The sequence below is a fragment of the Cellulomonas olei genome (genome assembly GCF_039548315.1).
Taxonomy (GTDB): Bacteria; Actinomycetota; Actinomycetes; order Actinomycetales; family Cellulomonadaceae; genus Cellulomonas.
Genome location: NZ_JBCLVN010000008.1, coordinates 1 through 108,089 on the forward strand (window position 1 = coordinate 1; position 108,089 = coordinate 108,089).

Consider the following 108,089-nt stretch of genomic DNA (forward strand, 5'->3'; position numbering starts at 1 on the left):
CTCCGGCTCCGGCCGCACCCGCGCCAGCGGCGTCGCCGGTCCCGGTCGCGGCGGCGCCCGCACCGGCTGCGGCGGCAGCACCGGCCCCGCCCGCAGCCGCGACCCCACCGGCGCCGGCCCCCGCCGTCCGGCCCGCCCCGGTCGACGCCGCGGGCGCCCCCTCGGCCGGGGTGTCGCCGTCCGCGGTCGGGCTGGTGCGCTGCTGGTCGTCGCTCATCGGGCTGCTTCCCGTCGGAGGTGCGGTGGTCGTGCCGGTGGGCGTGCCACCGTCCGGGCGCGGTGGTGCGGGGGAGTCGGTCAGGGAGGGCCAGCGCGCGGAGTCCGCGGCGCGGAACACCTCGTCGGCGCGCACGGCACGCCACGGCTCGAGCTCGCGGACGAGCTCGCCGGGGCTGTGCGGCCCGTCGTCGTGCGGCCCGAGCGTCACGACGCAGAGCGTGTCGAGGTCCGCGGGCACACCGGGCACCAGGTCGGCGGGCGCGCCGGGGGAGCCGTCGTGGTCGGGCGCGGCCGGCAGGTCGTGGTCGACGGGGACGGAGGGCGCGTCGGCCTCCCCGGCGGCCCACTCGTCGAACGTGGGCACGGCCGCCGTGGTGGTGGCGGCGGGCCACCGGCCGGTGAGGGCGGCGTAGAGCACCCGGACCAGCCCGACGGTGTCGGTGCGGCTCATGGCGTGCGCGCCGCCACCCGCCGCGTCGAGCAGCTCGCCGTCGACCGCCAGCCCCTCGACCACGACGCGGCTGCCGGAGGTGAGCACCACGGACTCGGGGCGCAGCGCGAGGTGGTGGACGCCCCTCCGGCGCGCGACCTCCAGGGCGGCGGCGGCCTCGCCGACGACCGCGCGCGCCTGGTCGGGGGCGAGGGGGGCGCGGGCGGCGAGCGCCGCGAGGCTGCGTCCGTCGACCGCCTCCGTGACGACGTAGCCCGTGCCGTCGGCGGTCCCGACGTCGAGGATGCGCGCCAGGCGTGGGTCGACGACGAGGGCGGCCCGCCGCGCGGCGTCGAGCACGGCGGCCGCGCGCGGCCCGGTCACGAGGGTCACGGTGACCCGCCGGGCGAGGATCTGGTCGGTGGCGGTCCAGCGCTCGGCGCCGGGGAGGTTCCCGTGGCGGGGCTCGTCCAGCCGGTACCGCCCGGCGACGGTGCTCCCGAACCTGCTCACGGGGTCGCCGGGACGTCCGGGGTCCCCGGGTCGGGACTGCGCCACCTGGTCCTCCGTCCGGTCGTCGGGTCGGCGGGTCCGCCGCCGGTCGTCCGTGCCGTCACCGGCGCGGGCTCCCCGTCATGCTAGACGGGCCGCCCGTGCGGCGGCGGATCCGCGGGGGTCCCTGGGGACGGCGTCGTCCCCAGGCGGTCGGGTGGGCGGCGGGGACGGGCGGACGGGCCGGGTCAGCGCCCGCGGCGCACCACGCGGAGCACCGGCCGCAGCAGCACCCCCAGCTCGCCGACCCGCAGCAGCGCGAGCGTGCCGACGTACACCGCGGTGATCAGCACCGCGCCGGCGACGCACGCGACCACAGCGTCCCGGAGGGACTGCACCGGGCCGAGCGCGGCCAGCAGCCCGAGCCCTGCGGCGGCCGCGAGCACCGCGCCCGCACCGGCCTTGAGGTGCAGCACCAGGACGCGCCGGCCGTCGAGCCCGCCGAGCCGTCGCCGGACCGAGACGAGCGCGGCGGCGGCGCCCACCAGGTACGACAGCGCCATGGACGCGCACGCCGCGGCGACCCAGTACCGGTCGGGGAGCAGCGCCCGCCCCAGCTCGGTGCCCCCGACGACGACGACGGCCATGACGACCTGGACGGGGATCATCCCGCGCGCGTCCTCGTAGGCGTAGTACACGCGCTGGCACAGCGACCAGATCCCGAACGGGACGAGGCCGAGCAGCAGCACGACCACGACGACGGCGAGCGAGTGGACGGCGGTGTCGGTCTGCGTGGGGAACATCGCGCGGACGAGGGGGACCGCCAGCACGGTGATCCCGGTCGTCGCGAGCACCGTGAACACGCCCACGGTGCGCAGGCCGAGCGACAGGTCCGCGCGGACCCCCGCGGCGTCGCCCGCGGCCGCCCGCCCGGACAGGCGCGTGAACAGCGCGGTCGCGAGCGTCACCGTGACGAGGGAGTGCGGCAGCATGAACAGCAGGAACGCCCGGTCGTACACCGCGTTGCCGGCCAGGCCCTCCCCGGTCACCGACGAGGCGACGACGCTGATGCGCCAGACGCCGACCTGGCCGATGAGCAGGCCGAGGAACGTCCAGCTCGCGACGCGACCGGCCGAGCCGAGCCCGGAGCCGCGCAGGCCCCAGCGCGGCCGGTAGCGGAACCCGCTGCGGTACAGCGGCACGAGCAGCACGAGCGCCTGCGCCACGATGCCGACGGTCGCCGCCCCGCCCAGCACCGCGGTCTGGGCCCCCGTCCACTCCCGGACGGGCGTGTGCTCGTCGACCGGGCCGTACGTGCGGACCAGCAGGAGCAGGCCGGCGATGAACACGACGTTGTTCACCACGGGCGCCCACATGTAGGGCCCGAACGAGCCGCGCGCGTTGAGCACCTGGCCCAGCAGCGAGTACAGCCCGTAGAAGAAGACCTGCGGGATGCACCAGAACGCCATGGTCGTGGCGACGGCCGTGACGCGCGGGTCGGGGAACTCGGAGTACAGCAGCACCCACAGCGGGGCGGCGGCGGTGAGCACGATCGTGAGCCCGCCGAGACCGACGATGCCGACGGTCAGCAGCCGGTCGACGTAGTGGTGCCCGTCCGGCCGGCGGTAGGCCCGCACCACCTGCGGCACGAGCACCGCGTTGAGCACGCCGCCCGCGATGAGCAGGTACAGGGTGTTCGGCAGCTTGTTGGCGACGGAGAAGGCGTTCGCCACGCTGCCCGTCAGGCCGATCGCCCAGCCCAGCAGAGCGGTGTTGAGGAAGCCGAGCACGCGGGACGCCGCCGTGCCGGACGCCATGATGAGCGACGAGCGGCCGAGGCCGCTGCGGGCCGGCAGCGGCGGGGCGTCCGCGGCCGGGTCGCCGGCTGCGGGATCGGTGGCGGAGGTGCCGCCGGCGGCGGTGCCGTCCGGGTCGGCCCCTGCGGCCCCGGGGGCCGGGGTGGTCATGACGGGTCCTGTCGTCCGGGTCGGTCGGGTACGTCGTCGGGTCCGCCGTCGTGCGGGGTGCCGGGCGTCCCGGGCACGGGCTCCGGCACGACACGCGCGCCGCGCCGCGCGGTCTGCCCGCGGCGCACCGTGCGCCAGATGCCGAAGGCGAGCGCCACCGCGAGCAGCACGCCGACCACCCAGCTGCCGACGCTCTCGATGGTCGGGGCGACGCGCGCGGAGAACTGCACGGGCGTCGCGAGCTCGCGCCCGCCCGCGGACACCAGGCTGACGTCGACCTCCACGTCGCAGTTCGCGCTGGCCCGCAGCGTCAGGACGACGGAGGTCTCCTGCTCCGGCGGGACGGTCGTGAGGTCGGACCGTGCGGTGTCGAGGCAGCCCTTGTGGGGGCGCAGCTCGACGCGCACCCGGGCGGCCTGGTCGAGCTCGTTGCGCACGGCGACGGTGATCTGCGCGGACGACGAGATGACGGTGAACTGCTCGTTGAGCACCGCGACGAGACCGGACTGCCGGTCGGTGGCCTCGCGCCGTGCGTCGGCGACGGCGGTGGCGCGCCCGTCCGGGTCGTCGCGCCAGGCGACGGCGAGCGGTGCGACGAGCGCGGCGTCCAGCCCGGTGAGCAGGGCGGCGGGGTCCTCCACCACGCTGGCGAACTCGCCGGCGGCGCGCCAGTCGGCGGCCAGCGCGTTGACCCACGCGGGCGTCAGCTCGGTGCCGGTGCGGCTCGTCGCCGGCAGGTCCCCGCGCTCGGACGCGGTGTCGGCGCCCGCCGCGAGCTCGCCCACGCCGACGGTGTCGACCCACTCGGCGGCCTCGAGTGCGTCGAGCGCCGCGGAGGTGAGCGTCGCGGAGGGCTCCCAGTCGCGCGGCAGCGTGGCGAGCACGTCGACGCCCGCGTCGTCGCCGGTGCGGGCGAGCACGGCCGTCTCGGCGAGGGCGCGCTGCGCGGTGGTCGCGGCCGTCGCGCCCGGCTGCACGGCGGAGGGGGTGGTGAGCAGGGCGCTGAGGGTCGCGTCGGGGACCAGCGCGGAGACCGCGCCGCTCGCGGTCGTCACGGAGGCCCGCGCGCCGACGGGCGCGAGGCCGAGGGGCGGCAGCGCGGACGACCCGACGACGAGCGGCACGCCCGGCGCCGAGCCGGCCGCCCGGTCGGCGGTCGCGAGATCCGGGACGTCGTCGGCGGCGAGCAGCACGGGCTCGGCGTCCGACCACAGCGGGCTGTCCGCGGTGGACCCGGTGACGTCCTGGGCGATGCGCAGCAGGTCCGTGTCCGGGTCCCGGTCCCCCGCGTGGGCGATCGCCGCCAGGTCGGGGTCGGCCCACGGCAGCCGCAGCACCTCCCGCGAGCCCGACGCGTCCTCGAGGGCGGAGAGCCACGCGCGGTCCGCCCGCGACCCGGCGGCGGCGGCGTCCACGAGCGCCGGGTCGACGGCCCAGGTGACCGAGGAGTGCTCGCCGGTGGCCTGGAGCAGCCGGCTCAGCCGCCCTCCCGCCGACGTCAGGGAGGTGAGCGCGTCGTCGGCGTCGCCCGCGTCGTCGGAACCACCCGCGCCGTCGTCGCCCGACCCGGTCCCCGTGCCACCGGTCGCCGTGGCGGTCGGGCTGGGGGAGCCGGTCGCCTCCGGTGGGCCCGTGGCGCCGGGCTCGTCGCCCCCGTCGCCCCCGTCGTCGTCCCCGTCCGCCGCCACCGCCGCGCTCGCCGGGTCGGTCGCCGGCCCCACGACCGGTGCGAGCACGCCGAGCCGCGTCGCGGGCACGTCCTGCGCAGACTGCCAGAGCAGGAACGTGCGCTCGATGCCGACGCGGGAGGAGCCGTCGGACACGTCGAGCGCGATGCCGCGCGGACCCCAGGCGTCGGCGGTGCGGAGCAGCCCGATCGCGGAGGCCGGCACCGTGACCTCGACGGTCACCTGCTGCCCGGGCTCGAGGGGGTCGTCGAGCACGGTGGTCGCGGCCACGTCGCCGACAGGGCTGGACGCGCCGCTCGCGGCCCAGCGCGTCAGCTCGTCGCGCGAGGACATCCGGTACCGGTAGATGCGGACGGACGCGCGGGGACGCTCGACGACCTCGTCGCCCTCGTTCCGGAGCCGGGCGGTCACGGTGAGGTCCTCGCCGGGCTCGAGCACCTGCGGCGCCACGTCGGTCACGGAGACGGACACGGGCAGGTCGTCCGTGGCGGGGGCGGCGGGCACGGTCGCGGCCGGGGCGGCACCGGTCCCCGTCGCGGCGACGGCGGGGGCCGCGGACAGGGCCGGCAGCGCGAGCACGGCGGACGCGACCAGGGCGGCGGCGACGCTGCGCGCCCGGCGCCCGGTGCCCCGCAGCCTCATGCCTGGCCGACCAGGACCACGTGCGCGGTCTCGGCCAGCCGCCGCTCGTTGGGGTAGGCCAGCCGCGCCGGCAGCTCGAGGACCGGCACCCAGGCCACGTCCTCGGCCTCCCCGTCGGGGTCGCCCTCGACCGTCAGCTCACCGCCGACCGCGCCGAGCAGGTAGTGGTGCACCATCTTGTGCACCCGCCGGTCGTCGCCCGTGAACCAGTAGTCGATGACGCCGAGCCGCCGGACGATCCGCCCGACGATGCCGGTCTCCTCCGCGATCTCGCGGACCGCTGCCTCCTCCGGCGTCTCCTCGCCCTCGAGGTGGCCCTTCGGCAGGCACCACTCGAGCCGGCCCGCGCGGTTGCGGCGCGCGATGACCGCCGCGACGTGGACGCCGCCCTCCAGGCGCACCACGAGGCCGCCCGCCGAGGTCTCCTCGACGACGGGCAGCTGGGTGTGCCGGACCCGGGTCGTCCGCGGGTCGATCCGCAGCGCGTGGCCCCCGGGCGGTGCGGGCACACCCTCCGGTGGCAGGGCGCTCGCGGGCTCGGGCATGCAGGCCACTGTAACGACTCCGCCCCTGCGACCGGCCGCGCGCACGTGGAGGACCTGTGGACGGGGGCCGCCGCCGCGCCGATCTGGCAGGCTTGGGCGTCGTGCCGTCCGAGGACCTGACCCCCCGACCCGCCGCCGCGGGCACCGCCGACCCCGAGGCGCTGGTCGCGCTGCAGAAGCGCGCGCTCGGGGTGATCGCCGGGCTCGCCCCGGCGGCCCTGGAGCTGGGCGAGCTGTTCCGCGCCGCGGGTCACGAGCTGGCCCTGGTCGGCGGTCCGGTGCGCGACGCGTTCCTCGGCAGGCCGAGCGCCGACCTCGACTTCGCGACCTCGGCGACGCCCGACGAGACGGAGCGGCTGCTGGCCGGCTGGGCGGACGCGCACTGGGACATCGGGCGCGCGTTCGGCACGATCGGCGCCCGCCGGCACGGGCGCCGCGGGGCACCGGACGTGGTCGTCGAGGTCACGACCTACCGGACCGACGCCTACGACCCGACGTCCCGCAAGCCGGAGGTCGTCTTCGGCGACACGCTCGAGGGCGACCTGTCGCGCCGCGACTTCACCGTCAACGCGATGGCGATCCGCCTGCCCGGCCTGGCGTTCGTCGACCCGTTCGACGGCCTGCAGGACCTGGCGCGCGGCGTGCTCCGGACCCCGGTCGACCCGCGGCAGTCGTTCGACGACGACCCGCTGCGCATGATGCGCGCCGCCCGGTTCGCCGCGCAGCTCGGGTTCGCGGTCGACCCGGCGGCGCTCGCGGCCGCCACGGACATGGCGGAGCGGCTCTCCATCGTCTCGGCCGAGCGCGTCCGCGACGAGCTGGTCAAGCTGCTGCTGTCGCCGCAGCCGCGGCCGGGCCTGCGGGTGCTGGTCGACACCGGTCTCGCGCAGCAGGTGCTGCCGGAGCTGCCGGCGCTGCGGCTGGAGATCGACGAGCACCACCGCCACAAGGACGTGTACGAGCACTCCCTCACGGTGCTGGACAAGGCGATCGCCCTGGAGACCGGCCCGGACGGCGCCGTCCCCGGCCCGGACCTGGTGCTGCGGCTCGCCGCGCTGCTGCACGACATCGGCAAGCCGGCGACCCGGCGGTTCGAGTCCGGCGGCGGGGTGTCGTTCCACCACCACGAGGTCGTCGGGGCGAAGCTCGTCGCGAAGCGGCTGCGCGCGCTGCACTTCGACAAGGCGACCGTGCAGGCGGTGGCCCGGCTCACCGAGCTGCACCTGCGGTTCCACGGCTACGGCGACGGCGCCTGGACGGACTCGGCGGTCCGCCGCTACGTGACGGACGCCGGGCCGCTGCTCGAGCGCCTGCACCGGCTGACCCGCTCGGACTGCACGACCCGCAACGTCCGCAAGGCCCGCCGGCTGTCCGAGGCGTACGACGACCTCGAGCGCCGGATCGCGGAGCTGCGGGAGCAGGAGGAGCTGGCGGCGATCCGCCCGGACCTCGACGGCACGCAGATCATGACGGCGCTCGGCGTCGGGCCGGGCCGCGTCGTCGGGGAGGCGTACCGGTACCTGCTGGAGCTGCGCATGGAGCGCGGCCCGCTCGGCGAGGAGGCGGCCCGCGAGGAGCTGCTCGCCTGGTGGGCGGGGCGCCAGGGCTGACCGCCGGCAGCCGCCTGACGGCCGCCGCCGGCCCGCCGCAGCCCGACCTCCGCCGGGCAGCCGCCGTCAGGCCGCGGCCGGCACCGGCTCCGGGACCGTCGTGCGCGTCCGGTACACCGCGGCCGTCGCCAGGTAGGCCAGCGCGATCAGGGCGAACACCCCGCGCGACCAGCCGGTGTCCGGCAGCGCGACCGCCGCCAGCGCCGCCGCGCCGACGAACGCCGCGTTGTAGAGGACGTCGTACAGGGCGAACGCCCGGCCGCGGAACTCGTCCGCGGTGTCCCGCTGCACGATCGTGTCGACCGCGATCTTGGCGCCCTGCGCCGCCAGGCCCAGCACGAACGACCCGGCGAGGACCGCCGGGAACGCGACGGTGACCGCGAGGAGCGCCTGCGTCGCGGCGGCCAGCACCAGGCAGATCGAGATCCAGCCCTGCGGCCCGACGAGGGGCGAGACGATCGGCGTCGCGACGATCGCCAGGGCGAAGCCGACCCCGGTCGCCGCGGCGACGGTGCTGAAGGTGACCAGCCCGGCCCGCGCGTCGGCGGGGTCGGACAGCAGGTTGCGCGAGATCAGCAGGCTCGCGATGAACACGGCCCCGTACAGGAACCGGTGCACGGCCATGATGCCGAGCGCCCGGGCGGGCGTGCCGCGCCGGACCAGGTAGCGGGCCCCGCCGACGAGGCCGCGGGCCAGGGTGCCCAGCGCCCGGCGCACCTCGGACGCGTCGGCCCGGGCGTCCGGGCCGAGCAGGTCCTTGCCGAGCCGGGTCGCGACCAGGGAGGCCGTCGTCATGAGCGCCGCGGCCGCGACCAGCGACGCCACGTCGCGGGCGGTGCCCCCGGGCAGGACCAGGCCGAGCAGGAAGCCGAGGCCCCAGCCGAGGCCGGACGACACCGTCCCGAGCGTCGGGGTGATCGAGTTCGCCGTCAGCAGCAGCGGCCCCGCGACGACCCGCGGCTGGGACGCCGACAGCGCCGACAGCAGGAACCGGTTGACCGACAGCGTCACGAGCGCCAGCACGTACACCGCGGGCCCGACGCCGGCCGTCGCCATCACCAGCGCCGTCAGCAGCGTCAGGCCCGTGCGGACGAGGTTGCCGACCAGCAGCACCTGCCGCCGGCGCCACCGGTCGAGCAGCACGCCGGCCCACGGCCCCACCACCGTGAACGGCAGCAGCAGCACCGCGAACGCCGCGGCCACCCCGGTCGCGGTGGTCGCGTTCTCGGGCGAGAAGAAGAACAGCGTCGCGAGGCCCGCCTGGAACAGGCCGTCCGAGCACTGGCTCACCAGGCGCACCGCGAGCAGCCGCCGGAAGTCGACCAGGGGCCACAGCTGCTTCAGATCGGAGACCACCTGCACCCGGCCAGGCTAACGGGCGTCCTCCTAGACTCGGACGCGGCCAGCCGACCGAGGAGACCCATGACCACCGACCCCCAGGACGCCGGCACGCTGCCCGACGGGTGGCGCACCATCCCGCCGGACCGTCTCGGCACGCCGGGCATCGCGTTCGCCGCCGCCCACGACGTGCCGGACGCCGGCTTCACCGCGAACGTCACCGTCGGGGTGCAGCGGTCCTCCGACCCCGGCCTGGTGCTGACGCTCGGCGCCGAGGCGCTCCGGGCGATCCAGGCCACCGAGCAGGACGTCGCGCTGCACCGGCGCGAGCAGGCCGGGGACGCCACGACGCCCGCGCTCGCGCAGGAGGTGCGCTTCACCACGACGATCGACGGGGAGCCGGTGCGGCTCACCCAGGTGCAGGAGTTCGTCGCCCGGCCCGGCGCCGACGGCGCCCCCGCGACGGTGTGGACGCTGTCCGCGACCGCCACGCAGGCGCAGGCGGAGGCGCTCGCGGACGACCTGGAGACGCTGCTCGGGGCGCTGCGGGCGGAGATCGCGGCGTCCTGACGACGCGTCGTCCCCGGGGACGCGCGAGGGGCCCGGCACCGATGTGGTGCCGGGCCCCTCGTCGCGGGTCAGCGTTCCGCTACGGGCGGGTCACTCGCTGCGCTCGCGACCCACCCTCCGCTGCGCTCCGGATCAGCGCTCGATCTCGCCGCGGATGAACTTCTCCACGAGCTCCCGGCCGTACTGGTCCTCGTGCTGGACCGGCGGGGACTTCATGAAGTAGGTCGACGCCGACAGGATCGGGCCGCCGATGCCGCGGTCCTTCGCGATCTTCGCGGCGCGGACCGCGTCGATGATGATGCCGGCCGAGTTCGGGGAGTCCCAGACCTCGAGCTTGTACTCGAGGTTCAGGGGCACCTCGCCGAACGCGCGACCCTCGAGGCGCACGTACGCCCACTTGCGGTCGTCGAGCCAGGCGACGTAGTCCGACGGGCCGATGTGGACGTTGCGGTCGTCCTTCTTGCCGGCCAGCGGCCCGTCCTCGAGGTTCGAGGTGACGGCCTGCGTCTTGGAGATCTTCTTGGACTCCAGGCGCTCGCGCTCGAGCATGTTCTTGAAGTCCATGTTGCCGCCGACGTTCAGCTGGTACGTGCGGTCCAGGATGACGCCGCGGTCCTCGAACAGGCGGGCGAGCACGCGGTGCGTGATGGTCGCGCCGACCTGGGACTTGATGTCGTCGCCGACGATCGGCACGCCGGCCGCCTCGAACTTCGCGGCCCACTCGGGGTCGGACGCGATGAACACGGGCAGCGCGTTGACGAAGGCGACGCCCGCGTCGATGGCGGCCTGGGCGTAGAACTTGTCGGCCTCCTCGGAGCCCACCGGCAGGTAGGACACGAGCACGTCGACCTTCGCGTCCTTGAGCGCCTGGACGACGTCCACGGCCTCCGCGTCGGACTCCTCGATGGTCTGGGCGTAGTACTTGCCGATGCCGTCGAGGGTCGGGCCGCGCTGGACGGTCACGCCGAGCGGCGGGACGTCGGCGATCTTGATGGTGTTGTTCTCGGACGCGACGATCGCCTCGGACAGGTCGAACCCGACCTTCTTGGCGTCGACGTCGAACGCGAGCACGAACTCCAGGTCGGAGACGTGGTAGTCCCCGAACTGCACGTGCATGAGGCCCGGCACCTTGGTGCCCGGCTCGGCGTCGGCGTAGTAGTGCACGCCCTGGACCAGCGACGAGGCGCAGTTACCCACGCCCGCGATCGCAACGCGGATGGCAGTCATCCTCGCTCCTTCTGAGGGGGTTGTGCCGCGACGATGGAGTCATCCTCGACAGCGTTCGTGCGGGTGGCGGCCGGGTGGCCGTCGCCCTGGGGACGGGCGCCGCGGTTGCTGCGCTCGTGGTCGATGAGGTCGTCGAGCCAGCGCACCTCGCGCTCGACCTGCTCGAGCCCGTGGCGCTGGAGCTCGAGGGTGTACTCGTCCATGCGGACGCGGGTCCGGGTGACGGACTCGCGGATCGTCTCCAGCCGCTCGGTGAGCCGGGTGCGCCGGCCCTCGAGGATCCGCAGCCGCGTCTCGGCGTCGGTCTGCCCGAAGAACGCGAACCGGAAGCCGAAGTTCTCGTCCTCCCACGCGGCCGGGCCGGAGGAGGCCAGCACGTGCTGGAACTGCTCCTTGCCCTCGGCGGTGAGCTGGTAGACGATCCGGGCGCGCTTGCCGGCGAGGCCGTGCGCGGGTGCCTGCTGCGGGTCGGACCCCGCGATGAGGCCGCGCGCGACGAGCGACTTGAGCGCCGGGTAGAGCGACCCGTAGGACAGCGCGCGGAACGAGCCGAGCAGCAGGTTGAGCCGCTTGCGCAGCTCGTACCCGTGCATCGGGGAGTCGTGGAGCAGGCCGAGGATCGCGGACTCGAGCACGTCGGACTTGGCGCGCACCGGACCCTCCTCCCGCTCGTTCGCACGACGATGTATCGAACTGATACATCGGGGAGCCTAGGGCGATCCGGGCGATCCGGGCAAGAGCGACGTCACCGCCGGCGCGTCGGGGACCCCCGATGCGGTGGTTCCCGCGCGGCTCACGTGCTCCGCGGGGCCGGTGCTGCGAGGATCCTCGTCGGGTCGGGAAGCCCAGCGGCAGGCCTCGTGGCGATCACGTGAAGGTCCGCGGGCCCGGGGGACCCCGCCCAGGGCCGACCCCACCGGCTCGCGCATACTGATCCGGGCCCGGCCGGCTCCTGCCGCTCGACGCCCCCTCACCGGTCCACAGGAAGGCAGTGCGTTGGCAGGCTCGACCCGACGGTCCTCGACCGCCCCCGCGCGGACGTCGCCGCGCGGCGGTGCGTCCCGGACCGCGGCCACCGGCACCGCCCGGGGCGGCGGCCGGCGGCGGATCATCGACTACCCGCGCCGGGGCTACCGCGGCCTGCACCGCTGGCTGCCCTCGTGGCGGTTCGTGGTCGGCAGCATCCTCGCCTTCGTCTTCCTGTGCCTCGGCCTCGCGGTCGCGGCCTACGCGCTCACCGACGTGCCCGCGCCCGACGACTTCGCCGAGGAGCAGGCCTCGACCGTCTACTACTCCGACGGCACCGAGCTCGGGACGTACCAGGGGCCGAACCGGAACCTCGTCGACTACGAGGACCTCCCGGAGTACATCGGGCAGGCCGTGGTCTCCGCCGAGGACAAGACGTTCTTCGAGAACCAGGGCATCGACCTGCGCGGCATGGCGCGCGCCCTCGTCAACAACGTGACCGGCGGCGAGACGCAGGGCGCCTCGACGCTGACCCAGCAGTACGTCGAGCGCTACTACGTCGGCCAGACGACGACGGACTACCTCGGCAAGGCCAAGGAGGCCCTGCTGGCGATCAAGATCGCGCAGACGGAGACCAAGGAGCAGATCCTCGGCCGCTACCTCAACACGATCTACTTCGGCCGCAACGCCTACGGCATCGACGCCGCGGCGCAGGTGTACTTCGGCAAGCCCGCCGCCGAGCTCGACCTCTCGCAGTCCGCGATGCTCGCCGGGCTCATCCCGTCACCGAACAACTGGGACCCCGCCGTCAGCCCCGAGAAGGCCGAGCAGCGCTGGAACTACGTCCTCGACGGCATGGAGCGCGACGGCTACGTCACCGAGGCCGACCGCGACGCGCTGACGTTCCCCGAGACGATCCCCTACGAGCGCAGCGACCGGCTGGCCGGCCCCAACGGGTACCTGCTCGAGTACGTGACGCAGGAGCTCACCGCCACGGGCTCGATCACCGAGGAGATGCTGCAGCGCCGCGGCCTGCGCATCACGACGACGATCCAGCGGCCGGTGCAGGACCAGGCCGTCGCGTCGGTCGAGAAGCTCCGCACCGGCGGGCTCTCCGACGGCGCGACCCCCGCCGAGGCGCTCAAGGTCGGCATCGTGTCGGTGGACCCGACCACCGGCGCGATCGTCTCGATGTACGGCGGCCGGGACTTCCTGGCCGACCAGATCAACCGCGCCACCCGCGGCAAGGCCCAGGCCGGCTCGACGTTCAAGCCGTTCACGCTGATCGCGGGCCTGGAGAACGGCAAGGCGCTCACCGACACCTACCAGGGCTACTCGCCGCAGGAGTTCGACGGCTGGAAGGTCAACAACTTCGGCTTCCAGGACTTCGGCACGATCGACCTGGTCAAGGCCACGGAGCAGTCGGTGAACACCGTGTACGCCCAGCTCAACCTCGAGATCGGGCCGGAGAAGACCGCCGACGTCGCCGAGCGTGCCGGCGTCACGTCGCCGGTCAACGCGCTGCCGTCGAACGTGCTCGGCACCGACGACGTCAGCCCGCTCGACATGGCGTCCGCGTACGCGACCATCGCCTCGCAGGGCACCTACCACAAGCCCTACATGGTCGCGGAGGCCACCTACCCGGACGGCGACGTCGCGTACTCGGGCCAGACCCAGCCGACGCAGCAGTTCGACGCCGGCGTCATGGCCGACACCACCTACGCGATGACCCAGGTCGTCCAGGCCGGCTCGGGGTCGACCTACATCAAGCCGATCGGCCGCGACATCGCGGGCAAGACGGGCACCTCGAGCGACAACAAGTCGGCGTGGTTCGTCGGCTTCACGCCGCAGATCTCCACCGCCGTGGCGCTCAGCCAGGTCGGGGAGAACGGCAAGGACGTCGCCGAGATCACGCCGTGGGGCGGCGTGACGCAGGTGACGGGGTCCACGTGGCCGGCCGCGCTGTGGGCCGACTACATGACGCCGGTGCTCCAGCTCGACAACTACTCGACGCCGACGCCGTTCCCCCCGCGGGCGAACGTCAACGCCGACCGCCTCCCCACCGCTCCGCCGACCACGGAGGCGCCGGTCGAGACGCAGGCACCCGAGCCGGAGCAGCCCTCGACGGTGCCGGTGCCCGACGGCCTCGTCGGCATGCTGTCCGGCGACGCGCAGGCCGCGATCGTGAACGCGGGTCTCGTGCCGACGGTCAAGGAGGTGTTCGACGCGTCCCCGGTCGGCACCGTCCTCGCGGCGAGCCCGGGACCGGGCGCGCAGGTGGCGCCCGGGTCGACCGTGACGCTGCGCGTGTCGAAGGGGCCGGAGCCGCAGGAGCCGCCCGCGACGCAGGAGCCGCCGCCCGGCAACGACCCCGAGCCGAGCGAACCGCCTGCCGGCGACGCCGCGGGCGATCCCGCCGGCGGCTGACCACCCCGGGGGCCGTACCGCGCGGCCCTCGGGAACCGGTAGACTGGTGCGCTGCTGTGCCCACCCGGCGTCGCCGATCGACGCCGGTGCGGACGCAGCGACGCACGACACCCTCCTGCCACGGAACGACCGTGGCCGCCGAGACCAGAGGAGGTGGGTATGAGCCTGCGTCAGTACGAGATCATGATCATCCTCGACCCCGACATCGAGGAGCGCACGGTCGCTCCGTCCCTCGACAAGTACCTGTCGGTCGTCAAGACCGACGGTGGCTCCGTCGACAAGGTGGACATCTGGGGCCGTCGCCGCCTGGCGTACGACATCAAGAAGAAGTCCGAGGGCATCTACGCCGTCGTCGACTTCTCCTCGACGCCGGACACCGCCAAGGAGCTGGACCGCCAGCTCGGCCTCAACGAGGCCGTCCTCCGCACGAAGGTGCTCCGCCAGGACGCCTGAGCGCTGTCAGACCGCGCGCGTACCGTCCCCGAGCAGGGGCGGCACCGCCCGAGACGAGCATTCGACGAGAACGAGGAGCTGGCATGGCTGGTGACACCACCATCACGGTGATCGGGAACCTGACCGCCGACCCCGAGCTGCGGTTCACCCCGTCCGGGGCCGCGGTCGCGAACTTCACCGTGGCGTCCACGCCACGCACGTTCGACCGCCAGAGCAACGAGTGGAAGGACGGCGACACGCTGTTCCTCCGCTGCTCGATCTGGCGGGAGGCGGCGGAGAACGTCGCCGAGTCGCTCACCAAGGGCACCCGCGTCATCGTCAGCGGCCGGCTGGTCCAGCGGTCGTACGAGACCCGCGAGGGCGAGAAGCGCACGGTCTACGAGCTGCAGGTCGACGAGGTCGGCCCGTCGCTCCGCTACGCCTCGGCCAAGGTCACCCGGACCCAGCGGTCCGGCGGTGGCGGCGGCTTCAGCGGCGGCGGTGGCGGCGGTGGCGGCTTCAACCAGGGCGGCGGCTTCAACGGCGGCGGCCAGGCCGCGCAGGACGACCCGTGGGCCACGCCCGCGGGCGGCGGCGCGGGCGGCTACTCCGACGAGCCCCCGTTCTGATCGACCTCTGAGGCACCGGCGGGCCCACGCCCGTCCGTGCCCGCACAGCACACCCCATCCCGGGGCATGGCAACGCCCCGGGCTCCAGACGTAGAAGAGGAGCACCACGATGGCCAAGGCCGTTGTCCGGAAGCCCAAGAAGAAGCAGAACCCGCTCAAGGCGGCGAAGATCGAGTCGGTCGACTACAAGGACACCGCCCTGCTGCGGAAGTTCATCTCCGACCGCGGGAAGATCCGCGCCCGCCGCGTGACCGGCGTGTCCGTCCAGGAGCAGCGCGCGATCGCGCGGGCCGTCAAGAACGCCCGCGAGATGGCGCTCCTGCCGTACTCGTCGTCGGCGCGCTGAGAAGGAGCACGAAGATGGCCAAGCTCATCCTGACCCACGAGGTCACGGGTCTCGGCGCTCCCGGTGACGTCGTCGACGTCAAGGACGGGTACGCCCGGAACTACCTGGTCCCCCGCGGCCTCGCGACCACCTGGTCGAAGGGCGCCGAGAAGGAGATCACGCAGATCCGCCGTGCCCGCAAGGCCCGCGAGATCGAGACCCTCGAGGAGGCGCGCGCCGTGCGTGACTCCCTCCAGGGCAACCCGGTGACCGTGACGGCGAAGGCCGGCGAGTCCGGCCGCCTGTTCGGCGCCATCACGACCGCCGAGATCGCCGACGCGGTGAAGGCCGCCGGCGGCCCGTCGATCGACCGCCGCAAGGTCGAGGTCGCGCAGCCGATCAAGGCGACCGGCGAGTACGAGGTGCAGGTCCGCCTGCACGCCGAGGTCTCCGCGAAGCTGACCGTCAAGGTCGTCGCGGCCTGACCCCAGCACCACCCGCACGCCCCGTCCCGGTCCGCCGGGGCGGGGCGTGCGTGCGTCCGGGGGCGGACGGGATCCGTCCCGCGGGGGAGGTCGGGGCCCGGCGCGCTCGGTAGCGTCGCGGGATGAGCGAGCAGCCACCCCCGCCCGCGCCCGAGGGCGACGAGGAGGACTCGGGCAACCCGAACGCCGCGTTCCTGCCGATCGGGATCGTGTTCCTGGTCCTCGGGCTCGCCGGCCTGGCGAACGACTCGATGCGGGCGTCGGCGTTCGCGTTCCTGCCCGTCGGGATCGTCTTCATGGTCCTGAGCATCCGCTCGGCGGCGCCGGGGTCGGCCGCGTCCGACGGACCCGCCGTGCCGGCCGGACCCGAGGCGCACAGGCCCGACGAGCCCGACGGGGCCGACGTCACGCCCCGGTGACCATCCACCGCTCGCCGCGGGCGCGCAGCCCGGTGGTCACCGCCCGCGCCAGCATGAACACCCCCGCGAACGCCGCCCACAGCCACGCGAGCCCCGCCCAGCCCTCCGGCGCCCACGCCCGGACGGCCAGCGCGACCGGGACGTAGACCGCGAGCGTCACCAGCCCGGCCCCCGCGAGGAACCGGCCGTCGCCCGCCCCGATCAGCACACCGTCCAGCACGAACACCCAGCCGGCCATCGGCATGAGCACCGCGGCGACGACCAGCGCGACCGTCACCGCGTGCCGCACCTCGGGGTCCGACGTGAACGCCGCGGACAGCCACCACCCCAGCCCCCCGGTGACGGCGCCGAGCACCACCCCGGCGCCGACGCCCCACTGCAGCGTGCGGCGCAGCAGGGACCGCACGAGCGGCACGTCCGCGGCCCCGAGCGCGTGCCCGACGAGCGCCTGGGCGGCGATGGCCAGCGCGTCGAGCGCGAACGCCACGAACCCCCACACGGCGTTGACCACCTGGTGCCCGGCCAGCGCCACGGGACCGAGGCCGGTCGCCACCCAGACGGTCAGCAGGATCGCCGCGCGCAGCGACAGCGTGCGCAGCAGCAGCGGCGTGCCGGTGCGGGCGCCGGCGAGGATGCCGCCCGCCGCGGGCCGCAGGGACGCCCCGGCGGCCCGGGCGCCGCGGACGACGACGAGCACGAGGGCGGCGCCCATCGCGAGCTGGGTGATCGCCGTGCCGAGCCCCGACCCCGCGATGCCCAGCCCGGCCCCGTAGACGAGCACGGCGTTCAGCACGGCGTTGACGGCTGCCCCGGTGCCGGCCACGACGAGCGGCGTGCGGGTGTCCTGCAGCCCGCGCAGGGCGCCGGTCGCGGCGAGGACGAGCAGCATCCCGGGGAGGCCGGGCGCGGAGGCCCGCAGGTACGCCACGGCCTGGTCGGCGACGTCCCCCGTGGCCCCGAGCGCGCCGACCGCCCACGGCGCGAGGACGAGCACCGCCGCCGCGAGCACCACGCCCAGGCCGCCGCCGAGCCACAGCCCGTCGACGCCGACCTGCAGCGCCCCCGCGCGGTCGCCGACACCGAGCCGCCTCGCGACGACCGCGGTCGTCGCGTACGCCAGGAACACGCACAGCCCCACGACGGTGACCAGCAGCGTCGACGCCAGCGAGAGGCCCGCGAGCTCGGTCGTCCCCAGCCGTCCGACGATCGCCGAGTCGACGAGCACGAACAGCGGCTCGGCGACGAGCGCCCCCAGCGCCGGCACGGCGAGCGCGAGGATCTGACGGTCGACGGTGGACAGCATGTGTCCGAGGCGTGAAATCCGGCCCAACTTCGTCCTGTCCACATCGGTTCACGGCGTTTGCGCCGGTGAGAACGTCCTGGTCGCGGGCCTGTCCGGCCTCATCCACACCTGTGTCCACGACCTGTGGACAGTCACCCGGTGCGTGTCCACAGCCTTCCACACCCTCGCCCACACCCCCTGTGGACGACTCGCTTGCCGCTCCCCTCCGGTCGCGCCTAGCCTCGCGTCGGCGCGCGAACCGTCCGGGTGTCCGCCGTCCTGCCGGGGGTGTCGGTGGCAGGCGGTAGAACGGGAGTTCGGCGGGGCGTGGGCGACGACATGAAGGCGGGGCGGGGCGCGTGACCATCGAGGACCTGGAGTACGGGGCGCCCGCGGGCGGCCGCGCGGCGTTCGACCGGACACCCCCGCAGGACCTCGACGCCGAGCAGTCCGTGCTCGGCGGCATGATGATCTCGAAGGACGCCATCGCCGACGTCGTCGAGCAGATCCGCGGCAACGACTTCTACCGCCCGGCCCACGAGGCGATCTACGACGCGATCATCGACCTGTACGGCCGCGGAGAGCCCGCCGACGCCGTCACCGTCGCCGACGAGCTCACCAAGCGCGGCGAGATCGGGCGCATCGGCGGCGTGCCGTACCTGCACACCCTCATCTCGATGGTGCCGACCGCGGCGAACGCCGGGTACTACGCCCGCATCGTCCGGGAGCGCGCCGTCCTGCGCCGCCTCGTCGAGGCCGGCACCCGCATCGTGCAGCTCGGGTACGCCACCGACGGCGGCGACGTCGACGACATCGTCAACAACGCGCAGGCCGAGGTCTACGCCGTCACCGAGCGCCGCACCACCGAGGACTACCACCGCCTCGGCGAGGTCGTCGCCGGCACCCTCGACGAGATCGAGTCCGCCGGGCACCGCGGCGAGGGCATGGTCGGCGTCCCCACCGGCTTCGCCGACCTCGACCGCCTCACCAACGGCCTGCACCCCGGGCAGATGATCGTCATCGCCGCCCGCCCCGCCATCGGCAAGTCGACCCTCGCGCTCGACTTCGCCCGCGCGGCGTCCATCAAGAACCACCAGGCGTCCGTCGTGTTCTCCCTGGAGATGAGCCGCTCCGAGATCACGATGCGCCTGCTGTCCGCCGAGGCCCGCGTGCCGCTGCAGAAGATGCGCACCGGTCAGATGGGCGACGACGACTGGCAGAAGCTCGCCGCGATCCAGGGCAAGCTCACCGAGGCGCCGCTGTTCATCGACGACTCCCCGAACATGTCGCTCATGGAGATCCGCGCCAAGTGCCGGCGCCTCAAGCAGAAGCACGACCTCAAGCTCGTGCTCATCGACTACCTGCAGCTCATGTCCTCCGGCAAGCGCGTCGAGTCCCGCCAGCAGGAGGTCTCCGAGTTCTCCCGCGCGCTCAAGCTGCTCGCCAAGGAGCTCGAGGTCCCGGTCATCGCGCTGTCCCAGCTCAACCGTGGCCCCGAGCAGCGCACCGACAAGAAGCCGCAGATGAGCGACCTGCGTGAGTCCGGCTCCATCGAGCAGGACGCCGACATGGTGATCCTGCTGCACCGCGAGGACGCGTACGAGCGCGAGTCGCCCCGCGCCGGCGAGGCGGACCTCATCGTGGCGAAGCACCGCAACGGGCCGACGGACACGATCACGGTGGCGTTCCAGGGGCACTACTCGCGGTTCGTCGACATGCAGGCGTGACGTCGTCGTCGTCGTCGCGTCCACGCCGGGGCCGCGACGTCTCCTCGCGGGGAGCAGCTCGTACCGCCGGCGCGGCGGGCGGGCTCAGTGCTTGCTGTGCTCCGCGAGGACGGCCAGTGCCTGCTCGCGTGTCGCGACGTACGTGACCGGGAACCCGGTCTTCGTCGACAGCCGCTGCATCTGGATGGCGACGAGGGGGTTCGAGGCGATGAAGGCGCACCAGGTCAACCCGTTGCGCACGGCCTCGGCCATCATCGCCTCGTGGGTGCGCTGGACCCGCTCCGCCTGCGCGGGGTGGGCGCTGAAGTCGACGAGGAACGTCCAGCCGGGCCGGTTCTCCCGGTACGCGGCCGAGAGGGTGCTGACGTAGTCGTCGCAGGTGGCGTCGCTCCACAGCCCGACGCAGACGTCGGAGAGCCGGTTGAGCGTCCGGTCCCAGGAGATGTCGAAGTAGCCCTCGCCGCCCGTGGTGGGGAGCCGCAGGTCCGCCGTCTCCCGCGTCATCGCGGTTCCCATGCGCGCGATCTCGCCGACGGCGACCCGGCTGTGCTCGGCCGCCTCGGCGTTGGAGCGGGCCAGGTCGACGACCTTCGTGATCGCGGACGCGATCTGGCTGACCTCGACCGAGACCCCTTGCGTGGTCTGGCTGACCTGCTGCGTGGTCTGGCTCTGCTCCTCGACGGCGGAGGAGATCGTCAGCTGGGACTCGGAGATCTGCTCGATGATCCCGCTGACCTCCTGGATGGCGGTGACCGCCTGGGCGGAGTTCTCCTGGATCCGGCTGAGCATCTCGGTGATCTCCTCGGTGGCGCGCGCCGTCTCCTGCGCCAGGCTCTTCACCTCGGAGGCCACCACCGCGAACCCCTTGCCGGCGTCGCCGGCCCGGGCCGCCTCGATGGTCGCGTTGAGCGCGAGGAGGTTGGTCTGCCCGGCGATCGAGGTGATGGTCTGGATGATGTCGCTGATCCGGGCGGTCGAGTCGCCGAGCGTGGTGATGGTCGACGCGGCGGTCGTGACGGACTCCACCGCCCGTCGCGCGACCTGCGAGGCGGCCGACGTGGTCCCGGCGATCTCGGTGATCGAGGCGCGCAGCTGCTCGCTGGCGGCGGCGACCAGCTCGATGCTCTGGGACACGCCCTGCGCGGACGCCTCGATGGTGCTGGCCTGCTCGCTCGTGCCCCGCGCACCGTCGCTGATCGTCTCGCCGATGATGCCGAGCTCCTCGCCGGCGATCGTCAGGAGCTTGGCCTCGGGAGCGATGGTGCCGAGCGACCCGCCGAGACGGTCGAACGCGGCACCGAGGAGCGGGGCCAGACCCAGGGGGTCGCCCTCGGCCCGCAGCTCGGCGACCCGGGTGAGGTCGCCGGTGCACGCCGCGGCGGCGAGGGTGCGCACGCGCTCGAGGGACTCGGCGACGCGGCGCTGCTGGAGCACCGCCAGGACGACGACGGCGACCGCGCCCACCGCGACGGCAGCCCACCCGGCGGCGGAGGCGCTCGAGGTGCCGGCGACCACGCACAGGGCCACGACCGCCACACCCGTGTGCATCCAGCGGAGCCCGGGGAGCCGGGGCGAGGAGGGGCGAGCCGGCGTGACAGCGGCGGCTGCCGGCTTCTGGGCGATGACAGTCACGATGGCTCCAGCGGTCGATCGGGTCGACGAGTATCCCTCTCCTCGGTCACCCCGCCGGACAGCTGAGGAATTCTCCCGCGCGGTGGCGGGTGAAAGTGCGGCCCGGCGCGACCTCACCTATTCGGCCGCCGATGCTGCTGAGACCGACGAAAAGGCCGATCGTAGGCGCGGGCGTCGTCCTCGGGCCGAGGATCAGTCGCCGTAGCGGCCGAGGATCGCGGCCATCTCAGCGGTCGTGTCGGCGAGCAGTCGCTGGAGCCGGGCGAGCTCGCTGAAGTGCGCACTCAACGAGTCCCAGTACCCGCGTCCGCCGGCGAGGCGCGCCGGATCGGCGAGATCGCGCTCCATCACGACCGTCTGGCCCACCGTCTTGACCTGCGCGACCGTTGCGACCACGAGGTCGGCCAACATGGCGAACCGCTGCGCGTCCTCAGCACTGAGCCGCGCGGCCTCGGGGTTCTCCTCGCCCATGCACACAGCGTGCACCGCCCGGGCCCTTCGTGTGCGGAAACAGCGCCGAGGCGCCCGTCCGCGGAAGAGTTGTGGGCCGTCCGCGATCGCCGTCCGCCGAATTGTCCAGACGCTGGAGCATATTCCGTGTCGCGTCAGGCCACCGGTTCACCCGCATTTCGGCACATCGGCGTGGGTGATTCCTCGTCCTGGATCTCAAGCCGCCGGGCGCGATGTCGATGAGCGGCCCAGTGCAGTCGTCGGGCACACGTCCGTCGACACGATCTGAGCGACCCGAGGGGTGAAGAGGATGGTGGAGGGCATCGTGGAACATGGTGTGCGCGGCAAGCGGTGGACCCCGGGCGACCTCGGCATCAACGTCAAGGTGCTCAGTGCGGTGGCCATCGCCGCCGTGGTGGCCCTGCTCGTCGGTGCGCTCGGGCTGGTGGGCCTGAGCCGAGCCAACACGGCCGCCGACGAGCTGTACGAGCACGGGTTCACCGGGCTCCAGCACGTCTCGGACATGCGTTCGGCCACCATCCAGATGCGCACCGACGTCGCCAGCCAGGCGATCGCACAGACCGACGACCTCATGAACACGTACGAGGAGGCGGTCGCCGGGGACGAGCAGGCGGTCCGTGATGCCGCCGCGCGCCTGGGCGAGCTCCCGCTCGTCGCGTCCCAGCGCACGGCTCTGCAGGACTTCCTGAGCAACCTGGACGCCTACGCGAAGGTTCGGGACGAGCGTCTGCTGCCGCTCGGGCGGCAGAACGACTACGTGGCGTGGATGGACGTCCGCGCCACGGAGGCTCAGCCGATCATCGACGCGATGATGGCTGACCTGGCCACGGTCGTCGAGGAGCAGAACTCGGTGGGCGCAGCTGCGGCCGCGGCTGCGACGTCGGCCTTCGAGACCAACCGCACGCTCGTGGTGGTGGCGCTCGTCGTGGGTCTCGTCCTCGCGCTCGGCGTCGCGGTGGTGGTCGCGCGCTCGATCGTGCGGGCACTGCGCCGGGTGGGCGACGTGTGCGCCGCCCTGCAGCGGGCGGACCTCACCGTGCGGGCGGACCTGACCTCCCGCGACGAGGTGGGGCGCATGGGCGCGGCCCTCGACAGCGCGGTGGACAACCTGCGTGCGGTGCTGTCGGCGGTCGACTCCTCGGCGGTGTCGCTCGCGGGGGCCGTCGAGGAGTTCAGCGCGACGACCGGCCAGATCACGGCCTCCGCGCAGCAGACGTCCCACCAGGCGGGCACCGTCTCGGTCGCCGCAGACCAGATCAGCCGCAACATCCAGACGGTGGCGGCGGGGTCCGAGCAGATGGGCGCCTCCATCCGGGAGATCGCGCAGAGCGCCTCGCAGGCGGCCAAGGTCGCCACGCAGGCCGTGGACTCGGCCCACGAGGCCAACACCACCGTGACGCGCCTCGGTGACTCCAGCCGGGAGATCGGGAACGTGGTGAAGGTGATCACGTCGATCGCGGAGCAGACGAACCTGCTGGCGCTGAACGCGACGATCGAGGCCGCGCGGGCCGGTGAGGCGGGCAAGGGCTTCGCGGTCGTGGCGGGCGAGGTCAAGGAGCTGGCGCAGGAGACGGCGAAGGCGACGGAGGACATCGCCCGGCGGGTCGAGGCGATCCAGGGCGACACCGAGTCCGCGGTCCGGGCGATCGGCGAGGTCTCCGACGTCATCTTCACCATCAACGGCTTCCAGGAGACGATCGCCGCCGCGGTGGAGGAGCAGACCGCGACCACCAACGAGATGAACCGCAACGTCGCCCAGGCCGCGAGCGGCTCCGGCGAGATCGCCCAGAACATCGCGGAGGTGGCCGGTGCCGCGGACGTCACCTCCGGGGCGGTGGACCAGGCCGAGAGCGCGGTCCAGGAGCTGGCCCGCATGTCGAGCGACCTGCGCGACGTCGTGGGGCGGTTCACGGTCTGACCCGGAGCCCCGTCGTGCGGGCCGGCCCTCCCCCCGCCGGCCCGCACGACGGACCCTCGCGCGCGACACCGTCGATGTCGCGGACACGGGACCCCACGGGCTGCTCGAGGTCATGTGGGCGTCCGCCGGTGTCGGCCTCCCGTCCGGGACCACCGCTGAGCTGCAGGTGTGGCACCACCTCCCGCGTGAACGGTGCCGACGCGTCCGCCCCTCAGGGACCGCTGACGGGGACGCCGGTCGACGCGTCGCGGGCCACTCGGGCTCCGGGCAGTGCGCCCGGGTGCTGCGGCGGTGAGGCCGCTCGCGGGCCCCTCGATCCGCCGAGGAGGTCGAGGGTGAACTGCTCGGGTGGCGCGGGACGTCCGAGCGCCCAGCCCTGGGCGGAGTCGCAGCCGAGCTCCGTCAGCAGGTCGAGGGTGGCGACGTCCTCCACGCCCTCGGCCACGACGTGCATGCCGAGGGCGTGACCGAGGTCCACCGTCGACCGCAGGATCGCCGCGCAGACCGGGTCCGACACGGCGGGGGCCACGAACGCGCGATCCACCTTCAGGACGGTGAACGGCAGGCGGCGCAGGTAGTCCAGGGACCCGTACCCCACGCCGTAGTCGTCCACCGCCAGCTGGACGCCCAGTGCGTCCAGGGCGCGCAGCGTCTGCTCGCCCCGGGGGACGTCGCGCATCGCCATGGTCTCGGTCACCTCGAGCGCGAGAGCGGTGGCCGGCAGCCCGTGCCGGTCGAGCGCGGCGCGGACGTCGGCCACGAGCCGCGGGTCGTCCACGTCGTGCGCGGAGACGTTCACCGCGACGACGAACCCGGGAACGGTCGCGCGCCAGGTCGCGCACCACCGCAGAGCGGCGTCCATCACGGCGAGCGTGACCGGCCGGATGAGCCCGGTCCTCTCCGCGGCGGGCACGAAGGCGGCGGGCCCGAGCAGCCCGTGGACGGGGTGCTGCCAGCGCACGAGCGCCTCGGCTCCCAGGGTGTCGCCCGTGGCGAGGTCCGTCACCGGCTGGAACTCCACCACGAGCTCGCCGCGCTGCACGGCTGCCACCAGGTCGCGCAGCAGCTCGGTGCCGGTCGCACCCGCGCCGGTGCGCCCCGCCGGGGCCGGCTCGTCCCGCGCGACGCGTCCGGTGCGTCGCCGGGCGGACCACAGGGCGACGTCGGCACGCCGGGCGAGCTCCGGCAGGGTCACGGGGACCCCGGGGGCGACGGCGATCCCGACAGCGGCACCGGTGGTCAGGTCCATGCCGTTCACCGCGACGGTCCCCCCGAGCCGGGCGAGGACCTGCTCGGCCTGGGCGTCCGCCGCGGTCTCGTCCGCCACGCTGGTCGAGAGCGCGAACAGGTCCCGGCTGACCCGGACGGCGAGGGCGTGCGGGGGAGCCACCTCCTCCAGCTCGCGTGCGACGGCCCGCAGCATGTCGTCCGCCGGCTCGTGCCCGAGCGTCTCGACGACGTCCCGGTACCCGTCCAGCCCGATCAGCAGGAGCGCCGGCCGCCCGCGGGCCGGGTCGTGGGCCCGGCGCGACTCGATGTGGTTCCGCAGGCCGGCGACGTTGGCCAGTCCGGTGAGCGGGTCGGTGACCGCGTCGCGCGCGAGGCGGACGTTCTTCTCCCGCAGGTCGGCCAGGACGCCCCAGAAGCGCGTCATCATCGCCGCGACCATGAGGACGCCGATCGTGCAGACCTCGACGACCGGGATCGACCTGCCGGTGACGTCGGCCGCGATCAAGGTGATCGGCACGACGCTCGCGGACAGGGCCATGAGCACGAAGTGCATCCCGCTGAGCTCACTGCTGGGTCCGGGCGCGCCACCGCCGGCCGTGGCCTGCCGGCGAGCGGCGCAGGCGAGCGTGGCGTACCCGATCAGCCACAGCGAGTCCACGAGGTGCAGCCGGCCGGCGATGACCGGCTGCGTCTGCCCGACCTGGAAGAGCACGTCGGCCACCAGGATCACCGCGACGGCCACGAGCGTGAGCCGGTAGGCGCTGCGGCGTCGACCGACGGCGCTGCTGCTGCGCGCGAGCGTGACGATCAGCAGGGCGTCACCGATCGGGTAGACCGCGCCGACCAGACCTGCTGCGGGGTCCGCCTGCCACACGCGCACCGCGGGGACCAGCACCAGCAGCCACAGCGCGAGCAGGAGGCCGCCGACCATGAGGAACGCGTCCAGCCACCAGACGGGACGACGACCCGGTGGGGCAGGGAAGGCCCGGATCAGCCCCGCCGCCAGGAGGGGGTAGCTGGTGAGGTAGGCGAGGTCCGCGACCGACGGGTACGGCGGGACGTCGGTCCCCAGCTCCAGGACCGTCCACACCGCATCGCCCAGCACCCACGCGCCGACACCCAGCGCCAGCAGCGCCCAGGCCCGCCGCGGCGCCTCGGTCATCTGCCGCTGGGCCCGGAGCACGGCGACCACGGCACCGACCCCCACGACGACGAACACCACGTCACGGAACGGGCCGTCGGGCAGCACGGCGTGAAGCGCGATCGCGCCCGCACCCGCACTCAGCGCGAGGTGCCCCCGGCCGCGTCGCCTCCCCATGCACCGCGCCATCGGCACCGCCTGACGGCACTTGACCCGGCGGGCGGAGATTCATCCGCGTGGCCGAGCAGGTCGCGCGTGCACCGCCCTGCGCGCGAGCGGGGTACCCACCACCCCGTCCGCTCAGCCGTCCCCCCCGTCGCGCGCTGGCCTCCTGCCCGCGGACCTGCTCCAGCCGCGCCTCCAGGGCCGTCGTGACGCCGGCCCAGGCGTCGGACCCGAGGACGAGGCGCAGCGGCGCCGGCTCGGTGCCGACGGCGTCGATCATCGCGGTGGCCATGGCGACCGGGTCCCCGGGGGCGACGAAGTCGGGGCGGCTGAGCATCTCGCGCACGGCGGCGACGGGGGTGGCGTCGTAGGCGTCGAGGCGCGGGCCCCACTGCCGGCCGGTGGTGGCGAAGCCGGTGCGGGCGCTGCCGGGCTCGACGATCGTGACGCCGATCCCGAACGGCGCGACCTCGCCGGCCAGCGCCTCGCAGAAGCCCTCCACCGCCCACTTGCTCGCGTGGTAGAGCGAGGCGCCGGGGTAGCCGGTGAGGCCCGCGACGGAGGAGAGCTGGAGGATCCGGCCGCCGCCGTCGGCGCGCAGGTGGGGCAGTGCGGCGCGGATCACCTGGAGGGAGCCGATGACGTTGGTGTCGACCTGGTGCCGGAGCTGCGCGTCGGTGACCTCCTCGGCGGCGCCGAACAGGCCGTAGCCGGCGTTGGAGACCACGACGTCGATCCGGCCGAGGCGCGCGTGGGCGGCGTCGACGACGGGGCGGATGCGGTCGGTGTCCGTGAGGTCGAGCCGCGCGACGTGCAGGACGTCGGGGTGGGCGGCGGCGAGGTCGGCGACGGACGCGGGGTCGCGGACGGTGCCGGAGACGCGGTCGCCGCGGGCGAGGAGCTGGGTGGTGAGCTCGCGGCCGAAGCCGGAGCCGATGCCGGTGATGAACCAGGTGCGTGTCATGCGTCCACGGTGCGTCGGTGCCCGGCCGGCAACCAGGCCGCGCCGAGGGGGGTGCCGGCGGGGCCACCCTCGCCGCCCGGCTCGCGCCTACCGTGAGCGGGTGGCCGTGACCGGGATCGGGGAGTACCTGCGGGCGCGCCGTGAGCAGGTGCGCCCGGAGGACGTCGGGGTCGTGGTGACCAGCCGCCGCCGGGTGCCGGGGCTGCGCCGCGACGAGGTGGCGATGCTCGCGGGGATCAGCACGGAGTACTACACGCGGCTCGAGCAGGGACGGGACCGGCACCCGTCGGCGCAGGTGCTCGACGCGGTCGCGCGCGCCCTGGGCCTGGACGAGCCGGCTCGCGCCCACCTGCACCGGCTCGCGGACCCCGCCCGCCGACCGCGGAGGACGCCCCGGCGCGCCGAGCGGGTGCGTCCGGGCGTCGTTGCGCTCGTCGACGCCTGGCCTGCGCCCGCCTACGTCGAGGGGCGGTACCTGGACGTCCTGCACGCCAACCCCGCGGCGGCTGCGCTGTCGCCGATGCTGCGCCCGGGTGCGAACCTGCTGCGCTCGGCGCTGCTCGACGAGGAGGTGCAGGCCCGGATCGACGTGTCCGACCGGGCGCTGCGCGGGCTGATCGGGCGGATCAGGTCGGCCGCCGGCGTGGCCGACGACGACCCGCGCCTCACGGAGCTCGTCGGCGAGCTCGCCCTCAAGAGCGCGGTGTTCCGCCGGCTCTGGGACCGGCACGACGTGGACGTCCCGCCCAGCCACGGGGTGCTGACGGTCGACAACCCCGTGGTCGGGGAGCTGGAGCTGGAGTTCGACAAGTTCGCGGTGATCGGCGCCGAGGGCCAGGTGCTCGTGCTCTACCGGGCGGAGCCGGGGTCCCGGTCGGCCGACGCGCTGGCGCTGCTGACGGCCACCGTCGCGGACGCCGTCGCCGAGGACGAGGGAGCCGCCCGGGAGCCCGCGGACGGCGACGAGCAGGCCGGGCGCCGCGTCGGGCCCGCGCGCGGCTGACCGGCCGCCGCCGTCGGGGCCGCGTCCGCCGGACTGCGGCTCACCGACCGGCGGGAGCCTCCGCGCCGCGCCGTCGCCGCGCGGGGTCCGTGATCCAGTGCGTCGTCCGCGCGACGGCGCGCCGCGTCATGAACCGGACGGCCACCGACGCGGCCCGGTTGCCGCGGCCGTCGATGACGCTCGGCCCGGGGTGGCGACGCCCGAGGTGCGCGAGCGCGGTCGCGACGACGTCGTCGGGGGTGCGCATCCGGGCGCCCGCGGTCGCGTCGTCGGTGCCGACGACGGCGTTGAACTCGGTGCTGGTCGCGCCCGGCGTGAGCGCGAAGACGGTCACCCCGGTGCCGCGGGTCTCGGCCCAGAGCGCCTCGCTGAAGCTGAGGACGAACGCCTTGGTGGCGCCGTACACGGCCATCCGCGGTGTGGGGTTGTACCCGGCGATGCTGGCGACGTTGATGACGAAGCCGTTCCCGGCGGCGACCATGCCGGGCAGGAACGCGGCGGTGAGCTGCACGGGCGCGGTGACGTCGACGGCGATCTCCTCGAGCAGGCGCTCCGGGTCCTCGTCGACGAACGGGCCGAACGTGCCGAAGCCGGCGTTGTTGACCAGGCCGGTCACGCGCAGGCCCCGTGACGTGACCTGGGCGTGCAGGTCCGGGCCGGCGGTCGGGGAGGCGAGGTCGGCGGCGAGCGGCGTCGCGGTGACGGGGTGGGCGGCCTCGATCTCGGCGGCGAGCGACCGGAGCCGGTCCAGGCGGCGGGCGACGAGGACGACGTCGGCACCGCGGGCCGCGAGGGCCCGGGCGAAGGCGGCGCCGATGCCGGACGAGGCCCCGGTGACGAGGACGGTCCGGTCGGCGGAGGACGCGAGGGGCACGGCTGCTCCAGGGGTTGCGGGCCGCGGGGGTGCGACGTCACTGCACACTATGCCGGGCTGGCACTGAGTGTCAATCAGTCCCTCCTGTACGGTGGGGTCATGCCGGACAGCGCGTCGCTCTGGGAACGGTCGCGCCAGGCCGCGTACGCCGAGATCACCGCCGTCGCGATGCGGCTGTTCCTCGACCAGGGGTTCGAGCAGACGACGATCGACCAGATCGCCGCGACCGCCGGGATCTCCCGCCGGTCGTTCTTCCGGTACTTCGGGACCAAGGAGGACGTCGTGCTCGGCGACCTCGCCCGCGACGGGGAGCGCGTGCGCGAGGCGCTGGAGGCCGTGCCGGTCACGACCGGGCCCTGGGAGGCGCTGCGCGAGGCGCTCGCGGCGGTCGACGCGCTGACCGGGGACCGCGAGACGATGCTGCGGGTCGCGACGATGATGTACGAGACGCCGTCGCTGCGGTCCCGCAGCATCGAGAAGCACCTGCACTGGCAGGAGCTCCTCGTGCCGGACGTCCGGGCGCGGCTCGAGCACGCCGGCCACGACGCCGCCGGCGCGGCCGTCGCGGCGACCGCGATCGTCGCCAGCGCCATCGCCTGCCTGGACGTCGCGGGGGAGCAGTGGACGCGCAGCGGCGGGACCGGCGACCTCGCCGCGCTGTACGACACCGCGGTCGCGGCGGTCCGCTCCGCGGCCTGACCGCGTCGGGCGCCGTCGCGCGCACCCCTCCTGCGTCGGCCCCGGTCCCGCCCCCGCCCCCGGCACCGTCAGCCGACCGTCAGGTCCGCCCGCCGCCCCCCGGCAGGTCGCCCGCGTTGACTCGTCCCCGTCGTGCTCCCCCCACCCCGACGGGATCCCCATGTCGCTCGCCCTGTACCGCCTCGGCCACCTGATCGGCCGGCACCGCCTGCTGGTCCTCGTGCTCTGGGTCGTCGTCGCGCTCGGCGTGGTCGCCGGGTCGCGCGCGGTGGGGTCGGCGTACCAGGACGACTACACGATCCCCGGCACGGAGTCCCAGCAGGGGCAGGACGTGCTGGAGCAGCGGTTCGGGGACGCGGCGTCCGGCGCCAGCGGGCAGGTGCTGTACCGCGTCGCGGACGGGCACGACGTGGCGGCGGCGCCGGCGGCGGACGTCGTGGCGGCGAGCCTCGACGCGATCGGGGCGGTGCCGGGCGTCGCGAGCGTGACCGCCGCGGAGGACCTGCGGGTCGACGAGGAGGGCGACGCGGCCCTCGCGACGATCCAGTTCGAGGACGCGGAGCCGGACGACGCGGTGCTCGAGGCGGCGCAGGACGCCGCGACGGTCGACGAGGACGGCGTGACCTCGACGGTGGGGGGCTCGGCGTTCGGCAACGGCGTGGCGGAGCTCGACCACACCGCGGAGGTCATCGGCGTGGGGGTCGCGCTGGTGGTGCTGGTGCTGACGTTCGGCTCGCTGCTGGCCGCGGGCATGCCGATCCTCACCGCCGGCGTGGGCGTGCTGCTGACGACGGGGGTGCTGGGGCTGGTCTCGCAGGTCGCGGCCGTGTCGACGACGTCCCCGAGCTTCGCGTCGATGCTGGGGCTCGCCGTCGGGATCGACTACGCGCTGTTCATCCTGTCGCGGCACCGGCACCAGCTCGCCGAGGGCGTGCCGCCGCGGGAGTCGATGGCGCGGGCGCTGGGGACGTCGGGCAGCGCCGTGGTGTTCGCGGGGCTGACGGTCGTCATCTCGCTGGCCGGCCTCGCGGTGGTGGGGATCCCGCTGCTGACGGGCATGGGCATGGCCGGGGCGTTCGCGGTGGCGACCGCGGTGCTCGTGGCGCTGACGCTGGTGCCGGCGCTGGCCCTCCTGGCCGGCGACCGGCTGCGTCCCCGCCCGCGGCGTGGTGCGGCCCGCCGCGGTGCCGCGGCCGGCCGGCCCTCGCTGTCGCAGCGCTGGGTCCGCCTCGTCACCCGGGTGCCGGCGCTCACGATCGGCGTGGTGGTGGCGGTGCTGGCCGTGCTCGCGCTGCCCGCGTTCCGCATCTCCCTGGCACTGCCGGACCCGAGCACGCAGGAGGTCGGCACGCCGGAGCGCGACCACTTCGACGCGGTGAGCGAGACCTTCGGGCCGGGGTGGAACGCGCCCCTGCTGATCACGGCGGACGTCCTCGCGAGCACCGACCCGGTCGCGACGGTCGACGAGCTGGCGGACGCCGTCGCGGCCGTCCCGGGCGTCGTCGCCGTGGACACCGCGACCCCGAACCCGGGCGGCGACACCGCGCTGCTGCGCATCGTCCCGGAGGGCGCGCAGTCCGACCCCGCCACCGTGGACCTGGTGCACGAGCTGCGGGAGCAGGCGCCGGCGATCGAGGACGCGACCGGCGTCTCCGACCTGCGGGTCACCGGGACCACCGCGGTCAACATCGACATCTCCGAGCAGCTCGCCGACGCGCTGCTGCCGTTCGGGCTGACGGTGGTGGGCCTGTCGTTCGTGCTCCTGCTGCTGGTGTTCCGGTCGGTCGCGGTGCCGCTCAAGGCCACCGTCGGGTACGTGCTGTCCGTGGGCGCGTCGTTCGGCGCGATCGTCGCGGTGTTCCAGTGGGGCTGGTTCCCGGTGCTGCTGTTCGGGCAGAGCCCGGGGCCGGTCGTCAGCTTCCTGCCGATCATCGTCATGGGCGTGCTGTTCGGGCTCGCGATGGACTACGAGATGTTCCTGGTCAGCCGGATGCGGGAGCAGTACGCGCACGGGCAGCCGGCCCGCGAGGCGGTGCTGGACGGGTTCCGGCACTCGGCGCCGGTCGTCGCGGCGGCGGCGGTCATCATGGTCGCGGTGTTCTCCGCGTTCGTGCCCTCGGGCGCGGCCACGCTGAAGCCGATCGCCCTCGGCCTCGCCGTGGGTGTGCTGGTCGACGCGTTCCTGGTCCGGATGACCCTCGTGCCGGCGGTGCTCGTGCTGCTGGGCGACCGGGCGTGGTGGCTGCCGCGCCGGCTGGCCCGCGTCCTGCCCGTCGTCGACGTGGAGGGCCAGGCGGTGGAGCGGCACGTGGCCGCCGGCAGCCGATCGGGCCGCGCCGGACCGCCGCTGCTGGTGGCCCGCGGGCTCGTGGTGCGGGAGGGGGACGCCCCGCTGGACGTGTGGGCGGACGCCGGCGACGTCGTCGCGCTCCGTGTGGCGGACCTGGCGGCCGCCCGCGCGGTGTCCCTGGCCCTGACGGCGCGGGCCCGGACCGTCTCCGGCGAGCTGGCCGTGGCGGGCCGCATCCTCCCCGAGCAGGCCGAGGAGGCGCGGTGCCTGGTCGCCGCCCCCACGGCCGCGGACGTCCCCGGCGGCACGACCGCCGAGGAGTACGCGCGCAGGACCCTCGCCCTGAGCCCCGGGTCCCGCCGCGTCCGCCGTGCCCGGGTCGACCGGGTGCGTGCCGTGCTCGGCGACCTCGGCACACCGACCGACGCCCTGGACCCCGCCGCCCGGCTGCGGCTGGCCGCCACCGTGGCGCTCGCGGGCGGCGCCCGCCTGCTGGTGCTCACCGACGCGCCCGCCGGGCTCGCCGCGACGCTCCTGCGCCACGGCGCCACCGTCGTCCGCCTCGACCTCGCCGCCGCCCCCGTCACCCAGGAGCTGGAGACCGTCCGATGACCCGCACCACCCGCACGCGGGCGGTGGCGCTCGCCGCGCTCGCCGCCGTGCTGCTGCCCGTCCTGGCGACCGCCGTCCTGATCTGGAGCTTCGCCGACCGCGCGGACGCCGTGGACCGGATCCCCTCCGCGATCGTGAACGAGGACGAGATCGTCCGCGGCGACACCCCCATGGCGGCGGGCCGGGCGCTGTCGTCCGCGCTCATCCACCCGGAGGACGGCACGACCTCCCTCGACTGGCGCCTGACCTCCGCCGAGGACGCGGAGCAGGGCCTCGCCGACGGCACCTACGACGCCGTGCTCACCATCCCGGAGAGCTTCTCGGCCGACGTGCTGTCGTCCGGCGGCGACGACCCCCGGACGGCGCAGCTCGTGCTCGAGACCGACCCCGCGTCCTCCACGGTCGGCGCGGTCGCGAGCCGTGCCGTCGCCGACGGTGCGGCGCAGAGCCTGGGCGACCAGGTCACCGAGGCGTACCTCACGCAGGTCTACGCGGGGATGGACGACCTGTCCGGCGCGCTGACCGAGGCGACGGCGGGCGCGTCCGACCTGACGGACGGCCTCGACGCGCTGAGCAGCGGGGCCGCCTCGGTCGCGCAGGGCGCGTCGTCCCTCGCGGAGGGTGCCGGCGCGCTCGGCACCGGCACCGCCTCGGTGAGCGCGGGGGCGGCGTCGCTCGCCGGCGGCGCGCAGGACCTGTCCGGGGGAGCCGCGTCCCTGGCCGCCGGCACCGGGGACCTCGCGGCGGCCGCGGCCTCGGTCGACTCCGCCGCCGGGTCGCTCGCGACGGGCAGCCAGAGCCTGGCGTCGTCGCTCGCGGCGCTGTCGGAGGCGTGCCCGCCCGTGCCCGGTTCGGAGCCGTTCTGCGCCCAGCTCGACGCGACGGCCCAGGCCGCGGCCACGGTCGCCTCGGGGGGCGCGGACCTCGCGGCGGGCACCGCGGGGCTGTCCGCGGGTGCGGCGGGCGCCGACGACGCGGCCGGCCAGGTGGCGAGCGGGGCGGCCGGCCTGGCGTCCGGGGCGGCGGACCTCGCCACGGGTGCGTCCGAGGCGGCCGGCGGCGCGGCGCAGCTCGGGTCCGGCGCCGCGGACCTGGCCTCCGGCGCGGACGAGGTCGCCGCGGGGGCCGCCACGGCGGCGGACTCCTCGCAAGCGCTCGCGGACGGCCTCGGTGCGGGCGCGGCGCAGGTGCCCGCCGTCGGCGGAGAGGACGCCGAGCGGCTCGCCGACGTCGTGACCGAGCCCGTGGCGGTGAGCGAGATCGCCGGGTCCGAGGCGGACGGGTGGCTCGCCGCGACGGTCACCGCGGTGGTGCTCTGGCTGGGGGCCGTCACGGTGGCGCTGGTCGGACGGCGCCCGGGCCGGCGGGAGCTCGACGCCCCGGTGCGGACCCGGCGCCTGGTCCGCCGCGTGCTCGCGCCCCGGGCGCTGGTGGCGGCGGTCGCGACGCTGGCGTGCACCGCGACCCTCGCGGTCGGCGGCGCGTCCGTCGCGGAGCCGCTGCCCTTCGCCGGCCTGGCGCTGCTGGGCGGCCTCGCGTTCACGCTGCTCGCCTCGGGCGCGGTGACCGCGTTCCCGCGCGCGGGCGTGCCGGCGCTCGCCGTCCTCACCGTGCTGGAGATCGCCGCGGTGGGCGGCCTGGTGCCCCTGGAGACCGCCCCGGCCCCGCTCGCCGCGCTGCACGGGCTGCTGCCCCTGGGCGCGTTCGCCGACGCGGCCGCCGCGCTCGCCACCGGCGGTGCGGGCGGGTCCGGCGCCGCCCTCGGGACCGACCTGGTCGTGCTGGTGGCGTGGGGTGCGGCCGGCCTCGCGCTCGCTGCCGCGGGCATCCGCCGGCAGCGCCTCGTCCCGGTGCCCGCGGTCCCCGCCGTGCCCGCTCCGCGGCCGCCCGTCCTCACGCCCGCGGCCTGACGGGCGTGCGAGGCTGACGCCATGGCCCCCCGCGTGCTGGTCGTGGACGACGACCCCGAGATCCGGGAGATGCTCGCGTCGACCCTGGACTTCGCCGGGTTCGTGGTCGACGTCGCCGCGGGCGCCACGGAGGCGCTCGCGGCCCTGCGCGCGCAGCGGCCGGACGTGCTGGTGCTGGACGTGTCCATGCCCGGCACCGACGGGTTCGAGCTCGTCCAGCTCGTCCGGCGGCGCGACGCCGGGCTGCCCGTGCTGTTCCTGTCCGCCCGGGACACCGTCGACGACCGCGTGCGGGGCCTGCGGCTGGGCGCCGACGACTACGTGACGAAGCCGTTCAGCGCGGTCGAGGTGGTCGCCCGGCTGGACGCGCTGCTGCGCCGGGGGTCCGTGGTGCAGCCCGACGACGACGTGCTGCGGTGCGCCGACCTGGAGCTCGACCGCGCCCACCACCTCGTGCGCCGCGCCGGCGAGACGGTCGACCTCTCGCCGACCGAGTTCCGGCTGCTCGAGCTGCTGCTGGAGCAGCGCGGCCGGGTGCTGTCGAAGGGCCAGATCATGGCCGCCGTCTGGCAGTACGACTTCGGGGGCGACGGCAACGTCGTGGAGCGCTTCGTGTCGAACCTGCGGCGCAAGGTCGACGACGGGCACGCCCCCCTCATCCGGACCGTCCGCGGCTTCGGCTACGCGGTGCGCGACCCCTCGGCCGCATGAGGGTCCGCTCGATCCGGGCGCGGCTGACGCTGACGCTGTCCCTCGTCACGTCGCTCGCGATCGTCCTGTCGGCGGTCATCGGGTTCTCGCTGGCCTCCCACCAGCTCGACCAGCGCGACCGGCGCTCGCTCGAGGACGCCGCCGCGCGCGTGCTCGGCAGCCTGCGCGCCGCCGGCGGGGCGGACCTGACCCGCGACCGGCTGGGCGACGCCGTCGGCCACCAGCTCGGCGTCGTGCTCGTCGACGCCTCCGGGGACGTCCTCACCTCGGTGCCGCCGCTGGGTGCCGACCCGGCGACGGTCGCCGCCGCCGAGTCCTCCGAGCCCGTCGAGGTCGCCTCCGGGGACATCGCGGCCGCGATCGACACCGCGGGCCTCCTCACCTACGCGGTGGACGGCAGTCCCGTCGCGGTCGACCGGGTGGTGCTGGTCTCCGACGGCGGGCAGCGCCGCGCCACGCTCGCGACGATCGTGGGGGCGCTCGCGGTCGGGGCGGCCGTGACGATCGCGCTGCTCATCGCGGTCGCCGTGGCGATCGTCGACCGCGGGCTGCGGCCCCTGACCGCCATGGCGCAGCGGGCCGCGCGCATCGCCGACGGGGACCGCAGCGTGCGGCTGCCGGTCGACGACCGCGGCGACCCGGCGGTCGCGGACGTCGCGCGCATGGTCAACTCCGCGTTCGACGCCCAGCAGGACGCCGAGCAGCGCACGCGGGCGTTCGTCGCGGACGCGTCGCACGAGCTGCGGTCCCCGCTCACGGCCGCCACCGGCTGGGTCGACCTGTACCTGCGCGGAGGGCTGACCGACCCCGACCGGCAGGCCGCCGCGATGGAACGGGTCGAGGGCCAGCTGGTGCGCATGCGGCTGCTGGTGGAGGACCTCGCGCTGCTCGCGCGGACGGACTCCGGCCGGCCCCTGGAGAGCGAGCCGGTGGACCTCGCGGCGCTGGCCGGTGACGTGGTGGCCGACACCCGGGTCGTCGCGCCGCTGCGGGAGGTCCGCCTGGACGCCGACCGGCCCGCGGTGGTGCTCGGCGACGGCGCGCGCCTGGCGCAGGTGCTGCGGAACCTCGTCGGGAACGCCGTCCAGCACACCCCTCCGGACGCCGTGGTGACCGTCCGGGTGCTCCCGGGCGGGTCCCGGCACCAGGTCGTCGTCGCCGACACCGGGCCCGGCATCCCGGCCGACCAGCTCCCGCACGTGTTCGAGCGGTTCTGGCGCGGCGACCCCGGCCGCCCCCGGACCGCGGGGTCGGCCGGCTCCGGGCTGGGCACCGCGATCGCTCAGTCGCTGGTCGAGGCCCACGGCGGCCGGGTCTCGGTCACCAGCTCGCCGGAGGCCGGCACGGCGTTCACGGTCGAGCTGCCGGCGCTGACCACGGGCGGGCGCTGACTGCGGGCGGGCACTGACCGCCCGCCCCGCCCGCCGGCCCGGTCACAGCCGGCAGCACAGGTCCGGGCTGCGTCGCGCCCCGGCCAGCGCCGCGGTCGCCGCCGCGCTCGGGCCCTCGGCGTCCAGCCGGTCGACCGTCGCGGCGAGCTCGTCCGCCGTGAACGGGTGCCCGCCCCGCACGACCACGGAGATGCGGCCCAGGTGCGCGGCGTCGGCCAGCGGGTCGGCGTCCAGGAGCAGCAGGTCGGCGTCGGCCCCGGGTAGGAGGCGGCCCGACCGGTCGGACCGGCCCAGGTACCGGGCGGGGGCCACCGTCGCCGACCGCAGGACCTCGAGCGGCGACAGGCCGGCTGCGGCGAGCTCCTGGAGCTCGAGCTGGAGCCACTGCCCCGGCACGCGCCCCTGGCCGTCCGTCGCCGCCACGACCGGCACGCCCTCGGCGTGCATGATCCGCACGACGTCCACCGACCGCGCGTACGCCTCGCGGTAGGTGGCGCGCATCTCGGCGGGGAGCGCCCGGAACGTCGCCAGCACGTCCTCGTAGTCCGCCCGGGCACCCGCCGACATCCGGCGCAGCCACGGGTCGGAGGCGTACTCGGGGGAGTCGGCGAGGTACTGGGTGCGCAGCCGCACGAGCGTCGGTGACTGCCAGGTGCCGTGCGCGACGAGGGTCCGGGCGAGCGCCCGTGCCTTGTCCTCGTCGAACCCGTCGAGCGCCCGCTGCAGCAGCGCGACGCCGGCCGGGTCCCCGAACGCGGCCGGGTTGATGAGCTGCTTGTCCGTCATCGCCGAGAAGACCTTGTCGACGAACGGCAGGCCGGTCACCCAGCCGGGGATCGGCATCGTCTTGTCCTGCTGCGCCCACAGGTCGTCCTCGTCGGTCGCGCAGGCGATGAAGACCGCGTTGCCGGTGCCGAGGTGCTCGATGCAGTCGAACCCGGCCTCCGCGGCCTCGGCGACGCCCACCGGCGGGGGCAGGTGCCCGGCGATCCGCATGCCCCGCTCGTGCGCGGCGTCGACCGCCGCGAAGAACGTCTCGCGCTCCACCATGACCATCTTGATGAAGTCCGCGCCGCGGTCCCACTGCCGCGCGACCTCGTCGCGGGCCTCCTGGGGTGAGCCGGCGGTGAACGGCAGCACCAGACGCCCCGGCATCGACAGCAGGGCCGGCGCGTGCGGGGTCAGCGGCAGCCGGTCCTCCGCGCGGTACCGCAGCATGTCGTCCGTCCCGAGCATCTGCCGGAACCCGGTGGTGCCCTCGGCGAGCATCGTGGCGAGCAGCAGCTCCGGGTGCTCGGCCTGGAGCGCGTGGGAGTGCATGTTCGTGTAGCCCGGGACGGCCCAGCGCCCGTCGCCGTCGAGCACGGTGGCCCCGGGGCTCGACGTCACCTCGCCGACGGCCCCGACGGTCACGACCCGCCCGCCGCGCAGCAGTACCGACCGGCCCTCGGTGGCGCTGCCGTCGAGCGGGTCGACCACCGTCACGCCGTCGACGCGCAGCTCGTCGGCCGACGGGAACGGGACCCGAGCCGGCTCGGCGGAGGACGTCACGGCCCGCCACGCCGGCCCGGCCGCCGCCCCGAGGCCGACGCCCACGGCGCCGATGCCGGCGGTCCGCAGCAGCGTGCGGCGGCTCGGGCCGCGGCGGGTCCGCGGCGCGGGGTGGTCGTCGGCGGAGGTGATCTCGGGCGGCGTGCTGCGTCGCTTCACGGGCCTGCCTCGGGCTGGTGCGCGGCCGGGGACGCGGTCCCCGTGCCCCTCGGAGGAGGGGCCGCGAGCCAGGATCACCCGGTCCGGCACCCGGGGGAACCGCCACGCCCGGACCGTCAGGAAGGCCTCAGCAGAGCCTCAGTCCGCGTGCTCCGGCGGCCACACCACCCGGAACCGCTCCAGCACGATCTCGTCCGACTCGCTCCACCGGGCGCCGCGGGCCGCGCAGGTGCGCTCCCAGTAGACCCGGTGCTGCTCGCGCCAGCTCCGCAGGCTGCGGTCGTCCTCGCCCTCGTCGAACGCGAAGTCCGCGTCGACCTCGCGGAACGTCGCGACCCGCAGCTCGACGGTGCGCAGCACGAGCGCGGGGGCGCCGCGGCCGTCGCACGCGACCCAGTGCGCGCCGACGCGGGGCAGCGGCTCGCCGCGGTGCGCGAACTCGGTGACCAGCTCCGCGGTGGCGCGCTTGGCGCCGTGGCGGACGATCCCGAGCAGCTCGTCGCTCAGCTCCACCGAGTCGCCGAACCGGTCGACGACGTGCTCGTCACCGGCGGCGACGGCCTCCGGGTGGGCGGCGACGTAGGCGGTCCAGAGCGCCTCCGCCGCGTCGGTGTCGAGCGGGCCGGGCGGGGTGCGTCGCGTGGTCACGGGTGGATCCTCGCAGGCTCGGGCGGGCGCCCCGGCGTCAGCCCGCCGTGCGGCGTCCCTTCGCGAAGTACGCCAGGGGCCCGACCCAGTTGACGAGGATCGCCAGCCCCCACGCGAGCTTCGTCCCGCTCACCTCGGACGCCGGGCGGCGCGCGAGGTCGCGGTACGCCGCGGCGGTGAGGGTGACCTGGGCGAGGCCGACGACGACGGCGCCGACCCGGCGGGACGTGGGGAGGTCCGACCAGCGGGTGTGGGAACGGCTCATGCCCCGACGGTAGGCCGGTGCCGCCCGTGGCGGGAGGGTCCGACGGCCCCTGTCGCCGGACGTCCGCCCCTGCGCCGGGAGCGGCCCCCTGCACAGCGGCTGTGACGAGGACGACCGGGAGGTCCACCTGCTGGGGTGGGGCCGGGCGCTCCCGGCGTCGTGCCGGAGGTCGCGGCGCCGGTGGCCACGCCCGCCCGAGGAGGGCCGCCGCACCCCCGGGGAGGCGGCCGCGCCGCGTGGCACGATGCCGGGATGGTGACCTCGCCCGCACCGGACGCCGTCGGGCGGACGCCGCCGCACGCCGCCGGGCAGCGGCCGTCGCGCGGCGACGTCGTGGCCGCGGCGGTCACCGGTGCGGTCGCGGTCGCGGGGCTGCTGGCGCTGCCGCTGCTGGCGCGGCTCGACACCGACCCCGCCGCGGACGCGGCAGTGCCGGCGGACGTGCCCGCGGGATCGGCCGGCTGGTGGCTGGTGCTCCTCGCGCTCGCCGCGCAGGCGGTCGCGCTGGCGTGGGTGCGGTCCCGCCCGCGCGCGGTCCTGCTCGGGGTGTCGGCAGCGGCGGTGGTGGCGGCGCTCGCGGCGGGTGCCGGGGCCGGCGGGCTGACGGGCCTGGCGGTGCTGGTCGCGGTGTACCGGGCGGCTGTCGCGGTGCCGTTCGCGCGGCTGCGCGGGGTGCTGCCCGTCGTGCTCGCGCTGCTCACCGCCGACGGGGCGCTCCGGGGCACCGGCGTCACGGGCAGCGTCCCCCTGCTGCTGGCGGCGGCCCTCGGGCAGGCCGTGCTCCTGGTGGCGCTGCCGCTCGGGACCGCGCTGGTCGTGGCGTCCCGGCGGGCCGTCCGCGAGGCGCAGGCCGGTGAGCTGCGCGCGCTGGCCCGCGAGCGCGACGCCCTGGTGCGCACGGCGGTCGCCACCGAGCGGACGGCGATGGCCCGCGAGCTGCACGACATCGCGGCGCACCACCTGTCCGGCATCGCGCTCATGGCCTCGGCGATCGACCGGCAGATCGACACCGACCCCGCCGCGGCCCACCAGGGGGTGCGGGCGGTCCGGGACCAGAGCCGCGTGGTGCTGCAGGACCTGCGACGGCTGGTCGGGCTGCTGCGCGCGGACGACCCCGCGGAGACCGAGGCGGCGTCCCTGGCGGCCGTCCCGGGGCTGGTCGCGGCGGCGGGCGCGGTGGCCGGGGCGCCGACGACGGTCGAGGTGCTCCGCCCCGAGGGCGCCGACGGAGAGCTGGGCGCGGGCGTCGGTCCGCTCGGGCAGCTCACCGCGTACCGGATGGTCCAGGAGGCGCTGGCGAACGCCCGCTCCCACGCGCCCGGGGCGGCCTGCCGGGTGATGGTCGACGACCGCGGGGCCGCCGCCGTGGTGGTCGCGGTCCGCAACGACCCGCCCGCTCTCGTGCCGGCGCCGGCCGAGCGCGACGACCGCGGGCACGGGCTGCGGGGGATGCGGGAGCGGGCCGACCTCGTGGGGGCGACGCTGCGGCACGGTCCGACGCCGGACGGGGGGTGGGAGGTGCGGCTGACGCTGCCCCGGGAGCCCCGCGAGCGGCCCGGCACGGAGCCCGTCGGTGCTTCGCCCGCGGGAGCGCCGCCCCCCGACCCCGCACCCGACCCCGCACCCGACCCCGGGAGCGGCACCGCCGCGCCCACCCCCCGCACCGTCCCGCCCGCCACCGGAGCCGCCCCGTGACCCGCGTCCTCGTCGCCGACGACCAGCCCCTCGTCCGTGCCGGCCTCACCGCCCTGATCGACGCCGAGCAGGACCTCGAGGTCGTGGGCGCGGCCGCTGACGGCGTCGAGGCCCTGGCGCTGGCCCGCAGCACCGCCCCGGACGTCGTGTGCCTGGACGTGCGGATGCCGGGGCGGGACGGGATCTCCGTCGCGCGGGAGCTGTGCGGCCCGGACGCCGAGCACCCGGTGCCGGTGCTCGTGCTGACGACGTTCGACCTCGACGAGTACGTCTTCGGGGCGCTGGAGGCCGGCGCGTCGGGGTTCCTGCTGAAGGACGCGGAGCCGGAGACGATCGTGCACGCGGTGCGGCAGGTCGCCGCGGGCCTCGGGACGCTCGACCAGGCGCTGACGCACCGCGTGCTGCGGGAGTTCGCCGGGCGCCGGCGGCTGCAGCCGGTGACCGTGGAGCGCGGGGCCGACGTCCTGACGGCGCGGGAGCGGGAGATCCTGCAGCTGCTGGCGCAGGGGATGTCGAACGAGGAGATCGCCGCGACGCTGGTCGTCGAGGTGTCGACGGTGAAGTCGCACCTGGCGCGGATGATGCCGAAGCTCGGCGTGCGCTCGCGGCTGCAGGCCGTGGTGTGGGCGTACCAGAACCGCGTCGTGGCGGTGCCGGGCCCGTAGGAGGTCCGCCCCGGGGGGCACGGCCTGCATCGGAGGATGCAGGCCGTGCAGTTGCGTCCTGCGCGTCTGGAGGGCGACGGTGCCCGGTTCCTAGCGTGGCGAGCGAGAAGAAGGACCCCTCGCGTCGACCCCCGGAGGACACCGTGACGCTCCCCGCACCCACCACCGAGCAGCCCGTCGCGGGCACCGAACCGGCCGTCCGGCTGGTGCAGGTGCGCCGCTCCTACCCCAGCGGCCGCGGCACCGTCGAGGCGCTCGCGGGCGTCTCCCTGGCGCTGCCGCCAGGGTCGGCCACCGCGATCATGGGCCCGTCCGGGTCCGGCAAGTCCACGCTGCTGAACTGCGCAGCCGGTCTGGACCGCCCGACCAGCGGGCAGGTGCTGGTCGGCGGCGACGACCTGACCGCCCTGTCCCCGGACGCCGTCACGCGGCTGCGCCGGGAGCGCATCGGGTTCGTGTTCCAGTCGTACAACCTGGTCGGGCACCTCACGGTCGCCGAGAACGTCGCGCTGCCGCTGCAGCTCGGCGGGCGCGCGCCGGACCCGCACCTGCGCCGCTACCTCATGGCGGCCGTCGGGCTGGAGGGCATGGAGGACCGCCTGCCGGGCGAGCTGTCCGGCGGTCAGGCGCAGCGCGTCGCGATCGCCCGGGCGCTCATCACGCGGCCGGCGGTGGTCTTCGCGGACGAGCCCACCGGGGCGCTCGACTCGCACACGGGCGCCCAGGTGCTCGACGTGCTGCGCACGACGGCGGCCACGCTGCACCAGACCCTCGTCCTGGTGACGCACGACGCCCGCGTGGCCGCCACGGCGGACCGGGTGCTGTTCCTGGCCGACGGCCTCGTGGTCGGCCACCTGGACGAGCCCACGGTCGAGCAGGTCACCGACCGCATGCTCGGGCTCGGGCGGTGAGCGGCATGTGGTCCTCCGCCCTGTCCGCCGTGCGGGTCCACCGTGCGGGCCTCGCCGGCAGCGCGCTCGTCGTCGTCCTGGCCGCGGCCCTGCTGACCGCGACCGGGGCGTGGGTCGAGGCGGGCCTCCGGCTGTCGGCGTCACCCGGCGCGCAGGCCGACCCGTCGGCCGCGATGCTGCTGGCGGTGGCGTCCTCCTTCGCGGGCACCGCCGTGCTGATCGCCCTGCTGGTGGTCGCGTCGACGTTCGCGGGCGCGCTGCGGCCGCGGTCCCGCGAGTTCGCGCTGCTGCGCGCCATCGGTGCCACGACCGCCCAGGTCCGGTCGACGATCACCGCCGAGGTGCTGCTGGTGTTCGCGGTCGCGGCGCCGCTCGGCACGGTGCCGGGCCTGCTCCTCGCGCCGCGGCTGACCGGGGCGCTGCGGGCCGGGGGCGTGGTGCCCGAGGGCTTCGCCATGACCCTGTCGCCGTGGCCCGTGCTCGCGACGCTCGCCCTGCTGGTGCCGACGGCGCTGCTCGCGGCCCGGGTCGCCGCCCGGGAGAGCGCGCGCCTCAGCCCGGCGACCGCGCTGCAGCGCTCGGCGGTGGAGCGGTCGGGGCTGTCGCGGGGGCGCCGTCTGACGGCCCTCGTGCTCGCGGCGGTGGGGCTGGCCGCCGCCGGCGTGCCGTTCGTGCTGCCGGGGCTGATGGGCAGCGCGGCGGCGACGACGTCCGCGTTCCTGCTCATCACGTCGGCCGCGCTGGCGGGCCCGCTGCTGGTGGGCTGGGCGGCCCGCCGCGGCCTCGCGCTTGGGCGGCGCGGCGCCGTGACCACGCTGGCGCTGGCGAACGCCCGGGGCTTCTCGCGGCGCCTCACCGGGGCGATCGTGCCGCTCGCGCTGCTGCTGGCGCTCGGCACCGTCCAGTCCGGCGTCAACGCGGGCGTCGTCGAGGCGGCGGAGCGGCAGGTGCGCGAGGGCGTCACCGCGGACCTCGTGGTGCCCGACCGGCCGGACGTGGCCGAAGCCGCCGCCCGCGTCGCCGCCCTCCCGGGCGTGGCCGACGCCGCGGCGACGACGCTCGTGCCCGCGCAGGTCATGGTCGACGAGCCCGACGAGGACCTGCCGTTCCTGGACGCGCTGGGCTGGGAGCCGACCACCCTGCGCACCGTCCCGGCGCAGGCCGGCCTGCTCGACCCGGACGTCCGGGCGGGCGACCTGGCCGGCCTGGCGGACGACGGCACGATCGCGCTGAGCCGCGAGGCGGCCGTCGGCGGCCCCGGGGTGGGCGGGCAGGTGCTGGTCCGGATCGGCGGGCAGGAACGGCAGCTCACGGTGGTCGCGCTGTACGACCGGGGACTCGGCCTCGGCGACTACCTGGTGGGCGAGCGGGTCGCGGCGGACGCCGCGGCGACCGGAGCCGAGCCGGCCGGCGGGGCGGTGCTCGTGCGTCTCACCGCTCCCGGTGCGGCACCGGCGGTGCGCGCCGAGCTGGGGGCAGCGGGCCTCGCGGTCACGGACGCCGCCGGCTACGCGGCCCAGGTGCGGGACGCCGCCGCGGGGGAGCAGGGCCTGTCCACCTGGCTGCTGCTCGCGCTGCTGGCGTTCGTGGCGGTCGCGGCGGCGAACACGCTGGTGCTGCTCGTGCGGTCCCGGGCGCCCGAGCTGGCGCTGCTGCGCCGCACGGGGGCCACCCGCCGGCAGCTGCTCGGCATGGTGACCGTGGAGTCCGGCCTGACCACGCTCACGGCGCTCGCGGTCGGCGTGGCGTGCGTGCTGCCCGCCCTGGTGGGGGTCGGTCAGGGGCTGCTCGGCAGCCCGCTGCCCGTGCTGGACGTCGGCGTGCTCGCGGGGCTGGCCGTCGCCGTGGTGGCGATCGGGGTGGTCGTGCCCGTCGCCGCGGCCGTGCGGGGCGTGCGGGGCGCGACCCCGGCGGCGCGGGCCTGACCCCGGCTGAGCCACCCGCGCCCACCCCGGTCTCACCCGCACCCGCCCCGCGCCCGCCCCGCGCCCGGCCGGCGACGCGCACCGCGTCCCGGCCGGGCGTCGTCGTCAGCTGCCGGGCTGCAGCGCCTGGACGGTCAGCAGCGTCACGTCGGTGCTCGCGCAGGCCTCGAGGTCGGCGTCGGGGACGTACAGCGACTCGGTGGACCCGGGCGGGTAGACGCGGAACCCGTCGGGCTGCACCGGCGAGCACGACTCGGCGGGGTAGTTCTGCGCGACGGAGACGGTCAGGGGAGCGTGCGCGGTGCCGCCGGCGTCCAGCGTCACGGTGTCGTGGCCGCTCGACCGGTCGAGCGTCGCGGACGCGCCGACCTGCTCGCCGTCCCCGCCGCCGACGAACGACACGCCCGGCCAGCCCTGGAGCCAGCAGGCGTCGTCCCCGGTGTTGGTGAGGACGAGGTCGACGTGCCGGCTGCCGGCGGCGGCGTCCTGGTCGGCGACGGACAGCTCGAGGTCGCCGGTCGCGCAGCGCGCGAGCTCGAGCCCGTCGCCCGCGCCCTCGTCGCCGGACGAGCCGCCGGGGCCCTCGCCGGTCGTCCCGCCGCCGCCGTCCGCACCTCCGGTCGCGCCCGCGCCGGGCGTCGTGGCGTCGTCGCCGGGGGCCGGCGTGCCGGGCGTCGTGGTGGTGGCGGGCGGCGGCGCGGTGGGCGCGGCGGTGTCGCCGGAGGACCCGCAGCCGGCGAGCAGGGTGACGAGCCCGGCGGCCAGCGCGGTGGAGGTCAGGACGGTGCGGCGGACATGTTGCTGTATCACACAGCCATCTTGCGCTCCCCGCGCCGGGGGCGCAGGTCGGCGGGTCAGCGCCGCGGCGCCGTCGTGCCGCGCACCACCAGCGAGGTGGGCAGCCGCTCGTGCACGGCGCGCCCGCGCGCACCGGGCTGCGTCCCGCCCGGCTCGTCCTGCGCCGCGGCACCGCCGGGCAGCGCGGCGAGCAGCAGCTGCACGGCCGTGGAGCCGAGCTGCTGGATCTCCTGCCGGACCGTCGTCAGCGGCGGCGTGGTCGAGGCCGACTCCGGGATGTCGTCGAACCCCACCACCGACAGCTGGTCCGGCACCCGGACGCCGAGCCGGGCGGCGGCGTCGAGGATGCCCATCGCGGAGACGTCGTTGGCGGCGAACACGGCCGTGGGCGGGTCGGGCAGGGCGAGCATCGCGGCCGTCGCCTCGTACGCGGCGCCGCGCCGGTACTCCGCGACGTGCATGAGGTCGGCGTCGGGCGTCACGCCGGCGTCCATGAGGGCCTGGACGTAGCCGGCCTCGCGCAGCGCGGACGACTCCAGGTCGCGGCGGCCGCCGAGGAACCCGATCCGCCGGTGCCCCAGCCCGAGCAGGTGGCGCACGGCGAGCATCGCGCCCTCGAGGTTGTCGGAGTCGACCGTCGGCATCGCGCCCGGGCCGGCGTGCGGGTCGACGGCGACCACCGGGACCGGCGCGTCCGGGTCGACCACGGTGGGCGTCACGAGGATGGCGCCGTCGATCAGCGTGCCGCTCAGCCGCGAGAGGTAGCGGCGCTCCCAGCCGGCCCGTCCGGCGCCCCCGCCGGTGTAGGCGAGCAGCGCGTAGTCGGTGTGGGCGAGCGCCGCGCCGACGCCCTTGAGGATCTCGGTGGAGAACGGCTCGAACTCCGCGACGAGCACCCCGACGGCGAACGTGCGGTGCGACCGCATGCCGCGCGCGACGAGGCTCGACTCGTACCCGAGGCGGTCCACGACCTCCTGGACGTGGGTCGCCGTCGCCAGCGCGATCCCGTCCCTCCCGTTGATCACCTTGGAGACGGTCGCCACGGAGACACCGGCCTCGTGGGCGACGTCCGTGATCGTCACCCGGCGTGCCATGGCCGACATCCTACGGTTGCTAAAACGTTATCGACAACGGTTGACACGGTGGTTTGCCGCCTGCGAGAGTCCCTCGTGCAGTCCGGTCAGCGATGACGAGGGAGGCCCGACGTGAGCACTGGCGCACCAGTCGGCGTCGGCGAGGCCGAAGGGAAGCAGCCGGTGGGCTGACGCCTGGCGGCACATCGGGTCCGACCCACCGGGGAGGACCTCCGGTCAACTCAACGAAGAGGACAGATCTCATGAAGGCACGCAAGACACTCGCGGTCGCGGCCGCGGTGGTCGTGGGAGCCATGGGCCTGGCCGCCTGTGGCGGTGGTGACGACTCCGGGTCCAACGACGGGGGCGGTGACGGGAAGGTCGAGCTGACCTTCTGGCACAACTCCACGACCGGTGACGGCAAGGCGTACTGGGAGGACACGGTCGCCGCGTTCGAGGAGGCCAACCCGAACGTCACGATCACGATCCAGTCCATCCAGAACGAGGACATGGACGGCAAGCTCCAGACCGCCCTGAACTCCGGCGACGCGCCGGACATCTTCATGGCGCGCGGCGGCGGCAAGCTCGCCGACGTGGTCGAGGCGGGCCAGGCCATGGACCTCACCGACAAGCTCACCGACGAGACCAAGTCGGCGCTCGGCGAGGCGTCGCTGTCGGCGTTCTCGATCGACGGCAAGACCTACGGCGTCCCGACGGCCGTCCTCCCCGGCGGCCTGTACTACAGCAAGGACCTGTTCGAGCAGGCCGGCATCACCGAGACGCCGACCACGATGGACGAGCTGAACGACGCCGTCGACAAGCTCAAGGACGCCGGCATCCAGCCGATCGCGCTGGGCGCCAAGGACGCGTGGCCCGCCGCTCACTGGTACTACTTCTTCGCGCTGCGCGAGTGCTCCGCGGACACGATGGCCCAGGCCGCCGCGGACATGAGCTTCGACGACGAGTGCTGGACCAAGGCCGGTCAGGACCTGCAGGACTTCGCGGGCACCGAGCCGTTCAACAACGGCTTCCTCACCACCTCCGCGCAGCAGGGCGCCGGCTCGTCGGCCGGTCTCGTCGCCAACCACCAGGCCGCCATGGAGCTCATGGGCGCCTGGGACCCGGGCGTCATCGCCTCGCTGACCCCGGACCAGAAGCCGCTGGCCGACCTCGGCTGGTTCCCCTTCCCGGCGGTCGACGGCGGCAAGGGTGACCCGAGCGCCATGATGGGTGGCGTCGACGGCTTCAGCTGCTACGTGGACGCCCCGGCCGAGTGCGCGGACTTCCTGAACTTCGCCGCTCAGAAGGAGTACCAGGAGAACTACGCCAAGGCGTTCGTCACCCTGCCGGCGAGCAAGGAGGCGCAGGGCGTCGTCACCGACCCGGCCCTGCAGGACGTCCTCGCGGCCTACAACGACGCGGCCTACGTGTCGGTGTGGCTCGACACCCTGTTCGGCCAGAACGTCGGCAACGCGCTGAACACCAGCGTCGTCGACATGCTGGCGGGCAACGGCAGCCCCGACGCGATCGTCGAGACGGTCAACGCCGCGGCGGCCAAGGAGTAGCTGGATCATGAGCGACTCGCAGGGCGTGGGCCCGCTGGTCACGACGTCGCCCGAGGGTCGCTCGGGTGTCGGGGACGGTGCCGTCACGGCGCCGTCCCCGGCCCCCCGGCCGCGGCGCCGGAAGAGGGGGAGCTGGCGTCAGCGGCTCGAGGTCACCCTCCTGACCGGCCCCGCCATCCTGATCTTCCTGGCGTTCGTGATCTTCCCGGTCGTCATGGCCGCCTACTACGGGTTCTTCAAGTGGAAGGGCTACGGCCCTCCGACCGACTTCGTCGGGCTGCAGAACTACCTCACGATCTTCCAGGACCCGACCTTCATCGACGCCCTGCGGCACAACGGCTTCATCGTCGTCATGTCGCTCGTCATGCAGGGTCCCGCAGCCGTCATCCTGGCGCTGCTGCTCAACCGCAAGATCCGCGGGCGGTCGCTGATCCGCGTGCTGATCTTCGTCCCGTACGTGATCTCCGAGGTCATCGTCGGCACCGGCTGGAGCCTCATGCTCCAGACCAGCGGCGCCGTGAACGACCTGCTCGGCAAGATCGGCCTCTCGGGCTGGGCCGTCGACTGGCTGTCCGACCCGAAGATCGCCATCTGGTCGCTGATGATCATCATCACCTGGAAGTACATCGGCTTCGCGGTGATCCTGTTCCTCGCCGGCCTGCAGTCGATCCCCGAGGAGCTCCACGAGGCCGCCGCCATCGACGGCGCGTCCTACTGGCAGGCGCAGCGCAGCATCACGCTCCCGCTGCTCGGCCCGACCATCCGGATCTGGGCGTTCCTGTCGATCATCGGCTCGCTGCAGCTGTTCGACCTCGTCTACATCATCTGGGGCCAGTACGTGTCCGCCACGGCGGGGACGTCGACGATGGCCACGTACATGGTGCTCAACGGCCGGAACGCCGGGAACTACGGCTTCGGCAACGCGGTCGCGGTCGTGCTGTTCCTCATCTCGCTGGTCATCGCGCTGACCTACCAGCGCTTCGTGCTCCGGCGTGACACCGAGGGCGCGCTCACGGAGAGGAAGAAGTGATGGCCGCCACCGCCGTGCAGGCGTCGCCCGTCGCCGCTCCCGGCCCCGCCCCGCGGCGCCGCGGGAAGTCGCTGGACCGCGTCAACCCGATGGTCTACGTCGTCGCGTGGGCCCTGGTCGGGGTGTGCATCGCCCCGGTGCTGTACATCATCCTGGGCGGCCTGCGGACGAACTCGCAGATCACGCAGGACCCGTCGGGCTTCCCCTCGACGTGGGAGTTCGGCAACTACGTCGACGTCCTGGGCAGCTCGCTGTTCTGGCAGCAGGCCGGCAACTCCGCGATCACGGCGATCGCGACCACCATCGGCGTGGTCGTGCTCGGGGTGATGGCCAGCTTCGTGCTCGCCCGGTACGACTTCCTCGGGCGCGGCGCGATGTACTCCCTGTTCGCCGCGGGCCTCATGTTCCCGATGACGGTGGCCATCACGCCGCTGTACATCATGATCAAGAGCCTCGGCCTCATGAACAGCCTGGCCGGCATCATCCTGCCGCAGATCGCCTTCGCGCTGCCGACGACGATCATCATCCTGGTGCCGTTCCTGCGGGCCATCCCGAAGGAGCTGGAGGAGGCCGCCGCCATCGACGGCGCGAGCCGGCTCGGGTTCTTCTTCCGGATGGTGGTGCCGCTGTCCGTGCCGGGCGTCGTCACCGTCGGCATCCTCGCGTTCATCGCGAGCTGGAACAGCTACATGCTGCCGCTGTTCATCCTGAACGACGAGTCCATGTACACCCTGCCGCTGGGTGTGCAGTCGTTCGCCTCGCAGTACTCCGTCGACACCGCCCGGGTGCTGGCGTTCACGTCGCTGTCCATGATCCCCGCGCTGATCTTCTTCTCGCTGTTCGAGCGGCGGATCGTCGGCGGGCTCACCGGCGCCGTCAAGGGCTGAGGCCACCGGTGCCCCGGCGGCCGCGCGGCTGCCGGGGCACCGGGCCCGCCCCCCTCGCACGTCCTTCTCTCTAGGAGCACCTCCGCGTGTCCGACCACATCGCCGACCGCCCCGCAGGACGCGTGGCCCCGTCGCTCCCCGCCCTGCCCGCCTGGCCCGTCGTCTCGGACCGCGTGCGCGACCTGCACGCCCGGATGACGCTGGAGGAGAAGCTCGCCCAGCTGGTGGGCTACTGGCTCGACCAGAACGGCACCGTCGCGCCGATGCAGTCCGAGATGGCCGCCGGCCAGAAGGACTCCGGCCAGCTCCCCGAGATCACCCGCCACGGCCTGGGGCACTACACCCGCGTGTACGGCACCCGCCCGGTGGAGCCGGCGGAGCGCGCGGCCTGGCTGTGGGCCGAGCAGCGCCGCCTCAAGCGCGAGACCCGGCTCGGCATCCCCGCGCTGGTCCACGAGGAGTGCCTCACGGGCCTCGCGGCGTGGAAGGCCGCCACCTACCCGACGCCGCTCGCCTGGGGCGCGTCGTTCGACCCGGACCTGGTGCAGGAGGCCGCCCGCGCGATCGGCGACTCGATGCGCGAGCTCGGCATCCACCAGGGCCTCGCCCCCGTGCTCGACGTCGTCGGCGACCCGCGCTGGGGCCGCGTCGACGAGTGCATCGGCGAGGACCCGTACCTGGTCGGCACCGTCGGCACCGCGTACGTCCGCGGCCTCCAGGAGGCCGGCGTGCACGCGACGCTCAAGCACTTCGTGGGCTACTCCGCCTCCACGGCGGGGCGCAACCACGCGCCGGTCGAGGCCGGCCCCCGCGAGATCGCGGACGTCTACCTGCCGCCGTTCGAGATGGCGGTCCGCGACGGCGGCGCGCGCTCGGTCATGAACGCGTACGTCGACATCGACGGCGTCCCGCTCGCCGCGAGCACCGAGTACCTGACGCAGGTGCTGCGCGAGGAGTGGGGCTTCGACGGCGTCGTCGTCGCCGACTACTTCGCCGTGGCGTTCCTCGAGGTCATGCACCGGATCGCCGCCGACCGCAGCGAGGCGGCCGCGCTGGCGCTCGAGGCCGGCCTCGACATCGAGCTGCCCACCGGGGACGCGTTCCTCGAGCTCGCGGACCGGATCCGCTCCGGCGAGGTGGACGAGGCGCTCGTGGACCGCGCCGTGCTGCGCGCGCTCGCCCAGAAGGAGGAGCTCGGGCTGCTCGACCCCGAGGCGTTCGAGGACGAGCCGCCGGCCGAGATCGACCTGGACTCCCCGCGGCAGCGCGAGCTGGCGCGCCGCCTCGCCGAGGAGTCCGTGGTGCTGCTCGCCAACGACGGCGTGCTGCCGCTGGCCCGGCCGGCGCGCGTCGCCGTCGTGGGCCCGAACGCGGACCGGCCCGAGGCGCTCATGGGCTGCTACTCGTTCGCGAACCACGTGCTCGCGCACCACCCGGGCCTGCCGGTCGGCTTCGAGATCCGCAGCGTCCAGGAGGCGCTGCTGGCCGCGCTCCCGGAGGGCACCTCGGTCGTCACCGCCGAGGGCTGCACCGTGGAGGGCGACGACCGGTCCGGCTTCGCGGAGGCGGTCGCCGCGGTGGCGGACGCGGACGTGGCCGTGGTCGTCGTCGGCGACCAGGCGGGCCTGTTCGGGCGCGGCACCGTCGGCGAGGGCAACGACGTCGAGTCGCTCGAGCTGCCCGGCGTGCAGCGCGCCCTCGTGGCCGACCTGGTCGCCACCGGCACGCCCGTCGTCATGGTGCTGCTCACCGGCCGGCCGTACGCGATCGGCTGGGCCCTCGACGGCACCGGCCCGCGTCCCGCGGCGGTCGTGCAGGCGTTCTTCCCCGGCGAGGGCGGCGGCGACGCGATCGCCGACGTGCTCACCGGCGCCGTGAACCCGTCCGGCCGGCTGCCCGTGTCGCTGCCGCGCGCGGCCGGCGCCCAGCCGTACCGCTACCTGCACCCGGTGCTCGGCGGGCCGTCCGACGTCACGTCGACCGACCCGACGCCGGTGCGGCCGTTCGGGTTCGGCCTGGCGTACACGACGTTCGCCTACTCGGACCTGGCCGTCGACGCCACGGTGGACTCGGCCGCGTCGTTCGAGGCCGCGGTCACGGTGACCAACACCGGGGACGTCGCGGGCACGGAGACCGTCCAGCTCTACGGGCGCGACGTGCACGCCTCGCTGGTCCGGCCCGTCGCGCAGCTGCTCGGCTACGGGCGGGTGGACCTGGAGCCCGGCGAGTCGCGCCGGATCACGTTCCGCGTCCCGACCACGCGCCTGGCGTTCACGGACCGCCGGATGGTGCGGGTGGTCGAGCCCGGCGACGTCGAGGTGTGGGTCGCGTCCCACTCCCAGGCGTCCGCGCCGGACGCGCTGGGCGACACGACGGGCGGGGCGATCAGCAACAGCCGCGGCCGCGAGGAGCGCGCGCTGCCGGGCACCGCCACGCCGCGGCGCACGGTCGTCGTCACCGGCGGGGTGCACGAGGTCACCGGCGCCGACCAGCGCGTGGTCGAGGTCAAGGTCACCGCGCCGTGACGACGGTCCCCAACCCGCTGCTGCCCGGCTGCTACCCCGACCCGTCGGTCTGCCGGGTCGGGGACGAGTACTACCTCGTCACCTCGACGTTCGAGTACCTGCCCGGGCTGCCGGTGTTCCACAGCCGCGACCTCGCGAGCTGGGAGCAGATCGGGCACGTCGTCGACCGCCCCGGGCAGCTCGACTACACCGGCCTGGCGTCCTCGTCCGGCCTGTACGCCCCGACGATCCGGCACCACGACGGCCGGTTCTGGGTCATCTGCACGCTCGTGGACCAGGCGGCGGCCACCCGCGAGCCGGGCCGCGGCAACTTCCTCGTGACCGCCACCGACCCGGCCGGCCCGTGGTCCGACCCGGTGTGGCTGGACGAGGACGGCATCGACCCGTCGATCCTGTTCGACGACGACGGCCGCGTCTGGGTGCACGGCACCCGGCCGGCGCGGGAGCCCGAGTGGCACGACCAGACCGAGGTCTGGGTGCGCGAGCTCGACACGGAGACGCTGCGCCTGACCGGCCCGGAGCACGTCGTGTGGTCCGGCGCCGTCCGCGGCGCGGTCTGGGCGGAGGGGCCGCACCTGTACCGGGTGGGCGACCGCTACTACCTGCTCGCGGCGGAGGGCGGCACCGAGTTCCACCACGCCGTCAGCGTCGCGCGCGCCGACCACGTCACCGGCCCGTACACCGGGAACCGGGGCAACCCGGTCCTCACGCACCGGCACCTGGGCCGCGGGTCGGGCGTCGTGGGCGTCGGGCACGCGGACCTGCTGGAGGCGGCCGACGGGACGTGGTGGGCGGTCGCGCTCGCGATGCGGACCTACGGCGGCTACCACTACCCGCTCGGGCGGGAGACGTTCCTCGTGCCCGTGACGTGGGAGGACGGCTGGCCGGTGTTCGCGCCGGGCCTCGGCCGCGTGCCGGACCACGTCGAGGTGGCGGGCGCCGGCGCCTGGCACCCCGGCGTCGTCCAGGCCGCCGCTCCCGGACCCGTCCCGGCCGGTGACCTCCGGTGGACCGCGGTGCGGGCGCTGCCGTCCGAGGTCGCCACCGCCGACGGCGACGCGTGGGTGCTGCCCGTGCGCCCCGCGGGTCTGGGCGACGTGGAGGTGCCGGCGTTCCTGGGCCTGCGCCAGCAGCGCACCGACCTCGACCTGCGCGTGACGCTCGTGGCCGACCTGGCCGAGGGCGAGGAGGCCGGCCTCGCGGCACGGCAGTCCGAGCGGCACCACGTCCGGCTGTCGGTCGGCGCCGCGCAGCCGGACGGCACCCGGCGGGCCGTGCTCGTGCGCCGCGCGGACGACGACGAGACCGAGCTGGGCTCGGCGACCCTCACCGGGCCGGAGGGCGCCCCGGTCACGCTGCTGCTGCGCTCCCGCGGCACGCAGTACGCCCTGCACGCCGGGATCGGGGACGCTGAGCCGGTGCTCGTCGGGCACGCCGACGCCCGCTGGCTCGACTCGGTGACCACCGGCGGGTTCCTCGGCGTGTGGCTCGGGGTGCACGCGACCAGCGGCGGCCGGCCGACGACGTCGGTGGTGCGGGTCCGCGAGGTGCTGCTCGACCACCCGCGGTAGCGGCTGCCGCACGACGACGAGGCGCGGCGTCCCGGTCGGGGCGCCGCGCCTCGCGTCTCAGCCCAGCGTGGTCCGCACGAACTCGACGGCCTCCAGGTCCTCCTGCGGGCCGCCGGACTCGTGCCCGTTGTAGCGCCAGACCCGCAGCTCCTTCGGGCCCTGCCACTCGCGGTGGGCCGCCACGACCGTCGACGGCGGCACCACGGGGTCCATGAGGCCCACCGAGAACCGCGCGGGGGCGGTGCCGCGGCGGGCCATCGCGACGCCGTCCACGTAGGACAGCGTGCGCAGCACCTGCTCGGCGGCGTCCCGGTGGATCGCGAGGTACTCGACGACCTCCGAGAACGGCTTGGCGTCCGTGATGCCGATCGCCCGCGCGATGTCGCACAGGAACGGCACGTTCGCGACGACCGCGCCCACGCCGTCCGCCAGCGCGCCCGCCGCGAGCGCCATCGCGCCGCCCTGGCTGCCGCCCACCACCGCGACCCGGTCGGGGTCGACGCCCGGCAGGGCGCGGGCGGCGTCCACGGCGAGCACCGCGTCGGTGAACAGCCGGCGGTAGTAGTACGTGGCCGGGTCCTCGATGCCGCGCGTCATCACGCCCGGCACCTGCGGGCCGGTGCCCCAGGGGTCCGGCGTCGCGCCGCGGCTCCAGCCGGCGCCCTGCCCGCGGGTGTCGACGTACAGGTGCGCGAAGCCCGCGGAGGCCCACAGCAGGTTCTCCGTGACCTCGCCGCGGCCGCCGCCGTAGCCGACGTACTGCACGACCACCGGGAGCGGGCCGTCCACCCCGGCGGGGCGGCGGTACCACGCGCGCACGGGGTCGCCCGCGAAGCCCGGGAACGTGACGTCGTGCAGCTCGACCGTCGTCAGCGGCGTCGCCACCGGTTCCACCGTCGTCGCGGCGCCGCGCCCGCGGCTCTCGGTGAGCGTGCCCGCCCAGAACGCGTCGAAGTCCTCCGGGTCCACCAGCGCGGACACGTGCTCCCACAGCTGCGGCTCGGCCAGGTCCAGGTACACGGCACTCCCGTCATCGACGACGTCATGGACGGGAGAACGATATCGGTGCGGCGGTGACGTCCGAGGTCAGACACCCAGGAGGCCGCCGATCCGCGTGGACGGCTCCCCGGGCCCGCCCACGGCGTGGCCCCCGCCTACGCTGGCCGGGTGACCGCGCTGCACGACCGGACCGCCCTCGACCTGCGTGACGGCCTGCGCGCCGGCGACCTCGACCCGGTGGCGGTCGCCGACCACTTCCTGGCGCGGGCCGCGGCGAGCGACCTGGGCGCGTTCGCGACGACCACCCCGGAGGCCGCGCGGGCACGGGCGTCGGCGCTCGCGGCGGACGGCCCGGCGGCGGGTGCGGTGCTGTGGGGGCTGCCGCTGGCGGACAAGGACCTGGGGGACCGCGCGGGGGTGCCGACGGGGTTCGGGTCCCGGGCGTGGGCCGGTGAGCACCGGTACGTCCCCGAGGTGAGCGGCGACGTCGCACAGGTGCTGGACGCCGCCGGCGCGGTGTCGCTCGGGAAGACCGCGGCGCCGGAGCTCGGGTTCCCGGCGACCACCGAGCCGCTGACCGGGCCGCCCGCCCGGAACCCGTGGGACCCGGGGCGCAGCGCCGGCGGGTCCAGCGGCGGCGCGGCGGTGGCGGTCGCGGCGGGCCTGCTGCCCGTGGCGCCGGGTTCGGACGGCGGCGGGTCCATCCGGATCCCCGCGGCGGCGTGCGGGCTGGTGGGGCTGAAGCCGACGCGTGGCCTGCTGCCGGCCGGCGGCGGGGTGGAGTCGCTGGGCGGGCTGGTGGTGCACGGGCCGATCGCCCGGACCACGGCGGACGCGGCGCTGCTGCTGGAGGGCCTGCTGCCGCGGGACGCCGACGGGGCCGTGCCGCACCCGCGCACGCTGCGGACCGCTGCCGGGCCGGCCGGGTCGTACCTCGCGGCGGCGCTGCACGGCGCGACGCCGGACGGGCGGTCGGTGTTCCGGGTGGGCGTCAGCACGTTCAGCGCCTGGCAGGACGCGTACGACGTGGCGCCGGGGCCCGAGGCGGTGGCCGCGCTGGACGACGCGGTCGCCGCGCTGGGCGCGCTCGGGCACGACGTCCAGGACACCGGGCGATGGGACCCCGACCCGCGCTACGCGCCCGCGTTCCGCGCGCTGTGGATGGCCGGCGCGTCCGCGGTGCCGCTCGACGACCCGGAGCGGCTCGCGCTGCTGGAGCCCCTCAGCCGCTGGCTGGTGGAGCAGGGCCGCGCGCTGCCGGCGCGGGCGCTCGCGGAGGCGCTGGCGGACCTCGCGCGGTTCGAGCGCACGATGGTGGCGCGCGTCGGGCGCTACGACGCGGTGCTGCTGCCGGCGATGGCGATGACCCCGCGGCCGCTCGGGTGGTACGACGCGGAGGACCCGGAGCGGAGCTTCGCGCAGCAGTGCGCGTACACGCCGTACACCTCGATGCTCAACGTCGCGGGGCTGCCCGCGATCACGGTGCCGGTGCGGTGGACGGACGCCGACGACGCCGCGCCGGCGGGGCTGCCGATGGGGGTGCAGCTCGCGGGGCGCCCCGGGAGCGAGCACGTGCTGCTGGCGCTCGCGGCGCAGCTCGAGGAGCGGCTGCGCTGGCCGGATCGGCGACCGCCGACCTGGTGACCGGTCAGCTCGCGCGGCGCCGCGCCCGGTAGACGGCCGTCATCCGGTCGAACTCGTCGCGGGTCAGGCCCATCGCCTCGATCATCTCGACCTCGAGCCGCTGGTGCTCGACCCGTTCCGGCGCGGTGCGGGGCGGCCGCGCGGCGAAGTAGCGCGCGCTGACCTCGGTCAGGCGGTCGTGGTCGATCGGCCGGCTGCTCATGCCGAGCACCGTACGACCGACCACCGACACGCCCCGGACGGGCGGGGCGGCCCGGCGGTCAGCCCCCGGCGACCACGTCGACGAGGCGGTCGAGGAACGCGGTCTGCGCCTCCACCAGCAGCCCGCGCGCCTCGTCGAGGCCGCACCAGCGCAGCTCGTCCAGCTCCGGGAACGTGACCTCCCGCCCGCTGCGGGGCGGCCACTCCACCGTGACCTGGCTGACCGGCCCGCGGGAGGCGGCGAGGTCCAGGCCCGTGGCGCGCGCCCACAGGTGCACGACCTTGCCCGCGCGCTGGCGGACCTCCCCCAGGTCGACGTCCACCCCCGGGGGTGCGGGGACGCCGACCTCCTCCGCGAACTCCCGCAGGGCGGTCGCGAGCGGGTCCTCGCCGGGCAGCGGCTCGCCCTTCGGCACGGTCCAGGACCGGGGCCGTCGCGCCCAGAACGGCCCGCCCATGCGCCCGACGAGCACCTGGAGCGCGTCGTCCGGCCCCCGGCGGTGCAGCAGCAGGCCGGCGGAGGTGCGCGCGGCGGCGGTCACGGGCGGTCCGGGGTGTCGCGGGTTCCTCGCACGGCACCGATCCTGCACCCGGCGCGCGGGCTCAGCGCGGCAGCAGCACCTCGACGCCGGCCTCCGCGAGCGCCCGCGCGAGGTCGGGGGGCGGCGGGGCGTCCGTGACCAGGTAGTCGGCGCGGGCGAGCTCGGCGATCTGCGCGAACAGCCGGCGGCTGAACTTGGAGGAGTCGGCGAGCACCGCCACCTTGTCGGCGCGGTCCATCATCTCGCCCATCATCGAGGCCTCCACGAGGTTGCTGGTGGAGAACCCGACGTCGGGGGAGACCGCGCCGACGCCGATCAGCGCGATGTCGCAGCGGATGTCGACCTCCGGCTGGTGCGTCCACGCGGGCAGCCGGACGGGGCCGAGCGTCGCCTGGTCCATGAGGCGCACGCTGCCCCCGAACACGTACAGGTCGCGGTAGACCTTGGGGTCGAGCTCGGTGGCGCCGCGCAGGCTGTTGGTGGCCACGGTCAGGTCGCGGTGGTCGGCCAGGGCGCGCACGAGCGCGAGCGTCGTGGTCCCGGCGTTGACGATCACCGCCTGCCCGTCGCGGACGAGCTCGGCCGCGCGGGCGCCGATCTGCTCCTTGGCCTGGGTCTGCAGGCGCATGCGCACGTCGAGCTCGGTGTTCGGGCGGGGGGCGGCGGACAGCCCGACGGCGCCGCCGTGGGTGCGGACCAGCACGCCGTCGGCGTCGAGCTGGTCGAGGTCCCGGCGGATCGTGTCCGCCGACACCTCGAAGCGCTCGGCGAGCTGCGCGACCGTGACCTCGCCCGCGTCGGCGACGAAGGCGGCGAGCTCGGCCTTGCGCCCGGCGGGGAGGCGGCGGGGGGTGCTGTCGGAGGACGACATACGAAATATCTAGCACAAAAACGCGCAGCCCGGAGGAAGAACGCAGCTCGCCGCGCACAGCACCGCAGGCCGTGCGGCACCCCGTCGGAGCCTCCGACGGGGCCGCCGGAGAGGGGATCGGTCGCGCTCCGCCTGCGGTCGCGCTCCCATCCGCGGTCCGCCGTGTGTGCGTCCCCATGCGGGGCCGGAACCCCTTGACGGCCGCACAACCCCGCACTACCGTGCTCAAACACGCAGAGATGCGCACTCAGCCGCAAGAAGCGGCAACCCTGGAGGGAGAGTCATGAGCAACGGAGCTCGGATGCGGTACCTGGGCGGCACGGCGGTGGTCGGCGCGGCGGCGCTGCTGCTCACCGCGTGCGGCAGCGGCGGCGGCGACGCCGCAGAGGGGGGATCGTCCGGGGGCGACGTCACCATCGAGTTCGCGCAGTGGTGGGAGCCCGAGCTCCCCGACGGCGCGTTCCGCGAGCTGATGGACCAGTTCGAGTCGGAGAACCCCGGCATCACGGTCGAGCTGCTGAGCGGCCCGTACGCCTCGACCAAGGAGCAGGTGCTCGCCGGCGCGGCCGCGGGCACGATGTCCGACGTCGTCGGCCTCGACGGCGCCTGGGTCAACGACTTCGCGAAGCAGGGGTCCATCGCGGACCTCTCGGCGCTGATGTCCGAGGACGGGTTCGACGACAGCCAGCTCGTCAGCCAGGTCCAGGTGGACGGCAGCACGTACATGATCCCGGTCGTCAACTTCGTGTACCCGATGTTCAGCAACGACGACCTGTTGTCCCAGGCCGGCGTCGACACCCCGCCGAGCACCCGCAGCGAGTTCGCGGACGCCGCGGAGGCGGTCACGGCGCTCGGCGACAACACCTACGGCTGGGTCCTCCCGCTCTCGCTCGAGGCCCCCAACGGCGTGCAGAACGACGTCATGTCGTGGGTGTGGGCGTCCGGCGGCTCCATGCTGGAGGACGGCCAGCCGGCGCTCACGGACAACCCGGACGTCGAGAGCGGCATCCAGTTCGTCGCCGACCTCTGGGACGCGGGCGTCGTGGCCCCCGGCTCCTTCACGATGAAGGAGCAGGACAAGGTCGAGGAGTTCACCAACGGCCGCGTCGGCATGATGATCGACTCCCTGGCGCACGTCACGACGATCCAGGAGTCGAACCCCGACCTCAGCTTCTCGATCTCCGCCATCCCGGCCGAGGACGGGTACACCGGTGAGCGCGGCATCCCGTACGCCTCCTGGGGCATCGGCGTCGCCGAGAACTCGGAGCACAAGGCCGAGGCGATGAAGCTCGTCGAGTTCCTCATGAGCGAGGAGACGAACGCCGAGCTGTCGTCCATCGCCAACGCGTTCCCCGGCAACACGGAGTCCGTGCCGGACTTCGTCGAGGACAACGAGCTGTTCGCCACCGCGTTCGAGATCTACCAGGACGGCTACCCGGCGAACGAGTTCACCGGCCTGCCCGTCGCCGAGGAGCTCATGCGCCAGCTCGGCGAGCAGCTCCAGAAGACCCTGAACGGGGACCAGAGCGTCGACGACGCCCTGACCGCCGCCCAGAAGTCGTGGGAGAGCGAGTTCTGACCCACCCCGAGAGCGACCGCGCCGGGCGGGACCCTGACCCGTCCGGCGCGGTCCTCGGTCAAGGAGGACCGACCGTGTTCACCTCGCACGCGCAGCGGACACCGGCCACCGCCGGGGCGTCCCGCGCCACGGGCGCCGCCCGCACCGACGGCGCGCCCGGCACCGGGGGCCCGCCCGCCCCGGCCCCGCCGGCCACCCGGCCGGCGTGGGAGCGGCTCAAGCGCCGCCTCACCCCGTACGGGTTCCTGAGCCCGACCGGCGTCCTGCTGGCGATCCTCATGCTGACGCCGATCGTCATGGTGATCTGGTACTCGCTGCTCGACGGCGTCATCACCACCAGGAACTCGGCGTTCGTGGGCTTCGCCAACTACACCGAGGTCCTCACCGACCCGGTGTTCTGGACGGCGGCGCGCAACACCCTGGTGTTCACGACGGTGAGCGTGGTGGCGCACTTCGCGATCGGCCTGGGCTTCGCGATGCTGCTGAACACCCCGCTGCTCAGCCACCGCGTCAAGGCGTTCTTCCGCGTGATCTACGTGCTGCCGTGGCTGTTCACGGTCGCGATCATCGCGGTGCTGTGGCGGCTGCTGCTCAACCCGAACGGCGTCGTGAACTACCTGCTGGGCACGGTCGGGCTGACCGACGGCCAGACGGAGTGGCTCGCGAACCCCAGCACGGCGCTCGCGGCCGTCACGTTCATCAACGTCTGGGCCGGCTACCCGTTCTTCATGATCTCGCTGCTCGCCGGCCTGCAGGGCATCCCGCGGGACCTGTACGAGGCGGCCCGCGTCGACGGCGCGACGCCCTTCCAGCAGTTCCGCAACGTCACCGTCCCGCAGCTGCGCCCGATCATCATCTCGATGGCGCTGCTGGACTTCATCTGGACCACGCAGCAGTTCGCGCTGATCTGGATGACGACCGGCGGCGGGCCGATCAACGCGACCGAGATGCTCAGCACCTTCACGTACAAGCTGGCGTTCAGCCGGTACGAGTTCTCCGTGGCGTCCGCGTCCGCGGTCGTGGTGCTGCTCGCGTCGATGGTCCTCGCATTCTTCTACGTCCGGCACCAGAAGGCACGGGACTGATCATGGTGACCCTCACCACCACCCCCGCGGCCCGGCCCGGGGCACCCGCCCTGCGCACCCCGCCCCGCCGGACCGGGCAGAAGGCGCTCGTGCTGACGGCCCTGGTCATCGGCGCGCTGTTCGCCGGCCTGCCCGTGCTGTGGATGCTGTCCAGCTCGTTCAAGGCGAACCCGGAGATCTTCGCCTCGCCGCCGCGGCTGCTCACCGAGGGATTCTCGCTCGACGCGTACACGACGATCCTCACGGACCCCGTGAAGCTGCGGTTCTTCGGCAACTCGTACCTGGTGGCCGGCAGCGTCACGCTGCTGACGCTGCTGGTGGCGGTGCTCGCGGCGTACGCGTTCAGCCGCTACGAGTTCCCCGGCAAGAAGGTCATCAACGTCGTCATCGTCAGCGTGCAGGCGGTCCCGCCCATCACGCTGCTGATCCCCTACTTCGGCCTCATGGTCGCGCTCGGGCTCTACAACACCTACGCCGGCCTGATCCTCACGTACATGGTGTTCACGCTGCCCTACGCGATCATCATGATGACCGGGTACTTCAACACCCTCCCGCGGGAGCTGGACGAGGCCGTCAAGGTCGACGGCGCGGGGCCCCTGACCGCTCTGTGGCGCATTCTCGTCCCCATCTCCGTGCCGGGCCTGGTCTCGGTGGGCGTCTACACGTTCATGATCGCGTGGAACGAGTTCCTGTTCGCGCTCACGCTCACCCGCACCGAGGACATGCGCACCGTCCCGATCGGCATCCAGCTGCTCATGGGCCAGCACTCGTACGAATGGAACGAGATGATGGCGATGAGCATTCTGGGATGCATTCCCGTCCTCATTCTCTTCCTGTTCTTCCAGCGGTACTTCATCGGTGGGATGACGGCAGGCGCCGTGAAGGTCTGACCGGGGCTCCCGGCAGCACGACGCAGCACACGCAGCACGACCACGACACGACAAGGAGTCACCCCATGTTGATGAACGGCGCGGACCTGCTGGCCGTCGCGAACGAGCACAGCTTCGCGGTGCCGGCGTTCAACATCAGCGACTACGCCATGTTCAACGGGATCGTCGCGATCTCCGAGGAGCGTCGCGCCCCGCTGATGGTCGCGATCCACCCGGACGAGGTCAGCCACCTCGGGCACGACGTCATGCCGGCGCTGATCCAGCGCGCGCACAAGGCGTCGGTGCCGGTGGCGATCCACTGGGACCACGGCGGCAGCTACGAGCAGGTGCTGACGGCGATCCAGATCGGCTTCACGTCCGTGATGATCGACGGCTCGATGCTCCCGTACGAGGAGAACGTCGCGATCACGGCGCGTGTCGTCGAGGCCGCGCACGCGGTGGGGCTGTCGGTCGAGGGCGAGCTGGGCACCATCGGCAAGCTCGACGAGCAGGCCGAGGCGGGCGTGGCGGTGTCGAACATCATCCACACCGACCCGGAGCAGGCCGTCGACTTCGTGCAGCGCACCGGCGTCGACAGCCTGGCCGTCGCGATCGGCACGGCGCACGGCCTGTACCCGAAGGGCCTGAAGCCCGAGCTCCGGCTCGACCTGCTGACCGAGATCAAGGCGCGCCTGCCGATCCCGCTGGTGCTGCACGGCGGCTCGGGCAACCCGGACGACGAGATCGGCCGGGCCGTGAAGCTCGGCGTGAACAAGATCAACATCTCCTCGGACATCAAGGTCGCGTACCACGACCGGATGCGGGAGGTGCTGGCCGACCTCACGCTGCGCGAGCCGAACACGATCCAGCCGCCGGCGATCGAGGCGATGAACGTGGTCGCCGCGCAGAAGATCGAGCTGTTCGACGCGGCGGGCAAGGCCGACCTGTACTGAGACCGCGCCCCGCCCGGCGGGGCACCGACCCGGCCGCCGCCGGCCTGCCCCCCGGCCGGCGGCGGCCGCACCACCCCGCACCACCGCACGACGAGCACCGCACGACCACGGCGAGGAGGCCGGCACCGCCCATGAGCACGCGCTACGTCCTGGGACTCGGCGGGACCGTCGACTACGAGATCGACTGGGACCCGGGCACGCTCGAGCGGCTCGCCGCGCAGTGGGGGCTGCGCGCGGACGAGCTGGACGCTCGCACCCCGGTGCTCAGCGAGCGGGACCTGCTGCGCTCGCTGCTCGGCTTCGTCCGGGACGGGGTGGGCGGCGAGCGGTTCGTGGCGTCGTCCGAGATCGTCGAGGCGTTCGCCCGGCGGTTCCCGCTGCGGGTGACGCTGGGCGGCACGTGCGTGCGCGCGGCGATCGCCATGGACCGGGTGCGCGGCCTGCCGGCCCTGGTGCACCTGGTGAGCATCGACGACGACGTGCGGCGGCTGCTGCCCGCGAGCACCACCTACCTGTGCTCGGCCGACCGCGACACCACGGACCCGCACCTCATCGTGCAGTACCCGGCGGGGTCCGCCGTGCGGGTCGCCGGCGTCGAGGTGGTCGCGTCGCGCCCGAACCGCCTGATCTACGTCAACGACCCGCCGAACCGCGAGCTGGTGCTGCACCCGGCGCTGGGCGACGCGTGCGCGACCGCCGACGTGGTGCTGGTCTCCGGGTTCAACGTCATCCAGGAGCGCGAGACGCTGGACGCGCGGCTCGCGACCCTCGCGGCGGACCTGGACCGGGTGCCGCCCGGCGGGTTCGTGTACTTCGAGGACGCCGGCTACCACCTGCCCGCGCTGCGGGGCCCGGTGCGGGACGTCCTCGCCCCGCGGGTCGACGTCTGGGCGGTGAACGAGGACGAGCTCCAGGAGTGGACCGGCCGCGCCGTCGACCTGCTGGACGCCGCCGACGTCGCGAAGGCCCTCGGGGAGCTGCACGCGGCCGTCCCCGCCCGCACGCTGGTGGTCCACACCCAGCACTGGGCGCTCGCCGCCGGTGCGGGGGCCTCCGGGCTGCGGGCGGCGCTGCGCGGCGGCATCGACATGGCGAGCACGCGCTACGTGCACGGCGACTCCTTCACGCCGGCCGACTACGCGGCGACGGCCGCGCGCACGCCCGGTGCCGCGGGGACGCGGTTCGCGGGGGAGGTCGAGGCGCTCGCGGCCGACGTCGCCTGCGAGCCCGCGTACGTGCTGGACGTGCCGCGGCCGACCACGATCGGGCTGGGGGACACGTTCGTGGGCGGGTTCCTGGCCGCCCTGGCGACCGCGTGACCGCCCGCGGGGCCGGGGAGCTGCTGGCCGAGGGCCTCGTCGCGCTCCCGGAGGCCGTCGCCCAGGTGCTCGACGTGGTGCAGGCGGGCGGGGAGCGGCTCCTGGTGGTCCGCCTGGCCGGCGGGCTCTCGTTCGACGTGCGGCCCGACCGCGGCCTCGACCTCGGTCCCGCCTGGTGGGGGGACGCGCCGCTCGCGTGGCGGTCGCCGCACCGCGCCGACCCCGGCCCGGGCGCCGGGTGGGAGGAGCGGTTCCTCGGCGGGCTCGTGGTGACGTGCGGGCCGGAGAACATCGGACCGCCCACGGCGACGGCCGGGCAGCACGGGAGCCACCACCTCACGCCCGCCACGGAGGTCCGGTGGTGGCGCGAGGTGACGCCGTCCGGGGTCGCCGTGCACGTCCGCGGGGCCGTGGGGTTCTCGACGCTGTACGGCACGCGCCTCGTCGTCGAGCGCGAGATCGTCGCCACCACCGGCCGGCCGCGCGTCGAGGTCCGCGACGTGGTGCGCAACGACGGGGACGTCCCCGTCGGCGTGCCGCTGCTCTACCACGTCAACCTCGGCGCGCCGCTGCTGGCGCCCGGCGGCCGGCTGCGCGTGGAGGCCGGCCGGACGCGCCTGCGCGAGCCGCTGCCGCCGGGGCGCGCGGTCCTGACGATGCCGGAGCCGTCGCCCGGCGCCGCCGCGGTCGTGGCGGAGCACCGGGACCTGGCGGTCACGGACGGACGCGCGCGGGCGGTCCTCACCGGCGGTGCCGCCGAGGTGGCCGTCGACTGGACGGCCGCGACCCTGCCGCGGCTGTGCACGTGGGCGTGGCCCGCCCGCGGCGCGTGGGTGCTCGGCGTCGAGCCGGCGAACGCGCCGCTGTTCGGGCCGGAGCGCGACGGCCCGCACGCCGGCGCGCCGCTGCTCGGCCCGGGAGAGTCGTGGCGGACGGGCGTCGTCGTCGAGGTCCTGCCTCCGGGTGCCGGGCCTGCCGCGGCGCCGGGCCGTGCTGCGGCGCCCGCGGGCGCCCACGCCGACCCGCGCCCCGCCCTCCGCCCCGACCCGCGCCCCGATCCCCAGCCCGGTCCCCGCCCCGAGGAGCAGCCGTGACCCGCCCCGTCCCCCTGCCCGCCCACCAGCCGGCCGACCGCTTCTACGCCGGCGGCGCCCGCATCGCGGCGTTCCGCGGGCCCGGCGGCGACCCGGCGCCGGGCGACCACGTGCCGGAGGACTGGGTGGGGTCGACCACGACGCTGTTCGGCGAGCCCGAGCTCGGCCGCACGCGGCTGCCCGACGGCCGGCTGCTCGCCGACGCCGTCGCCGCGGACCCGGCCGCCTGGCTCGGGCCCGAGCACGTCGCGCGGTACGGCGCCGACGTCGGGCTGCTGGTGAAGCTGCTCGACGCGGGCGAGCGGCTGCCGGTGCACGCCCACCCCGACGTCGCGTTCGCGGCACGGCACCTCGGCCTCGCGCACGGCAAGACGGAGGCGTGGGTGGCGCTCACCGCCGCGCCGGTGCACCTCGGGTTCCGGCGCGACGTGGGTGCCGCCGAGCTGCGGGAGTGGGTGGACCGCCAGGACACCGCCGGGATGCTCGACGCGATGCACGTGCTGGACCTGGAGCCGGGCGACGCCGTGCTGGTGCCCGCGGGGGTTCCGCACGCCATCGGCGCGGGAGCGTTCGTCGTCGAGCTGCAGGAGCCCACCGACCTGTCGGTCCTCGTCGAGTGGGACGGGTACGCGATCGACGGCGCGACCGCCGGGCACCTGGGCCTCGGGTTCGACGTGGCGCTCGCGGCGGTCGACCGCCGTGGCCGGACGGCCGCCGAGGTCGCCGCCCTGCGCGGGGCCCGGGCCGGCGACGAGGGTGACCTGCTGCCGGACGCCGCCCCGTTCTTCCGTGTCGAGCGGCTGCGCGGCGGGGGTGCGTGGGACGCCGGGTTCGCCGTCGCCGTGGTGGTCGCGGGCAGCGGCGCGCTGGTCGCGGCCGACGGCGCCCGCACCCCGGTGTCGGCGGGCTCGACGGTGCTCGTCCCGTGGTCGGCCGGGCCGCTGCGCGTCGAGCCGGGCGCCGGCGCCGCGCTCGAGGTCCTGCGCTGCCGCCCGCCGGCCGCCGACGCCGGTCAGCCCGCGAACAGGTCCTGACCGACGAACGGGCTCGACGCCGTCGTGACCGGGGTGCCGTCCGACCCCGTGACGAGCGACCCGTCCGGCAGCCCGGGCGGCACCGCGTACAGCCCCGACGCGGTGTGCTGCAGGTACTCCATCAGCCCGTCATCGCGCGACAGCCGGTTCTGCATCGGGATGTAGTGGGTGCGCGGGTCCGTGACGAACGCCAGGAAGAACAGCCCCGCGTCCAGCCGGCCCAGCGAGTCGTTGCCGTCCGTGAAGTTGTAGCCGCGCCGCAGCATCCGCACCCCCGCGTTCTGCGTCGGGTGCGCCAGGAACACGTGGCTGTCCACCGGGATGAGCGGCCGGCCCTCGCGGCCGGTGACCGCGAAGTCCGGCTCGGTGAACTCGGTGCCGCCGGACAGCGGCGCGCCCTCGCCCTTGGTGCGGCCCACGACGGCCTCCTGCTCGCGCAGCGACGTGCGGTCCCAGGTCTCGATGGTCATCCGGATGCGACGCGCCACCAGGTAGCTGCCGCCGGTCATCCACGCCGTCGCAGGGGTGGTCGCGCTCGCGGGCACCCAGACGTGCGCCTCGACGTCGGACTCCTCCTCGGACTTGAGGTTGGCGGTGCCGTCCTTGAACCCGAACAGGTTGCGGGGGGTGGCCTGCGCCGACGAGGTGGACGACGTGCGGCCGTAGCCGAGCTGCGTCCAGCGGATGGTGGCGGCGCCGAACGCCGCGCGGGACAGGTTGCGGATGGCGTGCACCGCGACCTGCGGGTCGTCCGCGCAGGCCTGTACCACCAGGTCGCCGTCGGAGCGCGCCGGGTCGAGCCGGTCGCCCGGGAAGTGCGGCAGCTCGACCAGCGCGTCCGGCAGGTGCGCGGCCAGCCCGAACCGGTCGGTGCCCGCGTCCGCCCCCACGAACAGGGACCGCCCGAACCCGAACGTGATCGTCAGCCCCGCGGCCGGCAGGTCGGCGGCCTCGCCCGTGTCGTCCGGCGGCGCGTCGTACGGGCCGGACGCCGGTCCGTACGGTCCGGCGGACAGGCCCTGCGTCAGGCGGGCCGCGATCGTCGTCCAGCGCTGGAGCAGGGCCACCAGCTCGGCGCGGTCCGTGGTCGTGACGTCGAACGCCGCCAGGTAGAGGCGGTCCTGGGCGGGCGTGACGATGCCCGCCTGGTGCGCGCCGGTGAACGGGTAGGTCGTCGCGGCCGCACCGGTACCCGACGCCGGGGTCGCCGCCGCCCGGCCCGCGCCGTACCCGGCCACGCCGCCCGCCACGGCCCCGAGCGCCGCGCCGCCCAGCAGCCCGCCGCCCAGCAGGGCGCGCCGGGACAGCCCCCGACGGGGCGGCGGGGTGCCGGCACCCGTCGTGGGCGCCGGCTCCGCCGCCGCGGGGTCGGTCGCGTCGACGCCGGTCACCCCGGTGCCGGGCGCGCCGGTGCCGGTCGCGCCGGGGACGGCTGGGCCGCCGGGCACGGGGGAGCCGGGCCGGTGGTCGGTGGGGTCGGGCACGGGCGGCGTCCTTCCTGCGCGGCGGGCGTCAGGCGCCGGTGACGACGGCGGTCAGCCGGGACAGCGGCTCCGACAGCGCGTCGACGCCGGTCGCGAGCTCCTTGACCTGCTGGTCCGTCAGCGTGTCGTAGCCCACGAAGCCCGTGTCCACGGAGCCGTACTGCGCCAGCAGGCCGTCCAGGGCGGCGAGCTGCTCGGTGAGCGCGGCCGCCAGGTCCGGGTCCTCCTCCTCGACGACGTCCGCCAGCACCTCGTACGCCACGCGCGCGCCGTCCACGTTCGCCTGGAAGTCCCACAGGTCGGTGTGCGACCAGATCTCCTCCTCGCCGGTGACCTTGCCGGTCGCGACCTCGTCCAGCAGCTCCTTGGCGCCGTTGGCGATCTGGAACGCCTCGAACGTGAAGTCCGGGTCGTTCACCTGGTCCACGAGATCCTGCGTCCAGCCCACCAGGTCCTCCGCGGCCGACGCCCGCTCCTCGGGGGTCAGCGGCACGTACGTCACGCCCCCGTTGTCGGCGGGGGCCGGCGGCCACAGGTCCTTCTCGAGGTAGTGCCAGCCGCTCCAGACCTGCCCCTCCTCGAGGTCGGCCTCGCGGGCGTCGGTCAGCGGGTCGAGGTCGCCGAACGACTCCGCGACCGGCTCGACGCGCTCCCAGTGCACCCGCGTCGCCGCGTACAGCGCGCGGGCCGTGTCGTCGTCGCCGGCGGTGTACGCGGCGGCGAACTCCTGCGTCCCCGCGATGAGCGCGCCGACCTGGTCCTTCACGTACGCCACGTACTGGGCCTCGGCGTCCGCGAGCTGGGCGGCCACGTCGCCCGTCGGCCCGACCTGCGCGCCGGAGTCGGTGACCGTGAACTCGGACCGGATGCCGTCGCCGACCATGCCCGGCTTGCAGGCGGTGTAGTACGTGCCGGGGCGCACCTGCACCACGAGGTCGCGGGTGATGCCGGGCCCGATGTTCTCCACCTCGGAGACCACGCGCAGGCCGTCGTCGCCCAGCAGGTAGAACTCGGTCACGTCGGAGCCGTCGTTGGTGACCTGGAACGTCAGCGTGCCGCTCGGTGCCGTGGCGGCGGAGACCTCGCAGGCGTCGGCGGTGCTGCTCACGGTGAGCGCCCCCGCGGACGCCCCGGCCTCCGGGGCGTCGTTGTCGACGCAGGCGGCGAGCGGCAGGACGAGGGCGGCGAGCGCGAGCGCGCCGACGGTGGTGCGGGACATGGGACTCCTCGTGGGTGGCAGGACGGGTCGGTGGGAGGGGCTCGTGGCGGCGCGCGGAGCGGCCGGCCGGGAGCCGACGGGTGCGTCGTGGGGCGGCGGGCCGCCCGGCCTCAGGACGCGGCGGCGGGCTCGGCGGCGCGCGGCACGGTGGGCGGCGCGGGCCGGTGGCCCCAGGTGGTGCGGACGAAGACCGTCAGCACGGGGACGACGTACGCCACCCACGCGACGAGCTGCAGCCAGGTGGTGGCGGGCGTGAAGTTGAGGACGCCCTTGAGCAGCGTCCCGTACCAGCTGCTCGGCGGGACGGCCGCCGAGACGTCGAACGCGAGGTCGTTCAGGCCGGGCAGGATCCCGGCCTCCTGCAGGTCGTGGACGCCGTATGCGAGCACGCCGGCGGCGACCAGCACCAGGAACAGCCCGGTCCACGCGAAGAACCGCCGCAGGTCCAGGCGGACGGCCCCGCGGTACGTCAGCCACGCGAGGGCGACGGCGGTGAGGATGCCGAGCGCGGCGCCCAGCAGCGGTGCGGCCGTGCCGTCGGAGGTCGCCTGGGCGCCGGCCCACAGGAACAGCGCCGTCTCCAGCCCCTCGCGGCCCACGGCGAGCAGGGCGACGACGACCACGGCCCCGCGCCCGGCGGCCACCGCGTCGTCGAGCCGGTGGTGCAGGTCGGCCTTGAGGTGGCGGGCGGTGCGCGCCATCCAGAAGATCATCCAGGTGATGAGGCCGACGGCGACGATCGAGAGGGTGCCGCCGATCGCCTCCTGCGCCTCGAATGACAGGCCGCGCGGCCCGAACGTGAGCAGGGCGCCGAACCCGAGCGACACCGCGACGGCGACGCCCACGCCGGTCCAGAGGGCGGGCAGCAGGTGCCGTCGGTCGGTGCGCACCAGGTACGCCACGAGGATGCTCACGACGAGCGCGGCCTCGAGGCCCTCGCGCAGGCCGATCAGGTAGTTGGCGACCATCGGGCAACCTTCGTTCCGGCCGTCGGCCCGTCCGGCGGCAGGGGAAGGTTAGCCTGCCCTCACCTGGGTGCGACAGGGGTCCGAGGGGTGGGACGTCCGCAGGCCCGCGCCGGGTGGGGGTCTCAGAGGTGCACGGTCCCCTCGACGCACGTCACGGTGCCGCCGCCCACCCAGACCGTCCCGGACGCGTCGCGCTCCACGTGCACCCGGCCGGCGCGTCCCAGCACGGTGCCCTGCGCGGCGACGTACGAGGCGGGGGCCCGGCCCGTGCCCGTCAGCCACTGCGCCACGACGGCGTTGAGCGAGCCGGTGACCGGGTCCTCGCCGATGCCGAGGTCCCCGACGAACGCCCGCACCTCGAACGCCGCCTCCGCCCCCGGCGGGTACGGACCCACGACGCCGACGTGCGCCCCGCCCAGCGCCGCCCCGTCCGGCCGCAGCGCCAGCACCCGCTCCGCGGAGTCCAGCAGCAGGATGTTCCAGCGGGGCCCGTTGTCCACGAACCGGTGGTCGACGACCGCGCCGTCCGGCAGGCCCAGCGCGGCGACGGCGCGCCGCAGCACGTCGGGCGGCACCGGCGTGTCCGCGAGCGGCTCCGGCGCCGCGAACCGCAGGCCGTCCTCCCCGCGGCGCAGCAGCACCCGCCCCACCCCGCACTCCTGCACGACGTCCGCCCCCGCCGGCCTGCCGCCCGCCGCGAGCCAGGCGTGGCACGACCCGAGCGTCGGGTGCCCGGCGAACGGCAGCTCGCCGCCCGGCGTGAAGATCCGCAGCCGGTAGTCCGCGCCCGGCAGCGTCGGCGCCAGCAGGAACGTGGTCTCCGACAGGTTGGTCCAGCGGGCGAACGCCGCCATCTGCGCGTCCGTGAGGCCGTCGGCGTCGTGCACCACGGCCACCGGGTTCCCGAGCAGCGGCTCGGTGGTGAAGACGTCGACCTGGCTGAAGCGGCGCGTGGGCATGCCGCCCACGCTACGGCGACGGCGACGGCGACGGCGACGGCAGCCGCGCCGGGCTAGGGTGCCGCCATGTCGACGGTGCGTCTCGGGGTCCTCGGTGCGGCCCGCATCCTGCACGACGCGGTAGCGGCCGCTGCCGCCGCCGTCCCGGAGGTCGAGGTGGTGGCGATCGCCGCGCGCGACCGCGACCGGGCGGAGGCGACCGCGCGGCGCGAGGGCATCCCGCGCGTGCTCGGCTCGTACGACGAGCTGCTCGCCGACCCCGACGTCGACGCGGTCTACGTGCCCACTCCCGCCGCGCTGCACGGCGTGTGGGTGCGCCGCGCGATCGAGGCGGGCAAGCACGTGCTGTGCGAGAAGCCGTTCACGGCGGACGCGGCCGAGGCGGAGGACGTCGCCGCGCTCGCGGACGGCACCGGCCTGGTGGTCATGGAGGCGTTCCACTCCCAGCACCACCCGCTGTGGCCCCGGGTGCGGGCGCTGCTCGACGACGGCGCGATCGGCCAGGTGCGCCGGGCGGAGGCCGACTTCTGCGTGAGCATCCCCGACCGCTCCGACATCCGCTGGCAGGAGTCGATGGGCGGCGGCGCGCTCATGGACCTGGGCGTGTACCCGCTGCGGATGCTCACCGTGCTGTTCGGGACCCCGCAGGTGCGGTCCGCGACGGCGGACGACGTCGACGGCGTCGACGCGTCCATCGAGGTGCTGCTCGACCTCCCCGGCCGCGTGGAGGGCACGGTGCGCGCGAGCATGGTCGCGCAGGAGCCGAGCGTCCGGGCGCGCATCGAGGGCACCGCCGGCACGCTCGTCGTGCACGCGCCGTACGCCCCGCAGCACGGCGGCCGGATCGTGGTGGAGCGTGACGGCGGCACGGTCGAGGAGGCCGCGGACCCCACGCCGTCGTACGTGTGCATGCTGCGGACGTTCGCGGACGCGGTGCTGCGCGGCGCCGACCCGGTGTCCGGCACGGCCCGGGCGGTCGAGGCGATGCGGACCGTCGACGCGGCGTACCGCGCGGCGGGCATGGCGCCCCGGCAGCCGGCGCCGCTCGACTGACCCGCCGGGCCGAGCCGCCGCGGGACCGACGCGCAGGCGCCGGGCCGCCGCCGGCGGAGGCGGGCTCCCGCGCTCAGGCGCCGCGCCGCCGCCGGAGCCGCTGCGTGACGACCCTCCCCAGCACGCCGACGGCGACCACCGCGAGCCCCCCGAGCACCGACGCGGGCGGCAGCGTGACGGCCAGCGCCACGCACCCCGCCGCCCCGAGCACCTGGAGCGCCCGCGGGAACCGCCGGTGCGGGCGGTCCTGCGTGAGCGCGGCCAGGTTCGCGACCAGGTAGTAGAGCAGGACCCCGAACGACGAGAACCCGATGGCCCCGCGCAGGTCGACGGTCGCCACCAGCACCGCGACCACCACGCCGAGCACCACCTCGGCGTGGTGCGGGACGCGCGTGCCGGGGTGCACGGCGGCGAGCGTCCGCGGCAGGTCGCCCTCCCGCGCCATCGCGAGGGCGGTCCGGCTGACCCCGGCGACCAGCGCGAGCAGGGCCCCCAGCGCGGCCGCGGTCGCCCCCACGCGGACCACGGCCCCGGCCCCGGGCAGCCCGCTCGCGTCGGCGAGCGCCGCCAGCGGTGCGCGCGACGCCGCCGTCGCCTCCGGCCCGAGCACGGTCAGCAGCGCGACGGCGACGGCGGCGTACACCAGCACCGCGAGGCCGAGCGCCCCCTGGATCGCCCGCGGGACGGTCCGGGCCGGGTCCCGGACCTCCTCGCCCATCGTCGCGATGCGGGCGTACCCCGCGAACGCGAAGAACAGCAGGCCGGCCGAGCCGAGCACGCCGCCGGCGCCGACGTCCGGGCCGCCCGTCCACGCCCGGTCCCACGACGGGTCCCCGCCGGCGAGCCCGGCCACGACCACCACGGCGAGCGCGGTCAGCGCGACGGCCACCACCACGCGCGTCAGCCGGGCCGTGCGCGTCACGCCCCGCAGGTTCACCGCCGTGAGCGCGAGCACCGCCAGCACGGCCGCGGGCCGCTGCCACGCCACCGGCACGGCGTACGCGGCGAACGTCAGCGCCATCGCGGCGCACGAGGCCGTCTTCCCGATGACGAACGACCACCCGGCGAGGAACCCCCACCACGGTCCGAGGCGCTCGCGGCCGTACACGTACGTGCCGCCGGACGTCGGGTACTGCGCGGCGAGCTGCGCGGAGGACGTCGCGTTGGCGTACGCGACCACGGCGGCGACGCCGAGGCCCACCAGCAGCCCGGTGCCCGCGGCGGCGGCCGCCGGGGCGAACGCGGCGAACACCCCCGCGCCGACCATCGACCCGAGCCCGATGACGACGGCGTCCCCCGGGCCGAGCCGTCGCACCAGGGACGCCGGGTGGGTGACCTGCTGCCGCTCGCGCACGGGACCAGTGTGCCCGCCGCGTGTACTCACCGGTCCCCTCACCGGCCACCTAGGACGCACGCGGAGACGCCGGAGGTGCTACGCGGTCCTGATCGTCCCGGACGGCGGCCGACGGGTGTCGTCGCAGGTCAACGCGGTGCGGCCACCCGGGTAGGTACCCAGCAGGCCCGGTGAGCAGGTCGGAGGTCACTGATCGTGTGACAGCCGCAGCGAGGTCCGCCCCCGGCGCGCCCCGCGCACCACCCCTGCTGATGCTCTGGAAGGAGCACCCTGATGGCTTCTGCCCGTACCCGCCTCGTCCTGTCGATCGGCGCCGTGGCCGGCGTCGGCGCCCTCGTCACGGCCGCGACGTTCACCGACTTCGCGAACCTGAACCTCGGCGACGGCACCGACGGCGGCGGCATCGGCTCCGGCCGCTTCAACATCCAGGTCGTCGGGACCGACGGCGCCGGCATGCCGGTCCCCGGCACCTGGCAGGAGGCGAACCTGCCCGAGGGCGTCGACATCGCCGTCCCGGGCGCCGACTCGATCACGCCCGGCACGACCATCGAGGTCGACCTCCCGTACCGCAACGCCTCCACGTCGCTCGGCGCGGACATCGACCTGTGGCTCAAGGAGGTCCCGGGCCGCACGTCGACCCCGGCGTACCTCGACGCGCTGCGCTTCACCATCCTGGACGGCACCGGCGCCACGCTCGTCAGCGACGTGACGTTCGACGAGCTCGACGCGAGCACCTCGGCGGAGAAGATCAGCCTGACCGACGCCCTCGCGAACGCCGAGCTCGCCGCCGGCGCGGAGGACTCGATCACGGTCCAGGTCTCCCTGGCGGACTACGACGCCGACAACGACAGCGGCGACGCGGACGGCCTGACCAACGACGTGCTCAACGGCGGCGTGGCGTACGTCCAGCTGCACTGGGACGCGGTCTCGACCGCCGAGTGACCGACGCGGGCCCGCGGGCGGTCACCGCCCGCGGGCCTGCGGCACCCCCGACACCCCTGGAGGAGAGCCGATGCACCGGCGGATCATGCTGTCGTGGTGCGCCCTGGCCGGCGTCGCCGCGCTGACCACCGCCGCTGCGCTCACCGGCGGAGGCGAGCAGGACGTGCGCTTCTGGCCGGGAGCCGGGCACGACCTCGTGGTCGCCGGCTCGACCCGACCCGGGTGGGTGCCCTCGGCCGCGGACTGGGAGCAGGGCCGCCCGGAGGCCTACCGCATCGGGCTGGACCCCGCCGCCCGCGAGCTCGGCCCCGGCGGCGTCCTGGAGCTGCGGGTGGCGGCTCGGCACGGCGCCCACGACGCGCCGTCCGAGGTGCGGCTGGCGGTGACCGACCCGGACGACCGGGGTGCCCGGACCGACCCGCGGACCGGCTCCCGCCTGGAGCTGTTCGACCAGCTCCACCTCCTCGTCGTCGACGCCGCCACGGGCGAGGTCCTCGTGGACGCGGGCCCCGGGAGCACCGCCGAGTCGCGGTCCGCCCGCTGGGGCGGCGTGTGGCAGCCCGGCGAGGTCCGGCTCGTCGACATCACCGTGACGGTGCCCGAGGAGCTCACCGACGCCTGGCAGGGCGCCGTCACCGACATCCAGGTCGACCTGGTCTCCGAGAGCGTCTGAGAGGACGACGACCGTGCAGCCTCCCCGTCCCCGGAACCGGACCGGCCGGCCCCGCCCCGCGGTGCTCGCCGGCGCCCTGGGGCTCGTCTGCGTCGCGGCCGGCGCCGCCGCCCTCGCGACCTCCGCCCGCGACGTGCACGCGGGCTACCACGACACGACGACCGCGGTCGTGGAGGTCTCCGGCACGTTCGCCCTCGAGGTCTCCGGCACCGCGCCCGACGGGTCGCCCGCCGGCCCCGTCGAGGGCGACCCGGAGCCGCTCGTCGTGCGCACCACCGGCGGGGCGGCCTACACGACGCACACGCCCGTGGAGTGGCGGGCGACGGTGCACGCCCCCGACGCCGCCGGCCGGGTCGGGCTCTCGCTGTTCGACCCGGACCCCGCGGACGTCGTCGTCGGCGCGAACCGGTACCCGGACCTGTTCTCGACGCTGCGGTTCACGGTGCTCGACGTCACCGACGCCGGCCGTCCCGTGACGCTGGCCACCGACGCGACCGCCGCGCAGGTCGCGGCCGCCGCGCTCGTGCTCGACGTGCCCGCGGGCGGGTCCCGCACCGTCGCGGTCCGCGCCGTCGTCGCCGAGGGCACCTGGCGCCTGTACGACGGCCGGACCACCGCGGCCGGGCTGCGCTTCAGCGGGGTGAGCTCGTGAGGCGGGTGGCCCGGTCGGTGGCGCGCGTCCCGGCCGCCGCCGTGGCGACAGGCGTCCTGCTGCTCGTCCCCGCGGGCGTCGCGTCCGCGGGCGCGGCCCCGCTGTCGCCGGGTGCCACGGTCGACGTCCGCGGCACCGTGGTCCGCGCGTCGGTCGCGGACGAGGAGCTCGTCGTGGTCTCGCCCGCGACCGTGGACGTCGTCGCCCCGCTGCCGGGTCACGCCGCGACGTGGACCACGACGGTGACGCCAGCCGCCGGGGCGGGGGACGACCCGCTGCCCGTCTGGCTCGCGGTGAGCGGTGTGGACGGTCCGCTGCTCCGGGGTGACCACCCGCTGACCCTCACGGTCACGGACGAGGACGGCACCGTGCTGCTCACCTCGTCGGACGTCCCGTCGCTGCTCGGGCGCCAGGTCGCCCTGCCCGACCTGGAGCACCGCACCACGTTCACCGCGCGGGTGGAGCTCCCGGCCGAGGCGTCGGAGGCGTACCGCGGAGCGCGCGGGTCCGTCCGGCTGGCCGTCACGGCGCAGGCACCCGCGTCCCCGTCGGCCGCGAGCGGCGTGCTGGCCCGGACGGGTGCCGGCCCTGCCGGTCTCGCGCTCGCCGCGGCCGCGCTGCTCGGCGCAGGCGGGACGGCCCTCGCGAGCCGGCGCGCCGCGACCACCCGGTCGTCCCGCACGACCACGTCCCAGGAGCCCCGCACCGGCCGGACCCCGCAGGAGACACGATGACCACCACGTCCCGCCCCCCGTCCCGTCGCCGACGGGTCCTCGCCGCGGTGGCCGCCGTCGTCGCGACCGCTCTCGCGGCGACCCTGGCCGGCACCGCCACGGCGGCCTACGTCGACACGACCGCCGCCCGCACCGGGCCGCTCCCGGCCGCGCTGGGCGGGGAGCCGCCCGAGCAGCGGACGGGGCTGACGCTCGGCTCGCGCATGGTGGACACCGGCGTGGGCCTGACGGCCGCCGGCCAGGTCGTCGTGTGGGGCCTCGGCATGTACGGCATCAACGGCACCTCGAGCGCCGACCTGAACATCGGGCCGACCGTGGTGGCCGGGCTGCCGACCGTCGTCCAGGTCGCCACGGGCATCTACTCGCTCAACGCGCTCGGCGCGGACGGCACCGTGTGGGGCTGGGGCGACTGCTCTCGCGCCGCGGGCACGGACCTGTCCACCACGTTCACCGACTACGGCTGCTCGGTCGGGGCGTTCGGCTCGCCCGCGGCGCCGCCGCGCCAGGTCCGCATCGGCGCCCGCGCCACGACGACGTCCGCCCCGCTGCTCGACCGGGTCACCTCGATCGCCAGCACGGAGTACGCCGGCGCGGCGCTGCGGGACGACTGCACCGTCTGGCACTGGGGCGGCCACTGGGGCGACGCGACCTACCAGTACGGCTACGGCGGCAACGGCCTGGCCCAGCTCGGGGCGAGCAAGGTCAAGGGGCTGCCGGACCCGACGCGGGTCGCCGGCGCGTGCCCGACGAGCGTCCTCGGCGGCTACGACACGTTCTGGATCACCCTCGAGAACGGTGACGTCTACTACCTCGGCGGTCGCACGCCGCTGAACACCACCGTGAACGGCAACCCGTCCGTGACCCCGGACCAGGTGCCGACCGGCTCGTCGCTCTCCGCGCGCCCCGTCACCGCCCTGGAGCCGTGGCTGCTGCGGACGGTCGGTGCCTCCCGTCCGCACGTCGTGAGCGTCTCCGGCGGGATCCAGATGGGTGGCGCGCTGCTGTCCGACGGGTCCGTGCTGTCGTGGTCGACGTTCTCCGCCGACCGCACCGGTCGGTCCGCGCCGGGCAACTCGTGGCGGACACCGGGCCTCGTCACCGGGCTCGGCACCGGCGTGGTCGCGATGGCGTTCGGCTTCACGGGCGCCGCGTTCCTCAAGTCGAACGGCGAGCTCTGGTGCTACGGCGCCGGCGACGACTACGCCCGCTGCCCGACCACGCCGACGCGCCTGGCCACCTCGGTGAGCCAGTTCGGCGTCGGGCAGGGCTTCATCATCTGGCAGACCCGCGACGGTGTGTTCTCCGGCCGGGGCTACAACCCTCGCGGGGCGATCGGCCTGCCCACCAACGTCGCCATCACCCAGAACCGGGTGGTCAGCCACGACCTGTCGATGCTGGCGGTGGCACCGTGACCCGGGCCCGTGCGGGACGGCGCGCCCGTCCGGCCCCGCGCCGCCCGCGCGCCGCGACCGTCCTCGTCGCCGCGCTCGCCCTGGCCGTCGGCGGCCTCGGGGCCGTCGGTGCGACCGTCGCCCCGACGGGCGCCGCGCTGCGGGACGTCGCCGGGCTCGACGCGACCGTGGGCAGCGGCGAGCGGTTCGACATCGGCCTGGTGCAGGACGGCGTGCTGCGGCAGGCGGAGGGCGACGGTGTCGCGTGGCAGGTCGAGGGTGCCGGGTCGCTCCTGCCCGGGCACACGGTGACGTTCGACGTGCCCGTCGCCAACAACGGCCCGTACGACGCCGACGTCGTGCTCGCGGTCGCCGACCGGTACGCCGAGACCGCGCCGAGCGGCCCGGGTTCCGACCCCGTGGCGCTCTACCGGTGGTCGGTGGCCGACGCGCAGACCGGCGCCGTGCTGGCGGGCACGCCCGCCACCCCGCTCACCAGCACCGTCACCACCGCGCAGGTGGGCGCGGCCGTCGGCGGGCTGCACCTCGCGGGGCGCACGCTGCCGGCCGTCGCCGACGGCGCGCCCTGGACCGCCGACCCCGCGGCCCCGGGGGACCACCGGGTGCTGCGGGTGACCGTCGCCTACCCGGACACGCCGGCGACCGAGGCGTTCAACGGCGGCCGGTCGGCCCTGGCCCTCGTGTTCACGGGCAGCTCGCGGTGACCGCCACCGGCTACCGGATCGCCTGGCGGGTGCTGCGGCTCGTCCGGAGCGTCCTGCTGACCACGACGGCCGTGCTCGGCGCCGCCAGCATCGGCGCGGTCGTGGCGGGGCTCGTGCTGGACGTCCGTCCGCTGGTCGTGGTGTCGGGGTCCATGGAGCCGGGCATCCCCGTCGGCTCGCTCATCGCCGGCCGGACGGTGCCCGCGGACCAGGTGGAGGTGGGGGACGTGGTCACCGTGCCGCGCCGCGAGGGCACCACGGACCTCGTCACCCACCGCGTGGTGGAGGTCCGCACCCCCGACGGCGCGGACCCCGGGGTGCGGGAGCTGGTGCTCCGCGGGGACGCCAACGAGACGGACGACCCGATGCCCTACGTGGTCGGCGAGGTGCGGCGACACGTCGCCACCCTGCCCGGCGGCGGCTACGTCGTCCGCACGCTCCAGTCGGGCCGCGGCGTCGTCGTGATGGGGGGCGTGCTCGTGGCAGCCGTCGTCCTCACGTTCGCGGTGCCCCCGGCGGACGGGGCACCCGGTCAGCGGGCCGGTGGCGGCTCCGCCCCCCGCGACCGGGGACGGCACCGCGCCGCCGCCGGGGCGCGTGGCTGACCGCCCGGCACCGCGCGACCTCGACGCCGGGGCGCCGGAGGGGCGACACTGCGAACCTGAGCCGCGCGCCGCGCGACCGGCACCGGGAGGCGCCGTGGACGGACCGGAGAGCCCCGACCCGGCCGCCCCGCGGCTCCGGCGCGAGCGGTCGGCGCTGACCGTGTCGGCGGTCGCGGCGGCGGTGCTCGGCACCGGGGCCGCCGTGTGGGGCGTCGTCGCGGGGTCCGGCGTGATCCTGTTCGACGGCATCTACACCGCCGCGGGGACCGCGCTCGTCGGGGTGTCCGCGCTGGCGTCACGCGCCGCGGCGTCGGAACCCGGCGGGCGCTACCCGTTCGGACGCCACGGCGCCACGCCGCTCGCCGTGGCGATGCAGGGGGCGGCCCTGCTCGCCACCCTGGTGTACGGCGTCGCCGACGCGGTGGGCACGCTGCTGGCGGGGGGCTCCGACAGCGACCCGGGGTCGCTCGTCGCGTACGGCGCGCTGTCCGCCGTCGTGAGCGCGGGCGTCGCGTTCCGGCTGCGGCGCGCGGCGCCGGACTCGGAGCTCGCCCACGCCGAGGTCGTGTCCTGGCGTGCGGGCGCGTGGCTGAGCCTGGTCGTGGCCCTCGGGGGCGTGGCCGCCGTCGTGCTCGATCGGACGGGGCGCGACACGGTGGTGCCGTACGTCGACCCCGCGCTCCTGCTGCTGGCCGTCGCCCTGGTCGGGACGCTGCCGCTGCGCCTGATCCGCGACGGGATGCACGAGCTGCTGGAGGGGGAGCCGCCCGCGGACGTCGCGCGGGAGGTGGGCCGTGCGGTCGCGGCGGCCCGGGAGAGGTTCGGGCTGCCGGAGCCGCTCGTGCGCGCCACGAAGCTCGGCGGCCGGCTCTACCTCGAGGTCGACTTCGTGGTCGAGCCGGGGCGGTGGGACGTGGACCAGGAGGACGGGGTGCGGCGCGCGGTCCTCGACGGCCTGGTCGGGGTCCCGCTGGACGTGTGGGCGACCGTCGAGCTCACGACCGACCCGGAGCTGGCCGCCTGACGGTGGCGGTGCTCGGACGCGGCGCCCGGCCGGGTGACGCGGGAGACCAGGAGGCATGGTGCTGGACGCGCTGAACTCGGTCGCCGCTGCTGCGCTGCGCTGGCTGGCGCTCGGCCGTGACGTGGTGGTCCGCGGGGACACCGGCTCCGGCCGGTCGACGGTGCTCGGCGTGGTCGCCCGGCAGGGGGAGCGTCAGCACCTGGGTGTCGTCGTGGCCGACTGGCACGACCTCGCCGGTCGCGTGCCGTCCGCGGGCGCCCGGCCGCTCACGCCGGCGGGGCGGTCGGACGACGACGTGGCGGCCGAGCTGGTCGCGGACCTCGGTGCCCGCGGCGTGCTCCTCGTCGACGACGTCGACGAGCTGGACGACGCCACGCTGGAGGTGCTGGGACGGGTGCTCCGTCGCAGCCGCGCGCGGTTCGTGGCGACCGCCACGCGCGACCTCACCCGCCTCGGCCGGCCGTCGCTGTCGAGGCTGGTCGCGGCGCGGGCGCCCGCGGAGGTCCGGGTGCCCCCGCTGGGCTTCCAGGCGATGGCGCGGATGGTCGCCGACCGGCTGGACGGCCCGGTCGACGCGGCGCTGACCTCCTCCGTGACCGCGTGGTCGGCGGGGAACCCGGCCGTCGCCGCCGCCATGGTGGACGCGGCGCAGTTCGCGGGGACCGTGGGCCGGCGCGACGACGTCTGGACCGCGGTGGGCGACCTCGACGACGTGCCGCTCGACGCCGTCGCCCACCTCATGACCGCGGGGCTGCCACCGGGCGCGCAGGACGCCCTCGACGTGCTGGCGGTGCTCGGCCCGGCACCCTCGGAGGTCGTGCACCGGCTCGTGCCCGACGCCGACCTGTCGGTGCTCGTCGCGCGCGGCCGGGTGGTGTCCTACGGCGGGGACAGCGGGCTGCTGGCGGTGTCGCCGCCGGCGCTGGCGCGCGCCGTCCGGGACCGGCTGAGCGGGCCGCGCCGCCTGGACGTCGCGCGGCTGCTCGTCCCCGAGGCCGGCCACGAGCTGCCGCTGCCGTCCGTCCGCACCGGCCTCACGGACATGATCGTGTCCGCCGCCGGCGACCCGGCGGAGTCGTACTGGCGCTGGGCGGCGGAGCTGACGGGCCTGGTGCACGAGCGGTCGGTCGTCACCGAGGCCGCCGCCCGCGGCGCGTGGGAGGAGCGGCCCGAGGTGGCGACGGCGCTCCCGTACCTGATGGCGCTGCTGCGGCGTCCCGCGACCGACCGGGTGCGCGACGTCGTCGACGGGACGGTGCGCGACCCGGGGGAGGACCCGCAGAGGGCGGCGACCTTCGACGATCTCTGCCGTCGGTGGCGGGTGTGGCAGCGCAGCGAGGACGTCGACCCGGCGGTCGACCCGGGTGTCGCTGTGCAGCCGCGGGGCGCGGGCGGCGCGGCGGCGCCGGGGCTGCGGTCGCTGGTCGCCGCGGCGGTCGCGGGCGGTGGAGACGACGAGGCGCTGCTGAGCCGTCTCGCGCTGCCCGGGCCGGACGCCCCGGAGCCGGGACGGTCGCTGGCCGTCCTCTCGGCGGCGTCGGTGCTGCTCGAGGCGGGCCGGCCCGGGGCGGTGCTGCGGCTGACCACCGGTGTGCGGGCGGCGCCGTGGATGCCCGGGGAGGTGGACCACGCCGTGGCGGGCCTGCGGAGCATGGCGCTGCTCCTGCTCGACCGGGTGGTGGAGGCGGAGGCACGGTCCCGTGCCCTGCTGGAGGCGGCCTACGACCGCCTGGACGCCGCCGGGATCCGCATCCACAGCCTCTCGCTCGCGCACGCCCTGACCGTGCGGGGGCAGTGGACCGCCGCCTGGCGCGTGCTGAGCACGGCGCTGCGGCTCGGCCCCCCGGGGCCGCTCGGCGGCGCGTTCTACCGGCGCAGCCTCACGCTGTCGGCCATGCTGGCCGCGCTCATGCGGAACAGCGACGTCGCGCGGATGCTCGCGACCGAGCTGCGGCACGCGCCGCCCCTGCACGAGCCGGTGGTCGACTCCGTGCAGGGCGTGGCGGAGGCGTACCTGCTGCTCGACGAGGGACGGACCGCGGAGGCCGACGCGCTGATGTGGCGGTTCGGCGACCGGTGCCGGCTGGCGGGGCGGCCGATGCTCGCCCTGGAGTACTGGGCGCTGCGTGTCGAGCCCTCGACGCCGGAGCAGGTGCGGCAGATGCGCGAGCTGTCGGAGCGCGTGCCGCTGCCGCTGTTCGCGCCGCTGGTCGACCTGCACGCGGCCCTGCTGGGCGACGACCTCGCGGAGCTGGACCGCGCGGCGCGCGCGGCGCGGCTGGAGATGGTCCCGGGCCTGGCGCCCCGGGTGCTCGAGGCGGTGAACCGGCTGCGGGAGTCCAGGGGGCTGCCGCCGCTCACCGACCCGGAGGTCGACGACCTGCTCGGCGAGCAGATCGCCGAGGCGATCCGCAGCGCGCCGCCGGTGCACCGGTCCGCGGACCTGCTGTCGGACCGGGAGCACGAGATCGCGGTGCTCGCGGCGCAGGGCATGACCAACCGGGAGATCGCGGTGCGGCTGCACCTGAGCACCCGCACCGTGGAGAACCACGTCCACCGGGTGCTCGGCAAGCTGGGGCTGCGCAGCCGGTCCCGCCTGGCCGAGGTGCTGCTGTGAGCCCTCAGCGCTCCGCGGCAGGCGACCCGAGGACGGTGCCGTCCGGGATCTCGCCGGGCGCGCCGTCCGGCGCGACCTCCGCCTCGCCGGTCGCGACGACGTCCGCGCCGAACGTCCAGTCGCCGCGCACGGTGAGCGAGCGTGCGCCGCGCAGGGACGGCGCGCCGTGGGCGAACCGCTCCTCGAACCGGCCGACCGTCTTGTAGACGCCCGGGTCGAGGTCGACGAGCGGCGCCCGGTCCACGGCGAGCCGCAGCGTGGCGTCGTCGGCCAGCTCGTAGGCGTCCGACCGGAGCAGCAGCAGGTCGTTCGTGGTCTTCACCGGCAGGAACCGCTCGCGGCCGACCGCGATCGCGGTCGCGCCCTCGAACACCTCGATCGCGGCGCCCATGGCGGTCTCGATCTGGAACACCTCGGGGGAGTCCGGGTCGGTCGGGTCGACCGTCTTGACGTTGCGGATCAGTGGCAGGCCCAGCACCGGGCCGCGGGACTCCAGCGCCGCTGCGAGCTGCTCCAGGTCGAACCACAGGTTGTTCGTGTGGAAGTACGGGTGGCGGTGCTCGTCGGTGAAGTAGTCCATCTCGTCGGGCGGCGTCTGCGCGGTGTCGCGCAGGATCAGCCGGCCGTCGGACTTCCGGACCGCCAGGTGGCCGCCCTTGCGGTCCGCGGCGGTGCGCCGGCAGACCTCGGCGGCGTAGGGGGCGCCGGACGCCGCGAACCAGCCGGCGATCACCGGGTCGGGGGCGGCGCCGAGGTTGTCGGAGTTGGAGACGGACGCGTACCGGAACCCGGCGTCGAGCAGCGTCCGCAGCACGCCGGACGCGAGCAGCGCCGTGTACAGGTCGCCGTGGCCGGGCGGGCACCACTCGAGCGTCGGGTCGGCCGGCCAGCGCACGGGCGTCAGGTCGTCCGTGCGGAGCTTCGGCTCCTGGTTCTGGAGGAAGTCCAGCGGCAGCCCGTCCACGGCGACGTCGTCGTGCCGGGCCAGGGCGGCCAGCGAGTCGTCGCGGGTGCGGAACGAGTTCATGAGGACCAGCGGCAGCCGGACGTCGTGGGCGGCCCGGGCGCGGCGCACCTGCTCGACGATGAGGTCGAGGAACGACTTCCCGTCGCGCACCGGCAGCAGCGACTTGGCCTTGTCCATGCCCATCGAGGTGCCGAGGCCGCCGTTGAGCTTGATGACCGCGGTGCGGGCGAGCGCCTCCCGCGCGGCCTCCGGGTCGACCATGACGTCGGCGAGCGCCGGCGGGTCCAGCAGCGGCTCGATGGTGTCCTCGGGGATGAGGCCCGTGGCCCCCGCCTCGAGCTCGCGGTAGTAGTGGGTGAACACCTCGATGGCGGTGGGGTCGACGCCCGCCGCGGTCATCGTGTCCTGGGCCTGCCGGAGTCCGGAGTCGCTCATGTCCCGATCCTAGGAAGGTCGGCGGCGGGGGCGCAGGGCGAGCGCTCCGGGTGGCGTCGTCAGCGGGCCGCGTGCCGGCCGTACCGCTGCCGCGCGGCCTCGCCGGACGTGCCGACCAGCGCGCCGATCCGGGCCCACGACGTCCCCTCGTCGCGGCGGGCCGCGGCGAGGGCGTCGGCGAGCTCGCGCTCGGGGTCCGGTGCGCACGGACGGCACCGTAGGCGGCGATCCGGGGTCGTCGACCGTGGTCCCCAGGGCGGGTTCCGCGGGTCAGGGCAGGGCCGTGCGCACCGGCGCCAGCGCCCGGTCCAGCAGGTCCGGCAGGCGCGTGCGGTCGGCCCCCGCGTGCGCCCACGCCTCGACCGCCGCGGCCAGGGCCCCCGCCCACGCGGTGCCCGCCACCCGGGCGCGCAGCGGGTCGACGCCGCGCGCGGCGGCGTAGGCGGCGAGCGTCGCCCCCAGGTCGGCGGTCCGCCGGGCGGCGGCCAGTCGGAGGTCCTCACCGAGGCCCATGGCGTCCGCCTGCGTGAAGGCGAGGGCCACGTGCTCGGCCGGCAGGTCCGCCGCCAGCTCGTGCAGGGCGGCCGCGAGCACCGTGCCGGGCGGCGCGGCGGGGTCGGCGCCCGCCAGGGTGGTGCGGAGCCGGTCGGCCCGCTCGTCGAACGCGGCCCACAGCAGGTCGGCCTTGCCGGGGAAGTAGTTGAAGAACGTGCTCCGCGAGACGCCGGCGCGGCGGGTGATGTCGGCGACGGAGGTGGCGGCGTACCCGCGCTCGAGGAACAGCTCGCCGGCGGCCTCCTCGAGCATCGCCCGCGACGCGGCGGGCGGGCGGCCCGAGCGCCGCGGCGGCGACGGCTCGGGCGGGGCCGGGCTGCCGGGCGGCGGGGACGGGGGCACGGCCGCCATCGTAGGACGAGCGTCACGCCGGCCGGGGGGCGCCGCACCCGTCGCCGCGACCTATTGTTGGACTCCGTTCAACAACCTGCCGAGCGAAGGTGGACCCGTGCCCGACGCCGCTTCCCGACCCCGTCGCCTGCGCCGCACCGCGCGCGCCGCCGCGCCCGCGGTGGTGCTCGCCCTCGCGCTGGCCGCCTGCTCGGGCGGCGGCGGGGACGCGCAGGACGACGCCACCCCGCGCACGGGCGGCACGCTGGTCTACGCGACGGGCGACGCCGAGCCGACCTGCCTCGACCCCCACGTCGGCGGCAACTACCCGCAGGCGCTGATCAGCACGCAGTACCTCGAGCCGCTCGTCGGCCGGGACGCGGACGGCACGATCCTGCCGTGGCTCGCCACGCAGTGGACGACGTCCGACGACGGCCTGACCTGGGACTTCACCCTCGCGGACGACGTCACCTTCACCGACGGAACCCCGTTCGACGCCGAGGCGGTCAAGGCGAACATCGAGCACCTGCAGGACCCCGACACGGGGTCCTCCACCGGGTACCTCGCCGTGCAGAAGGTCGAGTCCGTCGAGGTCGTCGACGCCACCCACGCCCGGTTCCACCTGTCCGCCCCGGACTCGGCGCTGCTCGAGTCGCTCAGCCAGCAGTGGACCGCGATGCAGTCGCCCGCCGGGATCGCCCGCGGGACCGACGCCAACTGCGCCGCGCCGGTCGGCACCGGCCCGTTCGTCGTCGAGTCGTGGACGCCGCAGCAGCAGGTCGAGCTCGTCCGCAACGAGGACTACGTGCCGCACGACCCGCAGGCCGAGCACGAGGGCGCCGCGTACCTGGAGCGCATCGTCTGGCGGTTCATCCCCGACGCCGCCACCCGCTACGCCGCGCTGCGCTCCGGCGAGGTCCAGGTGATCGACAACCCGCAGCCCGACACCATCGCGCAGGCCGACGCCGGCGGCGACGTCGCGCACCTCGACGCCCCCCGGCCCGGCTCGGTGAACCGCATCGAGCTGAACAGCGCCCAGCCGCCGTTCGACGACGTCCGGGTGCGCGAGGCGTTCGTCCGGGCGGCCGACGTCGACCCGGGCATCGAGACGCTGTTCGCCGGCACCGCCACCCGCTCGTACTCCCCGCTGTCGAGCGTGGAGCCGGTCGCGTACTCCGACCCGGACCTGTTCGGCACCGACACCGACCGCGCCGCCGAGCTGCTGGACGAGGCCGGCTGGACGGAGCGGGACGCCGACGGGTACCGCACCCGGGACGGGGAGCGCCTGACCGTGCGGTTCCCGGTGAGCACCAACCAGTCGGTGGCCGCCGAGCAGTCGCTGTTCGAGCAGATCCAGGCCAACGCCAAGACGGTCGGGTTCGACGTGGTGCTCACGCCGCTCGACCTGTCCGCCTGGTACGGCGCGCTGGGCGCCCACGAGTACGAGGCCGTGTCCGCGCCGTACACGAAGGTCGGGCCGGACGTGCTGCGGATCCTCTACCACTCCGACGGCACCGTCCCCGCGCCCAGCGGCTACTTCGCCAACCACGCGGGCGTCACCGACCCGGAGCTCGACGCGCTGCTCGACGAGGCGTCCGCGACGGCCGACGCGGACCAGCGCGCCGACCTCTACCAGCAGGCGCAGCAGCGCGTGCTCGAGGGGTACTACATCCTGCCGCTGTACGACCAGCAGAACCACTTCCTCACCCGCGGCGTCACGGGGGTGCGGACGCTCGACACCGTGGCGACGCCGACGTTCCTCGACGCGCGCCTGGCGTCCTGACGGCCGTGGCCCCGGAGCGGGCGGCGCGGCCGCCGGCGCGGGCGCGGCGGGTGCTGCTCTGGCTGCTCCGCCGCGCCGGGTCCGTCGTGCTCGTCGCCTGGGTGGTGGCGACCGTGGTGTTCTTCGCGCTGCGCGCCGCCGGCGGCGACCCCACGGAGGCGATCCTCGGCGGTCCCGGGTCGCAGGCCGGCCCCGAGGCGGTCGCCGCGGCGCGCGCCCGGTACGGGCTCGACCAGCCGCTGCTCGTGCAGTACGCGGTGCAGGTGTGGCGGGTGCTGACCCTCGACCTCGGGGAGTCGTACGCCCGGACCGTGCCCGTCGCCGACCTGCTGGCGCAGCAGCTGCCCGGCACGCTGCTGCTCGCGGTCGCGTCGCTCGCGCTGGCGTGGGTGCTCGCGCTCGCGGTGGCGACGGCGGCCGCCCGGGCCTCCGGGCCGGTCGGGCGCGCGTGCGCTGCGGCGCTGCGCGGCGCCGAGGTGGTCGCCGCCGTGCTGCCGCACTTCTGGCTCGGCGCGGTGCTCATCGTGGTGTTCTCCTCGACGCTCGGGTGGCTCCCGGCGACCAGCTCCGGCACCGACCCCGCCGGTCTCGTGCTGCCGACCGTGACGCTCGCCGTGCCGGTGGCCGGGTTCCTCGGGCAGGTCATGCGCGACTCGCTGGACGAGGCCGCCGCGGCGCCGTTCGCGACCTCGGCCCGCGCCCGCGGCGCCTCGCCCGGGCGGGTGCTGTGGCGCCACACGCTGCGCCACGGCGTGCTGCCCGCGGTCGCGCTGTCCGGCTGGGCGTTCGGGTCGCTGCTCAGCGGCGCGGTGGTGGTGGAGACCCTGTTCGGCCGGCCCGGTCTCGGGCGCCTGCTGCTCGACGCGACGATGCAGCGGGACGTCCCCGTGGTGATCGGCGCGGTGGTCGTCGTCGCGGTCGCGTACGTCGTGGTCATGCTGCTGGTGGACGTCGTGGAGCGGCTGCTCGACCCGCGGCTGCGCCCGGCCGCGGAGGTCGCGGGGGCCGGGGCGCCCGCGACCTCCCGGGAGCCGGCGGTGCTCGGGTGAGCGCCGCAGCCCCCGGCCGTCCCCGCGCCGCGCGCCCGACCCGGGGTCCCGCCGGCCGCGGCGTGCGCGCGGCGGTGCGCACGCTGGGCGCCCCCGGCGTCCTCGCGGCGGTCGCCGTGCTGGTCATGGCGGTCGCCGTCGTCCGCCCGGGCCTGCTCGCCCCCGGCGACCCGACCGCCATCGACGCCCGCGCCGCGTTCACGCCCCCCGGCCCGGGGCACTGGCTCGGCACGGACGAGTCCGGGCGCGACGTCTGGACCCGCGTCGTGCACGGCGCCGGCGCCTCGCTCGGCATCGGCGCCGCGGCCACCGCCATCGGCGTGGGTGCCGGGCTCGTGCTCGGCTTCGCCGCCGGTCTGGGCCCGCGGTGGCTCGACGCCGCGATCGGCCGGGTGCTCGAGGTGCTGTTCGCGCTGCCGACGCTGGTGCTCGCGCTGCTGCTCGTCGCGGTGCTGGGCGCCGGCGTCGAGGCGTCGGTGCTCGCGGTCGGCGCCGCGACCGCCCCCGGGTACGCCCGCATGCTCCGGGGCCGCGTGCGCGCCGTGACGGCGAGCGGCTACGTCGAGGCGGCCCGGCTCGAGGGGCACGGGCCGCTGCGGGTGCTGACGCGCCACGTGCTGCCCAACACGCTCTGGCCGCTGGTGTCGGTGGCCACGCTCGGGATCGGGCAGGCCGTGGTGTGGGTGTGCGCGCTGAGCTTCCTGGGTCTCGGCACGCTGCCGCCGTCGCCGGAGTGGGGGGCGATGCTCAACGCCGGGCGGGTCTACATCGGCACGGCGTGGTGGCTGACGGTGTTCCCGGGCCTCGCGATCACGGTGACGGCGGCGGCGCTGACGGTGCTGGGCCGGCGCCTCGGGACGGTGGGGGCGTGAGCGCGCCGGAGGTCCCGCGGGGCGCGGGCGCCGTGGTGCTCGACGTCGCCGGGCTGCGGGTGGGCTTCGGCGCGACCGACGTGCTGCACGGCGTCGACCTGCGGGTGGCGGCCGGCGAGTGCGTCGCGGTGGTCGGCGGGTCCGGCGCGGGCAAGTCCGTGCTGGCGCGCACCCTCGTCGGGCTGGCGGGGGAGGGCGGCCCGGCGCGTGTGCGGTCCGACCGCTTCACGCTGCTCGGCCGGGACGCCCCCGCGCCCGGGTCCCGTGCCTGGCGGGCCGTCCGGGGGCGGGACGTGGGCCTGGTGCTCCAGGACGCGCTGGGCTCGCTCGACCCGCTGCGGACGGTCGGGGCCGAGGTCGGGGAGGCCCTCGCGGTGCGCCGCCCCCGTGCCCCGCGGCCGGAGCGGACCCGGCGCGTGCTGGCGGCGCTGGCGGAGGTCGGCCTGCCGCGGCCGGAGGTGCGCGTCCGCCAGCGCCCGCCGGAGCTCTCGGGCGGCATGCGCCAGCGCGCGCTGATCGCGTCCGCCCTGGTCGCCCGGCCGCCGCTGCTGGTCGCGGACGAGCCCACCACCGCCCTCGACGCGACGGTCGCGGCGCGGGTGCTCGACCTCCTGGGGGAGCTGCGGGACCGCGGCACGGCGGTCGTCCTCGTCACGCACGACCTCGGGGCGGTCGCGCGGGTCGCCGACCGCGTCGTCGTGCTGCACGAGGGTCGCGTCGTCGAGTCCGGGCCCGTCGCGCGCGTGCTGGCGGAGCCGCGCGAGCCGTACACCCGGGAGCTGCTCGCCGCGGCGCGGCTGGGCGACGGGCCGGGGCCGGTGCCGCCGCCCGGGCCGGTGCTGCTCAGCGGCCGGTCGCTGCGCCGGTCCTTCCCGCTGCCGGGCGGCGGGCGCGTGGACGCGGTGGCGGACGTCGACGTCGAGGTGCGGGCCGGGGAGGCCGTCGGGCTGGTCGGCGAGTCGGGCTCGGGCAAGACGACGCTCGCCCGGCTGCTGCTCGCGGCCGACCGCCCCGACGCCGGGGAGGTCCTGCTCGACGGGCGGCCGTGGTCGGCGCTGCCCGAGCGGGAGCGCCGGCCCCTGCGCCCCGGCGTCCGGCTGGTGCCGCAGGACCCGCTGGGGGCGGTCGACCCGCGGCTCACGGTCCGGGCGGTGCTGCGGGACGCGCTCGCGACGGCCCCGGGCCCGCGCGACGACGACGACGCCGGGTGCGCGCGGCTGCTCGACGCCGTGCGGCTGCCGGGGGACGTGCTCGACCGGCGGCCCCGGACGCTGTCGGGGGGCCAGCGGCAGCGCGTCGCGATCGCCCGTGCGCTGGCCTCGCGCCCGCGGGTGCTGCTGCTGGACGAGCCGGTGTCGGCGCTCGACGTCCAGGTGCAGGCGGCGGTGCTCGACCTGCTCGTCGACCTGCGCCGCGCGTCCGGCGTCGCGATGGTGCTGGTCTCCCACGACCTCGCCGTGGTGCGCCGCGTGTGCGACCGGGTGCTCGTGATGAGCGGGGGCCGGGTCGTCGAGGAGGGCGCCGTCGCGGACGTCTTCGACGCCCCGCGGCACCCGGTGACCCGGGACCTGCTGGCGGCCCGGGCGGTGTGACGCCGCCCGGGCCGGCGCGGGTCAGACCGTGACGACGATCTTCCCGCGGGTGTGCCCGGTCTCCAGCGCGCGGTACGCGTCGGCCGCGTGCTCCAGGTCGAACGTCTCCGCGATCTCGACCGTCACCACGCCGCGGGCCGCCAGGTCCGCGAGGTCGGCGAGGTCGGTCGTGTCCGGCCGCACCCACACGTACTGGCCGCCGAGCTCGTCGCGGGCGCGGGCGTCGGTGATCGACACGACCGTGCCGCCCGGGGCGAGCAGGTCGGGTGCCGTGTCGATCGCCGCGCCGCCGACGTAGTCGAGGATCACGTCGAAGCCCCCGGGCGCGAGCTCGCGGGCGGCGGCGACCAGGCCGTCGCCGTACGCGACCGGCTCCGCGCCGAGTCCGCGCAGGTAGTCGTGGTTGCCGGGCGACGCGGTGCCGACCACGCGGGCGCCGGCGTGCACCGCGAGCTGCACCGCGATCGACCCGACACCGCCGGCGGCGGCGTGCACCAGCACCGTGGACCCGGCGCCGAGCCCGGAGCGCCGGACGGTCTGCAGCGCGGTCAGGCCCGCGAGCGGCAGCGCCGCGGCCTGCTCGAACGACAGGCCGGCGGGCTTCTTCGCCGCCGTGCGCACCGGGACGGAGACGTACTCGGCGAGCGTGCCGTCGGACACGACGTCCTTGCGCGCGTAGGCCAGCACCTCGTCGCCCGCGACCAGCTCCGGGGTGTCCAGCCCGGGCTTCACGACCACGCCGGCCACGTCCCACGCGGGGACGGCGGGCAGGTACGTGTCGATCAGCCCCTGCAGGTACCCCTCGCGGATCTTGTAGTCGACGGGGTTCAGCCCCACGGCGACGACCTTGACCAGGACCGAGTCGGGGCCGACGTGCGGCTCCGGGCGGTCCACCACCCGCAGCACCTCGGCACCACCGAACGTCTCGTACGCGACAGCCTTCATACCCGGTCCGAACGACGGACCCCCGGCGGGCATTCCGCCCCCGGGCGGACCGGGGCCGGGGTCGCGCGGCTCAGGCCGGCCGGAGCCCGCGCCCGACGGGCGTCTCGAACCACACGGTCTTGCCCCCGCCGGGGTGCAGGTCGATGCCCCACCGGCTCGCGAGCTGCGCGACGATCCGCATGCCGTTCCCCCCGGAGCGGTCCGCCCGGCGCGGCCGCACCAGCGGCAGCGTCGGGTCGGGGTCGGTCACCGCGACGCGGACGCAGCCGTCCCGGCACTCGGCGGTCACGGCGATCCGGCGACGCGGGCGGGCGTGCACCACCGCGTTGGTGAGGACCTCGCTGGTCAGCAGCTCGACGGTGCGGGCGGCCTCCGGGGTCGCGTGGGCGAGGGCCGCCTCGCGCACCGCCCAGTGCCGGCCGGTCGCGACCGAGCGGGGGGCGGGATCCAGCAGCAGGTGGTGGACGTCGGTCACCGTGCCCCTCCTCCCGCTGCCGTCCCGGTCCGCCCGGTCGTGCGGGCGGCGTGGGCTCCAGCGTGCGCCACGGTGCCCGGCCGCGCATCCGGGCCGGGCACCGTCGCGTCAGCCCGCCGTGCCGTCCGGGTCCGCCCGGCGGGTGGCGTCGGGCGCCTCGCCGTCGCGCTCCCCGCCGGACCCGGTCCCGCCGGAGGCCGCGACGACGGCCTCGTCCGGGGGCGGCACCACGCGGACCCGGGCGATGCGCCGGCCGTCGACGGCCGTGACCTCGATGCGGTGGCCGTCCACCTCCACGGCGTCGCCCACCACGCCGAGCCGGCCGAGCCGCGCGACGACGAAGCCGGCGACCGTCTCGTAGGGGCCGTCGGCCAGCAGCACGCCGGTCAGCTCGGTGAACTCCTCGATGGTGATGCCGGCGTCGTACGAGCCGGGGGAGCCGCCCTCGCGGGCCTCGGGGCCGGACGACCCGGGCATGTCGTACTCGTCGCGGATGTCCCCCACGAGCTCCTCGACCAGGTCCTCCAGCGTGACGATGCCGTCGGTGCCGCCGTACTCGTCGACCACCACCGCGATGTGCACGCCCTCGCGGCGCATCCGGGACAGCGACGGCAGCAGCTTGTTGGTCCCCGGCAGCACGACGATCTCCCGCATCACGTCGCGCACCCGCACGTCCGGGCGGGCCGGGGTGTCGAGCAGCTCGCGGATGTGCAGGAACCCGAGCACGTCGTCGAAGTCCTCGCCCGTCACCGGGTACCGGGACCACGGCTGGTCGCGCACCCGGTCCAGGGCGTCCGTCAGCAGCAGGTCGGCCTCGAGGAACCGCACCTCGCCGCGCGGGCGCATGACCTCGGCCACGGACCGGTCGGTCGCCTCGAACACGTCGCCGAGGATGCGGCGCTCGTCCTCGGGCAGCCCCTGGTGCGCGATGACGAGGTCCCGCAGCTCGGCCTCGGACATCTCCTCGCTGGTGGCGTGCGGGTCGCCGCCGAACAGCCGCACGAGCAGGTTCGTCGACGCCGACAGCAGCCAGATCACGGGCCGCATGAGCGTGGCGAACCGGTCGAGCGGCGGGGCGACGGCCAGGGCGACCTTCGCGGAGCGCTGCAGGGCGATGCGCTTGGGCACCAGCTCCCCGAGCACGAGGGACAGGTACGCGATGACGAGCGTCAGCACGACCAGGGCGACCGACCCCGCGAGCGCCTCGGACAGCCCGAGCGCCTCCAGCGCGGGGGCGAAGGACGGGGCGATGGTCGAGGCCCCGTACGCGGCCGAGAAGAACCCGGCGACGGTGACGCCGATCTGCACGGCGGCGAGGAACCGGTTCGGGTCACGGGCCACGGAGGCCACGCGCGCGCCCCGCGCGCTCTGGCGTTCGAGGCGGTTGATCTGGCTCTCGCGCAGGGAGACCAGGGCGATCTCCGTGCCGGCGAAGACGCCGCCGATCAGGATGAAGAGCAGGACGAGGCCGATGCTGCCCCAGGTCGCGGAGTCCATCAGCGGCGAGCCCCCTCACCGGTCGTGCGCGGGCCGGTGGTGCGCGGGGTGCGGGCTCGCCGCACGGGACTGCAGGGCTGGTCGGGAGGTGACATGCACCCATTCCAGACAGCGCGGGTCCCGCCGTCAACCGGGGACGGCGGTTCGCGGCGTCGTGCACAGGATCGGCACAGCACCCCCGCGAACGCGGGTCCGGAACCGCCTGTCGGCGCTGGTCAGGCTGCCTAGGCTGGCGGTGCCCCACGGCGGGGCGGCGACGGAGGGACGAGCGTGGGACCGGTGCGGCGCAGGGGAGCGGTGGCAGGGGCGACGGGACGGGCGGACGTCCGGACGGGGCGCGGCGAGGTTCCGGGGCGGCGCACGTCCGGCGCGCGCCGCCGGTCGCGCACCGGCGCCGTCGTGGCCGTGGCGGGCCTGGTGGTGACGCTCGGGGCGTGCTCCGGCGGGTCGGACGACGGCCAGGACACCGCCGACGCCCTCGCCGCCGCGATCGCCTCCGGTGACTTCGCGGACGTGCCGCTGGACGGCGCGACCGCCGCGGAGGCCGGCGAGCAGCGCGCGAGCGCGTACGAGGGGCTCGACCCGTGGGTGCCGGCCGTCACCGCGGGCGACGTCCAGCCGGCGGCCGACGACGAGGACGCGGCGACGGTCGAGCTCGCGTTCACCTGGGACGTCGACAGCAGCGACGACGACTGGACGTACTCGACGCACGCGTCCCTGGTCCGCGTCGACGACGAGTGGCGCGCCCGGTGGAGCACGATGACGCTCGCGCCGGACCTCACCACGGCCGAGGTGCTGGCGGTGCACCGGGAGCAGGCGGAGCGGGCCGACGTGCTGGGTGCCGGCGACGCGGTGCTCGTGGAGGCCCGCCCGGTGTACCGGATCGGCATCGACAAGACGCGGGTGACCGCGCAGGAGTCCGACGGCGCGGCGCGCGGGCTGGCGGCGGCCCTGGGCATGGACGCGGAGGCGTACGCCGCGCAGGTGGCCGCCGCCGGGGAGAAGGCCTACGTCGAGGCCATCGTGGTCCGGGCGGACGACCCGGCGTACGACGTCGCGGCGCTCTCCGGGCTGCCCGGCGTCAACGCGATCAGCACGACCCTGCCGCTCGCCCCGACCCGCGCGTTCGCCCGGCCGGTGCTCGGCACCGTCGGCGACGCGACCGCCGAGGTCGTCGAGGAGTCCGACGGCGCGGTGCGGCCCGGCGACCTCGCCGGGCTGAGCGGGCTGCAGAAGCAGTTCGACGCGCAGCTGCGGGGCCTGCCCGGTCTCACCGTCGTCGCGACGTCGGGCGGCGCGCAGGAGCGGCAGCTGTTCCACGTGGAACCGCAGCCGGGGGAGCCCCTGCGCCTGACGCTGGACCCGGCCGTGCAGCAGGCGGCGGAGGACGTGGTCGCCCGCGTCACCGACAGCGCGGCCGCGGTGGTCGCGATCCGGCCCTCGACCGGCGAGCTGCTCGCGGCCGCGAGCGGGCCGGGCGGCGACGGGACCTCGACCGCGACGCTCGGCCTCTACGCGCCGGGGTCCACGTTCAAGGTGGTGAGCTCGCTGGCGCTGCTCCGGGCGGGGCTCACGCCCGACAGCACGGTGACGTGCCCGCCGACGGCGTCCGTGGACGGCCGCGAGTTCCAGAACTACCCGGGCTACCCGGCGGACGCCCTGGGGGACATCCCGCTGCGCACCGCCGTCGCCGAGTCCTGCAACACCGCGTTCCTGACCGCCGCCGACCAGGCCCCCCAGCAGGCGCTCGCGGACGCGGCGTCCTCCCTCGGGCTGGTCGACGACGCCGACCTGGGGTTCGCGGCGGCGCTCGGCTCCGTCCCCGCGGACGACACCGGCGGCACCGACCACGCGGCGTCGATGATCGGGCAGGCCCGGGTGCAGGCGACCCCGCTGGGCATGGCGACGGTGGCCGCGTCGGTGGTGGCCGGGCACCGCGTGACGCCCTGGCTGGTGCGCGAGGACGGCACGCCGGCGCCGGCCGCGGAGCCCGACCAGCCGCTGACCTCCGGCGAGGCGGACGCGCTGCGCGCCATGATGCGCGCGGTCGTCACGGAGGGCGGCGGCGACTTCCTCCAGGACGTCCCGGGTGCCGAGGTGATCGCGAAGTCGGGCACCGCGCAGTACGGCGCCGCCGACGCGCTGCAGAACCACGCCTGGATGATCGCCGGGTACGGCGACCTGGCCGTGGCGGTGTTCGTGGAGACGGGCGACTTCGGGTCCACCACCTCCGGTCCGCTGCTGGAGGACTTCCTGCGCGCGGTGCCGCAGGGCTGAGGGCGTCCTGCGACGCGTCCGGGCCGGCGGGGCGGCGCTCCCGGGATCCCCCGTCCGGCCCGGGTGGAATGCCCGTTTTGAATCCCGGGGTGAAATGTGAGACTTCACCCCGGGATTCACCCGCGGGGCCTTCCCCCGTGCGGGCGGGCGTCCTACAGTCGATGACGTCAGCGACAAGGGCAAACCCTCCGCGAGGAGGGGACGCAAAGCCACGGGACCCCCGCAGGTCAGCCGGGCTGCCGAACGAAGGACTTCGCCATGGACCAGCGCGGCTTCTACGAGCCGGCCGAGCGCGACCGCAGCGGTGCCGACCTCCTCGCGGACGGGGCGCGCACCGCGTCCCGCCTCTCCGCCTGGACCCGTCTCGCCGCGACGCTCGCCGCCACCGGGGACCGGGTCCCCGCCCAGCGGGAGTGCACCTCCGCCTCCTGAGCGGGGCTACAGCTCGCCGACCCGCTGCAGGTAGCGCATCGACGCCCAGCCGACGGGGATGCGCAGCCAGTAGGTCAGCACCCGGAACAGCACGGCCACGGACGTCGCCACACCGGGGTTGACCCCGACGACCGTCAGCGAGGCGGCCAGCGCGATCTCGGTGGTGCCGATACCGCCCGGCGTGGGCGCGACCGACCCGGCCGTGTTGCCGGCGAGGAACACGATGGCGGCCTGCACCAGCGAGAGCTCCTGGCCGAACGCGCGCAGGCAGACCTCGAACGCCAGGACGTAGCCGAACGTCGTCAGCACGTTGCCGGCCAGCCCGAGCGCGAGCCGGGACGGCTGCCCGACCACCTCGATGAGCCGGGGCCACGTCTGCTGGAGCGTCGGCAGCGTCTTGGCGGCGACCCACTGCCGGACCCGGGGCACCAGCAGCGCGCTCGCCACGAGGGCCGCGAGCACGCCGATCGCGATGATGACCGTCGGCGACACGGTGAACCGCTCGAGCTGGTTCGTGCCCGACGCGACCGACAGGCCGAGCAGCAGCAGCATCGTCACGAGGAACTGCGCGACCTGCACCAGCGCGACCGTCGCGGTCGCGAGCGACGCCGACGTGCCCCGCCGGGTCAGCAGCCGCAGGTTCAGCGCGGCGGGACCGATGCCCGCCGGCGCCGCCAGCGCGACGAACGTGGCCGCCGACTGCGCCACCGACGCGCGCCACAGCGACAGCTTGACGGGGGAGAACGCCACGAGGCTCAGCGCCGCCCCGAACAGCGTCGTCATGCCGAGCGCGAACGCCAGCACGCTGAGCCGCCAGTCGGTGGTGCGCAGCGCGTCGAGGATCGTCTGCAGGTTGATCGACGTCAGGACGATGATGACGGCGGCCGTGGTCAGCAGGATGGTCAGCACGGTGCGCGCGCCGAACCGGATGAGCTGGACGGGCTCGACGTCGGCCTCGGGCAGGCGCGCCACCAGCGCCGACCGCAGCTCGGCCAGCACCTCCTTGTGGGCCCGCAGCTCCTCGCGCGTGCGGCGGGGGAGCGTGACGGTCTGCAGCAGCGGGCCGATCACGGCGATGTCGGCCTCGGGCAGCACCGCCACCGCCGACTCCAGCGCGCGAGCCGGGCCCACGCGCAGCGCCAGGAGCGCGACCATCTGCGTGCGGTCGAGGCGCTGCGCGAGCTCGGACGACGCGACGTCGCCCAGCTCCCAGCCCACCAGCCACACCCGGGGCTCCTCGCCGCGGTCGTCGACGAGCACCACGTCGCTGGTCAGGGCGCGGTGCGCGAGACCGGCCTCGTGGGCCGTGCCGAGCTGCGCCCAGATCTCCTCCAGCACGTCGTCCGTGATGCGCTCGGGGTCGAGGTCCGCGAGCGGCGTCGCCGCGGCCACCCGGTCCTGCACCAGGATCATCGACGACTCGGCCTCGGCGACCCCCCGGAGCCGGGGCGTCCGCACGCCGGCCGCGGTCGCGCTGTAGGACAGCAGCGCCGCGCGCTCCGCCGCCTGCCGCAGCGAGACCACGGAGCGCCCGTCGATGCCGCGCAGCCGCAGCGAGCGCCACAGCCGGCTGAGGAAGCCCACGACCTGCCGGTCGCCGTCCAGCACCACGACGTCGAGCAGGCGCCCGTCCGTGGTCGTCATCTCGTACACCCGGTGGTCGGCGTTCCGCACCAGCGCGCGCGCCGCCGGCGTCCCGGGCAGCGGCCCGTCGCCCGCGGGCGCACCGTCCTCGGCCGGGACCCGGACGAGCTGCCGCGGCTGCCAGCCCGCGCGGCGGACGCCCGCCACCAGGCTCGCGCCGTACGCGCGCTCGGACCGGGCGCCGGACACGTACCGCACCGCAAGGCCGCTCGCCCGGCCGATGAGCAGGGCCACCGCGACGCCCGGCAGCGACACCCCCGCCGTGATCACCATGATCCCGACGGCGACCCACACGAGGTTCCACGACCACGCGACCGTGCGGCGCCGGGTCCGGGGGCCGGTCGCCGTCAGCAGCCCCGCGATCAGCGCGATGTAGCCGGGCACGGTGAGCGTCAGCTCGCCCCGCAGCCGGACCGACAGCCCGTTGACCAGCTGGTCGGAGCCGAGGTTCTCGATCAGCCAGGCGCTCGCCGAGGTCACCAGCACGGCGAGGATCGCCGCGACGGACGCCTCGATCATCTGCCGGCCCAGCCGGCGCAGCGCGAGCTCCGCCAGCACCGCGACCGGGACGACGAACGTCACGACGGTCTCCAGCAGCGCGACCGGGACGATGAGGATCTGCCGCAGCAGGGCGGAGAACCCCTGCACGTCCTCGGCGACGCCGGAGGTCGTGTTGTGCGCGTACGTCGCGAGCACCATGACCGCGACCGCGCCGAGCACGCTGGCGACGACGCCCAGCAGGTCGCCGGGGTGGTGGACGCGCACCTCGGGGCTGTCGACGACGAGGGGCCGCTCGAGCCCCCGGCCCGGGGTCGCCGGCCCGGCTGCGGGCGCGGGCCCGCCGGCGGGTCCGTCGGGTCGACCGGGCGCCGCCGGCGCGCTGGTCGAGGCGTCGGACATGCTCTGGAGTGTAGGCAGCGGCCACCCGCCGCACCGGCCTGTCCGGGCCCCTGGGGTGCGATTCCGTCCTCGAGGATGAGTGCCGCGACCCCGTGTCTCCGTCGCGGGGATGACCCCCGGGGGCTAGCGTGACCGGCAGGCGCCCGACGACGGCCGGCGCGCCGGGGACGCGAGCTCGGGAGGCGCACGTGGCGGACGACGTGGAGGGCCGGCTCGCGGCGGTGCTGCGGTCCGTGTGGTGGCTGCCCGTGCTGCGCGGCGTGCTGCTGGTGGTGCTCGGCCTGCTGCTGCTGGTCGAGCCGCTCGGCACGCTCGTCGCGCTGATCTGGGTGTTCGGCGTGTTCGCCGTCGTGGACGGCGCGGTGGTCCTGCTCCAGGCCCTGCTCGCGCGCGGGCGGCCCGGGTTCGGGTGGCTCGTCGCCGAGGGGCTCGTCGGCATCGGGTTCGGCGCGCTCATCATGCTGTGGCCCGGTGCGACGGCGCTCGTGCTGTTCTACCTGCTGGCGCTCTGGCTGATCGTGCTCGGCGTCACCGCCGTCGTCGTCGCGGTCACGCAGTTCCGGGCGCGGGACCTGGCGTGGGCCGGGACGCTGGTGTTCGGGCTCATCGCGTTCCTGTTCGGGCTGCTGCTCGCGATCCGCCCGCAGGGCACCGTCGACGTGATCGTCACCGCGTACGGGCTGTTCGCGTTCGTCGCCGGCGTGGTGATGGTCGTCGCCGGCCTGGCCACCCGGTCGTTCGGGCGGCAGCTCGCCGCCGCGGGGCGGAGCGGTCCGGGCGCCGCAGGGCCCACGACGCCCGCCTGAGGGCGGCGAGAGCGGCGCGTCAGCGGATCCCGAGCGCCTCGCGCCACTCCGCGGGCACCAGCGCGTACCCGACGAACGCCACCACGTCGAGCACCGTGTGCGCGACCACCAGCGGGAACGTCCGCCGTCGCCGCCGGTAGTACTCCGCGAACACCAGGCCCATCACGACGTTGCCGATGAACGGCCCGATGCCCTGGTACAGGTGGTACGAGCCCCGCAGCAGGGCGCTCGCGACGAGGATCGCCGGCGTGCGCCAGCGCAGCTCCCGCAGCCGCTCCATGAGGTAGCCGACCACGACGACCTCCTCCAGCAGCGCGTTCTGCAGCGCCGCCAGGACCAGCACCGGGACCGTCCACCACGCCGCGTTCAGCGCCTCGGCCTGCACCTCGACGGTGATCCCCAGCGCCCGCCCCGCCACGTACAGCCCCAGGCCGGGCAGCCCGATCAGCGCCGCGAGGCCGACCCCGACGGCGACGTCCCGCCCCGGTCGCGCCCGGTCGAGCCCGATCCGCCGCACCGCGCTGCGACCGTTCGCCGACAGCAGGTACAGCGCCAGCGCGACGGGGACCAGCGCGAACCCGATCGACAGCAGCTGGTAGACGAGGTCGAGGTACGGCCGCTCCGAGCGGCTCGCGTTGAGCGTCGCCTGCTGCTGCGCCAGCGGCGTGTCGGCCGTCAGCCGCGCCACGATGTTCACGAGCGCGTACACGCCCGACTTGCCGAGCGACAGGCCCAGGACGATCCACACCTCCGCCGTGAGCCGGCGTCGCCACGCGCGGTCGGACAGCGGCGGGGTGCCGGGTACGGCGACGGCGGGCTCGGCGGGCTCGGCCGGTGCGGGCAGCCGGGGCGACGGGTCGGAGGTCACCCGGGCAGGGTAGGGGGCGCGGCTGGACGTCCGCTGGGGGGACGCTGGGGGCGTGGCTGCCAGGGGCGTCAACCGCCCTGCCGGCTCCCGACCGCCTCCGGGTGGGGCGAGCACGCTGAGTGCGGTCGCACGGGGAGCTGACGTCGCCGGCTACGCGTCCTGCGCCTCCAGCGCGGCGTCGCACTCGTCTCCGGGCGGGATCTGGATCAGGTGCCCGTCGGAGGTGCTGACGACACCGCGACCTTCGCTCCCGGTTCGTGGTCGCGGCGGGACCCCGTCGTGGTGGTGCCGGTTGTGCCGGCGCCTCCGACGTCCGTAGGTTCGTCCCCCGTGACACCCGTGATCGAGGTCGACCACGTCACGCGCCGCTACGGCCCCGTGACCGCGCTGGACGACGTGTCCCTGACGGTCGGCGAGGGGGAGCTCGTCGGGCTGCTCGGCCCGAACGGCGCGGGCAAGTCGACGCTGCTGTCGCTGCTGGGCGGGCTGCGCCGGCCGGACTCCGGCACGGTGCGGCTGCTCGGCGGCGACCCGCGGGACCCCGCGTCGCGCACCGGCCTGGGGACCACGCCGCAGGAGACGGGCCTGCCGTCGACGCTGCGTGTGGGTGAGGTCGTGGACCTGGTGGCCGGGCACTACCCGGACCCGATGCCGCGCGACGAGGTGCTGGAGCGGTTCGATCTGACGGGCCTCGCCCGACGGCAGACCGGCGGCCTCTCGGGCGGGCAGCGGCGGAGGCTCGCGGTCGCGCTCTCGCTCGTGGGGCGGCCGCGCGTGGTGCTGCTGGACGAGCCGACGACCGGCCTGGACGTCGAGGCGCGGCACGTGCTGTGGCAGGCGCTGCGCGACTACCAGGCGGGCGGCGCCACGGTGGTCGTGACCAGCCACTACCTCGAGGAGATCGAGGCCCTCGCGCGCCGGGTGGTCGTCATCGGGTCCGGGCGGGTGCTGGTGGACGACACGCTGCCGGCGGTGCTGGCGATGGCGGCGGCGCGCCGGGTGCTCATCGAGCTGCCGCCCGCCGACGAGGCGCGGGTCGCCGCGCTGCCGGGGGTGCTGGACGTCCGGCGCGAGGGCCGGCGGACCGTGCTGCTCGCGTCCGACGCGGACGCCGTCGTGCGGGACCTCGTGCGCGCCGAGGTGGCGTTCCGCGACCTCGAGGTGCGCGGCGCGTCCCTGGAGGAGGCGTTCCTCGCGCTCACCGCCGACGGGCCGGACGGCGCTCGGACGACCCCGGAGGAGGCGCGATGACCCCGCCCGTCGCCGCGACCCGCCCGTGGCTCCGGCTCGCCTGGCTGCACACTCGGTTCCAGGTGCTGGAGACCGTGCGCGTCCCGATCGCCCTGATCGGCAACATGCTGTTCCCGGGGCTGGCGCTGCTGTTCTTCGTGGTGCCGCAGCGGGCGGTCGCGGACGACCCGCTCGCGTCGGTCGGCGCGGTGGCCCAGCTCGGGACGTTCGCGGTGATGTCCGCGTGCCTGTTCACGCTCGGGGCAGGCGTGGCCGAGGACCGGCAGCTCGCGTTCGACCCGTACGTGCGGACCCTGCCGGCCGGCGCCGGACCGCGGCTCGCGGGCCGGATCGCGAACGCCGTCCTGTTCTGCCTGCTGGCGCAGGTGCCGGTGGTGCTCATCGCGGTGCTGCTGACGTCGGCGTCGACCTCGCCCGGCCGCGCGCTCGGCGGGCTCGCCATGGTGCCGGTCGTCGCGGTGCCGTTCACGCTGCTCGGGCTGGCGATCGGGTACGCGCTGTCGTCGAAGGCGGCGATCGCCGTGGTGCAGGCGGTGCTGTTCCCGCTCGCGTTCGCGGGCGGACTCTTCATGCCGCCGGAGATCTTCCCGCGGTGGCTCGACCTGATCTCGCAGGGCCTGCCCTCGAGGGCCGCGCGCGACCTGGTGGTGCAGGTGACCACCGGCGCGGAGGGCTCGCCGGCGGCACTGCCGGTGCTCCTGTCGTGGACCGTGGTGTTCGCCGTGCTCGCGGTGGGCGCCTACCGCCGCGACGAGGGTCGCCGGTTCCGCTGACCGACGCCGCGACCCCCTCCGGATCGACTCGAGGCGACGGCGTCGCCCGCGCAGCCCGGCGTCACGAGCACGGACGGCGAGCAGATCCCCACCGGACTCTCCGACCGTGGGCTCAGGTCCGGGGGTCGAGCGAGGTCCGCGCGGTCATGACAGGTGAGCACGTGGCGGCTCGCCCCCCGGGGTCGCTCGGGCTCAGCGGAGCCGGGCTGGTACCGGCACGTCCGCGAACGCGTGACCGGGGTTGCGCAGCAGGCCGACCCGGTCGGCCGGCCACAGCCGCACGAACGCGGAGCCGACCACGCGATCGACGGGAACGAAGCCGCTGCCGTCGCGATCGAGGTCGAGCGACCGCGAGTCGTGCGAGTGCTGGCGGTTGTCGCCCATCACCCACAGCGAGCCTTCGGGGACGGTCACGTCGAAGGCGATCTCGCTGGGGCTCGCGCCGGGGGCGAGGTAGGCGGACTCGTCGACCGCGACGCCGTTGACGGTGACGGGCGAGCCGTCGCCCGCGGAGGCCACGCGGTCGCCGGGCAGGCCGATGACGCGCTTGATGAGGTGGTCCTCGGACTGCTGCGGCATGAGGCCGATGACGATGAGCACGTCCTGCAGGGCGTTGGTCTCCGGGATGTCCTGGTCGGTCAGCCAGCCGCCGGGGTCGGCGAACACCACGATGTCGCCGCGGTGCAGGTCGAACGGGCCGGGCGCGAGCTTGTTCACCAGCACGCGGTCGCCCTCGAGCAGCGTGTCGTGCATGGACGCGCTGGGGATGAAGAACGCCTGCACCAGGAACGTCTTGACCACCCAGGACAGCACCACCGCGCTGACCAGGACGATCGCGATCTCACGGAGGAACGGCCCGACGGGCCCTCGTGGCCGAGGCCGCGCCGGCGCAGTCGCCTCGGACGTGGGCACGGTGCCTCCTCGCTCGGGCCCGGGACGGAGTGCCGACGCTAGCGGGTGCTCGGCGCAGGGCGGCCGGATCTGCGCACGGCCCGGCGCACGTCGACGGGGCGGCCCGGCCGGTGGTGCCGGCCGGACCGCCCCGTGCGAGGGTCCTGCGTGCGGGCGGGAGCCCGCGGGGGTGCTACTGGCCGAGCTCGTTCTGCAGGTCGGCCTGCGCCTGCTGGAGCGCGTCGGGAACGGGCGTGCCGTTCTCGTAGATCTCGTTCAGCGTGACGGTGCGGAACCAGTTGTCCACGGCCGGCAGGTCCGGGTTGGAGAACGACTGGAAGTGGCCGATGCCGTCCTTGACCGAGTTGAGGACGTCGAACAGGTTCGTCTCGAAGTACTCGTTGAACTTGTTCTCGGGGTCGTGCGTGACGGCCTCGTCCTCCCACACGGACATGTTGACCGGGTCGAAGCCGAGCACCTGCCAGACGGCGACGTTGGCCTCGGGCGAGAGCTTGGCGTAGGCGACGAACTCGGACGCGAGGTCCTTGTTCTCGGAGGCCGCGGGGACCGCGGTGCCGGTGCCGCCGCCGCCGATCGTCAGCGTGTCGGAGCCCTCGACCTGCGGCGCGGGCGCGATGGCGACCTTGCCGGCCAGGTCGGGCATGTAGTCGACGAACCGCGAGGTGTACCAGGCGGGGTAGACGATCGCCGCGTAGTCGCCGTTGTTGATGGCGCCGTACGCCTCCTCGGAGTCCGGGCTGCCGCCGGGGATCGTGGAGATCGCCCCGGACTCCTGCATGGCACGGAAGTTCTCGAGGGCCTCGACGACCTCGGGGCTGTCGACGGCCACGGCGCCGGCGCCGTCGTCCTCGAAGAGCTGCCCGCCGAGCTGGGCGATCATGAGCGGCTCGGTGAACATCACGCCGGTGTTCGCCGTGCCGAACGCCTTGCCGGTGGCGGCGTTGTACGTCGCGCCGGCCTCGGCGAAGTCGTCCCAGGTCTTGATGGTCGTGTAGTCGATGCCGGCGCCCTCGAGCAGCTCGGTGTTGTAGAACGCGACGAACGCGCCGACGTGGGTCGGGAAGCCGTAGATCTTCCCGTCACGGCTGTAGAGGTCGAGCCGCGCCTGGACGATGTCGTCGACGTACGGCTGCGCCGCGTCGGTGAGGTCCACCAGCGGCGGGTTGTCGCCCTTGACGAAGTTCGAGAACTTGTTGACCTCGATGTCCACCAGGTCCGGGAGCCCCTGGCCGGAGTTCACCGCGAGGGACAGCTTGTCGTGCATGTCCTGGTACGGGTAGACGGTCACGTCGAGGTCGATGGTCTTGTCGGGGTTCTCCTCGTTCCACGAGGCCGCCATCTGGTCGTAGAACGCCGCGTGGAGCTCGGCGAACACCCACATGTTGAGCTTCGTGGCGCCCTCGGGCGCCTCCTGGCCGGCGAGGACCTCGCCGCCCTCGGCGTCACCGCCGCCTCCACCACCGCCGCCGCTGCAGGCAGCGAGCGCGGCGACGGCGAGGCCCGCCACGCCGAAGGCCAGACTCCGTCGGAAGTGCATCGTTGTACTCCTCTGTGTCGGGAACTGCAGGGCCGACCGGTCACCGGTCGGTGGGGTGGGGACGGGAGGCTCAGCCCTTGACCGCGCCGGCGGTCATGCCCTCGATGAAGAACCGCTGGAACGCGAGGAACAGGATCAGCAGCGGGATGAGCGAGAAGAACGCGCCGATGATCAGCAGCTCGTAGTTGTTGCCGTAGGGCGTCAGCAGCGTGTTGAGGCCGATGGGGAGCGTGAACTTCTCGGCCGAGCGCAGCACCAGCAGCGGCCACAGGAAGTTGTTCCACGTCATCATGCCGTTGAGGATCGCCATGGCCGCGAACGCCGGCTTCGCGATCGGCACCACGAGCTTGAAGAAGATGCCGAACTCCGTGACGCCGTCCATGCGGCCGGCCTCGAGGATCTCCTTGGGCACGCCCAGGAAGTACTGCCGGAAGAAGAAGATCGTCACGGCCTGCGCGAGGAACGGCAGGACGACGATCCAGTACTGGTCGGCCGCGCCGATGTTGTTGACCTGGATGTACAGCGGCAGCATCAGCATCTCGAACGGCACCGTCATGATGATGAGCACCATCACGAAGCCGATGCTCTTGCCCTTGAAGTCGTACATGGCGAACCCGTAGGCCACGAACGAGCTGATGAGCAGGGTGCCGGCGACCTGCACGACCGTCAGCACGAGGCTGTTCCAGAACCACTGGAAGTACAGCCCGGAGTCGGTGAAGAGCATGACGTAGTTGTCGAGGCTCAGCGACGACAGGTCGGGCGTCAGCGAGATGCCGTTGCGCATGATCTCGTTGCCGTCCTGGAACGTCCCGATGGTGATGGCCGCGAGCGGCACCAGCGAGACGAGGGCGATGGCGAGGAGGATCGCGCCCTGGATGATCCCCGCCGTGCGGCGGGACATGCGGGGCGCGGCCCCGGGCTGCTCGACCGGCCGCTGGGCGGTCCGTTCCTGCTGGAGCGTCATCGCACCGACTCCCTCTTGAGCGTGCCCGTCGCTATGAGCTGGGTGAGGTTGATGGTCAGGACCAGCACGAGGAGCACGACGCCGACGGCGGACGCGAACCCGAGGTCGTTCTCCTGGATGCCCTTGCGGTACAGGTAGCCGACGATCGTGAGCCCCTGGTTGTTGGGGGAGGCGTTGCCGGCGTAGAGCATGAAGCTCTCGAGGAACATCGCCAGGCCGCCGTACACGCTGATGGTGGTGACGTAGACGATGGTCGGCTTGAGCCCCGGCACCGTGACGTGCCGGAAGCGCTGCACCTTGTTCGCGCCGTCCAGCGCCGCGGCCTCGTAGTAGTCGGAGGGGATGGCCTGGATGCCGGCGAGGAAGTACATCGTGTTGACGCCGGTCCACCGCCACAGGGCGAGCAGCAGCAGCGCCGCGAGGCCGGTGAGGTCCTCACGCAGCCAGCGCACGGGGCCGAAGCCGAAGAACCCGACGACCTGGTTCATGAGCCCGGACTCGGTCTCCGAGAACATCAGCCGGAACACGATGCCGGCGACGACGACGGACGTCAGCGCGGGCACGAACAGCGACGCCTTGAAGAACCCCTTGACCCGGGAGCTGCCGACCTTCGCGTTGACGATGGACGCCAGGATCATCGGGATCGGGATGAGCAGGACGAGGGTCAGGACCATGTAGCGGACCGAGTTGAAGACCGCCTGCCAGAACACGCGGTCGCGCCACAGCCGCTCGTAGTTGTCGGTCCCGATGAACGTCGCCTGCCCGTACAGGACCTCCTGGAAGCTCATGAGCACGGAGCGGCCGACGGGCACGAGCCAGAAGGCGAGCAGCGTGAGCAGGAACGGCAGGATGAAGAAGTAGGGCGCCAGGCGCTGCGAGTACAACAGCCGCTTCATGTGACGGTGATCCTCCTCGACCACGACCCCCGCCAGGGCGTCGTCGCCAGGGCGGTACCCGGAACGTACATCGATGTACTAGCGCCGTCCAGGAGCACGGGCCCGCTGTGAGCGGATCGTGACCGGGCTGTGACCTAGCGCCGCACGCTCGAGCGGCGCGCCTGCAGGGAGAAGTCCGCCACCACCAGGCGGGGCGGGGCGTCGTCGCCGGCGATCCGGCCGGCCAGGAGCCGCACCGCCTCCCGGGCGATCTGCTCCTGCCCCGGCGCGATCGACGACAGCGGCGGCTCGTAGTAGGCGTCGTCCGCGACGTCGTCGAACCCGATGACCGCGACGTCCCGCGGCACGGACAGGCCCCGTTCGTGCAGCAGGTGGACCGCGCCGAACGCCAGGGCGTCGTTCATGGCGAACACCCCGTCCACCGGTCCCGCGTCGAGCGCCTGCGCCATCGCCTCGGCGCCGCCCGAGCGGGTCCACGGGCTGGCGCGCACGACCAGCCGCAGGTCGGGCTCGATGCCCGCCTCCTCCAGCGCCTCGAGGTACCCCCGGTACCGCAGCGTGGCGGAGCCCATCGTCTCCTCGAGGCGGGCCCCGAGCGCGACGATCCGGGTGCAGCCCTGCTCCACGAGGTGCAGGGTCGCCGCCTTGGCGGCCTCGACGTTCGCCATGGTCACGTGGTCCACCGGTGCACCGAAGATGCGCTCGCCGAGCAGGACGAGCGGGAAGTCGACGTCGAGCAGGTCGACGTCCTCCGGGTCGAGGCCGAGCGGGGAGAACAGCAGGCCGTCCGTGATGCGGCGCTGGGACCCGTCCAGCACCGCCAGCGCCCCCGCGCGCGTCGCACCCGTCGGCTGGATGAGCACCCGCAGCCCGTGGTCCTCCGCGGCGGCGATCACCATGTCGGCGAACTCGCCCCAGTACGCCAGCGACAGCTCCGGCAGCGCCAGGCCGATCATGCCGGTGCGCCCCTTGCGGAGCTGCCGGGCCGACATGTTCATGCGGTACCCGAGCTCGGCGATCGCCGCCTCGACGCGGGCCTGGGTCTCCGGCCGCAGGTACTTGTAGCCGTTGAGCACGTTGGAGACGGTCTTCACCGAGACCCCGGCGCGGGCAGCGACGTCACGCATCGTCACGGGCACCGGACCATGATCGCGTACGCGGGGCCCGGTTGCGGCCGGAGCGGCCGCGCCGGGCCGGTCAGGCGCGCGCGAGCGCCGCGACGGCCTCCGCGACGACGTCCGGGTCGGTGACCGTGTGGCCCGCCGCGCCGCCGCCGCCCGGGCCGCCGTCCCCCGCGACGGGGCGGCTGGCGGACAGGTGCACGGCGTCGACCCCGGCGGCGACGAGCGCCCCGATGTCGACCGGGCGCACCCCGCCGCCGGCCATCACCTGCACCGCCCCGCGCGCGTGCTCGACCATCGCGGCCAGCCGGCGCACGCCGTCGATGCTGCGGGCCGCGCCGCCCGAGGACAGCACGCGCGTGACGCCCGCCGCGGCCAGGGCGTCGAGCACCGGCAACGGGTCGTCCACGGCGTCGACCGCGCGGTGGAACGTGACCTCGCGGCCGGCCGCCGCCTCGACGAGCGCGGACAGCGCCCCGGTGTCGACCCGGCCGTCGCGCGTCAGCACCCCGACGACGACGCCGTCCGCCCCGGCGGCCACCGCCGCCCGGACGTCCCGCACCTGCACGTCCACCTCGGCGGTGTCGTACACGAACGAGCCGGGCCGCGGGCGGACCAGCACGTGGATCCCGGTGGCGTGCGCGCCGCGCGCGGAGCGGGCGTCCCGCTCGGCGACCAGCGCGGCGAGCAGGCCGGCGCTGGGGGTCAGCCCGCCGGTCGCGGCGAGCGCGACGCACAGCTCGGTCCGTGCGGCACCGGCGCCGGCGGCGACGCGGTAGCCCGCGAGGTCCTGCACGGCGATCTCGAGCGCGGTGCGACGGGCGGTCTCCGGTGCCATGACGGGAACGCTAGCGCCCCCGCCGTCGAGATTGCGGTGGATGCTGCCCTCGCGGGCTTGGAGTCAGGTGGTTGTTGCAAC

At 75.5% G+C, this 108,089-nt stretch carries 92 protein-coding genes and 1 riboswitch; of the genes, 52 read left to right on the forward strand and 40 right to left on the reverse strand.

What is annotated here, in order from left to right; translation table 11 throughout:
- The 4 genes from AAHH18_RS04160 to AAHH18_RS04175 all read right to left on the reverse strand — a co-directional run.
- Window positions 1–1,162: protein kinase family protein (locus AAHH18_RS04160; RefSeq protein ID WP_343300685.1), on the reverse strand; the 1,162-nt coding region annotated here is incomplete at its 3' end.
- 227 nt (window positions 1,163–1,389) lie between these two features.
- The gene (gene murJ / locus AAHH18_RS04165) at window positions 1,390–3,108 is read right to left on the reverse strand and encodes a murein biosynthesis integral membrane protein MurJ (RefSeq protein WP_283318749.1); all 1,719 of its coding nucleotides are present in this window, start codon (window positions 3,106–3,108) and stop codon (window positions 1,390–1,392) included.
- Window positions 3,105–5,438 carry a DUF6049 family protein gene (locus tag AAHH18_RS04170; RefSeq protein WP_343300686.1) on the reverse strand — a complete coding sequence of 778 codons (2,334 nt, stop codon included), beginning with the start codon at window positions 5,436–5,438 and terminating at the stop codon, window positions 3,105–3,107. The genes murJ and AAHH18_RS04170 overlap by 4 nt, the downstream gene beginning before the upstream one ends.
- Window positions 5,435–5,983 (reverse strand): NUDIX hydrolase, encoded by a 549-nt coding sequence (locus AAHH18_RS04175; protein ID WP_283318751.1) that lies wholly within the window; start codon window positions 5,981–5,983, stop codon window positions 5,435–5,437. Before AAHH18_RS04175 ends, AAHH18_RS04170 begins: the two co-directional genes overlap by 4 nt.
- A 161-nt stretch (window positions 5,984–6,144) precedes the next feature.
- Between AAHH18_RS04175 and AAHH18_RS04180 the strand changes: the two genes are divergently transcribed.
- Window positions 6,145–7,593 (forward strand): CCA tRNA nucleotidyltransferase, encoded by a 1,449-nt coding sequence (locus tag AAHH18_RS04180; protein WP_459349083.1) that lies wholly within the window; start codon window positions 6,145–6,147, stop codon window positions 7,591–7,593.
- A 66-nt stretch (window positions 7,594–7,659) separates the two neighbouring features.
- Here AAHH18_RS04180 and AAHH18_RS04185 read toward each other — a convergent pair whose 3' ends face one another.
- Window positions 7,660–8,955 carry an MFS transporter gene (locus tag AAHH18_RS04185; RefSeq protein WP_343300687.1) on the reverse strand — a complete coding sequence of 432 codons (1,296 nt, stop codon included), beginning with the start codon at window positions 8,953–8,955 and terminating at the stop codon, window positions 7,660–7,662.
- Between the two features lie 60 nt (window positions 8,956–9,015).
- On the opposite strand from AAHH18_RS04185, the gene AAHH18_RS04190 reads away from it, so the two are divergent.
- A complete protein-coding gene (locus AAHH18_RS04190; protein WP_283318753.1) occupies window positions 9,016–9,501 on the forward strand; it encodes a hypothetical protein in 486 nt (161 codons plus the stop codon).
- Between the two features lie 132 nt (window positions 9,502–9,633).
- Here AAHH18_RS04190 and AAHH18_RS04195 read toward each other — a convergent pair whose 3' ends face one another.
- Together AAHH18_RS04195 and AAHH18_RS04200 are read right to left on the reverse strand one after the other, a co-directional pair.
- On the reverse strand, window positions 9,634–10,728 hold the full coding sequence (locus tag AAHH18_RS04195) for an inositol-3-phosphate synthase (protein WP_283318754.1): 1,095 nt from the start codon (window positions 10,726–10,728) through the stop codon (window positions 9,634–9,636).
- A complete protein-coding gene (locus AAHH18_RS04200) occupies window positions 10,725–11,381 on the reverse strand; it encodes a PadR family transcriptional regulator (protein ID WP_222170865.1) in 657 nt (218 codons plus the stop codon). The genes AAHH18_RS04195 and AAHH18_RS04200 overlap by 4 nt, the downstream gene beginning before the upstream one ends.
- Window positions 11,382–11,724: 343 nt before the next feature.
- On the opposite strand from AAHH18_RS04200, the gene AAHH18_RS04205 reads away from it, so the two are divergent.
- The 6 genes from AAHH18_RS04205 to AAHH18_RS04230 all read left to right on the forward strand — a co-directional run bounded on the left by AAHH18_RS04205 (window position 11,725) and on the right by AAHH18_RS04230 (window position 16,411).
- Window positions 11,725–14,121, forward strand: coding sequence for a transglycosylase domain-containing protein (locus AAHH18_RS04205; protein WP_343300688.1), 2,397 nt, complete (start codon window positions 11,725–11,727; stop codon window positions 14,119–14,121).
- A gap of 159 nt (window positions 14,122–14,280) precedes the next feature.
- Window positions 14,281–14,574: a 30S ribosomal protein S6 gene (gene rpsF / locus AAHH18_RS04210; RefSeq protein WP_146834523.1), complete on the forward strand. Its 294-nt coding sequence runs from the start codon at window positions 14,281–14,283 to the stop codon at window positions 14,572–14,574.
- A gap of 83 nt (window positions 14,575–14,657) precedes the next feature.
- A complete protein-coding gene (locus AAHH18_RS04215) occupies window positions 14,658–15,182 on the forward strand; it encodes a single-stranded DNA-binding protein (protein ID WP_283318756.1) in 525 nt (174 codons plus the stop codon).
- Window positions 15,183–15,291: 109 nt separating this feature from the next.
- A complete protein-coding gene (gene rpsR / locus AAHH18_RS04220; protein WP_013772910.1) occupies window positions 15,292–15,528 on the forward strand; it encodes a 30S ribosomal protein S18 in 237 nt (78 codons plus the stop codon).
- 14 nt (window positions 15,529–15,542) lie between these two features.
- Entirely contained in the window at window positions 15,543–15,992 is a 450-nt protein-coding gene (gene rplI, locus AAHH18_RS04225; protein WP_222170862.1) for a 50S ribosomal protein L9, read from the forward strand.
- Window positions 15,993–16,114: 122 nt separating this feature from the next.
- A complete protein-coding gene (locus AAHH18_RS04230; protein WP_343300689.1) occupies window positions 16,115–16,411 on the forward strand; it encodes a hypothetical protein in 297 nt (98 codons plus the stop codon).
- Here AAHH18_RS04230 and AAHH18_RS04235 read toward each other — a convergent pair.
- The gene (locus AAHH18_RS04235) at window positions 16,398–17,714 is read right to left on the reverse strand and encodes an MATE family efflux transporter (RefSeq protein WP_343300690.1); all 1,317 of its coding nucleotides are present in this window, start codon (window positions 17,712–17,714) and stop codon (window positions 16,398–16,400) included. The genes AAHH18_RS04230 and AAHH18_RS04235 overlap by 14 nt on opposite strands.
- Before the next feature lie 338 nt (window positions 17,715–18,052).
- Here AAHH18_RS04235 and dnaB point away from each other — a divergent pair, with 338 nt between their 5' ends.
- The gene (gene dnaB, locus AAHH18_RS04240) at window positions 18,053–19,420 is read left to right on the forward strand and encodes a replicative DNA helicase (protein ID WP_222170859.1); all 1,368 of its coding nucleotides are present in this window, start codon (window positions 18,053–18,055) and stop codon (window positions 19,418–19,420) included.
- An 84-nt stretch (window positions 19,421–19,504) separates the two neighbouring features.
- On the opposite strand, the gene AAHH18_RS04245 is transcribed toward dnaB, so the two are convergent.
- Together AAHH18_RS04245 and AAHH18_RS04250 are read right to left on the reverse strand one after the other, a co-directional pair.
- Entirely contained in the window at window positions 19,505–21,052 is a 1,548-nt protein-coding gene (locus tag AAHH18_RS04245) for a methyl-accepting chemotaxis protein (RefSeq protein ID WP_343300691.1), read from the reverse strand.
- Between the two features lie 192 nt (window positions 21,053–21,244).
- Entirely contained in the window at window positions 21,245–21,523 is a 279-nt protein-coding gene (locus AAHH18_RS04250; RefSeq protein WP_283318764.1) for a hypothetical protein, read from the reverse strand.
- 289 nt (window positions 21,524–21,812) lie between these two features.
- Here AAHH18_RS04250 and AAHH18_RS04255 point away from each other — a divergent pair, with 289 nt between their 5' ends.
- Window positions 21,813–23,441, forward strand: coding sequence for a methyl-accepting chemotaxis protein (locus AAHH18_RS04255; RefSeq protein ID WP_343300692.1), 1,629 nt, complete (start codon window positions 21,813–21,815; stop codon window positions 23,439–23,441).
- Between the two features lie 211 nt (window positions 23,442–23,652).
- Here AAHH18_RS04255 and AAHH18_RS04260 read toward each other — a convergent pair whose 3' ends face one another.
- Both AAHH18_RS04260 and AAHH18_RS04265 read right to left on the reverse strand, forming a co-directional pair.
- Window positions 23,653–25,920, reverse strand: a complete 2,268-nt coding sequence (locus tag AAHH18_RS04260) for a putative bifunctional diguanylate cyclase/phosphodiesterase (RefSeq protein WP_343300693.1) — start codon at window positions 25,918–25,920, stop codon at window positions 23,653–23,655.
- Window positions 25,895–26,941, reverse strand: coding sequence for an SDR family oxidoreductase (locus AAHH18_RS04265; protein WP_343300694.1), 1,047 nt, complete (start codon window positions 26,939–26,941; stop codon window positions 25,895–25,897). Before AAHH18_RS04265 ends, AAHH18_RS04260 begins: the two co-directional genes overlap by 26 nt.
- Window positions 26,942–27,041: 100 nt before the next feature.
- On the opposite strand from AAHH18_RS04265, the gene AAHH18_RS04270 reads away from it, so the two are divergent.
- Entirely contained in the window at window positions 27,042–27,944 is a 903-nt protein-coding gene (locus AAHH18_RS04270) for a helix-turn-helix domain-containing protein (protein WP_343300695.1), read from the forward strand.
- A gap of 40 nt (window positions 27,945–27,984) precedes the next feature.
- Here the strand turns inward: AAHH18_RS04270 and AAHH18_RS04275 are convergent, their stop codons facing one another.
- The gene (locus AAHH18_RS04275; RefSeq protein WP_343300696.1) at window positions 27,985–28,818 is read right to left on the reverse strand and encodes an SDR family NAD(P)-dependent oxidoreductase; all 834 of its coding nucleotides are present in this window, start codon (window positions 28,816–28,818) and stop codon (window positions 27,985–27,987) included.
- Between the two features lie 99 nt (window positions 28,819–28,917).
- Between AAHH18_RS04275 and AAHH18_RS04280 the strand changes: the two genes are divergently transcribed.
- The 5 genes from AAHH18_RS04280 to AAHH18_RS04300 all read left to right on the forward strand — a co-directional run bounded on the left by AAHH18_RS04280 (window position 28,918) and on the right by AAHH18_RS04300 (window position 36,431).
- Window positions 28,918–29,517 (forward strand): TetR/AcrR family transcriptional regulator, encoded by a 600-nt coding sequence (locus AAHH18_RS04280; RefSeq protein WP_283318773.1) that lies wholly within the window; start codon window positions 28,918–28,920, stop codon window positions 29,515–29,517.
- A gap of 160 nt (window positions 29,518–29,677) precedes the next feature.
- On the forward strand, window positions 29,678–32,419 hold the full coding sequence (locus AAHH18_RS04285) for an MMPL family transporter (protein WP_343300697.1): 2,742 nt from the start codon (window positions 29,678–29,680) through the stop codon (window positions 32,417–32,419).
- Window positions 32,416–34,329, forward strand: a complete 1,914-nt coding sequence (locus AAHH18_RS04290) for a YhgE/Pip domain-containing protein (RefSeq protein ID WP_343300698.1) — start codon at window positions 32,416–32,418, stop codon at window positions 34,327–34,329. The genes AAHH18_RS04285 and AAHH18_RS04290 overlap by 4 nt, the downstream gene beginning before the upstream one ends.
- A 21-nt stretch (window positions 34,330–34,350) precedes the next feature.
- Window positions 34,351–35,040, forward strand: a complete 690-nt coding sequence (locus AAHH18_RS04295) for a response regulator transcription factor (RefSeq protein WP_283318776.1) — start codon at window positions 34,351–34,353, stop codon at window positions 35,038–35,040.
- Window positions 35,037–36,431, forward strand: a complete 1,395-nt coding sequence (locus AAHH18_RS04300) for a sensor histidine kinase (protein WP_343300699.1) — start codon at window positions 35,037–35,039, stop codon at window positions 36,429–36,431. The genes AAHH18_RS04295 and AAHH18_RS04300 overlap by 4 nt, the downstream gene beginning before the upstream one ends.
- A 42-nt stretch (window positions 36,432–36,473) precedes the next feature.
- Here the strand turns inward: AAHH18_RS04300 and AAHH18_RS04305 are convergent, their stop codons facing one another.
- From AAHH18_RS04305 to AAHH18_RS04315, 3 genes are all read right to left on the reverse strand, one after another.
- Window positions 36,474–38,141 (reverse strand): amidohydrolase family protein, encoded by a 1,668-nt coding sequence (locus tag AAHH18_RS04305; RefSeq protein WP_343300700.1) that lies wholly within the window; start codon window positions 38,139–38,141, stop codon window positions 36,474–36,476.
- Between the two features lie 138 nt (window positions 38,142–38,279).
- Window positions 38,280–38,789 (reverse strand): ASCH domain-containing protein, encoded by a 510-nt coding sequence (locus AAHH18_RS04310; protein WP_343300701.1) that lies wholly within the window; start codon window positions 38,787–38,789, stop codon window positions 38,280–38,282.
- A 37-nt stretch (window positions 38,790–38,826) separates the two neighbouring features.
- Window positions 38,827–39,054, reverse strand: a complete 228-nt coding sequence (locus tag AAHH18_RS04315) for a PLD nuclease N-terminal domain-containing protein (RefSeq protein ID WP_343300702.1) — start codon at window positions 39,052–39,054, stop codon at window positions 38,827–38,829.
- A 252-nt stretch (window positions 39,055–39,306) separates the two neighbouring features.
- Here AAHH18_RS04315 and AAHH18_RS04320 point away from each other — a divergent pair, with 252 nt between their 5' ends.
- The 4 genes from AAHH18_RS04320 (at window position 39,307) to AAHH18_RS04335 (ending at window position 44,250) form a co-directional block, all read left to right on the forward strand.
- Entirely contained in the window at window positions 39,307–40,749 is a 1,443-nt protein-coding gene (locus tag AAHH18_RS04320) for a sensor histidine kinase (RefSeq protein WP_343300703.1), read from the forward strand.
- Window positions 40,746–41,414: a response regulator transcription factor gene (locus tag AAHH18_RS04325; protein ID WP_343300704.1), complete on the forward strand. Its 669-nt coding sequence runs from the start codon at window positions 40,746–40,748 to the stop codon at window positions 41,412–41,414. Before AAHH18_RS04320 ends, AAHH18_RS04325 begins: the two co-directional genes overlap by 4 nt.
- A 143-nt stretch (window positions 41,415–41,557) precedes the next feature.
- Window positions 41,558–42,325, forward strand: a complete 768-nt coding sequence (locus AAHH18_RS04330; protein WP_283321925.1) for an ABC transporter ATP-binding protein — start codon at window positions 41,558–41,560, stop codon at window positions 42,323–42,325.
- A gap of 5 nt (window positions 42,326–42,330) precedes the next feature.
- Window positions 42,331–44,250 (forward strand): ABC transporter permease, encoded by a 1,920-nt coding sequence (locus AAHH18_RS04335; RefSeq protein WP_343300705.1) that lies wholly within the window; start codon window positions 42,331–42,333, stop codon window positions 44,248–44,250.
- Window positions 44,251–44,355: 105 nt separating this feature from the next.
- On the opposite strand, the gene AAHH18_RS04340 is transcribed toward AAHH18_RS04335, so the two are convergent.
- Complete coding sequence (locus AAHH18_RS04340) at window positions 44,356–45,060, reverse strand: DUF4232 domain-containing protein (RefSeq protein WP_343300706.1); 705 nt, start codon at window positions 45,058–45,060, stop codon at window positions 44,356–44,358.
- Between the two features lie 44 nt (window positions 45,061–45,104).
- On the reverse strand, window positions 45,105–46,142 hold the full coding sequence (locus tag AAHH18_RS04345; protein ID WP_343300707.1) for a LacI family DNA-binding transcriptional regulator: 1,038 nt from the start codon (window positions 46,140–46,142) through the stop codon (window positions 45,105–45,107).
- 242 nt (window positions 46,143–46,384) lie between these two features.
- On the opposite strand from AAHH18_RS04345, the gene AAHH18_RS04350 reads away from it, so the two are divergent.
- From AAHH18_RS04350 to AAHH18_RS04370, 5 genes are all read left to right on the forward strand, one after another.
- Window positions 46,385–47,686 (forward strand): extracellular solute-binding protein, encoded by a 1,302-nt coding sequence (locus AAHH18_RS04350; protein WP_343300708.1) that lies wholly within the window; start codon window positions 46,385–46,387, stop codon window positions 47,684–47,686.
- 7 nt (window positions 47,687–47,693) lie between these two features.
- Window positions 47,694–48,716, forward strand: a complete 1,023-nt coding sequence (locus AAHH18_RS04355) for a carbohydrate ABC transporter permease (protein ID WP_283318790.1) — start codon at window positions 47,694–47,696, stop codon at window positions 48,714–48,716.
- Entirely contained in the window at window positions 48,716–49,603 is an 888-nt protein-coding gene (locus AAHH18_RS04360; RefSeq protein ID WP_283318791.1) for a carbohydrate ABC transporter permease, read from the forward strand. The genes AAHH18_RS04355 and AAHH18_RS04360 overlap by 1 nt, the downstream gene beginning before the upstream one ends.
- An 86-nt stretch (window positions 49,604–49,689) precedes the next feature.
- On the forward strand, window positions 49,690–52,128 hold the full coding sequence (locus AAHH18_RS04365) for a beta-xylosidase/alpha-l-arabinosidase (RefSeq protein WP_459349080.1): 2,439 nt from the start codon (window positions 49,690–49,692) through the stop codon (window positions 52,126–52,128).
- Window positions 52,125–53,699, forward strand: a complete 1,575-nt coding sequence (locus tag AAHH18_RS04370; protein WP_343300709.1) for a glycoside hydrolase family 43 protein — start codon at window positions 52,125–52,127, stop codon at window positions 53,697–53,699. The genes AAHH18_RS04365 and AAHH18_RS04370 overlap by 4 nt, the downstream gene beginning before the upstream one ends.
- 57 nt (window positions 53,700–53,756) lie before the next feature.
- Here AAHH18_RS04370 and AAHH18_RS04375 read toward each other — a convergent pair whose 3' ends face one another.
- Window positions 53,757–54,719: an acetylxylan esterase gene (locus AAHH18_RS04375; RefSeq protein ID WP_343300710.1), complete on the reverse strand. Its 963-nt coding sequence runs from the start codon at window positions 54,717–54,719 to the stop codon at window positions 53,757–53,759.
- 147 nt (window positions 54,720–54,866) lie between these two features.
- Between AAHH18_RS04375 and AAHH18_RS04380 the strand changes: the two genes are divergently transcribed.
- The gene (locus tag AAHH18_RS04380; RefSeq protein ID WP_343300711.1) at window positions 54,867–56,342 is read left to right on the forward strand and encodes an amidase; all 1,476 of its coding nucleotides are present in this window, start codon (window positions 54,867–54,869) and stop codon (window positions 56,340–56,342) included.
- Between the two features lie 4 nt (window positions 56,343–56,346).
- On the opposite strand, the gene AAHH18_RS04385 is transcribed toward AAHH18_RS04380, so the two are convergent.
- The 3 genes from AAHH18_RS04385 to AAHH18_RS04395 form a co-directional block, all read right to left on the reverse strand.
- Entirely contained in the window at window positions 56,347–56,544 is a 198-nt protein-coding gene (locus tag AAHH18_RS04385) for a hypothetical protein (RefSeq protein ID WP_343300712.1), read from the reverse strand.
- Between the two features lie 58 nt (window positions 56,545–56,602).
- Complete coding sequence (locus AAHH18_RS04390; protein WP_343300713.1) at window positions 56,603–57,085, reverse strand: NUDIX domain-containing protein; 483 nt, start codon at window positions 57,083–57,085, stop codon at window positions 56,603–56,605.
- 61 nt (window positions 57,086–57,146) lie between these two features.
- Entirely contained in the window at window positions 57,147–57,956 is an 810-nt protein-coding gene (locus AAHH18_RS04395; protein WP_283318797.1) for a DeoR/GlpR family DNA-binding transcription regulator, read from the reverse strand.
- A gap of 283 nt (window positions 57,957–58,239) precedes the next feature.
- On the opposite strand from AAHH18_RS04395, the gene AAHH18_RS04400 reads away from it, so the two are divergent.
- From AAHH18_RS04400 to AAHH18_RS04430, 7 genes are all read left to right on the forward strand, one after another.
- Window positions 58,240–59,535: an ABC transporter substrate-binding protein gene (locus AAHH18_RS04400; RefSeq protein WP_283318798.1), complete on the forward strand. Its 1,296-nt coding sequence runs from the start codon at window positions 58,240–58,242 to the stop codon at window positions 59,533–59,535.
- A gap of 74 nt (window positions 59,536–59,609) precedes the next feature.
- Window positions 59,610–60,620 (forward strand): carbohydrate ABC transporter permease, encoded by a 1,011-nt coding sequence (locus AAHH18_RS04405; protein WP_283318799.1) that lies wholly within the window; start codon window positions 59,610–59,612, stop codon window positions 60,618–60,620.
- Window positions 60,621–60,622: 2 nt separating this feature from the next.
- Window positions 60,623–61,510 carry a carbohydrate ABC transporter permease gene (locus AAHH18_RS04410; protein WP_343300714.1) on the forward strand — a complete coding sequence of 296 codons (888 nt, stop codon included), beginning with the start codon at window positions 60,623–60,625 and terminating at the stop codon, window positions 61,508–61,510.
- Window positions 61,511–61,575: 65 nt separating this feature from the next.
- Window positions 61,576–62,442, forward strand: coding sequence for a ketose-bisphosphate aldolase (locus tag AAHH18_RS04415; RefSeq protein ID WP_283318801.1), 867 nt, complete (start codon window positions 61,576–61,578; stop codon window positions 62,440–62,442).
- Between the two features lie 131 nt (window positions 62,443–62,573).
- A complete protein-coding gene (locus AAHH18_RS04420) occupies window positions 62,574–63,761 on the forward strand; it encodes an ADP-dependent glucokinase/phosphofructokinase (protein ID WP_343300715.1) in 1,188 nt (395 codons plus the stop codon).
- Window positions 63,758–64,855: a DUF4432 family protein gene (locus tag AAHH18_RS04425; RefSeq protein ID WP_343300716.1), complete on the forward strand. Its 1,098-nt coding sequence runs from the start codon at window positions 63,758–63,760 to the stop codon at window positions 64,853–64,855. Before AAHH18_RS04420 ends, AAHH18_RS04425 begins: the two co-directional genes overlap by 4 nt.
- Window positions 64,852–65,889 (forward strand): class I mannose-6-phosphate isomerase, encoded by a 1,038-nt coding sequence (locus AAHH18_RS04430; protein ID WP_343300717.1) that lies wholly within the window; start codon window positions 64,852–64,854, stop codon window positions 65,887–65,889. Before AAHH18_RS04425 ends, AAHH18_RS04430 begins: the two co-directional genes overlap by 4 nt.
- Here the strand turns inward: AAHH18_RS04430 and efeB are convergent.
- The 4 genes from efeB to AAHH18_RS04450 form a co-directional block, all read right to left on the reverse strand.
- Window positions 65,868–67,280 carry an iron uptake transporter deferrochelatase/peroxidase subunit gene (gene efeB / locus AAHH18_RS04435; RefSeq protein ID WP_459349084.1) on the reverse strand — a complete coding sequence of 471 codons (1,413 nt, stop codon included), beginning with the start codon at window positions 67,278–67,280 and terminating at the stop codon, window positions 65,868–65,870. The two genes, AAHH18_RS04430 and efeB, sit on opposite strands and share 22 nt — an antisense overlap.
- 121 nt (window positions 67,281–67,401) lie before the next feature.
- A complete protein-coding gene (gene efeO, locus AAHH18_RS04440; RefSeq protein ID WP_283318805.1) occupies window positions 67,402–68,592 on the reverse strand; it encodes an iron uptake system protein EfeO in 1,191 nt (396 codons plus the stop codon).
- 110 nt (window positions 68,593–68,702) lie between these two features.
- Window positions 68,703–69,560 carry an iron uptake transporter permease EfeU gene (gene efeU, locus AAHH18_RS04445; RefSeq protein WP_343300718.1) on the reverse strand — a complete coding sequence of 286 codons (858 nt, stop codon included), beginning with the start codon at window positions 69,558–69,560 and terminating at the stop codon, window positions 68,703–68,705.
- A 122-nt stretch (window positions 69,561–69,682) separates the two neighbouring features.
- Complete coding sequence (locus AAHH18_RS04450) at window positions 69,683–70,519, reverse strand: PhzF family phenazine biosynthesis protein (protein ID WP_343300719.1); 837 nt, start codon at window positions 70,517–70,519, stop codon at window positions 69,683–69,685.
- A gap of 66 nt (window positions 70,520–70,585) precedes the next feature.
- Here AAHH18_RS04450 and AAHH18_RS04455 point away from each other — a divergent pair, with 66 nt between their 5' ends.
- The gene (locus AAHH18_RS04455; RefSeq protein WP_343300720.1) at window positions 70,586–71,572 is read left to right on the forward strand and encodes a Gfo/Idh/MocA family protein; all 987 of its coding nucleotides are present in this window, start codon (window positions 70,586–70,588) and stop codon (window positions 71,570–71,572) included.
- 73 nt (window positions 71,573–71,645) lie between these two features.
- Here AAHH18_RS04455 and AAHH18_RS04460 read toward each other — a convergent pair whose 3' ends face one another.
- Window positions 71,646–72,926: an APC family permease gene (locus AAHH18_RS04460; RefSeq protein WP_343300721.1), complete on the reverse strand. Its 1,281-nt coding sequence runs from the start codon at window positions 72,924–72,926 to the stop codon at window positions 71,646–71,648.
- 273 nt (window positions 72,927–73,199) lie between these two features.
- Here AAHH18_RS04460 and AAHH18_RS04465 point away from each other — a divergent pair, with 273 nt between their 5' ends.
- The 9 genes from AAHH18_RS04465 to AAHH18_RS04505 all read left to right on the forward strand — a co-directional run bounded on the left by AAHH18_RS04465 (window position 73,200) and on the right by AAHH18_RS04505 (window position 82,289).
- Window positions 73,200–73,868 carry a hypothetical protein gene (locus AAHH18_RS04465; RefSeq protein WP_283318810.1) on the forward strand — a complete coding sequence of 223 codons (669 nt, stop codon included), beginning with the start codon at window positions 73,200–73,202 and terminating at the stop codon, window positions 73,866–73,868.
- Between the two features lie 70 nt (window positions 73,869–73,938).
- Window positions 73,939–74,541 carry a hypothetical protein gene (locus AAHH18_RS04470; RefSeq protein ID WP_343300723.1) on the forward strand — a complete coding sequence of 201 codons (603 nt, stop codon included), beginning with the start codon at window positions 73,939–73,941 and terminating at the stop codon, window positions 74,539–74,541.
- 13 nt (window positions 74,542–74,554) lie between these two features.
- A complete protein-coding gene (locus tag AAHH18_RS04475) occupies window positions 74,555–75,193 on the forward strand; it encodes a hypothetical protein (RefSeq protein ID WP_343300725.1) in 639 nt (212 codons plus the stop codon).
- Window positions 75,190–75,927 (forward strand): hypothetical protein, encoded by a 738-nt coding sequence (locus AAHH18_RS04480; protein ID WP_343300727.1) that lies wholly within the window; start codon window positions 75,190–75,192, stop codon window positions 75,925–75,927. Before AAHH18_RS04475 ends, AAHH18_RS04480 begins: the two co-directional genes overlap by 4 nt.
- The gene (locus tag AAHH18_RS04485) at window positions 75,924–77,339 is read left to right on the forward strand and encodes an RCC1 domain-containing protein (RefSeq protein WP_343300728.1); all 1,416 of its coding nucleotides are present in this window, start codon (window positions 75,924–75,926) and stop codon (window positions 77,337–77,339) included. The genes AAHH18_RS04480 and AAHH18_RS04485 overlap by 4 nt, the downstream gene beginning before the upstream one ends.
- On the forward strand, window positions 77,336–78,043 hold the full coding sequence (locus AAHH18_RS04490; RefSeq protein WP_343300729.1) for a hypothetical protein: 708 nt from the start codon (window positions 77,336–77,338) through the stop codon (window positions 78,041–78,043). The genes AAHH18_RS04485 and AAHH18_RS04490 overlap by 4 nt, the downstream gene beginning before the upstream one ends.
- On the forward strand, window positions 78,040–78,648 hold the full coding sequence (locus tag AAHH18_RS04495; RefSeq protein WP_343300730.1) for a signal peptidase I: 609 nt from the start codon (window positions 78,040–78,042) through the stop codon (window positions 78,646–78,648). The genes AAHH18_RS04490 and AAHH18_RS04495 overlap by 4 nt, the downstream gene beginning before the upstream one ends.
- 94 nt (window positions 78,649–78,742) lie before the next feature.
- Window positions 78,743–79,672, forward strand: a complete 930-nt coding sequence (locus tag AAHH18_RS04500) for a cation transporter (RefSeq protein ID WP_343300731.1) — start codon at window positions 78,743–78,745, stop codon at window positions 79,670–79,672.
- Window positions 79,673–79,727: 55 nt separating this feature from the next.
- Complete coding sequence (locus AAHH18_RS04505) at window positions 79,728–82,289, forward strand: LuxR C-terminal-related transcriptional regulator (protein ID WP_343300732.1); 2,562 nt, start codon at window positions 79,728–79,730, stop codon at window positions 82,287–82,289.
- A gap of 4 nt (window positions 82,290–82,293) precedes the next feature.
- Here AAHH18_RS04505 and AAHH18_RS04510 read toward each other — a convergent pair whose 3' ends face one another.
- Window positions 82,294–83,691, reverse strand: coding sequence for a UTP--glucose-1-phosphate uridylyltransferase (locus AAHH18_RS04510; protein WP_343300733.1), 1,398 nt, complete (start codon window positions 83,689–83,691; stop codon window positions 82,294–82,296).
- 270 nt (window positions 83,692–83,961) lie between these two features.
- The gene (locus AAHH18_RS04515; RefSeq protein ID WP_283318821.1) at window positions 83,962–84,588 is read right to left on the reverse strand and encodes a TetR family transcriptional regulator; all 627 of its coding nucleotides are present in this window, start codon (window positions 84,586–84,588) and stop codon (window positions 83,962–83,964) included.
- 106 nt (window positions 84,589–84,694) lie between these two features.
- On the opposite strand from AAHH18_RS04515, the gene AAHH18_RS04520 reads away from it, so the two are divergent.
- Genes AAHH18_RS04520 through nikE form a run of 4 tightly spaced genes read left to right on the forward strand, consistent with a single transcriptional unit; the run spans window position 84,695 to window position 89,872 of the window.
- Complete coding sequence (locus tag AAHH18_RS04520; protein WP_459349081.1) at window positions 84,695–86,359, forward strand: ABC transporter substrate-binding protein; 1,665 nt, start codon at window positions 84,695–84,697, stop codon at window positions 86,357–86,359.
- A gap of 5 nt (window positions 86,360–86,364) precedes the next feature.
- A complete protein-coding gene (locus AAHH18_RS04525; protein WP_343300734.1) occupies window positions 86,365–87,408 on the forward strand; it encodes an ABC transporter permease in 1,044 nt (347 codons plus the stop codon).
- A complete protein-coding gene (locus AAHH18_RS04530; RefSeq protein ID WP_459349082.1) occupies window positions 87,405–88,280 on the forward strand; it encodes an ABC transporter permease in 876 nt (291 codons plus the stop codon). The genes AAHH18_RS04525 and AAHH18_RS04530 overlap by 4 nt, the downstream gene beginning before the upstream one ends.
- Window positions 88,277–89,872, forward strand: a complete 1,596-nt coding sequence (nikE, locus tag AAHH18_RS04535) for an ABC transporter ATP-binding protein (RefSeq protein ID WP_343300735.1) — start codon at window positions 88,277–88,279, stop codon at window positions 89,870–89,872. Before AAHH18_RS04530 ends, nikE begins: the two co-directional genes overlap by 4 nt.
- Before the next feature lie 21 nt (window positions 89,873–89,893).
- On the opposite strand, the gene AAHH18_RS04540 is transcribed toward nikE, so the two are convergent.
- From AAHH18_RS04540 to AAHH18_RS04550, 3 genes are all read right to left on the reverse strand, one after another.
- The gene (locus tag AAHH18_RS04540) at window positions 89,894–90,817 is read right to left on the reverse strand and encodes an NADP-dependent oxidoreductase (RefSeq protein ID WP_283318824.1); all 924 of its coding nucleotides are present in this window, start codon (window positions 90,815–90,817) and stop codon (window positions 89,894–89,896) included.
- Window positions 90,818–90,887: 70 nt separating this feature from the next.
- On the reverse strand, window positions 90,888–91,292 hold the full coding sequence (locus tag AAHH18_RS04545; protein WP_343300736.1) for an ATP-binding protein: 405 nt from the start codon (window positions 91,290–91,292) through the stop codon (window positions 90,888–90,890).
- A gap of 108 nt (window positions 91,293–91,400) precedes the next feature.
- A complete protein-coding gene (locus AAHH18_RS04550; protein WP_283318826.1) occupies window positions 91,401–92,789 on the reverse strand; it encodes a hemolysin family protein in 1,389 nt (462 codons plus the stop codon).
- A gap of 399 nt (window positions 92,790–93,188) precedes the next feature.
- Between AAHH18_RS04550 and AAHH18_RS04555 the strand changes: the two genes are divergently transcribed.
- Together AAHH18_RS04555 and AAHH18_RS04560 are read left to right on the forward strand one after the other, a co-directional pair.
- The gene (locus AAHH18_RS04555) at window positions 93,189–95,066 is read left to right on the forward strand and encodes a penicillin-binding transpeptidase domain-containing protein (protein WP_343300737.1); all 1,878 of its coding nucleotides are present in this window, start codon (window positions 93,189–93,191) and stop codon (window positions 95,064–95,066) included.
- A 168-nt stretch (window positions 95,067–95,234) separates the two neighbouring features.
- Window positions 95,235–95,310: riboswitch (cyclic di-GMP riboswitch) on the forward strand.
- Between the two features lie 14 nt (window positions 95,311–95,324).
- Entirely contained in the window at window positions 95,325–95,498 is a 174-nt protein-coding gene (locus tag AAHH18_RS04560; RefSeq protein WP_343300738.1) for a hypothetical protein, read from the forward strand.
- Between the two features lie 6 nt (window positions 95,499–95,504).
- On the opposite strand, the gene AAHH18_RS04565 is transcribed toward AAHH18_RS04560, so the two are convergent.
- The gene (locus tag AAHH18_RS04565; protein WP_343300739.1) at window positions 95,505–98,042 is read right to left on the reverse strand and encodes a flippase-like domain-containing protein; all 2,538 of its coding nucleotides are present in this window, start codon (window positions 98,040–98,042) and stop codon (window positions 95,505–95,507) included.
- Between the two features lie 188 nt (window positions 98,043–98,230).
- On the opposite strand from AAHH18_RS04565, the gene AAHH18_RS04570 reads away from it, so the two are divergent.
- The gene (locus AAHH18_RS04570) at window positions 98,231–98,848 is read left to right on the forward strand and encodes an HdeD family acid-resistance protein (protein ID WP_343300740.1); all 618 of its coding nucleotides are present in this window, start codon (window positions 98,231–98,233) and stop codon (window positions 98,846–98,848) included.
- A gap of 19 nt (window positions 98,849–98,867) precedes the next feature.
- Here AAHH18_RS04570 and AAHH18_RS04575 read toward each other — a convergent pair whose 3' ends face one another.
- Window positions 98,868–99,692, reverse strand: a complete 825-nt coding sequence (locus AAHH18_RS04575; RefSeq protein ID WP_459349085.1) for a CPBP family intramembrane glutamic endopeptidase — start codon at window positions 99,690–99,692, stop codon at window positions 98,868–98,870.
- Window positions 99,693–100,046: 354 nt separating this feature from the next.
- On the opposite strand from AAHH18_RS04575, the gene AAHH18_RS04580 reads away from it, so the two are divergent.
- Together AAHH18_RS04580 and AAHH18_RS04585 are read left to right on the forward strand one after the other, a co-directional pair.
- A complete protein-coding gene (locus AAHH18_RS04580) occupies window positions 100,047–100,967 on the forward strand; it encodes an ABC transporter ATP-binding protein (protein WP_343300741.1) in 921 nt (306 codons plus the stop codon).
- Window positions 100,964–101,740 carry an ABC transporter permease gene (locus tag AAHH18_RS04585; RefSeq protein WP_343300742.1) on the forward strand — a complete coding sequence of 259 codons (777 nt, stop codon included), beginning with the start codon at window positions 100,964–100,966 and terminating at the stop codon, window positions 101,738–101,740. The genes AAHH18_RS04580 and AAHH18_RS04585 overlap by 4 nt, the downstream gene beginning before the upstream one ends.
- Before the next feature lie 192 nt (window positions 101,741–101,932).
- Here the strand turns inward: AAHH18_RS04585 and lepB are convergent, their stop codons facing one another.
- The 6 genes from lepB to AAHH18_RS04615 all read right to left on the reverse strand — a co-directional run bounded on the left by lepB (window position 101,933) and on the right by AAHH18_RS04615 (window position 108,008).
- Entirely contained in the window at window positions 101,933–102,652 is a 720-nt protein-coding gene (gene lepB / locus AAHH18_RS04590) for a signal peptidase I (RefSeq protein ID WP_343300743.1), read from the reverse strand.
- Between the two features lie 172 nt (window positions 102,653–102,824).
- Complete coding sequence (locus tag AAHH18_RS04595; protein ID WP_343300744.1) at window positions 102,825–104,189, reverse strand: ABC transporter substrate-binding protein; 1,365 nt, start codon at window positions 104,187–104,189, stop codon at window positions 102,825–102,827.
- 70 nt (window positions 104,190–104,259) lie between these two features.
- On the reverse strand, window positions 104,260–105,153 hold the full coding sequence (locus AAHH18_RS04600) for a carbohydrate ABC transporter permease (RefSeq protein ID WP_343300745.1): 894 nt from the start codon (window positions 105,151–105,153) through the stop codon (window positions 104,260–104,262).
- A complete protein-coding gene (locus AAHH18_RS04605) occupies window positions 105,150–106,049 on the reverse strand; it encodes a carbohydrate ABC transporter permease (protein WP_283318836.1) in 900 nt (299 codons plus the stop codon). Before AAHH18_RS04605 ends, AAHH18_RS04600 begins: the two co-directional genes overlap by 4 nt.
- Window positions 106,050–106,183: 134 nt before the next feature.
- Window positions 106,184–107,176, reverse strand: a complete 993-nt coding sequence (locus AAHH18_RS04610; protein WP_343300752.1) for a LacI family DNA-binding transcriptional regulator — start codon at window positions 107,174–107,176, stop codon at window positions 106,184–106,186.
- A 70-nt stretch (window positions 107,177–107,246) separates the two neighbouring features.
- The gene (locus AAHH18_RS04615) at window positions 107,247–108,008 is read right to left on the reverse strand and encodes a copper homeostasis protein CutC (protein ID WP_343300746.1); all 762 of its coding nucleotides are present in this window, start codon (window positions 108,006–108,008) and stop codon (window positions 107,247–107,249) included.
- Window positions 108,009–108,089 lie beyond the last annotated feature (81 nt).

Coding starts and splice junctions, on each gene's coding strand:
- murJ (WP_283318749.1), bottom strand. CDS start 3,108: ATGACCACCCCGGCCCCCGGGGCCGCAGGGGCCGACCCGGACGGCACC.
- AAHH18_RS04170 (WP_343300686.1), bottom strand. CDS start 5,438: ATGAGGCTGCGGGGCACCGGGCGCCGGGCGCGCAGCGTCGCCGCCGCC.
- AAHH18_RS04175 (WP_283318751.1), bottom strand. CDS start 5,983: ATGCCCGAGCCCGCGAGCGCCCTGCCACCGGAGGGTGTGCCCGCACCG.
- AAHH18_RS04190 (WP_283318753.1), top strand. CDS start 9,016: ATGACCACCGACCCCCAGGACGCCGGCACGCTGCCCGACGGGTGGCGC.
- AAHH18_RS04195 (WP_283318754.1), bottom strand. CDS start 10,728: ATGACTGCCATCCGCGTTGCGATCGCGGGCGTGGGTAACTGCGCCTCG.
- rpsF (WP_146834523.1), top strand. CDS start 14,281: ATGAGCCTGCGTCAGTACGAGATCATGATCATCCTCGACCCCGACATC.
- AAHH18_RS04215 (WP_283318756.1), top strand. CDS start 14,658: ATGGCTGGTGACACCACCATCACGGTGATCGGGAACCTGACCGCCGAC.
- rpsR (WP_013772910.1), top strand. CDS start 15,292: ATGGCCAAGGCCGTTGTCCGGAAGCCCAAGAAGAAGCAGAACCCGCTC.
- rplI (WP_222170862.1), top strand. CDS start 15,543: ATGGCCAAGCTCATCCTGACCCACGAGGTCACGGGTCTCGGCGCTCCC.
- AAHH18_RS04230 (WP_343300689.1), top strand. CDS start 16,115: ATGAGCGAGCAGCCACCCCCGCCCGCGCCCGAGGGCGACGAGGAGGAC.
- AAHH18_RS04235 (WP_343300690.1), bottom strand. CDS start 17,714: ATGCTGTCCACCGTCGACCGTCAGATCCTCGCGCTCGCCGTGCCGGCG.
- AAHH18_RS04250 (WP_283318764.1), bottom strand. CDS start 21,523: ATGGGCGAGGAGAACCCCGAGGCCGCGCGGCTCAGTGCTGAGGACGCG.
- AAHH18_RS04255 (WP_343300692.1), top strand. CDS start 21,813: ATGGTGGAGGGCATCGTGGAACATGGTGTGCGCGGCAAGCGGTGGACC.
- AAHH18_RS04265 (WP_343300694.1), bottom strand. CDS start 26,941: ATGACACGCACCTGGTTCATCACCGGCATCGGCTCCGGCTTCGGCCGC.
- AAHH18_RS04280 (WP_283318773.1), top strand. CDS start 28,918: ATGCCGGACAGCGCGTCGCTCTGGGAACGGTCGCGCCAGGCCGCGTAC.
- AAHH18_RS04285 (WP_343300697.1), top strand. CDS start 29,678: ATGTCGCTCGCCCTGTACCGCCTCGGCCACCTGATCGGCCGGCACCGC.
- AAHH18_RS04290 (WP_343300698.1), top strand. CDS start 32,416: ATGACCCGCACCACCCGCACGCGGGCGGTGGCGCTCGCCGCGCTCGCC.
- AAHH18_RS04295 (WP_283318776.1), top strand. CDS start 34,351: ATGGCCCCCCGCGTGCTGGTCGTGGACGACGACCCCGAGATCCGGGAG.
- AAHH18_RS04300 (WP_343300699.1), top strand. CDS start 35,037: ATGAGGGTCCGCTCGATCCGGGCGCGGCTGACGCTGACGCTGTCCCTC.
- AAHH18_RS04315 (WP_343300702.1), bottom strand. CDS start 39,054: ATGAGCCGTTCCCACACCCGCTGGTCGGACCTCCCCACGTCCCGCCGG.
- AAHH18_RS04320 (WP_343300703.1), top strand. CDS start 39,307: ATGGTGACCTCGCCCGCACCGGACGCCGTCGGGCGGACGCCGCCGCAC.
- AAHH18_RS04335 (WP_343300705.1), top strand. CDS start 42,331: ATGTGGTCCTCCGCCCTGTCCGCCGTGCGGGTCCACCGTGCGGGCCTC.
- AAHH18_RS04345 (WP_343300707.1), bottom strand. CDS start 46,142: ATGGCACGCCGGGTGACGATCACGGACGTCGCCCACGAGGCCGGTGTC.
- AAHH18_RS04350 (WP_343300708.1), top strand. CDS start 46,385: ATGAAGGCACGCAAGACACTCGCGGTCGCGGCCGCGGTGGTCGTGGGA.
- AAHH18_RS04355 (WP_283318790.1), top strand. CDS start 47,694: ATGAGCGACTCGCAGGGCGTGGGCCCGCTGGTCACGACGTCGCCCGAG.
- AAHH18_RS04360 (WP_283318791.1), top strand. CDS start 48,716: ATGGCCGCCACCGCCGTGCAGGCGTCGCCCGTCGCCGCTCCCGGCCCC.
- AAHH18_RS04385 (WP_343300712.1), bottom strand. CDS start 56,544: ATGAGCAGCCGGCCGATCGACCACGACCGCCTGACCGAGGTCAGCGCG.
- AAHH18_RS04395 (WP_283318797.1), bottom strand. CDS start 57,956: ATGTCGTCCTCCGACAGCACCCCCCGCCGCCTCCCCGCCGGGCGCAAG.
- AAHH18_RS04400 (WP_283318798.1), top strand. CDS start 58,240: ATGAGCAACGGAGCTCGGATGCGGTACCTGGGCGGCACGGCGGTGGTC.
- AAHH18_RS04410 (WP_343300714.1), top strand. CDS start 60,623: ATGGTGACCCTCACCACCACCCCCGCGGCCCGGCCCGGGGCACCCGCC.
- AAHH18_RS04415 (WP_283318801.1), top strand. CDS start 61,576: ATGTTGATGAACGGCGCGGACCTGCTGGCCGTCGCGAACGAGCACAGC.
- AAHH18_RS04420 (WP_343300715.1), top strand. CDS start 62,574: ATGAGCACGCGCTACGTCCTGGGACTCGGCGGGACCGTCGACTACGAG.
- efeO (WP_283318805.1), bottom strand. CDS start 68,592: ATGTCCCGCACCACCGTCGGCGCGCTCGCGCTCGCCGCCCTCGTCCTG.
- efeU (WP_343300718.1), bottom strand. CDS start 69,560: ATGGTCGCCAACTACCTGATCGGCCTGCGCGAGGGCCTCGAGGCCGCG.
- AAHH18_RS04450 (WP_343300719.1), bottom strand. CDS start 70,519: ATGCCCACGCGCCGCTTCAGCCAGGTCGACGTCTTCACCACCGAGCCG.
- AAHH18_RS04455 (WP_343300720.1), top strand. CDS start 70,586: ATGTCGACGGTGCGTCTCGGGGTCCTCGGTGCGGCCCGCATCCTGCAC.
- AAHH18_RS04465 (WP_283318810.1), top strand. CDS start 73,200: ATGGCTTCTGCCCGTACCCGCCTCGTCCTGTCGATCGGCGCCGTGGCC.
- AAHH18_RS04470 (WP_343300723.1), top strand. CDS start 73,939: ATGCACCGGCGGATCATGCTGTCGTGGTGCGCCCTGGCCGGCGTCGCC.
- AAHH18_RS04485 (WP_343300728.1), top strand. CDS start 75,924: ATGACCACCACGTCCCGCCCCCCGTCCCGTCGCCGACGGGTCCTCGCC.
- AAHH18_RS04505 (WP_343300732.1), top strand. CDS start 79,728: ATGGTGCTGGACGCGCTGAACTCGGTCGCCGCTGCTGCGCTGCGCTGG.
- AAHH18_RS04510 (WP_343300733.1), bottom strand. CDS start 83,691: ATGAGCGACTCCGGACTCCGGCAGGCCCAGGACACGATGACCGCGGCG.
- AAHH18_RS04540 (WP_283318824.1), bottom strand. CDS start 90,817: ATGAAGGCTGTCGCGTACGAGACGTTCGGTGGTGCCGAGGTGCTGCGG.
- AAHH18_RS04550 (WP_283318826.1), bottom strand. CDS start 92,789: ATGGACTCCGCGACCTGGGGCAGCATCGGCCTCGTCCTGCTCTTCATC.
- AAHH18_RS04560 (WP_343300738.1), top strand. CDS start 95,325: ATGGACCAGCGCGGCTTCTACGAGCCGGCCGAGCGCGACCGCAGCGGT.
- AAHH18_RS04565 (WP_343300739.1), bottom strand. CDS start 98,042: ATGTCCGACGCCTCGACCAGCGCGCCGGCGGCGCCCGGTCGACCCGAC.
- AAHH18_RS04585 (WP_343300742.1), top strand. CDS start 100,964: ATGACCCCGCCCGTCGCCGCGACCCGCCCGTGGCTCCGGCTCGCCTGG.
- AAHH18_RS04595 (WP_343300744.1), bottom strand. CDS start 104,189: ATGCACTTCCGACGGAGTCTGGCCTTCGGCGTGGCGGGCCTCGCCGTC.
- AAHH18_RS04600 (WP_343300745.1), bottom strand. CDS start 105,153: ATGACGCTCCAGCAGGAACGGACCGCCCAGCGGCCGGTCGAGCAGCCC.
- AAHH18_RS04605 (WP_283318836.1), bottom strand. CDS start 106,049: ATGAAGCGGCTGTTGTACTCGCAGCGCCTGGCGCCCTACTTCTTCATC.
- AAHH18_RS04610 (WP_343300752.1), bottom strand. CDS start 107,176: ATGCGTGACGTCGCTGCCCGCGCCGGGGTCTCGGTGAAGACCGTCTCC.
- AAHH18_RS04615 (WP_343300746.1), bottom strand. CDS start 108,008: ATGGCACCGGAGACCGCCCGTCGCACCGCGCTCGAGATCGCCGTGCAG.